Annotated in this window: 107 protein-coding genes and 1 riboswitch (1 of these 108 only partly in view); of the genes, 70 read left to right on the top strand and 37 right to left on the bottom strand. The window is 67.6% G+C overall.

Annotated features, from left to right (window positions below):
- Window positions 1-36 precede the first annotated feature (36 nt).
- From recN to ligA, 3 genes are all read left to right on the top strand, one after another.
- Complete coding sequence (gene recN / locus AC07M9_RS03405; RefSeq protein WP_494881319.1) at window positions 37-1,701, top strand: DNA repair protein RecN; 1,665 nt, start codon at window positions 37-39, stop codon at window positions 1,699-1,701.
- Window positions 1,701-2,030: a hypothetical protein gene (locus AC07M9_RS03410; protein ID WP_494881321.1), complete on the top strand. Its 330-nt coding sequence runs from the start codon at window positions 1,701-1,703 to the stop codon at window positions 2,028-2,030. Before recN ends, AC07M9_RS03410 begins: the two co-directional genes overlap by 1 nt.
- Before the next feature lie 154 nt (window positions 2,031-2,184).
- Complete coding sequence (gene ligA / locus AC07M9_RS03415) at window positions 2,185-4,323, top strand: NAD-dependent DNA ligase LigA (RefSeq protein WP_494881322.1); 2,139 nt, start codon at window positions 2,185-2,187, stop codon at window positions 4,321-4,323.
- Between the two features lie 37 nt (window positions 4,324-4,360).
- Here ligA and sciP read toward each other — a convergent pair whose 3' ends face one another.
- Window positions 4,361-4,663: a CtrA inhibitor SciP gene (sciP, locus tag AC07M9_RS03420; protein WP_494881323.1), complete on the bottom strand. Its 303-nt coding sequence runs from the start codon at window positions 4,661-4,663 to the stop codon at window positions 4,361-4,363.
- A gap of 200 nt (window positions 4,664-4,863) precedes the next feature.
- On the opposite strand from sciP, the gene AC07M9_RS03425 reads away from it, so the two are divergent.
- The gene (locus tag AC07M9_RS03425; RefSeq protein ID WP_494881324.1) at window positions 4,864-5,172 is read left to right on the top strand and encodes a PilZ domain-containing protein; all 309 of its coding nucleotides are present in this window, start codon (window positions 4,864-4,866) and stop codon (window positions 5,170-5,172) included.
- A 3-nt stretch (window positions 5,173-5,175) separates the two neighbouring features.
- On the opposite strand, the gene AC07M9_RS03430 is transcribed toward AC07M9_RS03425, so the two are convergent.
- Window positions 5,176-6,078, bottom strand: coding sequence for a 50S ribosomal protein L11 methyltransferase (locus AC07M9_RS03430; protein WP_494881325.1), 903 nt, complete (start codon window positions 6,076-6,078; stop codon window positions 5,176-5,178).
- The gene (bla, locus tag AC07M9_RS03435) at window positions 6,075-7,013 is read right to left on the bottom strand and encodes a subclass B3 metallo-beta-lactamase (RefSeq protein ID WP_494881327.1); all 939 of its coding nucleotides are present in this window, start codon (window positions 7,011-7,013) and stop codon (window positions 6,075-6,077) included. The genes AC07M9_RS03430 and bla overlap by 4 nt, the downstream gene beginning before the upstream one ends.
- A 150-nt stretch (window positions 7,014-7,163) precedes the next feature.
- On the opposite strand from bla, the gene sdhC reads away from it, so the two are divergent.
- The 7 genes from sdhC (at window position 7,164) to creD (ending at window position 14,416) form a co-directional block, all read left to right on the top strand.
- Window positions 7,164-7,559: a succinate dehydrogenase, cytochrome b556 subunit gene (sdhC, locus tag AC07M9_RS03440; protein ID WP_494881329.1), complete on the top strand. Its 396-nt coding sequence runs from the start codon at window positions 7,164-7,166 to the stop codon at window positions 7,557-7,559.
- A gap of 12 nt (window positions 7,560-7,571) precedes the next feature.
- On the top strand, window positions 7,572-7,961 hold the full coding sequence (gene sdhD, locus AC07M9_RS03445) for a succinate dehydrogenase, hydrophobic membrane anchor protein (RefSeq protein ID WP_007685821.1): 390 nt from the start codon (window positions 7,572-7,574) through the stop codon (window positions 7,959-7,961).
- On the top strand, window positions 7,961-9,769 hold the full coding sequence (sdhA, locus tag AC07M9_RS03450) for a succinate dehydrogenase flavoprotein subunit (RefSeq protein ID WP_494881331.1): 1,809 nt from the start codon (window positions 7,961-7,963) through the stop codon (window positions 9,767-9,769). The genes sdhD and sdhA overlap by 1 nt, the downstream gene beginning before the upstream one ends.
- Before the next feature lie 163 nt (window positions 9,770-9,932).
- On the top strand, window positions 9,933-10,532 hold the full coding sequence (locus tag AC07M9_RS03455) for an HdeD family acid-resistance protein (protein ID WP_494881333.1): 600 nt from the start codon (window positions 9,933-9,935) through the stop codon (window positions 10,530-10,532).
- Window positions 10,533-10,605: 73 nt separating this feature from the next.
- On the top strand, window positions 10,606-11,010 hold the full coding sequence (locus AC07M9_RS03460) for a BlaI/MecI/CopY family transcriptional regulator (protein ID WP_494881335.1): 405 nt from the start codon (window positions 10,606-10,608) through the stop codon (window positions 11,008-11,010).
- Window positions 11,007-12,788: a M56 family metallopeptidase gene (locus tag AC07M9_RS03465; RefSeq protein WP_494881337.1), complete on the top strand. Its 1,782-nt coding sequence runs from the start codon at window positions 11,007-11,009 to the stop codon at window positions 12,786-12,788. The genes AC07M9_RS03460 and AC07M9_RS03465 overlap by 4 nt, the downstream gene beginning before the upstream one ends.
- Window positions 12,789-12,967: 179 nt before the next feature.
- Complete coding sequence (gene creD, locus AC07M9_RS03470; RefSeq protein WP_494881338.1) at window positions 12,968-14,416, top strand: cell envelope integrity protein CreD; 1,449 nt, start codon at window positions 12,968-12,970, stop codon at window positions 14,414-14,416.
- A 10-nt stretch (window positions 14,417-14,426) separates the two neighbouring features.
- On the opposite strand, the gene AC07M9_RS03475 is transcribed toward creD, so the two are convergent.
- A complete protein-coding gene (locus AC07M9_RS03475; RefSeq protein ID WP_494881340.1) occupies window positions 14,427-15,185 on the bottom strand; it encodes a Cif family virulence factor in 759 nt (252 codons plus the stop codon).
- A gap of 237 nt (window positions 15,186-15,422) precedes the next feature.
- Between AC07M9_RS03475 and AC07M9_RS03480 the strand changes: the two genes are divergently transcribed.
- Window positions 15,423-17,549, top strand: a complete 2,127-nt coding sequence (locus AC07M9_RS03480; RefSeq protein WP_494881342.1) for a TonB-dependent siderophore receptor — start codon at window positions 15,423-15,425, stop codon at window positions 17,547-17,549.
- A gap of 173 nt (window positions 17,550-17,722) precedes the next feature.
- On the opposite strand, the gene AC07M9_RS03485 is transcribed toward AC07M9_RS03480, so the two are convergent.
- A complete protein-coding gene (locus AC07M9_RS03485) occupies window positions 17,723-19,051 on the bottom strand; it encodes an ATP-binding protein (RefSeq protein WP_494881343.1) in 1,329 nt (442 codons plus the stop codon).
- Between the two features lie 305 nt (window positions 19,052-19,356).
- Here AC07M9_RS03485 and AC07M9_RS03490 point away from each other — a divergent pair, with 305 nt between their 5' ends.
- From AC07M9_RS03490 to AC07M9_RS03505, 4 genes are read left to right on the top strand one after another with little or no spacing between them, the layout of a single operon-like run.
- A complete protein-coding gene (locus AC07M9_RS03490; RefSeq protein ID WP_494881344.1) occupies window positions 19,357-19,992 on the top strand; it encodes a Dabb family protein in 636 nt (211 codons plus the stop codon).
- A gap of 5 nt (window positions 19,993-19,997) precedes the next feature.
- Complete coding sequence (locus tag AC07M9_RS03495) at window positions 19,998-20,300, top strand: putative quinol monooxygenase (protein WP_494881345.1); 303 nt, start codon at window positions 19,998-20,000, stop codon at window positions 20,298-20,300.
- Between the two features lie 38 nt (window positions 20,301-20,338).
- On the top strand, window positions 20,339-21,394 hold the full coding sequence (locus tag AC07M9_RS03500; RefSeq protein ID WP_494881346.1) for an NADP-dependent oxidoreductase: 1,056 nt from the start codon (window positions 20,339-20,341) through the stop codon (window positions 21,392-21,394).
- On the top strand, window positions 21,387-21,887 hold the full coding sequence (locus tag AC07M9_RS03505) for a nuclear transport factor 2 family protein (RefSeq protein WP_494881348.1): 501 nt from the start codon (window positions 21,387-21,389) through the stop codon (window positions 21,885-21,887). The genes AC07M9_RS03500 and AC07M9_RS03505 overlap by 8 nt, the downstream gene beginning before the upstream one ends.
- Window positions 21,888-22,017: 130 nt before the next feature.
- Here AC07M9_RS03505 and AC07M9_RS03510 read toward each other — a convergent pair whose 3' ends face one another.
- Window positions 22,018-22,539, bottom strand: a complete 522-nt coding sequence (locus AC07M9_RS03510; protein ID WP_494881349.1) for a DUF6438 domain-containing protein — start codon at window positions 22,537-22,539, stop codon at window positions 22,018-22,020.
- Between the two features lie 5 nt (window positions 22,540-22,544).
- Window positions 22,545-25,769: an autotransporter outer membrane beta-barrel domain-containing protein gene (locus AC07M9_RS03515; RefSeq protein ID WP_494881350.1), complete on the bottom strand. Its 3,225-nt coding sequence runs from the start codon at window positions 25,767-25,769 to the stop codon at window positions 22,545-22,547.
- Between the two features lie 896 nt (window positions 25,770-26,665).
- Here AC07M9_RS03515 and rpsL point away from each other — a divergent pair.
- From rpsL to tuf, 4 genes are all read left to right on the top strand, one after another.
- Window positions 26,666-27,037 carry a 30S ribosomal protein S12 gene (gene rpsL, locus AC07M9_RS03520; RefSeq protein WP_007682177.1) on the top strand — a complete coding sequence of 124 codons (372 nt, stop codon included), beginning with the start codon at window positions 26,666-26,668 and terminating at the stop codon, window positions 27,035-27,037.
- 181 nt (window positions 27,038-27,218) lie between these two features.
- Window positions 27,219-27,689, top strand: a complete 471-nt coding sequence (gene rpsG / locus AC07M9_RS03525) for a 30S ribosomal protein S7 (RefSeq protein WP_007682175.1) — start codon at window positions 27,219-27,221, stop codon at window positions 27,687-27,689.
- A gap of 120 nt (window positions 27,690-27,809) precedes the next feature.
- Window positions 27,810-29,894, top strand: a complete 2,085-nt coding sequence (gene fusA / locus AC07M9_RS03530) for an elongation factor G (RefSeq protein ID WP_494881353.1) — start codon at window positions 27,810-27,812, stop codon at window positions 29,892-29,894.
- Between the two features lie 92 nt (window positions 29,895-29,986).
- Window positions 29,987-31,177, top strand: coding sequence for an elongation factor Tu (gene tuf, locus AC07M9_RS03535; RefSeq protein WP_007682173.1), 1,191 nt, complete (start codon window positions 29,987-29,989; stop codon window positions 31,175-31,177).
- A 112-nt stretch (window positions 31,178-31,289) separates the two neighbouring features.
- Here the strand turns inward: tuf and AC07M9_RS03540 are convergent, their stop codons facing one another.
- Window positions 31,290-31,793, bottom strand: coding sequence for a hypothetical protein (locus AC07M9_RS03540; RefSeq protein ID WP_494881355.1), 504 nt, complete (start codon window positions 31,791-31,793; stop codon window positions 31,290-31,292).
- Window positions 31,794-32,004: 211 nt separating this feature from the next.
- On the opposite strand from AC07M9_RS03540, the gene rpsJ reads away from it, so the two are divergent.
- The 32 genes from rpsJ to AC07M9_RS03700 all read left to right on the top strand — a co-directional run bounded on the left by rpsJ (window position 32,005) and on the right by AC07M9_RS03700 (window position 53,116).
- Window positions 32,005-32,316, top strand: coding sequence for a 30S ribosomal protein S10 (gene rpsJ / locus AC07M9_RS03545; protein WP_007682171.1), 312 nt, complete (start codon window positions 32,005-32,007; stop codon window positions 32,314-32,316).
- A gap of 353 nt (window positions 32,317-32,669) precedes the next feature.
- Window positions 32,670-33,425 carry a 50S ribosomal protein L3 gene (rplC, locus tag AC07M9_RS03550; RefSeq protein ID WP_494881357.1) on the top strand — a complete coding sequence of 252 codons (756 nt, stop codon included), beginning with the start codon at window positions 32,670-32,672 and terminating at the stop codon, window positions 33,423-33,425.
- Between the two features lie 2 nt (window positions 33,426-33,427).
- A complete protein-coding gene (rplD, locus tag AC07M9_RS03555; RefSeq protein ID WP_007682169.1) occupies window positions 33,428-34,054 on the top strand; it encodes a 50S ribosomal protein L4 in 627 nt (208 codons plus the stop codon).
- Entirely contained in the window at window positions 34,047-34,358 is a 312-nt protein-coding gene (locus AC07M9_RS03560) for a 50S ribosomal protein L23 (protein ID WP_007682168.1), read from the top strand. The genes rplD and AC07M9_RS03560 overlap by 8 nt, the downstream gene beginning before the upstream one ends.
- 4 nt (window positions 34,359-34,362) lie before the next feature.
- Window positions 34,363-35,199, top strand: coding sequence for a 50S ribosomal protein L2 (gene rplB / locus AC07M9_RS03565; RefSeq protein ID WP_007682167.1), 837 nt, complete (start codon window positions 34,363-34,365; stop codon window positions 35,197-35,199).
- Between the two features lie 6 nt (window positions 35,200-35,205).
- Window positions 35,206-35,487 carry a 30S ribosomal protein S19 gene (rpsS, locus tag AC07M9_RS03570; RefSeq protein ID WP_007682166.1) on the top strand — a complete coding sequence of 94 codons (282 nt, stop codon included), beginning with the start codon at window positions 35,206-35,208 and terminating at the stop codon, window positions 35,485-35,487.
- Window positions 35,484-35,861: a 50S ribosomal protein L22 gene (gene rplV / locus AC07M9_RS03575; RefSeq protein ID WP_007682165.1), complete on the top strand. Its 378-nt coding sequence runs from the start codon at window positions 35,484-35,486 to the stop codon at window positions 35,859-35,861. Before rpsS ends, rplV begins: the two co-directional genes overlap by 4 nt.
- 3 nt (window positions 35,862-35,864) lie before the next feature.
- Window positions 35,865-36,560 (top strand): 30S ribosomal protein S3, encoded by a 696-nt coding sequence (gene rpsC, locus AC07M9_RS03580; protein WP_494881361.1) that lies wholly within the window; start codon window positions 35,865-35,867, stop codon window positions 36,558-36,560.
- A 21-nt stretch (window positions 36,561-36,581) separates the two neighbouring features.
- Window positions 36,582-37,016 carry a 50S ribosomal protein L16 gene (gene rplP / locus AC07M9_RS03585; protein ID WP_159983218.1) on the top strand — a complete coding sequence of 145 codons (435 nt, stop codon included), beginning with the start codon at window positions 36,582-36,584 and terminating at the stop codon, window positions 37,014-37,016.
- Entirely contained in the window at window positions 37,016-37,222 is a 207-nt protein-coding gene (gene rpmC, locus AC07M9_RS03590) for a 50S ribosomal protein L29 (RefSeq protein WP_494881363.1), read from the top strand. Before rplP ends, rpmC begins: the two co-directional genes overlap by 1 nt.
- A 12-nt stretch (window positions 37,223-37,234) precedes the next feature.
- Entirely contained in the window at window positions 37,235-37,504 is a 270-nt protein-coding gene (gene rpsQ / locus AC07M9_RS03595; protein WP_007682161.1) for a 30S ribosomal protein S17, read from the top strand.
- A 196-nt stretch (window positions 37,505-37,700) separates the two neighbouring features.
- The gene (rplN, locus tag AC07M9_RS03600) at window positions 37,701-38,069 is read left to right on the top strand and encodes a 50S ribosomal protein L14 (RefSeq protein ID WP_494881366.1); all 369 of its coding nucleotides are present in this window, start codon (window positions 37,701-37,703) and stop codon (window positions 38,067-38,069) included.
- 1 nt (window position 38,070) lies between these two features.
- Window positions 38,071-38,388, top strand: a complete 318-nt coding sequence (rplX, locus tag AC07M9_RS03605; protein ID WP_494881368.1) for a 50S ribosomal protein L24 — start codon at window positions 38,071-38,073, stop codon at window positions 38,386-38,388.
- Window positions 38,381-38,962 carry a 50S ribosomal protein L5 gene (rplE, locus tag AC07M9_RS03610; protein ID WP_494881369.1) on the top strand — a complete coding sequence of 194 codons (582 nt, stop codon included), beginning with the start codon at window positions 38,381-38,383 and terminating at the stop codon, window positions 38,960-38,962. The genes rplX and rplE overlap by 8 nt, the downstream gene beginning before the upstream one ends.
- A 26-nt stretch (window positions 38,963-38,988) precedes the next feature.
- On the top strand, window positions 38,989-39,294 hold the full coding sequence (gene rpsN / locus AC07M9_RS03615; RefSeq protein WP_007682157.1) for a 30S ribosomal protein S14: 306 nt from the start codon (window positions 38,989-38,991) through the stop codon (window positions 39,292-39,294).
- Between the two features lie 10 nt (window positions 39,295-39,304).
- Entirely contained in the window at window positions 39,305-39,700 is a 396-nt protein-coding gene (gene rpsH / locus AC07M9_RS03620) for a 30S ribosomal protein S8 (protein ID WP_007682156.1), read from the top strand.
- Entirely contained in the window at window positions 39,700-40,233 is a 534-nt protein-coding gene (rplF, locus tag AC07M9_RS03625) for a 50S ribosomal protein L6 (protein WP_494881371.1), read from the top strand. The genes rpsH and rplF overlap by 1 nt, the downstream gene beginning before the upstream one ends.
- Window positions 40,233-40,571 (top strand): 50S ribosomal protein L18, encoded by a 339-nt coding sequence (gene rplR / locus AC07M9_RS03630; protein ID WP_007682154.1) that lies wholly within the window; start codon window positions 40,233-40,235, stop codon window positions 40,569-40,571. Before rplF ends, rplR begins: the two co-directional genes overlap by 1 nt.
- Before the next feature lie 2 nt (window positions 40,572-40,573).
- Complete coding sequence (rpsE, locus tag AC07M9_RS03635) at window positions 40,574-41,311, top strand: 30S ribosomal protein S5 (RefSeq protein WP_007682153.1); 738 nt, start codon at window positions 40,574-40,576, stop codon at window positions 41,309-41,311.
- 5 nt (window positions 41,312-41,316) lie between these two features.
- Window positions 41,317-41,493 carry a 50S ribosomal protein L30 gene (rpmD, locus tag AC07M9_RS03640; protein ID WP_494881373.1) on the top strand — a complete coding sequence of 59 codons (177 nt, stop codon included), beginning with the start codon at window positions 41,317-41,319 and terminating at the stop codon, window positions 41,491-41,493.
- Between the two features lie 198 nt (window positions 41,494-41,691).
- Window positions 41,692-42,891, top strand: coding sequence for an ankyrin repeat domain-containing protein (locus tag AC07M9_RS03645; RefSeq protein WP_494881374.1), 1,200 nt, complete (start codon window positions 41,692-41,694; stop codon window positions 42,889-42,891).
- A gap of 104 nt (window positions 42,892-42,995) precedes the next feature.
- Complete coding sequence (gene rplO / locus AC07M9_RS03650; RefSeq protein ID WP_494881375.1) at window positions 42,996-43,478, top strand: 50S ribosomal protein L15; 483 nt, start codon at window positions 42,996-42,998, stop codon at window positions 43,476-43,478.
- A gap of 248 nt (window positions 43,479-43,726) precedes the next feature.
- On the top strand, window positions 43,727-45,094 hold the full coding sequence (gene secY, locus AC07M9_RS03655; RefSeq protein WP_494881377.1) for a preprotein translocase subunit SecY: 1,368 nt from the start codon (window positions 43,727-43,729) through the stop codon (window positions 45,092-45,094).
- A gap of 51 nt (window positions 45,095-45,145) precedes the next feature.
- Window positions 45,146-45,799: an adenylate kinase gene (locus AC07M9_RS03660; protein ID WP_494881379.1), complete on the top strand. Its 654-nt coding sequence runs from the start codon at window positions 45,146-45,148 to the stop codon at window positions 45,797-45,799.
- Window positions 45,800-45,853: 54 nt separating this feature from the next.
- Entirely contained in the window at window positions 45,854-46,591 is a 738-nt protein-coding gene (locus AC07M9_RS03665; protein ID WP_494881381.1) for an SRPBCC family protein, read from the top strand.
- A 318-nt stretch (window positions 46,592-46,909) separates the two neighbouring features.
- The gene (gene rpsM / locus AC07M9_RS03670; protein ID WP_007682125.1) at window positions 46,910-47,278 is read left to right on the top strand and encodes a 30S ribosomal protein S13; all 369 of its coding nucleotides are present in this window, start codon (window positions 46,910-46,912) and stop codon (window positions 47,276-47,278) included.
- Window positions 47,279-47,341: 63 nt separating this feature from the next.
- Complete coding sequence (gene rpsK / locus AC07M9_RS03675) at window positions 47,342-47,731, top strand: 30S ribosomal protein S11 (protein WP_008831163.1); 390 nt, start codon at window positions 47,342-47,344, stop codon at window positions 47,729-47,731.
- Between the two features lie 105 nt (window positions 47,732-47,836).
- Window positions 47,837-48,904, top strand: coding sequence for a DNA-directed RNA polymerase subunit alpha (locus tag AC07M9_RS03680; RefSeq protein WP_494881383.1), 1,068 nt, complete (start codon window positions 47,837-47,839; stop codon window positions 48,902-48,904).
- A 107-nt stretch (window positions 48,905-49,011) separates the two neighbouring features.
- Window positions 49,012-49,416 (top strand): diacylglycerol kinase family protein, encoded by a 405-nt coding sequence (locus tag AC07M9_RS03685; protein ID WP_494881384.1) that lies wholly within the window; start codon window positions 49,012-49,014, stop codon window positions 49,414-49,416.
- A 146-nt stretch (window positions 49,417-49,562) separates the two neighbouring features.
- On the top strand, window positions 49,563-49,985 hold the full coding sequence (rplQ, locus tag AC07M9_RS03690) for a 50S ribosomal protein L17 (RefSeq protein ID WP_494881386.1): 423 nt from the start codon (window positions 49,563-49,565) through the stop codon (window positions 49,983-49,985).
- Between the two features lie 310 nt (window positions 49,986-50,295).
- Entirely contained in the window at window positions 50,296-52,485 is a 2,190-nt protein-coding gene (locus tag AC07M9_RS03695) for a prolyl oligopeptidase family serine peptidase (RefSeq protein ID WP_494881387.1), read from the top strand.
- 88 nt (window positions 52,486-52,573) lie between these two features.
- Window positions 52,574-53,116: a hypothetical protein gene (locus AC07M9_RS03700; RefSeq protein WP_494881389.1), complete on the top strand. Its 543-nt coding sequence runs from the start codon at window positions 52,574-52,576 to the stop codon at window positions 53,114-53,116.
- A gap of 115 nt (window positions 53,117-53,231) precedes the next feature.
- Here the strand turns inward: AC07M9_RS03700 and AC07M9_RS03705 are convergent, their stop codons facing one another.
- Window positions 53,232-53,852 carry a trimeric intracellular cation channel family protein gene (locus AC07M9_RS03705; RefSeq protein WP_494881390.1) on the bottom strand — a complete coding sequence of 207 codons (621 nt, stop codon included), beginning with the start codon at window positions 53,850-53,852 and terminating at the stop codon, window positions 53,232-53,234.
- Between the two features lie 86 nt (window positions 53,853-53,938).
- On the opposite strand from AC07M9_RS03705, the gene AC07M9_RS03710 reads away from it, so the two are divergent.
- The gene (locus AC07M9_RS03710) at window positions 53,939-55,231 is read left to right on the top strand and encodes a cytochrome P450 (protein ID WP_494881392.1); all 1,293 of its coding nucleotides are present in this window, start codon (window positions 53,939-53,941) and stop codon (window positions 55,229-55,231) included.
- Window positions 55,232-55,475: 244 nt separating this feature from the next.
- On the top strand, window positions 55,476-57,173 hold the full coding sequence (locus tag AC07M9_RS03715; protein WP_494881394.1) for a DUF8614 domain-containing protein: 1,698 nt from the start codon (window positions 55,476-55,478) through the stop codon (window positions 57,171-57,173).
- 79 nt (window positions 57,174-57,252) lie between these two features.
- Here AC07M9_RS03715 and AC07M9_RS03720 read toward each other — a convergent pair whose 3' ends face one another.
- Window positions 57,253-58,215, bottom strand: coding sequence for a quinone oxidoreductase family protein (locus AC07M9_RS03720; RefSeq protein ID WP_494881396.1), 963 nt, complete (start codon window positions 58,213-58,215; stop codon window positions 57,253-57,255).
- Window positions 58,216-58,443: 228 nt separating this feature from the next.
- Here AC07M9_RS03720 and AC07M9_RS03725 point away from each other — a divergent pair, with 228 nt between their 5' ends.
- Window positions 58,444-59,307: a hypothetical protein gene (locus tag AC07M9_RS03725; protein WP_494881398.1), complete on the top strand. Its 864-nt coding sequence runs from the start codon at window positions 58,444-58,446 to the stop codon at window positions 59,305-59,307.
- 168 nt (window positions 59,308-59,475) lie between these two features.
- On the opposite strand, the gene AC07M9_RS03730 is transcribed toward AC07M9_RS03725, so the two are convergent.
- From AC07M9_RS03730 to AC07M9_RS03770, 9 genes are all read right to left on the bottom strand, one after another.
- The gene (locus AC07M9_RS03730) at window positions 59,476-60,108 is read right to left on the bottom strand and encodes a hypothetical protein (RefSeq protein ID WP_494881399.1); all 633 of its coding nucleotides are present in this window, start codon (window positions 60,106-60,108) and stop codon (window positions 59,476-59,478) included.
- A gap of 124 nt (window positions 60,109-60,232) precedes the next feature.
- Window positions 60,233-61,708, bottom strand: coding sequence for a DUF4403 family protein (locus tag AC07M9_RS03735; protein WP_494881401.1), 1,476 nt, complete (start codon window positions 61,706-61,708; stop codon window positions 60,233-60,235).
- A gap of 200 nt (window positions 61,709-61,908) precedes the next feature.
- Window positions 61,909-63,306 carry a dihydrolipoyl dehydrogenase gene (gene lpdA / locus AC07M9_RS03740; RefSeq protein ID WP_494881403.1) on the bottom strand — a complete coding sequence of 466 codons (1,398 nt, stop codon included), beginning with the start codon at window positions 63,304-63,306 and terminating at the stop codon, window positions 61,909-61,911.
- A 114-nt stretch (window positions 63,307-63,420) separates the two neighbouring features.
- On the bottom strand, window positions 63,421-64,659 hold the full coding sequence (odhB, locus tag AC07M9_RS03745; RefSeq protein ID WP_494881405.1) for a 2-oxoglutarate dehydrogenase complex dihydrolipoyllysine-residue succinyltransferase: 1,239 nt from the start codon (window positions 64,657-64,659) through the stop codon (window positions 63,421-63,423).
- 8 nt (window positions 64,660-64,667) lie between these two features.
- Window positions 64,668-67,517, bottom strand: a complete 2,850-nt coding sequence (locus AC07M9_RS03750; RefSeq protein WP_494881407.1) for a 2-oxoglutarate dehydrogenase E1 component — start codon at window positions 67,515-67,517, stop codon at window positions 64,668-64,670.
- A gap of 200 nt (window positions 67,518-67,717) precedes the next feature.
- A complete protein-coding gene (sucD, locus tag AC07M9_RS03755; RefSeq protein WP_494881409.1) occupies window positions 67,718-68,608 on the bottom strand; it encodes a succinate--CoA ligase subunit alpha in 891 nt (296 codons plus the stop codon).
- A gap of 131 nt (window positions 68,609-68,739) precedes the next feature.
- Window positions 68,740-69,702, bottom strand: coding sequence for a malate dehydrogenase (gene mdh, locus AC07M9_RS03760; protein WP_494881411.1), 963 nt, complete (start codon window positions 69,700-69,702; stop codon window positions 68,740-68,742).
- A 462-nt stretch (window positions 69,703-70,164) separates the two neighbouring features.
- A complete protein-coding gene (locus AC07M9_RS03765) occupies window positions 70,165-70,509 on the bottom strand; it encodes a hypothetical protein (RefSeq protein WP_494881413.1) in 345 nt (114 codons plus the stop codon).
- A 149-nt stretch (window positions 70,510-70,658) separates the two neighbouring features.
- Window positions 70,659-71,909 carry a cell wall hydrolase gene (locus AC07M9_RS03770; protein WP_494883882.1) on the bottom strand — a complete coding sequence of 417 codons (1,251 nt, stop codon included), beginning with the start codon at window positions 71,907-71,909 and terminating at the stop codon, window positions 70,659-70,661.
- Window positions 71,910-72,087: 178 nt separating this feature from the next.
- Window positions 72,088-72,275, top strand: a riboswitch (cobalamin riboswitch).
- A 104-nt stretch (window positions 72,276-72,379) separates the two neighbouring features.
- On the opposite strand from AC07M9_RS03770, the gene AC07M9_RS03775 reads away from it, so the two are divergent.
- From AC07M9_RS03775 to AC07M9_RS03790, 4 genes are all read left to right on the top strand, one after another.
- Window positions 72,380-74,239, top strand: a complete 1,860-nt coding sequence (locus AC07M9_RS03775; protein WP_494881414.1) for a TonB-dependent receptor plug domain-containing protein — start codon at window positions 72,380-72,382, stop codon at window positions 74,237-74,239.
- A 188-nt stretch (window positions 74,240-74,427) separates the two neighbouring features.
- Window positions 74,428-75,366 (top strand): ABC transporter substrate-binding protein, encoded by a 939-nt coding sequence (locus AC07M9_RS03780; protein WP_494881416.1) that lies wholly within the window; start codon window positions 74,428-74,430, stop codon window positions 75,364-75,366.
- Window positions 75,363-76,328, top strand: a complete 966-nt coding sequence (locus AC07M9_RS03785; RefSeq protein ID WP_494881418.1) for a FecCD family ABC transporter permease — start codon at window positions 75,363-75,365, stop codon at window positions 76,326-76,328. The genes AC07M9_RS03780 and AC07M9_RS03785 overlap by 4 nt, the downstream gene beginning before the upstream one ends.
- Window positions 76,325-77,065: an ABC transporter ATP-binding protein gene (locus AC07M9_RS03790; RefSeq protein ID WP_494881420.1), complete on the top strand. Its 741-nt coding sequence runs from the start codon at window positions 76,325-76,327 to the stop codon at window positions 77,063-77,065. The genes AC07M9_RS03785 and AC07M9_RS03790 overlap by 4 nt, the downstream gene beginning before the upstream one ends.
- 44 nt (window positions 77,066-77,109) lie before the next feature.
- Here the strand turns inward: AC07M9_RS03790 and AC07M9_RS03795 are convergent, their stop codons facing one another.
- The gene (locus AC07M9_RS03795) at window positions 77,110-77,268 is read right to left on the bottom strand and encodes a hypothetical protein (RefSeq protein ID WP_494881422.1); all 159 of its coding nucleotides are present in this window, start codon (window positions 77,266-77,268) and stop codon (window positions 77,110-77,112) included.
- A 48-nt stretch (window positions 77,269-77,316) separates the two neighbouring features.
- Entirely contained in the window at window positions 77,317-77,886 is a 570-nt protein-coding gene (locus AC07M9_RS03800) for a septal ring lytic transglycosylase RlpA family protein (protein ID WP_494881424.1), read from the bottom strand.
- Between the two features lie 117 nt (window positions 77,887-78,003).
- Here AC07M9_RS03800 and AC07M9_RS03805 point away from each other — a divergent pair, with 117 nt between their 5' ends.
- Window positions 78,004-79,542, top strand: coding sequence for an ABC1 kinase family protein (locus AC07M9_RS03805; RefSeq protein WP_494881426.1), 1,539 nt, complete (start codon window positions 78,004-78,006; stop codon window positions 79,540-79,542).
- Here AC07M9_RS03805 and AC07M9_RS03810 read toward each other — a convergent pair.
- Window positions 79,532-82,147, bottom strand: coding sequence for a T6SS phospholipase effector Tle1-like catalytic domain-containing protein (locus AC07M9_RS03810; RefSeq protein WP_494881428.1), 2,616 nt, complete (start codon window positions 82,145-82,147; stop codon window positions 79,532-79,534). The two genes, AC07M9_RS03805 and AC07M9_RS03810, sit on opposite strands and share 11 nt — an antisense overlap.
- Before the next feature lie 305 nt (window positions 82,148-82,452).
- Here AC07M9_RS03810 and uvrA point away from each other — a divergent pair, with 305 nt between their 5' ends.
- Window positions 82,453-85,416, top strand: a complete 2,964-nt coding sequence (gene uvrA / locus AC07M9_RS03815; protein ID WP_494881430.1) for an excinuclease ABC subunit UvrA — start codon at window positions 82,453-82,455, stop codon at window positions 85,414-85,416.
- Between the two features lie 143 nt (window positions 85,417-85,559).
- Here the strand turns inward: uvrA and AC07M9_RS03820 are convergent, their stop codons facing one another.
- On the bottom strand, window positions 85,560-87,026 hold the full coding sequence (locus AC07M9_RS03820; RefSeq protein WP_494881432.1) for an ATP-dependent nuclease: 1,467 nt from the start codon (window positions 87,024-87,026) through the stop codon (window positions 85,560-85,562).
- Window positions 87,027-87,549: 523 nt separating this feature from the next.
- Here AC07M9_RS03820 and AC07M9_RS03825 point away from each other — a divergent pair.
- Window positions 87,550-88,407 (top strand): hypothetical protein, encoded by an 858-nt coding sequence (locus AC07M9_RS03825; RefSeq protein ID WP_494881434.1) that lies wholly within the window; start codon window positions 87,550-87,552, stop codon window positions 88,405-88,407.
- Between the two features lie 88 nt (window positions 88,408-88,495).
- Here AC07M9_RS03825 and AC07M9_RS03830 read toward each other — a convergent pair whose 3' ends face one another.
- The 5 genes from AC07M9_RS03830 to AC07M9_RS03850 all read right to left on the bottom strand — a co-directional run bounded on the left by AC07M9_RS03830 (window position 88,496) and on the right by AC07M9_RS03850 (window position 93,190).
- A complete protein-coding gene (locus AC07M9_RS03830) occupies window positions 88,496-88,834 on the bottom strand; it encodes a septal ring lytic transglycosylase RlpA family protein (RefSeq protein ID WP_494881436.1) in 339 nt (112 codons plus the stop codon).
- A gap of 262 nt (window positions 88,835-89,096) precedes the next feature.
- Window positions 89,097-90,314: an argininosuccinate synthase gene (locus tag AC07M9_RS03835; RefSeq protein ID WP_494881438.1), complete on the bottom strand. Its 1,218-nt coding sequence runs from the start codon at window positions 90,312-90,314 to the stop codon at window positions 89,097-89,099.
- Window positions 90,315-90,392: 78 nt separating this feature from the next.
- Complete coding sequence (locus tag AC07M9_RS03840; RefSeq protein WP_494881440.1) at window positions 90,393-91,634, bottom strand: class I SAM-dependent methyltransferase; 1,242 nt, start codon at window positions 91,632-91,634, stop codon at window positions 90,393-90,395.
- 87 nt (window positions 91,635-91,721) lie between these two features.
- Window positions 91,722-92,486 (bottom strand): SDR family oxidoreductase, encoded by a 765-nt coding sequence (locus AC07M9_RS03845; RefSeq protein ID WP_494881442.1) that lies wholly within the window; start codon window positions 92,484-92,486, stop codon window positions 91,722-91,724.
- Window positions 92,487-92,854: 368 nt separating this feature from the next.
- Window positions 92,855-93,190, bottom strand: a complete 336-nt coding sequence (locus AC07M9_RS03850; protein WP_494881444.1) for a glycine zipper 2TM domain-containing protein — start codon at window positions 93,188-93,190, stop codon at window positions 92,855-92,857.
- 292 nt (window positions 93,191-93,482) lie between these two features.
- Here AC07M9_RS03850 and AC07M9_RS03855 point away from each other — a divergent pair, with 292 nt between their 5' ends.
- Complete coding sequence (locus AC07M9_RS03855; protein ID WP_494881446.1) at window positions 93,483-94,598, top strand: nucleoside hydrolase; 1,116 nt, start codon at window positions 93,483-93,485, stop codon at window positions 94,596-94,598.
- A 52-nt stretch (window positions 94,599-94,650) separates the two neighbouring features.
- Here the strand turns inward: AC07M9_RS03855 and AC07M9_RS03860 are convergent, their stop codons facing one another.
- Window positions 94,651-95,115, bottom strand: coding sequence for a glycine zipper 2TM domain-containing protein (locus tag AC07M9_RS03860; protein WP_494881447.1), 465 nt, complete (start codon window positions 95,113-95,115; stop codon window positions 94,651-94,653).
- 96 nt (window positions 95,116-95,211) lie between these two features.
- Between AC07M9_RS03860 and AC07M9_RS03865 the strand changes: the two genes are divergently transcribed.
- Window positions 95,212-96,066, top strand: a complete 855-nt coding sequence (locus tag AC07M9_RS03865) for a PhzF family phenazine biosynthesis protein (RefSeq protein ID WP_494883883.1) — start codon at window positions 95,212-95,214, stop codon at window positions 96,064-96,066.
- A 123-nt stretch (window positions 96,067-96,189) separates the two neighbouring features.
- Here AC07M9_RS03865 and AC07M9_RS03870 read toward each other — a convergent pair whose 3' ends face one another.
- From AC07M9_RS03870 to AC07M9_RS03880, 3 genes are all read right to left on the bottom strand, one after another.
- Window positions 96,190-97,353, bottom strand: a complete 1,164-nt coding sequence (locus tag AC07M9_RS03870; protein WP_494881449.1) for an FAS1-like dehydratase domain-containing protein — start codon at window positions 97,351-97,353, stop codon at window positions 96,190-96,192.
- A 25-nt stretch (window positions 97,354-97,378) separates the two neighbouring features.
- Complete coding sequence (locus tag AC07M9_RS03875; RefSeq protein ID WP_494881451.1) at window positions 97,379-97,894, bottom strand: nitroreductase/quinone reductase family protein; 516 nt, start codon at window positions 97,892-97,894, stop codon at window positions 97,379-97,381.
- 123 nt (window positions 97,895-98,017) lie between these two features.
- Complete coding sequence (locus AC07M9_RS03880; protein ID WP_494881453.1) at window positions 98,018-98,623, bottom strand: TetR/AcrR family transcriptional regulator; 606 nt, start codon at window positions 98,621-98,623, stop codon at window positions 98,018-98,020.
- Window positions 98,624-98,700: 77 nt separating this feature from the next.
- Here AC07M9_RS03880 and AC07M9_RS03885 point away from each other — a divergent pair, with 77 nt between their 5' ends.
- From AC07M9_RS03885 to AC07M9_RS03900, 4 genes are all read left to right on the top strand, one after another.
- A complete protein-coding gene (locus tag AC07M9_RS03885) occupies window positions 98,701-100,161 on the top strand; it encodes an efflux transporter outer membrane subunit (RefSeq protein ID WP_494881455.1) in 1,461 nt (486 codons plus the stop codon).
- Window positions 100,154-101,314 (top strand): HlyD family secretion protein, encoded by a 1,161-nt coding sequence (locus tag AC07M9_RS03890; RefSeq protein ID WP_494881457.1) that lies wholly within the window; start codon window positions 100,154-100,156, stop codon window positions 101,312-101,314. The genes AC07M9_RS03885 and AC07M9_RS03890 overlap by 8 nt, the downstream gene beginning before the upstream one ends.
- Window positions 101,314-102,864, top strand: a complete 1,551-nt coding sequence (locus tag AC07M9_RS03895; RefSeq protein ID WP_494881459.1) for a DHA2 family efflux MFS transporter permease subunit — start codon at window positions 101,314-101,316, stop codon at window positions 102,862-102,864. The genes AC07M9_RS03890 and AC07M9_RS03895 overlap by 1 nt, the downstream gene beginning before the upstream one ends.
- 158 nt (window positions 102,865-103,022) lie before the next feature.
- Entirely contained in the window at window positions 103,023-103,628 is a 606-nt protein-coding gene (locus AC07M9_RS03900; protein WP_494881461.1) for a DUF938 domain-containing protein, read from the top strand.
- On the opposite strand, the gene AC07M9_RS03905 is transcribed toward AC07M9_RS03900, so the two are convergent.
- Window positions 103,615-104,937 carry an MATE family efflux transporter gene (locus tag AC07M9_RS03905; protein ID WP_494881463.1) on the bottom strand — a complete coding sequence of 441 codons (1,323 nt, stop codon included), beginning with the start codon at window positions 104,935-104,937 and terminating at the stop codon, window positions 103,615-103,617. The two genes, AC07M9_RS03900 and AC07M9_RS03905, sit on opposite strands and share 14 nt — an antisense overlap.
- A gap of 536 nt (window positions 104,938-105,473) precedes the next feature.
- Between AC07M9_RS03905 and AC07M9_RS03910 the strand changes: the two genes are divergently transcribed.
- Complete coding sequence (locus tag AC07M9_RS03910) at window positions 105,474-106,349, top strand: alpha/beta fold hydrolase (protein WP_494883884.1); 876 nt, start codon at window positions 105,474-105,476, stop codon at window positions 106,347-106,349.
- 55 nt (window positions 106,350-106,404) lie between these two features.
- On the opposite strand, the gene AC07M9_RS03915 is transcribed toward AC07M9_RS03910, so the two are convergent.
- Both AC07M9_RS03915 and AC07M9_RS03920 read right to left on the bottom strand, forming a co-directional pair.
- Window positions 106,405-107,664: a cytochrome P450 gene (locus tag AC07M9_RS03915; RefSeq protein WP_494881465.1), complete on the bottom strand. Its 1,260-nt coding sequence runs from the start codon at window positions 107,662-107,664 to the stop codon at window positions 106,405-106,407.
- A gap of 24 nt (window positions 107,665-107,688) precedes the next feature.
- Window positions 107,689-108,015 (bottom strand): 2Fe-2S iron-sulfur cluster-binding protein, encoded by a 327-nt coding sequence (locus AC07M9_RS03920; protein WP_494881467.1) that lies wholly within the window; start codon window positions 108,013-108,015, stop codon window positions 107,689-107,691.
- 136 nt (window positions 108,016-108,151) lie between these two features.
- On the opposite strand from AC07M9_RS03920, the gene AC07M9_RS03925 reads away from it, so the two are divergent.
- Entirely contained in the window at window positions 108,152-108,802 is a 651-nt protein-coding gene (locus AC07M9_RS03925) for a TetR/AcrR family transcriptional regulator (RefSeq protein WP_494881469.1), read from the top strand.
- A 149-nt stretch (window positions 108,803-108,951) separates the two neighbouring features.
- Here AC07M9_RS03925 and AC07M9_RS03930 read toward each other — a convergent pair whose 3' ends face one another.
- Window positions 108,952-111,081, bottom strand: a complete 2,130-nt coding sequence (locus AC07M9_RS03930) for a putative bifunctional diguanylate cyclase/phosphodiesterase (protein ID WP_494881471.1) — start codon at window positions 111,079-111,081, stop codon at window positions 108,952-108,954.
- Between the two features lie 86 nt (window positions 111,082-111,167).
- Window positions 111,168-111,217 carry the 3' portion of a bifunctional diguanylate cyclase/phosphodiesterase gene (locus AC07M9_RS03935; protein WP_494881473.1) on the bottom strand. The gene runs 2,788 nt beyond the window's last position, so the window shows 50 of its 2,838 coding nt (coding positions 2,789-2,838); its start codon lies off the right edge, out of view; its stop codon occupies window positions 111,168-111,170.

Genomic DNA, 111,217 nt, shown 5'->3' on the forward strand with positions numbered 1-111,217 from the left:
CGCGCGGTTCGCCTTCGGCTAGAACGCTTAGCGAACATGTTGAGCCGGCTCTCCATTCGCAACATCGTCCTGATCGAAGCCCTCGATCTGGATTTCGCACGCGGTCTCGGCGTCCTCACGGGCGAGACGGGCGCGGGCAAGTCGATCCTGCTCGATGCGCTGGGGCTAGTGCTGGGCAACCGGGCCGACAGCGGCCTGGTCCGCGCCGGTGAGGCGAGGGCGGGCGTCACCGCCAGCTTCGACTTCGCCGCGCTGCCGCCTCAGGTGCTGGCCGTGATCGACGATGCGGGGCTCGAACTCGAACCGGGTGAGCCGCTGATTCTCAAGCGCCAGCTCAAGGCAGACGGCGGCTCCAAGGCCTTCCTCAACGACCAGCCGGTCGGCGTCGCCCTGCTGCGCGAAATCGCGCCGGCGCTGGTCGAGATCCACGGTCAGCACGACGATCGCGGCCTCGTCAACGCACGCGGCCACCGCGCCCTGCTCGATCGTTTCGCGGGCGGCGAAGTGGCGGGGGTCGAGGCGGCATGGAAAGCCTGGCGCGCCGCGCAGGACACACTCGACCGCGCCCGCGCGCAGGTCGACCGCGCGGCCGAGGATCAGGACCTACTCCTGGCGCACCTTGCCGAACTCACCACGATCGCGCCCGAGGCGGGTGAGGAGGACGAACTCGCCTCCGCCCGCGCGCAGATGCAGAAGGGCGAGAAGCTGGCGGACGACCTTGCCGCGCTCCAGCACCTGTGGACAGGGTCCGATTCGGCTCTGGCCCGCCTGCGCGGCGGTTCGCGGCGGCTGGATCACATCGCGGGCGAACACGAACTCCTGGCCGAAGCCGCAGCCGCGCTCGACCGCGCGGTGATCGAGGCGAGCGAGGCCGAGGACGCGCTGAACCGTGCCGCCGACGCCCTCGCCTTCGACCCTGACGAACTCGACCGCATCGAGACCCGCCTGTTCGAACTGCGCGCCGCCGGCCGCAAGCACTCCTGCCAGCCAGACGACCTGCCCGCGAAAATGATCGAGATGCGCGCCGCGCTTGACGCGATCGAGGGCGGGAACGAGCACATCGCCGCGCTGGAGAAGGCCGCGCAGAAGGCGGGGCTGGTCTACCGCGAGAAGGCCGGCGCACTGCACGACCTGCGCCGTGCCGCCGCGAAACGCCTCGACGTGGTGGTGGCCGCCGAACTCGCCCCACTCAAGCTCGACGCCGCGCGCTTCCAGACCTCGGTGATCCGCCAAGTCGAGGAGCGTTGGGGCGCACACGGCATGGACGCGGTGGAATTCCTCATCAGCACCAACCCCGGCGCCGACTTCGCCCCGCTGGCCAAGATTGCCAGCGGCGGCGAACTCTCGCGCTTCATCCTCGCGCTGAAGGTCGCGCTGGCGGAAGAGGGCGGCGCGGCGACGGTGATCTTCGACGAGATTGACCGCGGCGTCGGCGGCGCGGTCGCCGACGCCATCGGTGAGCGCCTCGCGCGGCTGGCGTCGAACGGCCAGCTGCTCGCCGTCACCCACTCCCCGCAGGTCGCCGCGCGCGGGGACCGGCACTACATGATCGCCAAGTCGAGCCAGGGCACGGTGACGCGCACCTCGGTCACGCCGTTGACCGCTGCAGAGCGCAAGGAGGAAATCGCCCGCATGCTGTCCGGCGCCGAGGTTACGGATGAGGCCAGGGCGCAGGCGGACAGGTTGCTGGTGCGGGTTTGATGGCACATAAACGCGAAGTCATCGCCTTGTTTGCGATGCTGGGAGGGTGTTCACAGCCTGCTATGTTCGCGGTTGATGTCGACGAAAAGGTCGAGGGTGGAGCCCTTGTTTTGAACGGCAAATCGGCGGAGCTGTTCCACAATGTTGATGGAGCCTATTGGGCCAAATGGAACGGTCCCGATGCGAGTGGCCGTATCGATATTCGCTACCCTGACGGCACTTTGGTCCATTGCCGGGTGGGATATGTGACGCAGGGCTTGGAACCGCAGCATTTCACGGTTCGCCATCGCGAGTGCACGTACACCGGCGACGAGCTGGGGAAGGCCTGATCTCCTCGTCGCCCCGGACTTGATCCGGGACCGCTTGCAGATCTTTAGGCGCCGCCTCGCCGAGAGCCCGTGTGGCTAGGCCGGGGGGGTGGATCAAGTCCGGGACGACGTGGGAGGCCTACCCCGCCGCGGCGAGTTGTTGCATACGTCCGCGATGACCGCCGATTCCTTCCCCACCGAGCCCGAAGCCGCCAACGAGCTGATGCGCCTGGCGCGCCAGATCAACCGGGCCAACCGCAAGTATCATGCCGAAGACGCGCCGGAGATCAGCGACGCCGAGTACGACGCGCTGATGCGCCGCAACACCGTGCTGGAAGCGGCGTTCCCGCATCTCGTCCGCCCCGACAGCCCGACCAATAAGGTCGGGCACGAAGTCGCCGCCTCGCCGCTGGGCAAAGTGCCGCACGAGGTGCGCATGATGAGCCTCGACAATGCCTTCACCGACGAGGAAGTGGTCGAGTTCGTTACCCGCGTGCGCCGCTTCCTGTCGCTGACTGCCGACGAGCCGGTGCTGCTGACGGCCGAGGACAAGATCGATGGCCTCTCGTGCTCGCTGCGCTACGAAAAGGGCCGGCTGGTACGCGCCGCCACGCGGGGCGACGGGCAGGTGGGCGAGGACGTCACCCCCAACGTCGCCCACATCGCCGACATCGTGCAGGAGCTGAAAGGCGAGGACATCCCCGATGTCTTCGAAGTGCGCGGCGAGGTCTATATGGAGAAGGCCGCCTTCCTCGCGCTCAACGCGCAACTGATGGACGAGGCACGCGCCGCAGCCGAGGCGAAGGGCGAGGCGTTCGACGATACCGCCGTCCGCCAGTTCGCCAACCCGCGCAACGCCGCCGCCGGTTCGCTGCGGCAGAAGGACGCCTCGGTCACGGCCAGGCGCCCCCTGCGGTTCTGGGCTCACGGCTGGGGCGCGGCGAGCCATGTGCCAGGCGCGAGCCAGCACGAGGTCGTCCGCCGCATCGAATCGTGGGGCCTGCCGGTCTCGCCGCAGTTCCGGCAGTGCCACTCGGTCGAGGACATGCTTGCCGCTTACCGCGCCATCCGCGATGGGCGCGCAGGTCTGCCGTTCGAGATCGACGGGGTGGTCTACAAGGTCGACCGGCTCGACTGGCAGGCGCGGCTCGGCTTCGTCGCCAAGGCGCCGCGCTGGGCGCTGGCGCACAAGTTCCCGGCCGAGCGCGCCGAAACCGTGCTCGAATCGATCGACATCCAGGTCGGCCGTACCGGCAAGCTGACGCCGGTCGGGCGGCTCAGGCCCGTGCTGGTGGGCGGCGTCACCGTCACCAACGTCACGCTCCACAACCGCGACGAGATCGCGCGCCTCGGCGTGCGGCCGGGCGACCGCGTGGTGCTCCAGCGCGCGGGCGACGTGATCCCGCAGGTGGTCGACAACCTGACACGCGAGGAGGAGCGCGCGCCTTACGCCTTCCCCGACCACTGCCCGCAGTGCCACTCCGAAGCGTTGGCGGCCGAGGGCGAGGTGGACGTGCGCTGCACCGGCGGGCTGGTCTGCCCGGCGCAGCGCACCGAACGCCTCAAGCACTTCGTCAGCCGCGCCGCGCTCGATATCGAGGGGCTGGGTGAGAAGACCATCGACGAGTTCTTCGCCAAGGGCTGGCTGGAAAGCCCTGCCGATATCTTCCGCCTGAGGAAGCGCCGCGAGGAGATCCTCGAGCTGGAAGGCTGGAAGGACAAGTCTGTGGACAACCTGTTGGCAGCGGTGGAAAACAAGCGCTCGCCCGATGCGGCGCGGCTGCTGTTCGGGCTCGGCATCCGCCACGTCGGTGCGGTCACGGCGCGCGACCTGCTCAAGCGCTTCGCCACGCTGCCGGCGCTCCGCGCGCTCGCTGAGCAGGCGCATGTGAAGGAGGGCGAGGAGGAAGTGGTCACCGCGAGCGAGGCTTACGGCGAACTCATCTCGATTGACGGCGTCGGGCCGGTGGTGGTCGAGGCGCTGGGCGACTTCTTCCATGAGGAGCACAACCGCGCGGTCTGGGACGACCTCCTGAGCGAAGTGACGCCGCCGCCCTACGTGGTCGAGACCAAGGACAGCGCGGTGGCGGGCAAGACCGTGGTCTTCACCGGCAAGCTGGAGACGATGAGCCGCGACGAGGCCAAGGCCCAGGCCGAGCGGCTGGGGGCCAAGGCGGCGGGATCGGTCTCGCCCAAGACCGACCTGATCGTCGCCGGGCCGGGTGCTGGGTCGAAGCTCAAGAAGGCGGCCGAACTCGGGATCGAGGTGATCGACGAGGCTGCGTGGGCGCAAATCGTGCAGGACGCGGGATGAGACAGGCGTCGTCCCCGCGCGAGCGGGGACGACGAACCTAGCTGTGACGCGCTTTGCGCTCGTGCACTTGGCGATAATGCTGGACACGCGTCGCCCGCAGGCCCGCCATGCCTTCGCGCTCGATCGAGCGCTGCCACGACGCCAGTTCCTCCAGCGTGAGGTCGTAACGCTCGCAGGCTTCGGCGATGGTCAGCAGTCCGCCATTGACCGCTGCGACCACTTCGGCCTTGCGCCGCACGACCCAACGAGACGTGTTGGGAGGCGGAAGCGTGTCCTTGCTCAACGGCTCGCCGAGCGGGCCGGTTACCACCTTGGGACGGGCAGATTCAGTATCAATCATTGGTTGGGCCCTCGGATGATGGTTGCCAACCCCCTGTGGTTACGTATTCTCCCCTATAATCGTTAATTTGGAACCACTGTGAATAGTTAATTATAGATTAAGGAATTACACTTAAGCTATTGCGAAATCTGTGTAAAAATTCGCACTTAAAGTTGCCGCAGCGTTTACACATAATTGACTTGCGTTAATTATCATCCGCTATGAATGTATTATCGCAAGCGAAAGAGGTGACGGTGTCTGCCAGGCGCCAGCATTCTGCGTATGCTTCGGCCGTGGCGCGGCACATCTCGGCGGAGGGGTGCCAGTTCGTGGTCGACCAGGATGATATCATCCAAGGGCAGCGCTTCAGCTTCGCTCTCGACGACCATCCACCCGTGCGTGGAACGGTGCGCTGGGTGGTTAACGATCGTGTCGGTTTCGCGTTCGACCGGCCGATCTCGCGCGAGGCGCAGAAGGCCATGCTGCAACGATGCGGGGCCGTGCAGGGACTGGAGCTCTACCTGTCCTGAAAGTCAGCGGCGTCGCTTGCGCAGCCAGAGGATCGACCAGTCGCCGTTGACCAGTCGCGCGGCGAGGCGCAGGCCCGCCTTGCGGCAGGCGGCGCGCACCGAGGCCTCCTGTGTCTCGAGCAGGCCGGCGAGCAGCAGGTGGCCGCCTGGGACCAGCGCCTTCCCGAAATCAGGCGCGAGCGACACCAGCGGTCCGGCGAGGATGTTCGCGAGGATCAGGTCGTAGGGGCCGCGCGCGTCGAGCACCGGATGCGCCATGCCATCGGCAACCGTCATGACGAGCTGGCCGCGCCCTGCGCCCATTGCGACGCCGTTGGCGTCGGCGTTGTCCTGAACGACGTCGATGCAGACGGCATCGATATCACTCGCGGTCGCAAGAGTGCGGGGCCACAGCGCCAGCGCTGCGAAGGCGAGCAGGCCGGTGCCCGTGCCGATATCGGCGCAGTTGCGGATGACGAGGCCCTGCGCCTTCATGTGCGTGAGCATCGCGAGGCAGCCGGCGGTGGTGGCGTGCTGGCCAGTGCCGAAAGCCTGGCTGGCGGGGATGACGAAATCGACGACACCGGGCTCGTCCGCGGCGGCGTGCTCCGGGGTGTGGACATGGAAGCGGCCGGCGCGAATCGGCTCCAGGCCCTCCTGGCTGACGACCAGCCAGTCGGTCTCGGGCAGTTCCTCGACAGTGAGCTTGGGCTTCGCGCCTTCGAACAGGGCGGCGATTGCGATCCGGTCGCCGCGGGTCGGCTTGCGGTCGAGCCAGGCTTCCAGCTGCCAGTCGTCGGGCTTGTCCTCGGCGATCTCGCGGCCGGACAGGACGATGCCGTGGTCCCAGTCGAGCGCGTCCTCATGCGCGAGAAGCGCGCCCTCGATGATCGGCCGAGGGGCGAAGGCGGTGACTTTCCAGCTCACTTGCGGGTTCCCGTGGTCTTGCCGCCGGTTTCGTCGGCGAGTCGCTGGGCGAACTTGCCCTGCGCGCTTGCAGCATAGTCGCGGCAGGCATTGGCATCGGCAAGGGGCGCGGCCCCGGAAAACCGTTCCATCATGGCACTGGCCGAGGGGTGCGGCGTGAGCAGGATGTCGCAGGGAAGGGCGCTGATCGCCTTGATGCCGGCCCGCACGCCGGCGATGCGATTCGGATGGTCGCTGAACCGGTAGCCGTCCGAGGAGATCGTCGACGAACTGTCGGCATAGGCGATCGCCTGGCACTCCAGTCCGCTGGTGCAGGACTGCCAGGTCCAGCTGGTCGAGCCCGGCGCGTGGAGCGGTGTCGCATGCGCGGTGACTGCTATCTTGCCGACGACCACGCTGTCGCCGTCGGCAAGCGTGCGGTCGACATGGACGGGTACGATCGTCTTCATGCCCTTGAACTGCGGATCGTCGGCGTTGGGCTTGCCGGTTTCGAGCACGGCCTTCTGCACCGGCAGCGCCGCGACGCTGGCGCCGGTCGCGCGCTGCAGCGCGGCAAGCGCGCCGACGTGGTCGTGATGCTCGTGCGTGGCGACGATCCAGCGCACGTCCTTCGGGTCGAACCCGGCGCGGCGGATGTTGGCCAGCACCAGCGGCGCGGCGCCGATCGCCCCCGCGTCGATGAGGATATGGCCCTTGTCGCTGGTTATGAGGATCACCGATATACCGCAGGTGCCCACGTCCCAGGTGTTGGCGAAGATGCGCGCCGGCGGTGCCGGGTCGAGCCAGCCGTCATGGCCTGCGCAGGCAGCCGCGAGCTTCACCGGCGTCAATGGTGCGCCGGCGGCGGAGGCTTTGGCGCCGACTGAGAGGGGGGCGAAAACCGGGGCGGCGCCCACGGCGACGGCCAGCGCGATCAGGGTGCGGATGCGACTCATGGGGCCCGCTCTAGGCTTCACCCGAGCGATAGGCCAGCGCCGGAGCCTATTCATCCGCCTAGGGAACTTGCACCAAGGCACAATTTGTCTAAGGGGCATGGTCGAGGGCGGCGTTGTTGCGCTGCCGCAGGCAAGGGATTCGTGAGAGCCATGGCAAACGCCGGGACCAAAAACCGTCCGCTGTCGCCGCACCTCCAGATCTGGAAGTGGGGCCCGCACATGTTCGTGTCGATCCTGCATCGCGTCACCGGTGATGGCATGGCCTTCGCCGGCCTCGGCGTGCTGCTGTGGTGGCTCGGCGCGCTCGCCGGAGGGCCCGCGTCCTACGCGACCTTCCAGTGGGCGATGACCACGCCGATCGGCTACATCGTGCTCGTGGGCATTTCCTGGGCGTTCTTCAGCCACATGGCGAGCGGCCTGCGCCACTTCGTGATGGATGCCGGCGCCGGTTTCGAGCTGAACCAGAACAAGCTCTGGTCGATCGTCTGCCCGATCCTGGGCGTGGTGCTGACCGCCGCCTTCTGGGCGCTCCTGCTGCTTCGCTGAGGGAACGGAAACATGGGTAACGGAACTTCCATCGGCCGCGTGCGCGGCCTTGGCTCGGCCAAGGGCGGCGTCGTCCACCACTGGCTGCTGCAGCGCTTCACCGCCATCGGCAACCTGCTGACGGTGCTGTTCCTTCTGGTCTCGCTGGTGCTGCTGCCGGACTACAGCTACGTCACCGTGGTCGAGTGGATCTCGCGGCCGGTGCCTGCCACCATCATGGCGCTGCTGGTCGTCACCACCTTCTGGCACGCGCGCCTGGGCCTGCAGGTCCTCGTCGAGGACTACGTCCACGAGCACGCCAACAAGTTCGCCTGCATCGCCGCGCTGAACCTCGCCGCTTTCGCCGGCGCCGCCTTCGGCGTGTTCAGCATCGTCCGCCTCGCGCTCGGAGCCCACGCCTGATGTCCGCACCTGCCTACAAGATCATCGACCACCTCTACGACACCGTCGTCGTCGGCGCGGGCGGCTCGGGCCTGCGCGCCACGATGGGTTCGGCCGAGGCCGGCCTGAAGACCGCGTGCATCACCAAGGTCTTCCCCACCCGCTCGCACACCGTCGCGGCGCAGGGCGGCATCGCCGCCTCGCTGCAGAACAACTCGCCGGACCACTGGACCTGGCACATGTTCGACACCGTCAAGGGTTCGGACTGGCTGGGCGACCAGGACGCCATCGAGTACATGGTGCGCGAAGCCCCGCAGGCGGTCTACGAGCTGGAGCACGCCGGCGTGCCCTTCAGCCGCAACGCCGACGGCACGATCTACCAGCGCCCGTTCGGCGGCCACATGCAGAACATGGGAGAAGGCCCGCCGGTCCAGCGCACCTGCGCCGCGGCCGACCGTACCGGCCACGCCATGCTCCACGCGCTGTACCAGCAGTCGCTGAAGTACCAGTCGGACTTCTTCATCGAGTACTTCGCGATCGACCTGATCATGGAAGACGGCGTCTGCCGCGGCGTCATCGCGCTGTGCATGGACGACGGCTCGATCCACCGCTTCCGCGCGCAGGCCGTCGTGCTGGCGACGGGCGGCTACGGCCGTTCGTACTTCACCGCCACCTCGGCCCATACCTGCACCGGCGACGGCGGCGGCATGGTGCTGCGCGCCGGCCTGCCGCTGCAGGACATGGAATTCGTGCAGTTCCACCCGACCGGCATCTACGGCGCCGGCGTCCTCATCACCGAGGGCGCGCGCGGCGAGGGCGGTTACCTGACCAACTCCGAGGGCGAGCGCTTCATGGAGCGCTACGCTCCCTCGGCCAAGGACCTCGCCAGCCGCGACGTCGTGTCGCGCTCGATGGCGCTGGAAATCCGCGAAGGCCGCGGCGTCGGCCCGCACAAGGACCACATCTACCTGCACCTCGATCACATCGATCCCAAGGTGCTGGGCGAGCGTCTGCCGGGCATCACCGAGAGCGGCAAGATCTTCGCCGGTGTCGACCTGACCCGCCAGCCGCTGCCGGTCGTCCCGACCGTCCACTACAACATGGGCGGCATTCCGACGAACTACCACGGCGAAGTCATGACCATCGGTCCTGACGGCAACCCCGAGACGGTCGTCCCCGGCCTGTTCGCGGTGGGCGAAGCCGCCTGCGTCTCGGTCCACGGCGCCAACCGCCTGGGCTCGAACTCGCTGATCGACCTCGTGGTCTTCGGCCGCGCCACCGGCCACCGCCTGCGCGACCTGGTCAAGCCCGGCGCCGCCCAGGCCGAGCTGCCCAAGGATTCGGCCGACCTGTCGCTCACGCGCCTCGACCACTTCCGCTATGCCAAGGGCGGCACGCCCACGGCCGAGATCCGCACCGAGATGCAGCGCACCATGTCGCTCCACGCGGCGGTGTTCCGCACGGACGAACTCATGGTCGAGGGCAAGCAGAAGCTCGCCGCGACCTACGAGAAGTTCCAGGACGTGGGCGTCACCGATCGCGGCCTGATCTGGAACTCCGACCTCGTCGAGACGATGGAACTGGACAACCTGATCTCGCAGGCGACCGTCACCCTGCACGGCGCGCAGAACCGCCAGGAAAGCCGCGGCGCCCACGCGCACGAGGATTTCCCGAACCGCGACGACGCCAACTGGATGAAGCACACCGCAGCCTGGTTCAACGGCTGGGGCGGCAAGGGCGGCGAAGTCCGCATCGACTATCGTCCGGTCCACGAATACACGCTCACCGACGACATCCAGTACATCAAGCCCAAGGCTCGCGTGTACTGATAGGCCGGTCCGGCATTTGAAACGAGAGGAGGGCGGCGCACCGGCAAGGATGCGCCGCCCTTTCTCTTTTCCTCCCCGCAAGCGAGGAGGAGGAGAAGCGCAACCCTCTCCCATCCCGTGCATTCCTGTCGGCAGGACGCTCAACGCCACGAGGAACTCGCCCATGGAACGCACCACTCTCGACCCGCTGCTCGAGCCCCACGTCGAGCACGACCCGCTGGTCCGCTCGATGAACCGCGCGCCGGGCAATCCCTGGGGCTGGATCATGGGCTACGGCATCCTGCTGCTGCTGGTGGCGTTGGTGGTGCTCGTCAATCCGCTGGTCGCAGGTGTCGCGACGGGGCTGATCCTCGGAGTCGTGCTCATCGTCTACGGCGTTGCGGCGATCGCGGCGGGCTGGACGACGCTCTCCACCCGTGCGCGCTGGACCGAGATCCTGCTCGGCGTGCTGGCGCTGCTGGCGGGCATCTTCGCGATCGTCGATCCCGTCGCCGGCGCGCTGTCGCTGGTCTGGGCGATCGGCGTCTGGCTGGTGATCGCGGGGGCTCTGCAGATCTCCTTCGCGCTCAAGGCCCGGCATGACAAGGGCTGGCGGCTGTTCCTCGGCGCGCTCGACGTGGTGCTCGGCCTGATCCTGGTGTTCGCCGGACCGGTGGCGGGCCTCGCTTTCCTCGCGGTCATCGTTGCCGTCAGCCTGACGGTACGCGGGGTGTTCCTGATCATGCTGTCGCTCGCCCTCAAGAAGGCCGATCCCGCCACCTGACCGTATTTGACATTCACCCACCGTTCATGTTTACAGACGTAGTCGATTACGTGTGTAGACGGTGGAGGAATGGGTGCCTGTCAATCCTGAAGACGCCAGCGCCGAGCGCAATGCGCCGGAAATCTCCGGGGCTGAGCATGCGGTGATGGAGGCGCTGTGGCAGCGCAGCCCGCTCACCGCCCAAGAAGTCTGCGAGGAAGTCTGCGGCCCGCGCGGCTGGACCCTTGCTACCGTGAAGACTCTGCTGTCACGCCTCGTCGTCAAGCAGGCCATCGAGACCCAGCCCGACGGCAAGCGCTTCCTCTATACCCCCCGCATGGAACGTGCCGACTATGTCGGCACCGAAAGCCGCCGTCTGGTCGACCGCCTGTTCGGCGGCCGCGCCGCGCCGCTCTTCGCGCATCTTGCGCAGAGCGAAGCCTTGTCCGAAGATGACATCGTCGAGATCGAGGCCCTTCTCAAGGAGCTCAAGTCATGATCGAGTGGCTGACCGACACGCTGTTTGCGACCGGCGCGCTGATGGCGCTGGTGCTTGTCCTGCGCCGCCCCGTCGCCCGCTGGTTCGGGCCGGGGGCGGCCTACGCACTCTGGGCGCTCCCCATGATCCGGCTCGTGCTGCCGCCGCTGGCGCTGCCGCGCGGGTTGCTGCCCAAGATCGAGCTCGGCGTTGAGCCGCTCACCGCTGCGGCCGCGGGTTCCCAGATGGCCGCTCCGGTCGAGATGGCGGCCTCCGCGCCCGACTTCACCGCCGTTCCCGTAGCGGAACTGCCCGCCGCCCTGCCGCTGGAGCCGGGCCTGCTCGAGCAGGTGCCCTGGATCACCGTGGCGCTGGCCGTCTGGCTGGGCGGCGCGGTACTGTTCCTCGTGTGGCGCACCATCACCTACCGCTGGATGCGGCGCGACCTGCTGGAGGGCGCGCGCCTTGTCGCCCATTCGGGAGCAGTGCGCATCGTCGAAACCCCCGCGATCAACGCGCCGCTGGCGTTCGGTGTCCGCGACAAGGTCATTGCCCTGCCTATGGGTTTCCTCGCCACGGTGGACTCCGAAACCTCGGACTTCGCCATCGCGCACGAGATGGAGCACCACGCGGGCGGCGACCTGCTGGCGCTCATCGCCATGCAGCCACTGTTCGCGCTGCACTGGTTCAATCCGATCGGCTGGGCTGGCTGGCGCGCGGTGCGCGGCGACCAGGAAGCCGCCTGCGACGCGCGGGTCATGGCCGGCCGCAGCCGCGCCGAGCGGGCGAGCTACGGCAGGCTGATCGCCTCGCTGGCGGGCGGCACCCGGCTTGGCCTCGCGGCGCCGATGGCGGGGCCGCTGGCGGGCGACAAGCCGATCATCCACCGTCTCAAGGCGCTGGCCCGCAAGGACGTGAGCCCGGCGCGCCGCGTGCTCGCGCGGAGCCTCTTCGCGCTGGCCGTCGTCACCGTGCCGGCCACCGCGACGGTCAGCTACGCCGCCATGGACGGCGCCGACGAAACGCAGCCGCCGGTTCCCGAGGCTCCGGCGTCGCCCCTGCTCGCAGAGGAGCTGGCCCGGCCGCCGCAGGACCGTCAGGTCGAGACTGAAGCCGTGCAGACGGAGGATCGCGCGGACCAGCAGGGTTCCGACCAGATGGCGGCCCCGCTGGCTCCGCTGCCGCCACTGGCGCCCTTGCCGCCGCTTTCGGCTGTTCCGCCTTCGCCGCCGGCACCTCCGGCGCCGCCCCGGATCGGCGGCGCGCGGGCCATGCCCTCGCTCGGTTCCTCGGTGGGCGTTTCGCTCCAGAAGACCGTCACGCGCGATGTCGAAGCCCGCGAACGTGACGCGATCCGGCGCGGCGACGATGCCCAGCGCCGGGCAGCGGACGCGCAGCGCTATGCAGCCGATGCCCAGCGCCGCGCCGCGGAGGCGCTGGCCCGCGCTCCTCAGGTGGAGCAGACGGTTTCGGCCGACGGCAAGCGGCGGACCATCCGCGTGGTCAGCAGGAACGCCAAAGGCAGCGCCGTGGTCGAGCAGCAGATGGTTCTCGATGCCGATTGCCCCGCCGACAGCCAGCGCCGCGAGGCGCGGGCCGAGGGCAATGGCTCCAAGGCCGTGGTCGTCGTCTGCACCGGCGAGCCCAAGGCGGCCAAGCTGGCGGCGGTGAACGCGATGCGCACCGCGCGCGCCTCGATCGCCGCCGACCGTTCGCTCGACGCCGAAGTGCGCGCCGACATCCTCGCCGACCTCGACCGCGAGATGGCCGACATGCAGCGGGACATTCACGGCAGCTGATCCGACCTGCCAGGCCGACAGGCGCGGGCCGCTGCACCAGCAGCGGCCCGCGCATTCGTCGCAGTGCCAGATCCGGCGTTCTTCATGGCGAGCCATGACCGCGGGCGTTTCGATCCGGCGGGACTGGCGGACCGCCCGAGGCTCGTGCATGTTCGGGCCCCGAGGAGAAGGACGGCCCCATGGAACACGACGAGACGCCCCGCCGCGAGCGATCGCCCGGCATCAAGCTGCTGTTCGTGGGTCTGATCGCGCTGGTGCTGATGGTGCCGCTGCTGCTGGTCTACGCCCTCGTATACGACCGCCAGGACCAGTCGCAGACCGCGCAGGCGGCGATCAACGCGGGTTGGGGCGGGGCGCAGGTGCTGTCCGGCCCCGTTGTCGTCGTGCCGTTCCGCACCACCCAGACGCAAAGCGAGACGGTCGACGGCAAGCAGGTCAGCCGCGTGGTCGAGGTGGAGAAGCTGTTCTACATCTCGCCGGCCGAGAACCGCGTCACCACCCGCATCGACCCGCAGGAGCGGCGCAAGTCGATCTACCGCTCGGTGCTGTTCACCGCCTCGGTCAAGGGCGCCGCGACCTTCGCTCTGCCCGCCGATCTCGAGCGTTTCGGCGTCACCCGCGAGCGGCTGATGTGGGACCGCGCCGAGGTGCGGGTCGGTGCGTCGGACGCGCGCGGGCTGACGGCGGGTGGCTCGATCGTCGCTGGCGGCAAGGCGCTGGAAGTGCAGCCGGGCCGGGGACCGGCGGCATCCGGCGGACAGGGCTTCTTCGCCTTCCTGCCGTGGGACGGACAGGGTCGGCTGCGCGTCGATTACGCGCTCGACCTTCGCGGCAGCGGGGGGATCAGCCTCGTCCCGCGCGGCGGGCAGACGCGCTGGGAGGTTACCTCCACTTGGGCAAACCCGAGCTTTTCCGGGGCGTTCCTGCCCGACAAGCCGCAGGTTTCGGATAAGGGCTTCAGCGCGCGTTACACGGTCGATAAGCTGGCGCTCGGCCAGCCGCCCGTGGCGACGGAGGACGTGGGCGCGCCGAGCGTCGAGAACCAGATCCGCACAACCATGCTTGACGCGCGCGAGGCCAGCGCCGTGAACGTGGCGGCGGGCGGCGCGCAGGAGGTTGTCGGCCATCCCGGCCACGCCGTCACCGTCGACCTGATCGAGCCGGTGAACCTCTATTCCAAGGTCGACCGCTCGGTGAAGTACGGGTTCCTGTTCATCGGCTTCACGTTCCTCGCCTTCCTGCTGTTCGATGTGGTGGGCGGCGCGCGGGTGGCGCCGGTCGAGTACCTGCTGACGGGGGCCGGGCTCGTGCTGTTCTTCGCGCTGCTGCTGGCCTTTGCGGAGGTCATCGGTTTCACGCTGGCGTACCTGCTGGCGAGCGCGGCGGTGATCGGGTTGCTGACCGCCTACAGCGCCGCCGTGCTGAAAAGCTGGAAGCGGGCGCGGTTCATCGGGGCGTTGCTGGTGGGGCTTTATGCGCTGCTGTTCGTGCTGCTCAACCTCGAGGCATGGTCGCTGCTGATAGGGTCGGTGCTGCTGTTCGCGGCGCTGGCCGGAGTGATGTACGCGACGCGCACCGTGGACTGGGGGTCGGTCGGGCGCCCCCGCACGGTGCCGTTAGCGCCGTGATAGCGACGGGTTAGGAGGGCTTCAGCGCGGCCGACATGATGTGCCAGCCCTGCGAGAGGCCCATGCCGCGGTTGATCTGGCGCAGGTCGTAGCTGCCGGTGAAGCGCTGGCGGCGGCCGTCGGCGAGTTCGGCGTCGATCGTCACCGGCACCGTCACGTAAAGCGAGCCCGCGCCGCCCTCGACGCTGGAGACCTTGCCGATCTCCACATGGGTGCGGCGGGTGTTGGCATAGCCCCTGGTGAACGCGGCCAGCGTCTGGTTCGGATTGCCGTCCGGCCCCCACAGCGTCCACGCGGCGGCATAGTCATGTGCGTTGATCGCCGCGTAGAAGCGCGAGACGAGGTCGGCGGCAGCCTCGCGGCTGATCGCCTCGATCGCGCATTCGGGCGTCGTCGCCGCATCCTCGCCGAGCAGGGCGCAGCCGCGCGCGATCTCGTTGCGGATCATGGCGCAGGAATTGGCGGCGTTGCAGGGCGGGCGCGTCGCCGGGGAGACGGCGCGGCACTGCGCCACCAGCTTCTGCGCCGCGCTCGCGCCGATGTCCGAAGAACAGGCAAGGGGAGCGGCGGGCGTCTGGGCCGGCACGGCCCCATCTTCCGGCGCCGCGAGCGTGGCATTTGCCGCCGGCGCATTCGTCTCTGTGTCCTGGGCGGCAGTCGGCGCGCCGCTGGTGTCGTGCGAAGACGGCTGCGTTTCGCTCCCGCCGCATCCGGCGAGAAGGGCGAGCGCGCCTGCCAGCGGCAGGGCAATGCGAAAACGTGAGATCATCGGGCAATCCTCGCAGTTCAGTCCCATGCCCATGGCCGGCACCGATGGTCCGGGGGCGGCAGGAAAACGAAGGTCGGCCGGGCGATGTTCCTGGGCGATGCGTCCGGTACGCCGTGAACCGGGACAGCCCGAGCACTCGCCCCCGCGCAGGCGCCTCCACGGAAATAAATGAGATTGCCTCGCAATAGCGAATCATCTAGGGGCGGGAAAAAATCCAGCAACAAAGATGAGGGTCTCATGCGTCTGCCTTTCCGTCACGTCCTGCTCGCCAGTACGCTGCTGGTCTCTCCCACTTTCGCTTATGCGGCCGATGCTCCGGCGGAAGGCGCCGTCGAGGCGGACGGCAGCATCATCGTCACCGCCGCCGAGCAGCCTTCCAGCTCCGCGACGGCCCTCTCGCTCTCGCTGAAGGAGACGCCGCAGTCGGTGACGGTGATCGACCGCAAGCGGATCGAGGACTTCGCGATCACCAACGTCAACGACCTGCTCGACCAGGTGGTCGGCATCAATGTCGAGCGGGTCGAGACCGACCGCACCTACTTCAGCTCGCGCGGGTTCGACGTGTCGAACTTCCAGGTCGACGGCATCGGCCTGCCGCTGGCCTGGGGCATCCAGTTCGGCGACCTCGACACCGCGCTGTTCGAGAACGTCGAGGTGGTGCGCGGCGCCAACGCGATCATGACCGGGATCGGCAATCCGTCCGCAACGATCAACTACGTGCGAAAGCGTCCGACCGACGACTTCAAGGCCAGGGTCTCCGGCCAGGTCGGCACCCGCGATTACTGGCGCGGCGAGGGCGACGTGAACGTGCCGATCACCGATACGCTCGCCGCGCGCTTCATCGTCGCGCACGAGGAGCGGGACACGCACCTTGACTACAACCACATCAACCGCGACGTCTACGGCGCGATCCTGCGCTGGCAGGCGACGCCCAACCTGCGCGCGACGGTCGGCTACACCCGGCAGGAGAACGACGCGGACGGCGTGCTGTGGGGCGCGGTGCCGCTCGTCTACACCGACGGCACCCGCATCGACCTGCCGCGCTCGGCCTCGACCTCGGCCGACTGGACCTACTGGAACACGAAGGACCAGAGCGCCTTCGGAGAACTCGTCTACAGCTTCGACAACGACTGGTCGGTCACGGGCATGTTCACCTATCGCCGCTTCCAGGAGAACGCCAAGCTGCTCTATGCCTACGGCTATCCCGACAAGGAGACGGGCGAGGGCGTCTACGGGATGAGCGGGATCTACCCGTCCGACTACAAGCAGTACCTCGGCGACCTCTACCTTTCCGGCCCGTTCCACCTGTTCGGGCGCGAGCACAAGCTGGCGCTGGGCGTCTCGGTCTCCAAGTCCGACGCGAACGAAATCGAGGACTTCGCCGAGGATTCGGCGCTGGCCTACCCTTCGGTGTACGAGTGGGGCGACGCCCAGGTGGCCGAGCCGGTCTATCCCGGCGCCTACCTCGCCGCCAGGTACACGGACAAGCTGACGCGCGTCTACGGCGCCGCCCACCTCAACCTGACCGACCAGCTCAAGGGCGTCGTCGGCGCCAGCGCGATGTGGATCGATTCCTCGGGCTTCTCCTATGGCGCCGACCAGGCGCGCAAGGACAGCAAGGTCAGCCCCTATGTCGGCGCGGTCTACGACCTAACGCCGAACGTCGCGTTCTATGCCAGCTACACCGACATCTACAATCCGCAGGTCGAGGTGGACGTGACCAACCGGCGGCTCGATCCCGCCAAGGGCACCAGCCTCGAGGCGGGCATCAAGAGCACCTGGTTCGGCGGCAAGCTCTATGCGACGGCGGCGCTGTTCAAGGCGAAGCAGAAGGGCCTTGCCGACTATGCCGGCACGTTCGACGAGACCGGGCCGGGCAAGGCGGGGGGCAGCTACTACGATCCGGTCGACACGACATCGAAGGGCATCGAACTGGAACTGGCCGGCAAGGTCACCGACCAGTGGAGTGTGAGCGGCGGCTTCACCCTGCTCGACGTGGAGGATGCCGATGGCAACGACGCGCGGACGTGGATCCCGACCCGGTCGCTCAAGCTGGCGACCAGCTACGAGGTGCCGGAGTTCAACGACCTCAAGCTCGGCGCCCAGCTGCGCTGGCAGAACGGCACCGACGCGGTGGTCAGCGACCTTGTCTACTACGGCGGGCCCGAGGGCGACGTCCTGCTCAGGCAGAAGGGCTATGCGGTGGTCGACCTGATGGCGGGCATCCGGCTGGTCGACCGCCTCCACGCCAGCGTCAACGTGCGCAACGTGACCGACAAGAAGTACCTCAACAGCCTGAAGTGGGGCCAGGCCTTCTACGCCGCGCCGCGCAGCGCGGTGCTGACGCTCAGCTTTGACTACTGAGGCTGTGTGGGGGCGGCGACGTTTCTAGGGCTGCGCCGGTTGGGCAGCGAGGCGCGGGGCTTCAGAAAAGCGGGGCCTGCATTCGCGAGGGCGACGGTGGTTTGAAAAGCGATGGGTCCCGCTTCAGCCCGGAGTGCGCGTGATCGTCCCCCAGCCCGCCTGAAAATTGGCGGCTAGGCCGGATCTCCCGCCACCGGGACATGACCGTCCCGCGGCTCGGGAACCTGGAGCCGGGCGATGAGCCCGCCGTCGGGGGCGGCGGCGAAGGACAGCTTGCCGTCGAAGCGCATCATCAGCCGGTGCGCGGTCGGAATGCCGAGGCCGAAGCCCTTGGTGTCGCGCGCCCGCGCTGCGTCCAGCCGGAAGAACGGGTCGAGGATCGCGTCGAAATAGCAGGAAGGGATGCCCGGCCCGGAGTCGGCGATCTCGATGCACCAGCGCCCGTCCACCCGCCGGATCGCGACGCGCGCCTCGGTGCCGAACTGGATGGCGTTCTCCACGAGCGCCTGCAGCGCCAGCGCCAGCGGCTCGCGGAAAGTGCGCACGGGCGCCGGGCCGGGCGCCGTGAATCGCGCCCGGTCGCCGTAGGGGAACAGCACCGCGCGCACCATCTCGCCCAGCTCCACCGTCTCGGGCTCGGCGGCGAGGTGCTGCGCGCGCAGGAAGCGCTGGAGCGAGGCGAGCAGCGCCTCCATCTCGTCCACGCTGGCGAGGATCACGCCGCCCAGCTCGGCATCGTCGATCAGCTCGGCGGCGACCTTCTGGCGCGAGAGGGGCGTGCGCAGGTCGTGGCTGATCGCCTCGAACGACTTGGCCTGATCCTGCAGCAGCCGGGCGATGCGCTCCTGCATGACGTTCATTGAGTGCGCGAGCTTGCGCAGGTCCGGCGAGCCGCCTTCGCGCACGGTGACCTGCCGCCCTTGCCCAATCGCGTCGGCGGCATCGCTCATCCGCCGCAGCGGCCGGGTCAGGACGTGGAGCGCGGCCAGCCCGATCGCGAGGCACGCCAGCGTCGTCGCCAGCGTCAGCACCGTGGCGCGCAGGGCGACGGGCCACGCCGCGTTCATGTCGCGCGAGCGGAAGTTCAGCCAGTGCCCGTCGGTCAGCCGGATCGAGCCGATGAGGTCGCGCTTGTCGTGATGGACTCGCCGCACCGCGAGGCGCAGCGACCGGCCCTCGAGCGAGGGCTCCCACTCGACGATGCGCCGGGTGATCTCGTCGAGCGTCTCGGTGGCGTCCGGCCTGGCGACGCTGGGTGCGTCGGCCACGGCGGCGGCGAGGTGGCGGGTGGTCATGGTCGGCGCGGTCAGGCCGGGGTCGAGCGCGTGGATGCGGTCGCTGACGACCAGCAGCTCGGCGACGCGACGCGCGTGGTCCTCGCTCAGCGTCTGGCGGTCGATCGACTGATAGAACACCAGGCTTGCGGCCAGCTGCATCACGCCCAGCAGCAGGAATACGAGCGCAACGTAGACCGCGAAGCGCGGCGCGAAGGGTCGGGCCACCTCTTGATCCTCTCTCAATGCGCACCGGCCCGGCCCCGCGATGCCGATGCGCTTGGGGCTGCGGTCCCACCCGGACCCGGCGCCGTCAACCGAAGCGACGGTGCCAGCAACGATTTGATACGCATTTCGGCGCCAGCGCAACGCCGGGCAGTTCGCCGCACCGGTTTCGCGGGCGGCGTCCGGGAGCACCTGTTTAATCTGACAGGCACCGCGCGGGGGGCGCTGGACTAGTCTCCTGCGCAATCAGCGCCCGCCCGGCCCGAATCGCCGGCCGGGGACGAGGCGCGCGGAGCGGAGAGACCCTGATGATCCGGCACGTCGTGATGCTCAAGTTCAAGGCGGACGCCGATCCCGCCAAGATCGAACTGTTCATCGAGGAGGTGAAGAAGCTCTCGCACCTCAACCGCGAGGTGCGCGACTACAGCCACGGCAAGGTCGTCCACACCCGTTTCCACTCGGGCGACTTCGACTTCGCCAACTGCTGCGACATCGACAGCTACGAGGCGATGGAGCGCTACATGTCGCACTGGTCGCACCTGCGGATGACGCCGTTCCTGCCGGACATCCTGGAAAACATGATGTCGTTCGACTGGGAGATCGACTACCACGGGCCCGCCTTCGACGAGGCCCTGGCGGCCGAGGAAGCGGAGCGCGAGAAGGCCCGCGTGCTCCGGGTCCACGAGGACCCCGCCAGGGCTTACGTGCCCGAAGTGCGCGGCCAGACCCGCGAGCGCGCGCTCGAAATGTGCGCGGCGGCGGGCGTGACGCTGGCGGCGGATGAGGAGGAGATCATCGGCTCCGTCTGGGCGCCCAACCGCATCATGTTCGTGACGCCCGATGCCGGCACCGAAGTGGCGAAGGGCTCGGAGATCCGGATCGGCATCACCGGCGACTGGCTGGCCGGCCCCGCCGTGCCCGCCGGCGACGCACCGGCGTGGTGAGCGGTATGATCGTACTGGCCGGACACCTGAAGACCGCTCCCGACCTCGTCGAGGACCTCGCCGCGACGCTGCGCGCGTTGGTCGCGCCGACGCTGAAGGAGGATGGCTGCCTCGCCTACCACTTCGCCGTCGACAGCCGCGAGCAGGGCACCGTGCTTGCCTATGAACGCTGGCGCGACGAGGCGGCGCTGGCGGCGCATCTCGGCCAGCCCTCGGTGCTCGCCGTGCTGGGCGCCTGGGCGGACCGCATCGACACTTCGGGGGTGCGCAAGTTCGATGCCCTCAACGAACGGGCCTTCGCCGACTGAACGGCGCCGATGCGCACGAGAACACCGGGAGAGAGACAGTGATAAACCGCCGCATCGTACTGGCATCGCGTCCGACCGGAGTGCCGGATGCCGCGAACTTCCGCATCGAGGAGGTGGAACTGCCCGAGATCGGGGAAGGGCAGGTCCTGCTCGAAAACCGCGTCTTCGCCATCGACCCGGCCGTGCGCGGCATGCTCGACGACGTGAAGAGCTACATGCCGCCGGTGCAGATCGGCGGGCTGATCCCGACCATGGTGCTGGGCCGCGTCGTCCAGTCGCGCAATCCCGACTTCCGCGAGGGCGACTACGGCCGCGCCTTCATCGGCTGGGAGACGCATTCGGTGATCGCGCCCGGCAGCGTCGGCTTCGAGAACGTGCGCGTGGCGGACGACCTGCCGCTCACCGCCTACATGGGCGCCTGCGGCTGGTCGGGCATCACCGCCTACGTCGGCCTCAAGCGCTACGGCGAAATGCGGAGCGGCGACGAAGTGCTGATGAGCGCGGCGGCGGGCGCGGTCGGATCGGTCGGCGGCCAGATCGCGCGGCTTTCGGGTTGCCGCGTGGTCGGCACCGTCGGCTCGGCGGAAAAGGCGCGGCACGTCACCGAGGACCTCGGCATGCACGGCGCGATCAACTACCGCGACTGCGACGACCTCGACGCCGAGATCGCGCGGGCCTTCCCCGATGGCATCGACCTCTATTTCGACAACGTCGGCGGGGTCACGCTGGACACCGTGCTGCCGCGCATGAAGGCCTTCGGGCGCATCCCGGTCTGCGGCATGATCGCCAACTACAACCACCAGACCGAACCCTACCGGGTGCGCAACATGTGGCAGGTGCTCGTCAACCGCATCACCATGCGCGGCTTCCTCGCCTACGAGGCGGCGGACATGCTGCACGAGGCGGAGGACGCGCTGACCGGCTGGGTGCGCTCGGGCGAACTGATCGCCACCGAGAACGTCGCCACCGGCCTCGAGGCCACGCCGGATGCGTTCATCCGCCTGATGTCGGGCGAGACGACCGGCAAGACGCTGGTGCGGCTGGACGATGCGGTTTCGACGCTCGCCGACTGGAAGGCGGCGGCGCATGTCTGACGCGGCCATCGGGTCGCTCATCGCGAAGGCAAGGCTGGGCGAGCTGGTCGGCGAATACGCCAACCTCATCGACTGGCTCGACTGGGACCGGCTGGGCGCGGTGTTCTGGCCGGAATCGACCTTCGACTTCGGCATGTTCAAGGGCGATTTCGGCGCCTACCGCACCTTCGTCGCCGAGCTGGAGGAGGGCTATGCGCGCCGTCTCCACATGTTCGGCCTGCCGACGATCACGCTGTCGGGTGACCGGGCGCGGGTCGATGCGAGCTCGGTGATCGTATGCCGCACCGACGATCCGCTGCCCGGCATCGACGACGTGTTCTGGGGCCGCTACCTGTTCGCGGCCGAGCGGCGCGCGGGCGAGTGGCGGCTTTCGGGGCTGACCTACGTGCTCAACCTGTTCGACCGCCGCGAGCGGCAGGTGGACGACCGGGGCGGGCCGATGACCTTCGGCGACGGGCTCTCGCCGCGGCACCCGCTGGCTGCGGCGCGGTAGCTCACCGGGGCCGATACGACCACATCGCAACACTTACCCGTCGCCCCCGCGAAGGCGGGGGCCCCGCCTGCGCGGGGGCGACGGGGGGTTATCGGGGCGTCGGTTGTCATGTCGGGCTCCGGGGCGGCGATCAGCTCCGCGTATCGCCCGGCCAGGTCTTCTGCGCGGCCCATTGGTCCACTTCGAGCCGTCGCAGCTGTTCCGCGACGGTGCGTTCGATCGCAGCGCCCTCGGGTTCGCGGCAGCCCATGTGGTGGGTGAGCGCGGTGCGGGTGCCGTCGGCGCCGATCCATTCCACGGTCAGGCGCGACATGTCGGTCGCCGCCGAGGGACAGGGCACCGTGCGCTCGCTCCCCGTTGCCGGGCGAACCGGGGCGAGCGCGCGGCGCACCTCCTCGTAGACCGCGCGCCCGACCGAGTGCGAGCGCGCTCCGAGGACGGCGGTATGCCGCTCGCCCTCGAAATCGACGCGCCCGCCCGGTGTCACCGCGAGCGTGTAGACCGGGCAGAAGCCGAAGCAGGGCCCGCGCGAGATGCGTATCTCCTCGCGCGGGGCTGCGGAGGGGGTGAGGGCACCGGGCTGCATGCGGGGGGTGCAGCAAAGGAGCAGCCCGGTGCCCAGAACGATGGCGGAGAGGATGATTCCGCGCATCGCCCTTACCAGCCGATGGAGATCGATCCGCGCAGGGCCAGGTCGACCCGCCCGTGACGGTCCTCGGCGGAGACTTCCCCGCCCATCGTGAAGCCGGACGATCCGCCGATCGCGCGCAGGCGGGCGAACCAGCCGCTCGACGCATCGTCGCCCGTGACGGTGAAGTCGTTGCCGCCTTCGAAGTGCGCGGTCGTGGCGCCCAGGCCGCCCTGGAGGATTTCGCGCCAGCCGCCCTCGGTCTCGACGCGGAACCAGTTCTCGTCGCGCGCGCGCATGCCGAGGAAATCGACGCCCAGGGTCATGCTCGGGTTCACCGCCAGCTCGTCGCTGGTGCGCGCGGCGACGGTGAGGTTCAGCTTCTCGCCCCCGGTCTCGGTGTAGCCGTCCTCCTTCAGGCGCACGTAGTCGACGGTGACGCCGGGCCGGAAGAAGAAGAACTGCGAGCCGCCCTCGTAGGCGAAGCCACCGGCGGCGGTGACGAACGTGCCGTCCCACGCGGCGTCCATGGTGCGGTTCACGGTCTCGGTGCCGGCCATCCCGGTGAACTTGCGCTCCCCGTCGAAGTCCGCCTTACCGAACGATCCGCGCGCGAAGGCACTGAGCGGGCCGAACTTGGCGCGCCAGTGCGCGGCCGCCTCGAAGCCGCTCGAATCGACCTCGGAGACGTCGCCGTTCTTGTGGTTGTTCCAGAGGTACGCGACCGTCGCGCCGAAGCGGCCCAGCTTGGTCTCGTACTCGCCGGTCGCCGACCAGGCGTAGCCGTTGAGCTTGTAAGCCGCGCTTTCGCCGGTCTTGCGGTCGCTGCCCCAGACCGCCATGTTGAGCGTGGTGGTGAAGCGGCCGCTGCGGGCGATCGGGCCCTGCGGGTCCTGCATCTGGCGGGCGAGGGCGCGGGTGCCCAGGCTGATGCCCTCGAACGCGCCGCCCGCGTGGTCGGGCAGCAACTGGCCGACGGCGGCGCGGAAGGCATCGCCACTGGTGATGCCGAGGAACACGTCCGCGACCTTGTCATCCTTGCCCAGCACGTCGAAAACCGCGTCGTAGGCCGCTGCGCCCGAGCGGTTGAGCTCCAGTTCCTTGACCGTGCGGCGCGAGACGTCGACGACGATGGTGTTGGCGGCGGCCTCCTTGTCCAGTTCGGCCTTGAACATGAAGGGCACGAGGTCGGTCGAGGTCGCCAGCTTGTCGCGCCCGCTCAGGCTCCCGGCGGTGAGCACCTGGTAGCTGCCCTCGGCGGTCGAGACGTCGGCGAGGCGGATCGAGAGCTTCGCGCCTTCCGCGAAGCTGGCATTGCCCGAAACGGCGTAGGCCGAGCCCGCGCCCGCGGTCCTGTCCAGTGTGACGAGGACGACGCCGGTCGCGCCCACCTCGAGCGAGGCGATCGAGGCCGGCTTGTGGATGTCGAGCGTGCCGCCGGAGACCCTGACCGCCAGATTGCCGGCATTGGCGAGCGAGCCGCTGAAGCGCGCGGTGCCCGCAAGGTTGAGCGCGTCGCCGCCGCCGCCGAAGTCGACCGCGCCCGAATACACGCTCGAGCCGGCAAGCGACATCGTGTCATTCCCGGCGCCGAAGCTCACCGCGCCGGTCTGCGCCGCGTCGCCCGAAAGCGACAGCGTGTTCGAACCGCCGCCGAAGCTGACGTTGCCCGCCAGCGTACCGTCGGCGAGGTCCAGCACGTCGTTGCCGGCGCCCAGCCGCACGTCGCCCACGATCGCGGGCGCGGTCACGCCCGAGGCCACGGCGGTCTGCCGGATCACCGTGCCGCCGACCGCGTTCGACAGGTCGATGGCCACGTTGCGCCCCTCGCCGGCCTTGGTGCCGGTGGCCGAGATGGTGCCCGCGTTCTCGATCAGGTCGAGCGTGCCGCTGGCATCGACGATTGCGGTGGCCGATCCCTTCTCGCCCGCGACCGCCTTGATCGTGCCGCTGTTCCTGAGCGTGAACAGGGAGCCGCCCGCGTCGATGCGCACGGCGGTGGACACCGCGCCCGCCGGTGCGGCGGTGCCGGTGGCTGCGGCGATGGTGCCGGTGTTCTGGAGGAGCGGCGTCGCCGCGCCCGCGCCGATACGCAGGGCGGTCGCGCCGCCGTCGATCGAGGCGGCGCTGACGTTGCCCGAGATGCCGATGCCGTTGGTGATGCTCACCGCGCCGCCGCGTCCGCCGATGACGAGGCCGTTGGCGGCGACGCCCTTGTAGACGCCCACGCCTTCGACCGAGCCCTCGACGATGAGGCCGAACCTGCTCGCGGTGCCCGCAACCGGCCCGATGGTGACGGCATGGTCGGCCGCGCCGACCTGCATGGCGGCGGCGGAGCCGTAGGAGACGACCCGGGCATTGCCTTCCTTGGCGTCCTCGATGCCGTCGGCGTCGGAGTCCGGCTTGTCGGCGACGGCGGCGGGGGCCTTGGCGAGCACGATACCGCCGGTCACGTTACCCTCGACGATCAGCGCGGAGCCGCCCTGCAGCAGGTCGTCGGCGTCGAGCTTGGAGGGATCGGCGGGGGCGGCGGTGTAGCGGTAGCCGGTCGCCGCCACGGTGCCCTGGACGACCATGGCACCGTTCACGTCGCCCGCGAAGCGCGCGCCGACGGCGTCCTTGCCCTGCGCCGAAACGCTGCCCGCCAGCCGCACGTTGCCGTCGATCCGCTGCGCCGAGACGCCGACGGTGCGGTCGCCCACGACGGTGGTGGTGCCGTCATGGGTGAAGGCGCCGGTCAGCTTGCCGCCGAGCGCGATGCCCGCCGAATCGTTGCCCTCGACGGTGATCGTGCCGCCCTGGGTGAGCCTGCCGGTGTGGTCGCCCAGGGTGCGGATGCCATAGCGGCCCGAGCCCAGCGCGAAGGGGCCGTCGAGGTCACCGTCCTTGTCGGTGTCGGTGGGGGTGTAGGGCTCGTCGATGGTGATCGTGCCAGTGTTGACGATGTCGCCGCCGGTGCCCGCGAGCGAGGCGATGCCCACCGCGCCGTCCGCGTTGGTGACGGTCAGGACACCGGCGTTGGTCACCGCGTGGTTGCTGTCCTGCGTGATCGCGGTGCCGGTGGTCAGCGTGACGCCGCCGTCCTTGGTGACGTTGATGGCATCGGCCGCGCCGTTCCTGACGGTGGAGGTCTTCAGCGGGGCGGTCCGTTTGGTGGTCACGTCTTCCGCCTGCGCGGCGGCCGTGACGACGAACAGGGCAGTGGTGGTCAGCAGCGTCTTGGAAAGCGTCTTGGCAGGCAGGTAGCGAGGCATCGTCGTCCCTTCAGGTCGGTAATGACCTGAGAGACGGAGACCTGCGGAGAGCGCCTTGAAAAAAGTTTCGCCGCGACGGAACCGCCGGCGCGGCGGTCATTTCGGGGGCGGACACGCCGGGGGCAGGTGGCGATCCCAAGGCGACATAAGGCAGGTTACGCCGTGCTGGAAGGGACGGCTCCCATGGCGGACCTGCGTATCAAGGCTCGGGGTGTGTAGGAAAATGGTTTGTGGTGGGGATACTGGAGGGGCGACACCAGCCGTTAGCTATTGATACCGTCGTCGCCTCGCAGGTGGAGAATGCTGAACCGTCGGTGAGAGAGAAGGGCCGTTGGTTGGCATCCTATGCTGACGCCACTCTCAAAACTGCGCATAGTCTTCCTCGTTTGAGAGGCGGAAATATTCGCGACTGATAATGTATGCCGCCCCCAAGCAGGCCATGCATCGTCCAAGCTTGACCCATCCCCCCCAATCCCCTAAAGGCCCGCATCCCTCGCGGGTCTGCTCGCGGTGGACGACATAGAGCTGAACATTGCCATTCCGGCAGTTTCCCTCGGGTTTCCAGCGGTTTCGCCGTTGCCGGCCACTCGGGGAAACGGGTTTCTTCTTCCGATTCGGGGGAAGGGCGGACGGGTGGCAGAGTAATCCGGTAGCGCCTCGCGCCGGGTGGAGTGTTTTTCGGCTCACGGGCGACCGCAAGGTTGCGCCATTGCTCACTGGGTCCCGGCCTTCGCCGGGATGACGGGGCGGCGCGGTCCTTCCTGTTCGTTCGTGAACCCTCGCACTCTTCCTTTCGCAAGGCATGCCGGCCCGGTCCCAGGCCGGGGTGCGATGGGTCCGCGCCGATTTGGCTCGGCGCGCATCCATCGCACTCCCAATTTGAAAGAAGAGTATAGATGCCCACTATCAACCAGCTGATCCGCAAGGGTCGCGAACCGCAGAAGGCCAAGTCGAAGGTCCCTGCGATGGAGCAGAACCCCCAGAAGCGCGGCGTCTGCACCCGCGTCTACACGACCACCCCGAAGAAGCCGAACTCGGCTCTCCGCAAGGTCGCCAAGGTTCGCCTGACCAACAGCCGCGAAGTCATTTCGTACATCCCGGGTGAAGGCCACAACCTGCAGGAGCACTCGGTCGTGCTCATCCGCGGCGGCCGCGTCCGCGATCTTCCCGGCGTTCGCTACCACATCCTGCGCGGCGTGCTCGACACGCAGGGCGTCAAGGATCGCAAGCAGAGCCGCTCGAAGTACGGCGCCAAGCGTCCGAAGTGATCGGTCGCAAGCCTCGCGCCCGGCCACCCGTCATCCCAGCGAAGGCTGGGACCGCTGGCAGCCTACCGCGAGCTTGAAGGACTAAACCTACCGAGCGCCCAGTGAGGCCAGCGGTCCCAGCCTACGCTGGGATGACGGTTGAAGACCTCCGCTACGCTCCGGACCTTTTGGAGTTACAAAAATGTCACGTCGTCGTCGTCCCGAGAAGCGGGAAATCCTGCCCGATCCCAAGTTCGGGGATCTCATCCTGTCCAAGTTCATGAACAACCTCATGTACGACGGCAAGAAGTCGGTCGCCGAGCAGATCGTCTACGGTGCCATGGAAACCATGGAAACTCGCGCCAAGTCGGACCCGGTCCAGCTGTTCCACGATGCCCTGAACAACGTGAAGCCGCAGATCGAAGTGCGTTCGCGCCGCGTCGGCGGTGCGACCTACCAGGTCCCCGTGGAAGTGCGTCCCGAGCGTTCGCAGGCCCTCGCCATCCGCTGGCTGATCGGCGCGGCCCGCAACCGCCCCGAGACCACGATGGCCGCGCGCCTGTCGGGCGAGCTGCTCGATGCCGCGAACAACCGCGGCAACGCGGTCAAGAAGCGCGAAGACACGCACCGCATGGCGGACGCGAACCGCGCCTTCTCGCACTACCGCTGGTAATGTGATCGTGGTGCCCGGACGGCCTGCAAGGGTCATCCGGGCGTCACACTTTTATTTCAGGGCGCTTGGTCTTATCTGAAGGCCGCTATCGCTCCCGAAACCCTCGCTAAGGATTCTCCCATGGCCCGCAGCCATCCGCTCAACATGTACCGCAACATCGGTATCATGGCGCACATCGACGCCGGCAAGACCACGACGACCGAGCGTATCCTCTACTACACCGGCAAGTCCTACAAGATCGGCGAAGTCCACGACGGCGCCGCCACCATGGACTGGATGGAGCAGGAGCAGGAGCGCGGCATCACGATCACCTCCGCGGCGACCACCTGCTTCTGGACCTCCGAGGGCCAGGAATACCGCATCAACATCATCGACACCCCCGGACACGTCGACTTCACCATCGAAGTCGAGCGTTCGCTGCGCGTGCTCGACGGCGCGGTGGCCTGCTTCGACGGCGTCGCGGGCGTTGAGCCGCAGTCGGAAACCGTGTGGCGCCAGGCCGACAAGTACGGCGTTCCGCGCATGTGCTTCATCAACAAGCTCGACCGCACCGGCGCGAACTTCAAGTACTGCGTGCAGTCGATCATCGACCGCCTCGGTGCGACGCCTGCCGTGCTCTATCTTCCCATCGGCCTCGAAGCCGACCTGAAGGGCCTCGTCGACCTCGTGCACAACCGCGCGATCGTCTGGAAGGACGAAGCGCTGGGCGCCGAGTTCTTCTACGAAGAGATCCCGGCCGACCTCGCCGACGAAGCCGCCGAGTACCGCACCAAGCTCATCGAACTTGCCGTCGAGCAGGACGATGACGCGATGGAAGCGTACCTCGAAGGCAACGAGCCCGACGTCGCAACGCTCAAGGCGCTGATCCGCAAGGGCACGCTGGCACATGCGTTCGTTCCGGTCGTCTGCGGCTCGGCGTTCAAGAACAAGGGCGTGCAGCCCCTGCTCGACGCCGTCGTCGACTACCTGCCTTCTCCGCTCGACATCGAAGACGTCCAGGGCGTCAAGGTCGACAGCGACGAGCCCGACAGCCGTCCGCCCGAAGACAGTGCGCCGTTCTCTGCGCTCGCCTTCAAGGTCATGAACGATCCCTTCGTGGGCTCGCTCACCTTCATCCGCATCTACTCGGGTACGCTGTCCAAGGGCACCTACCTGAACTCGGTGAAGGGCAAGAAGGAGAAGGTCGGCCGCATCCTCGAGATGCACGCCAACGACCGCAAGGACATCGACGAATCGTTCGCAGGCGACATCGTCGCGCTGGCGGGCATGAAGGAAACCACCACGGGCGACACGCTCTGCGCCGAACGCGCACCGATCGTGCTCGAGCGCATGGAGTTCCCCGAGCCCGTGATCGAGCTGTCGGTGGAGCCCAAGACCAAGGCCGACCAGGAGAAGATGGGCATCGCGCTCAACCGTCTCTCGGCCGAGGATCCCTCGTTCCGCGTTTCGACCGACCACGAGTCGGGCCAGACCATCATCAAGGGCATGGGCGAGCTTCACCTCGACATCATCGTCGATCGCATGCGCCGCGAGTTCAAGGTCGAGGCCAACGTCGGTGCGCCGCAGGTGGCTTACCGCGAATACCTCGGCAAGCCGGTCGACGTCGACTACACCCACAAGAAGCAGTCGGGTGGTACCGGTCAGTTCGGCCGCGTGAAGGTCAAGGTCACGCCGGGCGAGCGCGGTTCGGGCATCACCTTCAAGGACGAGATCAAGGGCGGTAACATTCCGAAGGAATATATCCCCGCGATCGAAAAGGGCATGCGCGAAACCGCTGCCTCGGGCTCGCTGGTCGGCTTCCCGATCATCGACTTCGACATCGTCCTCTACGACGGTTCGTACCACGACGTCGACTCGAGCGCCCTGGCGTTCGAAATCGCCGGCCGTGCTGCGATGCGCGAAGTCGCGCAGAAGGCTGGCATCAAGCTGCTCGAGCCGATCATGAAGGTCGAAGTCGTCACCCCTGAAGAATTCATGGGCGACGTCATCGGCGATCTCAACTCGCGCCGTGGCCAGATCCAGGGCACCGACAGCCGCGGCAATGCCCAGGTCGTCGACGCCAACGTGCCGCTCGCGAACATGTTCGGCTACGTGAACTCGCTGCGCTCCTTCACCCAGGGCCGTGCGAACTACTCGATGCAGTTCTCTCACTATGACGAAGTCCCGGCGAACGTCGCGGCTGAGGTCAAGGAGAAGCTTGCCTGAGGGCAGCAATGGTTCTAGGGGCGGCGCCTGCATCCGCGGGCTCCGCTCCGATACCCGCAGATTCGAAATCAAGACGAAAGAAGGTTTGAAAAATGGCCAAGGCTAAATTTGAGCGGAACAAGCCGCACTGCAACATCGGCACCATCGGTCACGTCGACCACGGCAAGACCACGCTGACCGCCGCGATCACCAAGGTGATGGCTGAAGCGTTCGGTGGTACCGCCGTTGACTTCGCGAACATCGACAAGGCTCCCGAAGAGCGCGAGCGCGGCATCACCATCTCGACCGCACACGTCGAGTACGAGACCGCCGAGCGCCACTACGCGCACGTCGACTGCCCGGGTCACGCTGACTACGTCAAGAACATGATCACCGGTGCCGCCCAGATGGACGGCGCGATCCTCGTCGTGAACGCTGCTGACGGCCCGATGCCGCAGACCCGCGAGCACATCCTGCTTGCCCGCCAGGTCGGCGTGCCGCAGCTCGTCGTGTTCATGAACAAGGTCGACCAGGTCGACGACGCCGAGCTGCTCGAGCTCGTCGAACTCGAAGTTCGCGAACTGCTCTCGTCGTATGACTTCGACGGCGACAACATTCCGATCATCATGGGTTCGGCTCTCGCCGCTCTCGAAGGCCGCGACGACAACATCGGCAAGGAAAAGATCCTTGAGCTGATGGCCGCCGTCGACAGCTACATCCCGCAGCCGCCGCGTCCCACCGACAAGGCGTTCCTGATGCCCGTCGAGGACGTGTTCTCGATCTCGGGTCGTGGTACGGTCGTCACCGGCCGCGTCGAGACCGGCATCGTCAAGGTTGGCGAGGAAGTCGAAGTCGTCGGCATCCGCAACACCCAGAAGACCGTCGTCACCGGCGTCGAAATGTTCCGCAAGCTGCTCGACGAAGGTCGTGCAGGCGACAATATCGGCGCGCTGGTTCGCGGCCTGAAGCGTGAAGACGTGGAGCGCGGCCAGGTTCTCGCCAAGCCGGGCACCGTGACCCCGCACACCGAGTTCGACGCAGAAGTCTACGTTCTGTCGAAGGACGAAGGCGGCCGTCACACGCCGTTCTTCGCCAACTACCGTCCGCAGTTCTACTTCCGCACCACCGACGTGACCGGCGAAGTGATCCTCCCCGAGGGCACCGAGATGGTCATGCCGGGCGACAACGTGACCATCAGCGTCAAGCTGATCGCACCGATCGCCATGGACGATGGCCTGCGCTTCGCGATCCGCGAAGGCGGCCGCACCGTCGGTTCGGGCGTCGTGTCGAAGATCACGAAGTAATTCGCTGATCTGAAGCTACGGCTACAGTGATAGGCCCGGCCTTGCGAAAGCAAGGCCGGGCTTTTCGCGTTTATGGCTTCTGGCCTTAGTTGGCAGGGCGCCCTTGGGGCGTTTACGGCGCCCGCAGTTCTCCCTGTGCGATCTTCCACGCATCCGAGCCCTTGGGCGCCTCGGGGATGGCGCTGAGGTCGATGTAATAGACCGGCGGCGGCACGCGGCCGAACGGTATGGTGATGCAGGGGCCGAGGCAGCCGGGGAAGGTCGAGACATCCGGCGGATGCAGCGCGCCCGTTCTCGTGCTCTCGTCGACGGACCTGGAGGCGGGAACCCGCTCGCTGGTGCCGTCACCGCCGTGGGAGCAGACGACGATCGTGCCGGCATCCCCGCCGTTGCTGGCGCGGGCTGCGTCGAGGCAGGCATCGTCCACCCGCCCGCCGTGCGAATCCGGCAAGTTGGCATGGGCGGTGAGAACGTCGGTGCCATCGGCAAGGTCGATGGGAACTTCGGTTCCGCTCGGGCCGTAGGCTGATCCTGCGGCAGCAGCGGCGCCGGAGGCCAGGCATACGAAAGTCAGCGCGGCCAGCGCGCCGGAAATTTTTGTGGCAATTGAGTGCATTGGCAGCGGCTTCTGTTAGGCGTCGCCGGACGGACCTACGCCGAGGATCGGGCGCAGGGAAGGGCGGAAGCGACGAACTGCGCGGGCTTGCCTGGAAAACCTTCAGGACCGCGAGAAATCAGCGCTTGCCCGACTCGCCCTTGCCGTGTAGGGGCGCGTCTCGAATTTAACGGGACTTCGGTCCTTTGGCTCTTTCTCATCGGTGTAGGTAATGGAAGCTCAGAACATCCGCATTCGCCTCAAGGCGTTTGACCATCGCGTTCTCGACCAGGCAACTGGCGAAATCGCTGATACGGCCCGCCGCACCGGCGCGCTGATCCGGGGCCCCATTCCTCTGCCGACGCAGATCGAGAAGTTCACGGTCAACCGCGGCCCGCACGTCGACAAGAAGTCGCGCGAGCAGTTCGAGGTCCGCACCTACAAGCGTCTCCTCGACATCGTGCAGCCCAACGCTGCCACTGTCGACGCGCTGATGAAGCTGGACCTTGCGGCCGGCGTGAACGTCGAAATCAAGCTGGCCTGAGCCGGCTGACGGGGTAACCCTCAGGGGTTGCCCCGATAAGTCCTTTCCGATCGGACTTTAAACGATCGAGGCAAAATTCGAACCTCCGGGTTCAAATTACCTTGTCGGTCCACTGGGCCGGCTTCGCGGGGAGAAACCCGCTTAGACAGCGCCCCGGAGGGAAACCGATGGGGACACAAGGGATACCTCCGCTGCTTTCCTCGGAAAGTATCGGGAATGCGTCCCCCGTCTCGCTTCCGCTGCCCATACAGGGTTCGCAGGGAGCACCTGACCCGGACGGGGTTCGTATCACACATAGGGTTGGACACGCGCACGGGGGATGGTCCTGCGTGCGCCTCTGTAAGGAGAAGGTCATGCGTACCGGCGTGATCGCCAAGAAAGTCGGGATGACCCGCCTGTTCCAGGAGGATGGCCGCCATGTGCCCGTCACCGTCCTGGCCCTGGAAGGCTGCCAGGTGGTTTCGGTCCGCACCTCTGATCGTGACGGTTACGTCGCGGTTCAGCTCGGTGCTGGTGAAGCCAAGCAGAAGAACGTCGCCAAGCCGCAGCGCGAGCATTTCGCCAAGGCTGAAGTTTCCCTCAAGATGCGCGTCGCGGAATTCCGCGTCGCCGACGACGCCCTCCTCGAGGTCGGCTCGACGATCGCAGCCTCGCACTTCGTGCCCGGCCAGCTGGTCGACGTAGGCGGCCACACGCAGGGCAAGGGCTTCCAGGGCGCGATGAAGCGCTGGGGCTTCGGAGGCATGCGCGCCACCCACGGTGTCTCGATCTCGCACCGTGCACACGGTTCGACCGGTCAGCGCCAGGATCCGGGCAAGGTCTTCAAGAACAAGAAGATGGCCGGCCACATGGGCGACCGCCAGCGCACCCAGCAGAACCTCGAAGTCGTCCGCGTCGACGACGAGCGTGGCCTGATCTTCGTCAAGGGCTCGGTCCCGGGTTCGAAGAACGCCTGGCTCACCGTTTCGGACGCCGTCAAGGTCGACCGTCACGCCGAGGCTCCGTACCCCGCCGGCCTCAAGACGGCTGCCAACACCAACGACACGGCCGCTGCCGAGACCCCCGCTGACGTGGCGGCTCCCGAAGCGACCGAAGGCCAGGAGGGCTAATCATGAAGGTTCAAGTCCTCAACATCGACGGTTCGGCCGCCAACGCCGACATCGAGCTTTCGGACGACGTGTTCGGCATCGAGCCGCGCGCTGACATCCTGCACCGCGTCGTCACCTGGCAGCTCGAGAACCGTCGCGGCACCGCCCGCGCCACTCGCGAGCGTTCGGAAGTCGCGCGCACCGGCAAGAAGTTCGGCCGCCAGAAGGGTGGCGGCACCGCCCGTCACGGCGATCGCGCAGCTCCCGTGTTCATCGGTGGTGGTAAGGCTCACGGTGCTCGTCGCCGCGACTTCAACCCCTCGCTGAACAAGAAGATCCGCGCACTCGGTCTGAAGATGGCTCTCTCGGCCAAGGCCCTGAACGGCCTGGTCATCGTCGACTCGCTCGACGTTGCCGACGCCAAGACCAAGGTGCTTGCCGGCGAGCTCGCGAAGGCGAACTTCGGCAAGAAGGTTCTCGTCATGGACGGTGAGCAGGTCAACGAGGGCTTCGCCCTGGCTGCCCGCAACATCATCGGCGTGAACGTTCTCCCGGCTGTCGGCGCCAACGTCTACGACATCCTGAAGCATGATACGCTGGTGCTCACCCGCGCCGCTGTCGAAAAGCTGGAGGCCCGTTTCAATGGCTAAGAGCAACGTGGACATCCGTCACTTCGACGTGATCCTCTCGCCGCACATCACCGAGAAGTCGACCCTGCTCTCCGAGCACAACGCGGTCGTCTTCAAGGTGGCCGATGCGGCGACCAAGCCCCAGATCAAGGCTGCCGTCGAGGCGCTGTTCGATGTCAAGGTAACTGGCGTCAACACCCTGGTCACCAAGGGCAAGACCAAGCGCTGGCGCGGTAGGGAATACCGCCGCAGCGACGTGAAGAAGGCGATCGTCACGCTGGCCGAAGGCCAGTCGATTGACGTGACCGAAGGCGTGCGGGGCTGATCCGATGGCACTGAAGAAATATAACCCGACCAGCCCGGCGCGCCGTGGCCTGGTCCTCGTCGACAAGTCGTCGCTCTGGAAGGGCAAGCCCCTCAAGGCGCTGACCGAAGGCAAGAGCAAGACCGGCGGCCGCAACAACAAGGGTCACGTGACCTCGCGCGGTATCGCCGGCGGTCACAAGCAGAAGTACCGCTTCATCGACTTCAAGCGTCGCAAGTGGGACATGGAAGCGACCGTGGAGCGGATCGAGTACGATCCCAACCGCACCGCCTTCATCGCCCTGGTGAAGTACACGGACGGCGAGCAGACCTACATCATCGCGCCGCAGCGCCTCGCAGTCGGCGACGTCGTCGTCGCCGGTGAGAAGACCGACGTGAAGCCGGGCAACGCCATGCTTCTGTCGCAGATGCCGGTCGGCACGATCTGCCACAACGTCGAGATGAAGCCCGGCAAGGGCGGCCAGATCGCCCGTTCGGCAGGCACCTATGTGCAGGTCGTCGGTCGTGACCGCGGCATGGTCATCGTTCGCCTGAACTCGGGCGAGCAGCGTTACCTGCGCGGCGATTGCATGGGCACCGTGGGCGCCGTGTCGAACCCCGACAACGGCAACCAGACCCTCGCAAAGGCCGGCCGCAAGCGCTGGCTGGGCCGTCGTCCGCTGACCCGCGGCGTCGCCAAGAACCCGGTCGATCACCCGCACGGTGGTGGTGAAGGCCGTACCTCGGGCGGCCGTCACCCGGTCACCCCGTGGGGCAAGCCGACCAAGGGTGCCCGCACCCGCAACAACAAGCAGACGGACAAGCTCATCATCCGTTCGCGTCACGCCAAGAAGAAGAGGTAAGTCACGATGGCACGTTCCGTCTGGAAAGGCCCCTTCGTCGACCTCTACCTTCTCAAGAAGGCTGAAGTTGCGCAGGATGCCGGCAACCGTGGTGGCCCGATCAAGACCTGGTCGCGTCGTTCCACCATTCTCCCGCAGTTCGTTGGCCTGACCTTCACGGTCTACAACGGACACAAGTTCATCCCGGTCTCGGTCAACGAGGACATGGTCGGCCACAAGCTGGGTGAGTTCGCTCCCACCCGCACGTTCCCGGGCCACGCCGCCGACAAGAAGGGTAAGCGCAAGTGAGCAAGCAAGCAGCACCCCGCCGCGTTGGTGACAAGGAAGCTCTTGCGGTCAACACGAACATTCGTGGTTCGGCCCAGAAGCTCAACCTGGTCGCTGCCCTGATCCGCGGCCGTCCGGTCGAAGACGCGATGAACATCCTCGCGTTCTCGACCAAGGCGATGGCCGTGGACGCCCGCAAGGTGCTCGCCTCGGCGATCGCCAACGCGGAGAACAACCACAACCTCGACGTCGACGCTCTCGTCGTCGCCGAGGCGTCGGTCGGCAAGTCGATCACCATGAAGCGTTTCCACGCTCGTGGTCGCGGCAAGTCCACCCGCATCCTCAAGCCGTTTTCGCGCCTGCGGATCGTCGTTCGCGAAGTCGAGGAGGCCTGATCCATGGGTCATAAGAGCAATCCGATCGGTCTGCGCCTGCAGATCAACCGTACCTGGGACAGCCGCTGGTATGCGGAAGGCCGGGACTACGGCAAGCTGCTTGAGGAAGACCTCAAGATCCGCAAGTCGATCATGACGACGCTGCCGCAGGCCGCGATCTCCAAGGTCGTCATCGAGCGTCCGGCCAAGCTGTGCCGCATCTCGATCTACGCGGCCCGTCCCGGTGTGATCATCGGCAAGAAGGGTGCGGACATCGAGAAGCTGCGCAAGCAGCTCGCCGCGATGACCTCGAGCGAAGTGAAGCTGAACATCGTCGAAATCCGCAAGCCGGAAGTCGACGCCAGGCTGATCGCCCAGGGCATCGCCGACCAGCTGGTTCGCCGCGTGGCGTTCCGCCGGGCGATGAAGCGCGCGATGCAGTCCGCGATGCGTCTGGGTGCCGAAGGCATCAAGATCATGTGCGGCGGCCGTCTCGGCGGTGCGGAAATCGCCCGTGTCGAGCAGTACCGCGAAGGTCGCGTTCCGCTTCACACGCTGCGTGCCAACATCGATTACGCTGACGTCGAGGCGCTGACCGCCTACGGCATCATCGGCATCAAGGTGTGGGTCTTCAAGGGCGAGATCCTTGGTCACGACCCGATGGCGCAGGACCGGTTGATGATGGAAGCCCAGACTTCCGGCGTCCGCCCGGCCCGCTGATCCTAGGATAGAGTTAGCACCATGCTGCAACCGAAAAAGCACAAGTTCCGCAAGGCCTTCAAGGGCCGGATCAAGGGCGACGCCAAGGGTGGCACCGACCTGAACTTCGGTTCCTACGGCCTCAAGGCCATGGAGCCCGAGCGGATCACCGCCCGCCAGATCGAGGCGGCCCGCCGCGCGATCACGCGTCACATCAAGCGTCAGGGTCGCCTCTGGATCCGCATCTTCCCCGATGTGCCGGTTTCGAAGAAGCCTGCCGAAGTCCGCCAGGGCAAGGGCAAGGGCGCGGTCGAATACTGGGCCGCCCGCGTCAAGCCGGGTCGCATCCTGTTCGAGCTGGACGGCGTTGCCGGCCCGCTCGCCGCGGAGGCGTTCGAGCGCGCCGCGATGAAGCTGCCGATCAAGACCAAGGTCGTCGCCCGTCTTGGCGACACCTCGCATCTGGGAGGCGAATGATGGCCACCAAGACCGAAGACTTCCGCGCCAAGACCGACGACCAGCTGACGGCTGACCTCGTCGAGCTCAAGCGCGAGCAGTTCAACCTGCGTTTCCAGGCCGCCACGAGCCAGCTCGAGCGTCCGGCACGTATCAAGGAAGTCCGTCGCGACATCGCCCGCATCCGCACGCTCCAGGCTGAGCGTTCGGCGTCGGCGAAGGCGTAAGGAGAAGCAACGATGCCCAAGCGTATTCTTAGCGGGACCGTCGTCTCCGACAAGACGGACAAGACCGTGACCGTGCTCGTCGAGCGCAAGGTGAAGCACCCCCTCTACGGGAAGATCATCCGCCGCTCGAAGAAGTACCACGCCCACGACGAGGACAACGCCTTCAAGACCGGCGAGAAAGTCCGGATCGAGGAGACCGCGCCCTACTCGAAGACCAAGACCTGGAAGGTTCTTGACCGTCTTCAGGCGAGCAAGGGTACGGCCTTCGAAGCCGAGGTCTGAGACCTCGGTGACGGGATCGAAGCCGGGGGCCGTGGCTCCCGGCTTTGGCCGTAGCTGACGAGAGTTGACCTGGACGGGTGAATGCGGCAAAGGGCCGCCTTCGCCGGTCACCGGCGACTCGGGCCTCTTCGGGGGCCTGTATTTTTAGGAACTGCCGGACTGGTTCCGGCAAGCCAGTTGAGAAGGACCCGGATCGATGATCCAGATGCAATCCAATCTCGACGTCGCGGACAACAGCGGCGCAAAGCGCGTCCAGTGCATCAAGGTGCTGGGCGGGTCTAAGCGTCGTTTCGCAGGCGTCGGCGACATCATCGTGGTGTCGATCAAGGAAGCGCAGCCCCGTGCCCGCGTGAAGAAGGGCGACGTTCACCGCGCCGTGATCGTGCGCACCCGCAAGGACGTGCGCCGCACGGACGGCAGCGTGATCCGTTTCGACGGCAACGCCGCCGTGCTGATCAACAAGAACGAGGAGCCGATCGGCACTCGTATCTTCGGCCCCGTGGTGCGCGAACTGCGCGCCCGCGGTTTCATGAAGATCATCTCGCTCGCGCCGGAGGTCCTCTAAGATGGGTGCCGCTAAGATCAAGAAGGGCGACTCGGTCGTCGTTCTCTCGGGCAAGGACAAGGGCCGCACCGGCACGGTGCTCCAGGTCCAGCCCAAGGATGGCAAGGTCGTGGTCGAGGGCGTGAACGTCGCGACCAAGCACCGCAAGCCGACCCAGCAGAACCCGCAGGGCGGCATCGAGCGCGTTCCCGCGGCGATGGCGATCAGCAAGGTCGCTGTCGCGGACAAGGACGGCAAGCCGACCCGCGTTCGCTTTGAAACCAAGGACGGCAAGAAGGTCCGCGTGGCCGTGAAGTCCGGGGAGACGATCGATGGCTGAGCAGTACATTCCGCGCCTGCGGACCAAGTTCGACGCTGAAATCGCGAAGGCCATGACCGAGAAGTTCGGTTACAAGAACGTGATGGAAGTTCCCAAGATCGAGAAGATCACGCTCAACATGGGCGTGGGCGAGGCGAGCCAGGACAAGAAGAAGGTCCAGACCGCCGCAGCCGAGATGGAACTCATCGCCGGCCAGAAGCCCGTCATCACCAAGGCCCGCAAGTCGATCGCGCAGTTCAAGCTGCGTGAAGGCATGCCGATCGGCTGCAAGGTGACGCTCCGCCGCGAGCGCATGTACGAATTCCTCGACCGTCTGGTGACCGTGGCGATGCCGCGCATCCGAGATTTTCGTGGTCTGAACCCGAAGTCGTTCGACGGCCGTGGCAACTACGCCATGGGCCTGAAGGAGCAGATCATCTTCCCGGAGATCAGCTACGACAGGATCGACAAGGTGCGTGGCATGGACATCATCGTCACCACCACCGCGAAGACCGACGACGAGGCGCGCGAGCTGCTGCGCCTCTTCGGTTTCCCGTTCCCGGCTGAAGAGTCGGAACAGCAGGAGGCGGCGTGAGCCGCTGAAGAAGAGAGCTTAAGTCCATGGCGAAACTGAGTTCCGTGAACAAGAATGAGCGTCGCAAGAAGCTCGTCAAGAAGTATGCCGGTCAGTATGCCCGCCTCAAGGCGGTGGCTGACGATCAGTCGCTCGAAGAAACCGAGCGCCTCATCGCCCGCCTGAAGCTGGCCGAGATCCCGCGCAACGCCAACCCCACCCGGGTTCGCAACCGTTGCGCGACGACCGGTCGTCCGCGCGGCTACTACCGCAAGTTCGGCCTGTGCCGCATCGAGCTGCGCGATCTCGCCAACAAGGGGATGATCCCCGGCGTGACCAAGTCGAGCTGGTAAGGGTTAGAAAATGGCATTGACCGATCCCCTGGGTGACATGCTCACCCGCATCCGCAACGGCCAGCAGGCGAAGAAGGACACTGTCCTCTCGCCGGCCTCGAAGCTGCGCGCGCGCGTCCTGGAAGTGCTTCAGCGCGAGGGCTACATCCGTGGCTTCTCCGACGACGCGACTGGCGCTCACCCGCAGCTTCGCATCGAGCTGAAGTACTTCGAGGGCGAACCCGCCATCAAGCACATCGCTCGCGTCTCCAAGCCGGGCCGCCGCGTCTATTCGGGTTCCAAGGAACTTCCGATCGTGCGCAACGGCCTTGGCATCACCATCGTCTCGACGCCCCGCGGCGTGCTCTCGGATGCCGAAGCACGCACGGCCAACGTCGGCGGCGAAGTGCTTGCGGAGGTCTTCTGATGAGCCGCATCGGTAAAAAGCCGGTTGCGATCCCGGGCGGCGTGACCGCCCAGATCGACAACGGCGTTCTCTCGGTAAAGGGCCCCAAGGGCACCCTGACCCTGGGGCTGTCCAACCTCGTCACGACCTCGGTCGAGGGTGAGACCATCGCGGTCCAGCCCATCGGCAACTCGAAGTCGTCGCGCAGCCATTGGGGCCTTCAGCGCACCCTGGTTTCGAACCTGGTCGAAGGCGTCGTGAACGGCTTCACCAAGGTCCTCGAGATCAAGGGCGTGGGCTACCGTGCCGCTTCGCAGGGCAAGACCCTGAAGCTGCAGCTGGGCTACTCGCACGATGTCGACATCGACGTGCCGGAAGGCATCGAAGTGAAGACCCCGGACAACACCACGGTCGAGATCTCCGGCATCGACAAGCAGAAGGTCGGCCAGCTTGCGGCCGAGATTCGTCGCTGGCGCAAGCCCGAGCCCTACAAGGGCAAGGGTATCCGCTACCGCGGCGAGTTCGTCTTCCGCAAGGAAGGGAAGAAGAAGTAATGGCAAAGCTGTCTCTCTTCGCGCGCCGTGCGCGCCGCGTCCGCACCGCCCTCAAGGCGCGTTCGGGTGGTCGTCCCCGCCTTTCGGTGCACCGCACCGGTCGCCACATCTACGCGCAGATCATCGACGATGCGCAGGGCCACACTGTCGCCGCAGCTAACACGCTCGGCGCCAAGGGCACCGACATCGACGCCGCTGTCCGCGTGGGCAAGGAACTCGCCGAGGCAGCCGTCAAGGCTGGCGTTACCTCGGTCGTGTTCGACCGCGGTGGCTTCCTGTACCACGGTCGCGTCAAGGCGCTGGCCGATGCCGCCCGCGAAGGCGGGCTGGAGTTCTGATCATGGCAGACGAAAACAACAACGAACAGCCGATCGCGGCTGAAGCGCCCCAGGGCGCAGCGCCGGAAGCCCGCGAGGGTGGCCGTGGTCGTGGTGGTCGTGGCCGTGGCGGCAACGATCGCGGCGGCAACGACCGTGGTGGCAACCGTGGCGGTCGTCGTGACGACAACCGTCGTGGCGGCCCGCGCAGCGACGAAGATCAGGGCGAAGAACTGATCGAGAAGCTGGTCCACATCAACCGCGTCTCCAAGACCGTCAAGGGCGGCAAGCGCTTCGGTTTTGCAGCGCTGGTCGTCGTCGGTGACGGCAAGGGCCGCGTCGGCTTCGGTCACTCGAAGGCGCGCGAAGTTCCGGAAGCGATCACCAAGGCGACCGCTTCGGCCAAGAAGAAGATGATCCGCGTCGCGCTGAAGGAAGGTCGTACCCTCCATCACGACGGCAAGGGCCACTTCGGCGCCGGCAAGGTGAACGTGCGTACGGCTCCGGCCGGTACGGGCATCATCGCCGGTGGTCCGATGCGCGCCGTGTTCGAGAGCCTGGGCGTCCATGACGTCGTCACCAAGTCCGTGGGCACCTCGAACCCGTACAACATGATCCGCGCCACCTTCGACGCGCTGACCAACCAGACTTCGCCGAAGTCGGTTGCCCAGCGTCGTGGCAAGAAGATCGCGGACCTGCTCGGCCGTGGTGGAGCTTCCGAAGTGGAGGCCGAGGCCGCCGCTGAAGCCATCGTGGAGTAAGCTACATGGCCAAGATCAAGATCAAGCAGATCGGCTCGCCGATCCGTCGTCCCGAAAGCCAGAAGAAGATCCTCATCGGTCTGGGCCTGGGCAAGATGAACCGCATCGTGGAGCGTGAAGACACTCCCGAAGTGCTCGGTGCCATCGCCAAGCTCCCGCACATGGTGAAGATCGTCGACTGAACCTACGGGTCCGGTGACGAATACGAAGAAGGGCCTCGGCGGAAACGCCGGGGCCTTTCTGCGTCGGGGGAGTGTTCGAGAGAGGACGCGGGTGACCCAGGCCGCGCGCATGACAATCCTCTTCCCACCATCGCCCGCTATGCTATTCGCGGGCGCTCCACACGCCCGTCGGGCGCATTTTCCATTCGGGGACGGTTCTTGATCGGCAAGCGGCTTCTGACAGCCTCGTTTCTGTGCCTGGGCGCGCTCGGCGGCGCATCTTGCGCGCAGCGCGATTCCAGGACCGACGTGATGGTCGAGGGCACTTCGGTGACCCATTGCCGGGACGCGCGGGCGGATACGGCCTTCCTCGCGAACTTGCGCAAGAGCGACGAATCGATGCGCAAGGCGTTGAAGAACGGCACCGCCAATGCCGTCGCCGAAGCGAACAAGGCGCTCGACGCCGGAGACTATCGGCTTGCCGGGGCGACGACGGCGACGGGGATCTCCACCGAGCCCTACGGGGTGCAGTGCCGGGTGCTGGGCGGCCTTGCCCCCTGGACCGTGCGCGCGCTCGCTTTCGTCGCCGACGATACCGCCGCTGCCAGCAAGGCCCAGCCCGACGATACGGTCAGCGGATTCGGGCGCCGCTACAATGCGGCGATGCTCGCCGATCCGCGCTACCCCTACGCCGACGTGTGCCGCGCGCTCGACAAGGCGGGCCCGGTCCCGCCGGTGCCGGACAACCAGGACGCGGGCATCGTCCAGCCCTATGGCTTCTCCGAACTCGGCACGGCGCGCATGGCGCATGGCCTCGGCGCGGCGGCGCGGCGTGGCTCGGTCTCGGACATCGAGGTCCTGCTGGGGCGCGAGAAGCAGGACGTCAACGCGCCCGACATGTTCGGCCTCACCCCGCTCGCCTGGGCGGTCGCCTATCACCGCTGGCCCGCGGCCGAGGCGCTGCTCGAAGCCAAGGCCAGCCCGACCGGCGCGCTCTGCCAGTCCACGATCGACCGCGAATCGCCGTTGCAGGTCGCGCGCATCATGCGCTGGTACGCGATGATCCGAAGGATGCGCCCGCTGGTGTCGGAGGACGAGTTCGCCGCCCTGCGTCAGAAGCCGCGCTGGGACGATGCCAGCCTGTCGGAATTCAACCATGCGCTCACCGAACTCAAGGAGCGGTACCAGAAGATCCTGCGCCGCCAGGCCTTTGCCCGCCACGACCTGCTGTTCCAGGTCGACGAACAGGGCAACACCACCGAATGCAGCATGGAGCCGGCCTCGGTGTCGCCCGGCTTCGACAAGGAACTGTGCGGCCTCGCGGTCGAGATCGTGCGCTGGACACCGGCGCGCGATGCCTTCGGCACCCGCGTGCCCGAGAGCGCGAAGCTGCTGGTCGGCTTCGGCGGCGGGGATTGAACGCGCTGCGCTCGCTGCGATTCAATACGTGACATCCGGGCCCGTTTCCTCTAACGGGCCCGCTTCCCATCAAGCGCGAACAAAGCGAAAGCGAGTGCACGACTATGAAACTGAATGACATCCGCGACAACGAAGGCGCCCGTCACCGTCGCATGCGCGTCGGCCGTGGCATCGGCTCAGGCAAGGGCAAGACCTCGGGTCGCGGCCAGAAGGGCGCCAAGGCGCGTTCGGGCGTTTCGATCGCCGGTTTCGAAGGCGGCCAGATGCCGCTCCACATGCGTATCCCGAAGCGCGGCTTCTCGAACAAGAAGTTCGCCAAGGACTACGCAGAGGTCAACCTCGGCCTGATCCAGAAGGTCATCGACGCCGGCCAGCTCGACATTGCCGGCGTGATCGACCACTCGGCGCTGAAGGCCGCTGGCCTTGCCCGCGGCGGCAAGGACGGCGTGCGCCTGCTCGGCAAGGGTGAGCTGACCTCGAAGGTCACCTTCAACGTCGCCGGCGCTTCGGCCGGTGCAGTTGCCGCCGTCGAGAAGCTCGGTGGTTCGGTCATCCTTCCCGCCAAGGAAGAAGAAGCCGCGGCCTGAGCCCGGTTTCAGACCCAAGCTAAAGGAGAGGGCGGGCGCCAGGCGCTTCGCCCTCTCTTGCTGTCCGGGAGGTGCGGCACGCGCAGAGTGATGCGCAAGTGGCACAGACCCGTGCATTTCGCGCAGTCAAGGTCTTCCAGACATCGTGCGAATGTCTATATGGCCAGTTTCCTTACCAAGGTTCGACAAGGCAGGTCACAGCCGCTAAGGGCGAATCCGATTAGATCATTCGAGGCTTCCAGAACGTCATGGCTTCCCGCGCCGACAACATTGCCAGTACGCTGAGCCTGGCCAACTTCTCCAAGGCCACCGAGCTGAAGAACCGCATCTGGTTCACCATCGGCGCGCTGATCGTCTTCCGTTTCATGAGCTTCGTGCCGCTGCCGGGTGTGAACCCGCTGATCCTCGAATCGCTCTACAGCAAGACGCAGGGCGGCATCCTCGACCTGTTCAACACCTTCTCGGGCGGCTCGCTCTCGCGCATGAGCCTCATCGCGCTCGGCGTGATGCCCTACATCACCGCCTCGATCGTGGTGCAGCTGGCCGCCTCGCTCCATCCGGCGCTCGTCGCGCTGAAGAAGGAAGGCGAGGCCGGGCGCAAGAAGCTCAACCAGTACACCCGCTACGGCACCGTCGGCCTCTGCGCGCTGCAGGGCTACTTCCTTGCCGTCAGCCTCGAGGCCTACGGCGCGTCGAGCGGCCTGCAGGCGGTGGTCGACCCGGGCCTGATGTTCCGCATCGGCGCGGTCATCAGCCTCGTGGGCGGCACCATGTTCCTGCTGTGGCTGGGTGAGCAGATCACCTCGCGCGGGATCGGCAATGGCGTATCGCTCATCATCATGGCCGGCATCGTCGCCCAGATGCCGACGTTCGCCAGCAACGTCGGCCAGGCTTATGCCGCCGGCGACACCGGCACGATCCTGATCGTCGGCCTGATCGCGCTGCTGGTCGCCATGATCCTGATGATCTGCTTCTGCGAGCGCGCCACGCGCCGCCTGCTGATCCAGTATCCCAAGCGCGCGACCCAGCGCGGCATGATGCAGGCCGACCGCAGCCACCTGCCGCTCAAGCTCAACACCGCGGGCGTGATCCCGCCGATCTTCGCCAGCTCGCTGCTGCTGCTGCCGCTGACCATCACCCAGTTCGCCGGCAACACGCTGAGCCCGGACTCGACGATGGGCAAGGTCGTGGTCACGCTCAACCAGTACCTGGGCCACGGCAAGCCGCTCTACATGCTGCTCTACGCGGCCGGCATCATCTTCTTCTCGTTCTTCTACACCGCGGTCGTGTTCAATCCGGACGAGACCTCGGAGAACCTGAAGAAGAACGGCGGTTTCATCCCGGGCATCCGTCCGGGCAAGAACACCGCGACCTATCTGGACTACGTCCTCACGCGGATCACGGTGATCGGCGCGCTCTATCTCACCATCGTCTGCACGGTGCCTGAGTACTTCCTGTCGATGACGGGCTTGCCGCTGCTGTTCATGGGTGGCACCAGTCTTCTGATCGTCGTCAACGTCACCGTCGACACGATCACGCAGATTCAGTCGCACCTGCTGGCGCACCAGTACGGCGATCTCATCAAGAAGGCGAAGCTGAAGGGCCGCCAGCGCTGAAGGGGTTCCGCGCCGGGGAGGCGAGGAAATCGAAATTGAGGGGGTAAAGGCGTGAATATCATCCTTCTTGGGCCGCCGGGGGCCGGTAAGGGGACCCAGGCGCAGCGACTGGTGGACAAGCATGGCATGCGCCAGCTTTCCACCGGCGACATGCTTCGCGCCGCGGTGAAGGCGGGCACCCCGACCGGGCTCGAGGCCAAGGCGGTGATGGAGCGCGGCGAACTGGTTTCGGACGCGATCGTCTCGGCCCTGATCGGCGACGAGCTCGACGCTATGGGTCCGGACACCGGCGCCATCTTCGACGGCTATCCGCGCACCGAGGCGCAGGCCGAATCGCTCGACGCCATCCTCGACGCGCGCGGCCGCAAGCTCGACCACGTGATCGAACTCGAAGTGAACGAGGACGCGCTGGTCGAGCGCATCACCGGCCGCTTCACCTGCGCCACCTGCGGCAAGGGCTATCACGACACGTTCGAGAAGCCGAAGGCCGAGGGCACGTGTGACAAATGCGGCGGGCACGAATTCAAGCGCCGCCCCGACGACAACGCCGAGACCGTACGCACGCGCATGGCCGAGTACCGCGCCAAGACCGCGCCGATCCTGCCGGTCTACGAGGCGCGCGGGATCGTCGGCAAGGTCGACGGCATGGCCGACATGGACGAAGTGACGGCGGCGATCGAGGCGATCCTCGCCTCGCCAGCCTGACGCGGTCGTTCTGGCAATAGCGCCGGCCGTAGGGGCGGGCAGGGGTAGGTCTCGATGAAGGCTCTGGTACTCGCGTTTGCCCCGCTCGCCGCCTCGGCGCTGGCTTTGGCGCCTGCCGCGGCAAGCGCCAAGGTCGCGCAAGTGTCCGCGCAGGGCTTCGTCGTCCGCCACCTCGTCGATGTACCCGCGACGCCCGAGGAAGCCTGGGCGGTGCTGGTCAAACCGTCGGTATGGTGGGATTCCAGGCACACCTGGTCTACCGATGCCGCCAACCTGTCGCTCGATGCGCGGGCAGGGGGCTGCTTCTGCGAACTGCTGCCCAACCCGGCCTCGCCCAAGGCCGCGCCGCGCGGCAGCGTCGAGCACATGCGGGTGGTCTATGTCGAGCGGCCACGCGCGCTGCGCCTGGTCGGCGCGCTCGGGCCCCTGCAGGCCGATGCCGTGATGGCCACGCTGACGATCCAGCTCAAGCCGGACGCGAAGGGCGGTACGCAGGTCCTGCTCGAATACGTGGTCGGCGGCTACACCCGCACGCCGCTGGAGAAGCTGGCCCCGGCGGTTGACGGCATGCTGGGCGAGCAGCTGCGCAGACTGTCGGAAAAGCTGGGCGGGGCCTTCTCGGCGGCGTTCCCGCCTCCCGAGGCGTCCGCTGCTGCGCCGGGCGAGCCCGAAGACGAGAGCGCCGTGCCGCCGATCGTCACCGAGCCGGTGGAGGCGGAGCCTCCGGCCGACGGCATCGTCCCGCTGTCGGACCAGCCGCCGGCCAGCGAAGGCAAGATTCGAGGGCGTTAGAGGCGCGGCGGGGCTTGCCCATCACGTGCTTTGACTGGCCCTGCGATTTGCGTTAAACATGCGTCACAGGCGTGATCCACGCACCGTCCATTCGGCGGGCGTCGGGTGCTTGTCAGCGCTGCGGCCGTTGACAGCCGGCTCGAATCATTCTAAGCGCCCCCTTCACTCGACAGCAACGGCAAGTCCGGAAGGCCCAGACCGCAGTGTTAACAACACCCGCGTGTTCAGCCAGCCGGACCTTTTGCCATTGGACTGAAGAGTGTTCACAGCGTTGAGATAGGGGTCGCCATCGACCCCTGTGGAGCAGGAGTTTTTTAAGTGGCACGTATTGCCGGGGTCAATCTCCCCACCAACAAGCGCGTTATCATCGCGCTCACCTACATCCATGGTATCGGCCGCACCAAGGCCGTCGAGATCGCCGACAAGCTCGGCATCGACCATGCCCGCCGTATTCAGGACCTGTCGGACGCCGAAGTCCTCCAGATCCGCGAAACCCTCGACGCCGAGCACACCGTTGAGGGTGATCTCCGTCGCGAGACCGCGATGAACATCAAGCGTCTGATGGACCTCGCCTGCTATCGCGGCCTGCGTCATCGCAAGGGCCTTCCGGTCCGTGGCCAGCGCACGCACACCAATGCGCGCACCCGCAAGGGCAAGGCCAAGCCGATCGCCGGCAAGAAGAAGTAAGCTGCGCGGGCCGCTCGCCGGCCCCCGGCTTTCCCACGCGATTTTTCGACAGGAACCACGAACATGGCACGCGAACCCCAGCGCATTAAGCGCCGCGAGCGCAAGAACATCACGAGCGGCATCGCCCACGTGAACGCAAGCTTCAACAACACCATGGTGACCATCACCGACGCCCAGGGCAACGCTATCAGCTGGTCCTCGGCCGGCATGATGGGCTTCAAGGGTAGCCGCAAGTCGACCCCGTACGCCGCTCAGGTGGCCGCGGACGACGCCGGCAAGAAGGCCGCCGAGCACGGCGTCCGCACCCTCGAAGTCGAAGTCAAGGGCCCGGGTTCGGGTCGCGAGAGCGCACTGCGCGCCCTTGCAGCCGTGGGCTTCACGATTACCTCGATCCGCGACGTCACGCCGATTCCGCATAACGGCGTGCGTCCCTCGAAGCGCCGCCGCGTCTGATCGAGCTAATGCGGGCGACGACCGGTCGTCGCCCGTCTTCGGAACGTCCCGGGCCTTTCCACCAGGCCTTCGGGGCGTAACCGCCATCACTCCCAGGGGAAGTCCATGACTGTCAACATCAAGAACTGGCAGGAACTCAAGAAGCCCAACAGCCTTGAGATCAAGCCGGGACCCGACCCCAAGCTCAAGGCGACATTCGTTGCCGAACCGCTTGAGCGCGGCTTTGGCCTGACGCTCGGCAACGCGCTTCGTCGCGTGCTGCTCTCCTCGCTGCAGGGCGCCGCGATCACCTCGATCAAGATCGAGAACGTGCTCCACGAATTCTCGTCGCTGGCCGGCGTGCGTGAAGACGTCACGGACATCGTCCTGAACGTCAAGCAGATCGCGCTCAAGATGCAGGGCGAAGGCCCGAAGCGTCTGCAGCTTTCCGCCACCGGCCCGGCCGCGGTGAAGGCTGGCGACATCGCCGTCTCGGGTGACATCGAGGTCATGAACAAGGACCTCGTGATCTGCCACCTCGACGAAGGTGCGACGCTGAACATGGAACTGACCGCCGACACCGGCAAGGGCTACGTCCCCGCCGTGTCGAACCGTCCCGTGGACGCGCCGATCGGGCTTATTCCGGTCGACTCGCTCTACTCGCCGGTGCGTCAGGTCAGCTACAAGGTCGACAATGCCCGCATCGGGCAGGAACTCGACTTCGACAAGCTCAACCTTACCGTCGAGACCGACGGCACCATCACCCCGGAAGACGCCGTGGCCTACGCCGCGCGCATCCTCCAGGACCAGCTGGCGCTGTTCGTCCACTTCGAGGACATCGCTCCCGTGGGCCAGTCGCCGATGATCGGCATGGCTGCCAGCGGCGGGTCGACCTCGGAGGAGAGCGACACCAACCAGCTCAACCGCTACCTTCTCAAGAAGGTGGACGAGCTGGAACTGTCGGTCCGTTCGGCCAACTGCCTCAAGAACGACAACATCATCTACATCGGCGATCTGGTCCAGAAGACCGAAGCCGAGATGCTGCGCACGCCGAACTTCGGCCGCAAGTCGCTCAACGAGATCAAGGAAGTCCTTTCCTCGATGGGTCTGCGCCTCGGCATGGACATCCCAGGCTGGCCGCCCGAGAACATCGAAGAGATGGCCAAGAAGCTCGAGCAGGAACTGCTCGGCTGATCGGACTTCGTCGGTCTCTGGCCGATTTCGAAATGAAGAGGGCCTCGCGGGAAACCGTGGGGCCTTTTTCTTTGTCGTTTGCGCATCTTGGGCATACGCTTGGCTGCATGGCCGACACTCCCGATTTCCTGCCTTCCCAAACAGGCTTCAGCATCGCAGGGCGGCTCCGGAGCTTCATCTTCGCCTGGCGCGGCCTGCGTTGGCTGGTTCATAACGAACACAATGCGCGGGTGCATCTCGCGGCGTCGCTGGCCGCCGTATCCATGGGGTTGTTCCTAAGGATATCGCCCGGTGACTGGCGCTGGATTTTTTTGGCCATGGCGATGGTCTGGCTGGCCGAGGCGTTCAATACGGCTATCGAAAAGCTATGCGATCGGATCGAGCCGGGGTTCGATCCTGCGATCGGACACATCAAGGACGTGTCGGCCGGGGCGGTTCTCATCTCCTCCGTGGCTGCCGCCCTGATCGGATTTCTGACGCTAGGGCCACCATTGCTGGCACTATTGCCCTAGGTGAAACCATCCGTGCTTGACTCGAGGCCGTAAATAGTCTTGAGCGCGCGCTTCACACGACAGTGAGCTGGCTTTGGGCGGTGGCCGAACCACATCGCCCGGCAGGCAGTACCTTGAACGGCTGCCTGACGAACGGAGAATGAATCATGCGTCATAAAATGGGTGGCCGCAAGCTGCAGCGCAAGTCCGGCCACCGCGCCGCCCTCATGCGCAACATGGCTGCCGCGCTGATCAAGCACGAGCAGATCAAGACCACCACGCCCAAGGCGAAGGAACTGCGCCCCTACATCGAGAAGCTGATCACGCTCGCCAAGAAGGGCGGTCTTTCGAACCGCCGCCTGGCCCACGCGCGCATTCTCGACGAAGTGCAGGAAAAGAAGCTCTTCGAAGTCCTCGCCGAGCGGTTCGCTGGCCGCGAGGGTGGTTATACCCGCATCATCAAGGCCGGCATCCGCGCTTCGGACGCCGCCCCGATCGCGATCATCGAACTCGTCGACCGCGACGTCGATGCCAAGGGGCAGGATTCGGGTCCGGTGAACGCCGAGACCGAGGAATACGCCGAGGCCTGAGCCTTGGCATCCCCCACGGGATAGCAAAAAGCGGTCGCGAACTTCGGTTCGCGGCCGCTTTTCGTTGCGAGGGATGATGCGGACGCCGGGCGTGGAAACCAAACCACGCCCAAAAACTCCGTCGCCCTCGAAGGCGGGGCCCCGCTTCTTGCGCCGTGAGACCATGCCGGAAGAACAAGCGGGGTCCCCGCATTCGCGAGGACGACGGAGTTTATGGCGTCCCGTCAGCTTGTGTCGCACCCGCCCTTTTCCCGGCCCGTACATGTGCTAGAATCGTGGCCAACAACGAGAAGGTCGGGAGGGTGCGCACATGGATCGCCTGCGGGCGCTGATCGGGGGCTTGCTGCTTTGCATGGGCGCGCCCATCTTCGCAGGACCCATGCCCGACATCACCTATCCCCAGACCCGCCGCGATCCGCTCGTCGAAACCCTGTTCGGCGAGGACATCGCCGACCCCTATCGCTGGCTCGAGGCCGACGTGCGCCACGCGCCCGAGGTGGCCGACTGGGTGGGGCGCGAGAACGCCGTCACCGAGGCCTACCTCGCCGCGCTCCCCCAGCGCGAGCGCTTCGAGCAGCGCATCCGCAGCTTCATGGACTACGAGCGGTTCGGCCTGCCGGTAAAGGCGGGCGGGCGCTATTTCTACACGCGCAACACCGGATTGCAGAACCAGGCGCAGCTGTTCGTGCGCAAGGGCCTGGCGGGCGAGCCGCGCCTGCTGCTGGATCCCAATGCCTGGGCCGCCGACGGTGCCACCGCACTCGATTCATGGGAGCCGTCGCAGAAAGGCAGCTACCTTCTCTACAGCGTGCAGGACGGCGGCAGCGACTGGCGCATCCTGCGCGTGCTCGACGTCAGGACCGGCGAGCCGCTGGCGGACCAGATCCGCTGGGCCAAGTTCACCGGCCTCGCCTGGGTGGGCGACGAAGGCTTCCTCTATTCGCGCTTCCCCGCGCCGGAGGAGGGTACCGCCTTCCAGGGCCGCAACTACGACCAGGCCGTCTACTTCCACCGCATCGGCACGCCGCAGGACGCGGACGAACTGGTCTATGCGACGCCGGACCATCCCGACTACGGCCACGCCGCCGAAGTCACGCAGGACGGGCGGCTCGCACTGATAACCAGCCATGTCGGCACCGATGCCCGGTACGAGGTCAGGGTCATCGACCTGTCGCGGCTGAAACGCGATGGCTGGAAGGCCACGCCCCTCGTCACCGGCTTCACCGACGACTGGAAGCTGGTCGAAGGGGCGGGGCGGCGGCTGTGGTACGTGACCAACTGGAATGCCCCGCGCTACCGGCTCGTGGCGATCGACCTCGACGAGCCGACGCCCGAATGGCGGCAGGTCGTCGCCGAGCGCGAGGACATTCTCGAGCGCGCGGGCATCGTCGGCGACCAGCTCGTGCTCAACTACATGCGCGATGCCGCCAGCCATGCCGAGATCCTCGCGCTCGACGGCAGCGCCGGGCGCACGCTCAGCCTCAACGGGATCGGCACCGCCTCGGGCTTCCGCGGGCGGCCCGGCGATCCCGAGACGTTCTACGCCTTCACCAGCTTCAACTGCCCCGCCTCGATCCATCGCATGGACCTGACGACGGGCGTGACCGCGCCCTTCGCGACTCCCAAGATGTGCTACGATCCGAACGCCTACGTGGTCGACCAGCGCTTCTTCACCTCGAAGGACGGCACCCGGGTGCCGATGTTCATCGTCCGCAGCCGCGCGGTGGCGAAGGCGAAAGTGCCGGTGCCGACGCTGCTTTACGGTTACGGCGGCTTCGACGTCTCTTTGACGCCGGGCTTCTCCTCGATCCGCATGGCGTGGCTGGAGGCGGGCGGGGCCTTCGCGCTCGCCAACCTGCGCGGCGGCGGCGAGTACGGGCGCGAGTGGCACGACGCCGGGCGAGGCCCAAACAAGCAGAACGTGTTCGACGACTTCATCGCGGCGGGCGAGTTTCTCATCAAGGAGGGCGTCGCCAGCAAGGACGGCCTCGCTATCCAGGGCGGCTCCAACGGCGGGCTGCTGGTGGGCGCGGTGGTCAACCAGCGCCCGGACCTGTTCGCCGCCGCCGTCGCGCAGGTGGGCGTCATGGACATGCTGCGCTTCGACCGCTTCACCGCCGGGCGCTACTGGGTGGACGACTACGGCCATCCCGATCGCGAGCCGGACTTCAAGGTGCTGCGCGCCTATTCGCCCTACCACAACATCCGCGAGGGCGCCGACTACCCGGCCATCCTCGTCACCACCGCGGACACCGACGACCGCGTGGTGCCCGGCCATTCGTTCAAGTACACCGCCGCGCTCCAGCATGCGAACCTCGGTCCCAAGCCGCACCTCATCCGCATCGAGACGCGCGCGGGCCACGGCTCGGGCAAGCCCACCGACAAGGCGATCGAGGAGGGGGCGGACATCCTCGCGTTCCTCGCGCAGTGGACGGGGCTGAAGCTGCCCGCCGAAACCACGATCGCGCACGCGGACGACGAGGCGGCGGCGACGCCGTGACGGTTCAGCGGCGCGACAGCAATCGCGGGCTATCGCGGCAACATTAGGCGGCGCGGACCGTGCGCGCCGGGGCTTGGACTTTTCACAGATGCAGTTCTTCCGTTCGCGCACCGCCGCCGCTCTCGCCATCCTTGGCGCCGTTTCGGTGACCGCCACCCCCGTCCTCGCACGGGGCTATCGCGGCCATGACGACTGGGGGCGCCACCATCGCCATCATGGCGGAGACGGCATCGACGGTGGCAGCCTGCTCGCGGGGCTGCTGGTCGGCGGCGCGGCCGTGGCGATCGCGACTTCGGCGAACAAGAAATCCTCCGACGACCGGGACGGCGACCCCGCGCCTTATCGCTATCCCGGCGGCCCCGACGGCGGCGAACAGGGTTACGGCGATGCGCCGCCGCTGAACGACGCTCCGGTCGGCGCCGTGCAGGGCAACTTCGGCGGCGCGGTCGATGCCTGTTCGGCCGAGCTCGAACGCGGCAACAACCATGTCGGTTCGGTCGAAGGCGTGCGCCGCATGGGCGAGCGCTACTCGGTCGAGGGCCGGCTCCAGAGCGGCAGTCCCTACGCTTGCAGCGTGGATGAGACCGGTCATGTCCGCTCGGTCGCGGTCGATGGCCACGCGATGATCTGACGTCCGTCGTCCCAGCGCAGGCTGGGACCGCTATCGGTGCCGCGCCCACCTATCGGCGAGTCTCGTCCCAAAGATACCTGAGCGATCCCAGCCTGCGCTGTGATGACGAAAGTGTTCAGTTCTCGCCCTCGTGCGCGGGCAGGCCGAGCGACCAGTGGATCGCCGCGCCGCGAAGGGCGAAGCCTCCCGCTACGGCGAGCGCCCAGGTCAGCGCCGGCGACAGGCCCAGCGCGATGCCCGCGCCCGCCAGCCCGGCCGCGAGCGCGGCGGCGGTGACGTAAAGCTCGGGCCGCATCAGGATCGAGGGCTGGCCCGCCAGCACGTCGCGGATGATGCCGCCGATGCAGCCCGTCACTACCCCCATCAGCATCGCCGGAACCGGCGGCACGCCCCACGACAGCGCCTTGATCGTGCCGAACACCGAGTAGACCGCGAGGCCCAGCGCGTCGGCCCATTCCAGCAACCGGCCCTCCCACCAGCGCACCGGCGTGAACCACGCGACCAGCGCGACGGCCAGGCAGACCGGGGCGACGAAGCGGTCATGCACCCAGAACACCGGCGCGCCGATCAGCAGGTCGCGCAGCGAGCCGCCGCCCACGCCGGTGATGAGCGCGAAGAAAGCCACCGTCACGAATGTCTGCCGCAGACGCGCGGCGGCAAGGGCTCCGGAGAGGGCGAAAACGGCAATGCCGACGAGGTCGAGCGCAGGCGGGAGGGCGGGAGTGATCGGCGTCATCGCGTTCCCCTAGCACGGAGCAGGGACCTTGATCTTCCGGGAAAATACGATACACAAAGGATCATAAGCGTCACGGGAGAAAACGCGTGTCCTACGAGAAGGCCGACTGGTACACCGACGTTTCGCTGGTCGACGACCCCCACGCCTACTTCGACCACTTGCGCGCACAGGGGCCGGTGGTGCGACTGCCCTACCGCAACGCGGTGGCGGTGGTCGGGTACGAGGAGTCGGTGCAGCTCATGCTCGACACCGAGCACTTCTCCGAGATCAACGCGGTCACCGGCGGTCTGGTGGAACTGCCCTTCACCCCCGAGGGCGACGACATCTCGCAGGCGCTGGAGGAGCACCGCAGGCAGATCGCCTTCGCCGACCAGATCGTCGCCGAAAACGGCCAGCGCCATGCGGACCTGCGCTCGATCCTTTCGCGCCTGTTCACGCCGAGCCGGTTGAAGCAGTTGCAGCCGCAGCTTGCCGCCACCGCCGAGGGACTGATCGACGAGTTCCACGCCGATGGGCGCGTCGACATCGTGCGCCAGTATGGCGGCCCCTACGGCGCGCTTGTCATCTCCGACCTGCTGGGGCTTTCGGAAAGCACGCGCGCGAAGTTCCGGGGCCTGCTCGAAGGCGCGCTGCCGGTGCCGATGGACGCCAGTCCCGAGGACATGATGAAGAACCCGCTGGTGGGCGTGGGCAAGGACCTCTTCAGGATGATCGCCTGGCGCCGCATCGCCAATCACCGGGCGCTGCGGGCGTTGCTGGCGCAGGAGGACATCCTCAGCGACTTGGCGAAGGCGGTCTATCCGGACGGCAGCAAGCCCTCGCTGGTCGACCTCACCGGCCTAGCCGCGTTCCTGTTCGGGGCGGGACAGGACACCACCAACCGCCTTCTCGCCAACGGGTTCAAGGTCATCGCCACCCGGCCCGACATCCAGGCGGAACTGCGCGCCAACCCCGCACGGATCGCCGACTTCATCGAGGAACTGCTGCGTTTCGACGGCTCGGTGAAGAGCGGCGGGCGCATCTGCCGCAAGACCACCACGCTGGGCGGGGTCGAGATCAAGGCGGGCACGCCGATCCTGATGAGCCACATGGCCGCCAACCGCGACCCCGCGCGCTTCCCCGAACCGGGCACCTTCGACATGGACCGGCCGCGCATCAAGGAACACCTCGCCTTTGGACGCGGCGCCCACACCTGCATCGGCGCCCCGCTCGCCCGGCGCGAGGTGGTGGTCAGCATCGAGCGCCTGCTCGCGCGCATGGGCAACATTCGGCTGTCCGAGGCGCACCATGGACCGGCGGGGGCTTATGTGTTCGAGTACGAGCCGACGTATGTGCTGCGCGCGCTCAAGGCGCTGCACCTGGAGTTCGATCCGATCTGAGGCGGCGGGGCGAGGGTGATCCGACCGGACCCGATCCGATTCCACAACTCCCGTCGTCCCCGCGCAGGCGGGGACCCCGCTTGTTGTTTCTGCCTCGCGCCAGGCAGCGGGGCCCCCGCCTGCGCGGGGGCGACGGGGTTTGATGAGAAAGACCGGGTGCGATGCGACAGGGGCAGACCACCCCCTTGCACCCCGCGCCCATCGCTCTAGGCTGTGTGCAAACACCATGCGACGGATGCCCCCCATGATCACTTTCAAGCGCCTTTCCCCCGCTGCCCTGCTGCTGGCGAGCACCGCCTGCGCGGCCGCGCCGTCCGGTCAGGTCGCCTCGACCCCCGCGCCGACGGAAGCGCCCGCTGCCCAGCCCGATTATGACCTCGCCGCGCAGAAGGCCAAGCTGGCGACGATCCCGATGGAGGTCGACACCGCCTTCCTGACGCCCGAGGAGCGCGACGTGGTCAACCTGCTCATCAAGGCGTCGGACCTGATGAGCGAGGTCTACCTGCGCCAGCGCTACGCCGAGAACCCGCAGGTCCGCCGCGCGGTCTCGATGAACCGCCGCGCCGACCGCGACCCGCTGGTCGAGATGTTCGACCGCAACTTCGGCCCGTGGGACGAGATGGCCGATCTCCACCCGTTCTGGGGCACCGCGCCGATGCCCGAGGGCGCCGGCTTCTACCCCGAAGACCTCACCCGCGCCGATCTGGAGGCCTACGTGGCCGCGCACCCGGGCGAGAAGGCCGCGCTGCTCAGTCCCTATACCGTCGTGCGCCGCGACGGGGACAAGCTCGTCGCCGTGCCCTATTCGGTCGCATACCGGGAGTGGCTGGAGCCCGCCGCCAAGCTGCTCGAACAGGCCGCCGCGCGCACCAGCAATACCAGCCTCAAGACCTTCCTGAGCCTGCGCTCCAAGGCCTTCCGCACCGACGACTACTACGCCAGCGAACTGGCCTGGATGGACCTGACCGGCACGCCGATCGAAGTCGCGATCGGGCCGTATGAGGTCTACACCGACCGGCTGATGGGCGCGAAGACCGCGTTCGAGAGCTTCGTCACGCTCAAGGACCCGGAAGAGTCCGCTGCGCTCGCCAAGTACAAGAACTACCTCAAGGACATGGAGGCGAACCTCCCGATCGAGGATCGCTACAAGAACTTCGCGCGCGGCTTCGAAAGCCCTATCGCGGTGGCCGAGCAGGTGCGCGGCGGCGGCGACAACGTGCCCGGCTCGCAGACCATCGCCTTCAACCTGCCCAACGACGAGCGTGTGCGCGAGGCCAAGGGCGCCAAGAAGGTGATCCTCTCCAACGTGCTGGGCGCCAAGTTCGAGCGCATCCTGCAGCCGATGGGGCCGCTGGTGCTGAAGGCAGACCAGGCGTCGCTCGTCGCCAAGAGCTACATGCAGTACGAGACACTGTTCCACGAACTGTCGCACAGCCTCGGGCCGGGCTCGATCGTCGTGAACGGCGAGAAGACGACCGTGGACAAGGCGCTCAAGGAGCAGAACTCGGCGCTCGAGGAGGCCAAGGCCGACGTCGCGGGGGTGTGGAACATCCTGCTGATGATGCAGAAGGGCGAACTTCCCGCCGCCGAGCGCCCGCAGCTGTTTGCCACATACTTCACCGGCATCTTCCGCGCAGTGCGCTTCGGCGCGGTCGAGGCGCACGGACAGGGCGCGGCGCTGCAATATGCCTACCTGCGCGCGCACGGCGCTTTCACTTACGACGCTGCGGCGAAGCGTTACGTGGTGGACGACGCGAAGATGGAGGCGGGGCTGAAGGCACTGCTCCACGACATCCTGATGCTGCAGGCCAACGGCGATTACGCAGGCACCAGGGCGTTCATGGCCAAGTGGGCGAAGCTGGATGCCGAGGCGGAGGCTGCCATCGCCGCGATGGGCTCGCTGCCGGTGGATATCCGCCCGGTCTATCCGGACACGATCTGAGGGGTCTGCCCAAATCGAGACCGGACGCCCGACCATCTGAACCCGACGGGGTTTTTGATTGGAGGGTGCGTCGCAGCCGTTACGGCCGCATCAGCACCCGCCCGAACGGATGCCCCTCGGCCACGAAACGATGCGCCCCGGCGGCATCCGACAGCGCGAACTCGCGCGCGATCGGCATAACCAGCTCGCCTGCATGGACCCGCGCCAGCAGGTCGGCGAGGAGGGCGTGGACGCGGGGCGTGTGCATGTCGCGGCCGAACGAGATGCCGGTGACCTGCATGGCCTTGCGGATCATCTCGAAGAACCCGAAGCTGGGCAGGGTGCCCTCCGCCGCGCCGATCACCGCGTAGCGCCCGTGCCCGCGCAGGGCCTTGACCAGCGCGTCCTTGCCCTGGCCGCCGGCGAGGTCGATCACGAGGTCGACGCCCTTGCGGTTCGTGATCTCCTTGCAGCGCGCAGCGATGTCCTCGCGGCGGTAGTCGATGCCGTGGGTCAGGCCCATCGGTTCGATAAAGGCGAGGCGCTCGTCGCTCGACGCGGTGCCGATCACCGTCGCGCCCGCCTGCGCGGCGAGTTGCACCGCCGCCAGCCCGACGCCCCCCGCCGCGCCCTGCACCAGCACCGTCTCGCCCGCGATGAGCCCGCCGTAAGTGAACAGCGCATCGTAGGCGGTGCCGAAGGCGATCGGCACCACGGCGGCGAGGTCGAGGTCCATGCCGCCGGGCACCGGGTAGGCATGATGCTCGGCGACGGCGAACAGCTCGGCATGGCTGCCGTTCCAGTTGAAGCCGACGACGCGCTCACCCTCGCGGAAGCGGGTCACTTCGGCGCCGGTCGCGACGACTGTCCCGGCGGCCTGATAGCCCGGCACGAACGGCACGCGCGAGGGCGGGGTGTGGACGCGGTTGAGCAGATCGCCGCCTTCGACCGAGATCACCTCGACGCGGATCAGCACGGTCTTCGGGCCGACCTCGGGATCGGGAAGCTCGCCGAAACGCATGACCTCGGGGCCGCCGTTCTCGGTGTACCAGACTGCCTGCATCGTTATCTCCCGTATCGTGCCCGCGAGCTTGGCAGGCGGGGAGGGCGCGGGCAAACTCGCCAATGGGCCAGTCTTGTCGCCGCAGGAAAGGCGGCCTGCGCCTTTCGGCAAAGCCTGGGCAGCGCGGAACGAGGGTGGGGGCAGGGGTTCGAAATGCGGGGGTTATCCCCGATTTCGGCGCCGCGCTGCGAGGGTACGATCCCGGGTGAGCTGATCTCGGGAGGTGCAATGAGCAGCAGGAACCAGCGGTCCGCCGCGCTCGTCTCGGCCATGGCGCTTCTGTCGGTCGGCGGAGCCGCCGGTGCGCAGGACGCCGAGCCTGCGCCGCCGCCCGCGATCACCTCGGGTCCGCCGCCCGCCGGGGGAGACCAGGACCTCGCGCAGAAGCTGTCGAATCCCGTGGCCTCGCTCATCAGCGTGCCGTTTCAGGAGAACCTCGATTTCGGCGCGGGCCCGCGCGGAGAGGGGGTGAAGTCCACGCTCAACATCCAGCCGGTGATCCCGGTGAGCATCGGCGCGGACTGGAACATGATCGTGCGCACCATCGTGCCCGTCATCGCGCAGGACGATATCACGGCGCCGGGCGAGAGCGAGTTCGGGCTCGGCGACACGACGCAGAGCCTGTTCTTCTCGCCCAGGAAGCCCGGCAAGAGCGGGATCGTCTGGGGCGTCGGCCCGGCGATCCTCTACCCGACCGCGACGGACCGCATGCTCGGCGGACAGAAATGGGGCGCGGGGCCGACCGCGCTGGTGCTCAAGCAGTCGCACCAGGTGACGTTCGGCTTCCTCGCCAACCACATCTGGTCGTTCGCGGGCAAGGACACGCGCGGCGATGTCAGCTCCACCTTCATCCAGCCCTTCTTCAGCTACACCACCGCCAAGGCGACGACCTTCGGAATCAACACCGAGACCAGCTATGACTGGAAGGGCAGGAACTGGGTCGTTCCGATCAATGTGAACGTGGCGCAGCTCACCAAGATCGGGAAGCAGCCGGTGCAGGTCGGCATCGGCGGGCGCTATTACGTCGAGAAGCCGACCGGCGGACCCGACTGGGGCATCCGCGCCGTGCTGACCTTCCTGTTCCCCGGATAGCCCCTGGGCGGCGTGGGCAAATTCGACGCCCGCCGATGATCGAAAGGCGTGGTTGGCGGACGCCTCAGCCGGTAAAGTGGGAGCAACTTATAGCCTGATCGCGAGCTGCTAGTCAGCGAAGCCTGACGTCGCAACGGAAGGTGTCTCTGCCTCGCTTATAAACGGCCACTACTTTTGCTGCGGTAACCGACCAACGAGCAGCGGACCCGCTTGGTAGATAGGATAGATTCGAGACTCCTCTGCCAACATTTCCGCGCTTGCGTTGCCAAGCTCTGCGATGTCACGATCAAACTCGACGGCCACGTTTCTCGTGAAACCATCGCGAGCCCGGCCAAGCATATTAGCCGCTCCAGCGCGGGCGCGAACCAGAGCGCTCATACTCTTGGCGGACGGCATCTCTTTGATATCAATTGCCTCAAGCGCTTTCGAGGTTGCTTCGATCCTGGAGAACTTGAGTGCTACAAGGCTGGGAGGAAGCTGTTCGACTGGCGCATTGTCTCCGCCTGCGGTATCGCCCTGCGAAGCAAGGAACATCAGCTGCGTGGTTAGATCGCGAGCGAAAACTAGATGGCGCGCCTGCTGATCGCTCTTCTGCCTCATCGCGACCGTGCCTTGATAGACTGCAAACAGGCCGCCCATGACCGCGATCAATAGGGTTATTGAGCCATAATTCGCTTCTCCAGCCAACTTCTTAAGTAACCAAAGCCCCCCGGCTCCGGCAGCAAGAATGATCGCGCCAGACACTGCTATTCCGATCAGCCATGTGATCAGCGTAAACCAAGGCGCGGTGGAAATTTGCATGTTGTCCTTCGCTCTTTCACTCCATCTCACAAGCCTGAACGAGCGGCAGGTTAACGGCAACCCAGTACTGTTCGCGAGTGTCTGCAATGGGGCGTTACCGGCCCGTCCGAATTTGCCACGCGAACTAGCGCTTGACCGTGATCGAGGCGGTGCCGTCGGCCCAGACCGGCAGGTAGAGGCCCTGGCCCGCCGCCCTGATGCGGCCGGTGCGGGTGCGGGTGACTTCGGCGCGGATGAGCAGGTCGCCCTCGCGCTTGTCCTCGATCGCGCGGTCGATCTTGACCAGCAGCTTGTTGTAGTCGTTCTCGAAATTCTGCGCGAGCGCGGCGGCGATCGTGTGGGCCATGCCCGGTGTGTTGGCGAGGCGCAGGATGAGGTTGCCGCCGGTCATGTCGGTGGTACCGCTGACCTCGAAGTTCTCGAACCCGATGCGGCGCGAGTTGTCGGCGTTGACCGGCACCCCGGTCATCCACACCGTGCCCTTGGTGGGACCGACGCGGCCGGCCGGGTCGGTGGCGGTGAACTCGACGCCCACCGCGATGCGCCCGCCGGTGGTGCCGTAGATCGTCGCCTTGCGGAAGTCCGCCTTCACCGGGCCGACGCCGGGCACCTCGAACGGCCGCGCCGAGCGCTTGCGCAGCGCCTTCATCAGCACCGGCTCGAGCTGGACGTAGTCGGCCACCACCGGGATGAAGAACGCGAGCCTGCCGGCTTCGGCCTCCAGCGGGCGGACGGGCGGCAAGGGTGTGGGCGTGGGATCGGCGGGGCGCTGGCCGACGCGGGTTTCGGTCACCGCCTTGACGCCGAGCTTGAGGACGAGGCGCTTGCCGTCCAGCTCATAGCCTCCGTACTGCAGTTCGCGCGGACTGACCCGCATCCAGACCGGCGGGTTGTCGCGGTTGAGCGACAGCGTGGTGAAGGCGGAGTTCCATGCCCGCTCGACCTGACGGCGCACTTCGAGCTTGCCGAGCTGGCCCGGCAGTTCGCGCTCCAGCCGGGCGATGACGGGCCGCAGCTTCTGCTCGGCCTGCTCGGTGAAGTCGATGCGCTTGCCCATGAAGTCGAGGTGGGGGCGGTTGGTCCAGTCGTAGCGGATGTCGACGGTGCCGCGCGGGCTCCAGTCCTGCGCCAGCGTCAGGCGCACGACGGCATGGGCCATGGCGTCGGCGGTGGCGGTCTCGCGCTTGAGCACGCCGCCGATATCCTCGGCGCGCACGACCGCGTGGAGCGGCATGTCGAGCACGATCTCGCGGCCCTTGCCGGCGAAGCGCAGGGGTCCGCGCGTCACGTCGCCGACGATGCGGCACTTGATGGAGGGGGTCTTGATCCTGGCGATGCCGATATCGACGGCCTTGGACGCCACGCAGGTCTGGCCGGGCTTGTCGATGGTCCACAGCGTGCGCGGGATGTCGTCCTCCAGCGCGGCGGCCAGATTGCCGAGGTCGGCATGGACCGGGACGGTGATGAGCGAGGCCTGCGGATCGACCTTGATCGCGTCGTGCGCACGCGGCGGCGGCTCGTCGTCGCGGCGGTGGCAGGCGGAAAGGGTGAGCAGCGATGCGGTCAGGGCCGCGGCGGTGACGTATCGTCTGGTTCTCATTGCCGCGGTGCCCCCGGATTGCCTTGTGACATGCGAAAATTCGCCGCGCGGCGAAGTGTTCCAAGGCAACAGATGTTCCTGCCGGAAGGGGCACTGGCAATCGGTAGTTTCCGCGCTCCGGGAGAGGGTCTTTCCCCGCGCAAACGAAAAGGGCCGGCGCTTCCACGCCGGCCCTTTTCGTTGTCTTCAGCGACAGTCGATCAGATGTGGATCGGCTTGCCGGTGACCGCCATCGCCGCTTCCTTGATCGCCTCGGAGTGCGTCGGGTGGGCGTGGCAGGTGTAGGCGATGTCCTCGCTGGTGGCGCCGAATTCCATGGCCTGCGCGGCCTGGGCGATCATGGTGCCGGCGACCGAGGCGATGCACCATACGCCGAGTACGCGGTCGGTCTCGGCATCGGCGATGACCTTCACGAAGCCGTCGGGCTCGTGGTTGGTCTTGGCGCGCGAGTTGGCGAGCATCGGGAACTTGCCGACCTTGACGGCGCCGCGTTCCTTGGCGGCTTCTTCGGTCAGGCCGACGCCGGCGAACTCGGGCTGGGTGTAGACGACGCCGGGGATGACGTCGTGGTTCACGATGCCGGTCAGCCCTGCGATGTTCTCGGCGACGGCGATGCCTTCGTCCTCGGCCTTGTGCGCGAGCATCGGGCCGGGAATGACGTCGCCGATGGCCCAGACGCCATCGACCTTGGTGCCGAAGTCGTGGTCGGTCTCGATCTGGCCGCGCTGGTTGAGTTCCAGCCCGATCTTGTCGAGGCCGAGGCCTTCGGTGTTGGGACGGCGGCCGATCGAGACGAGCACGACGTCGGCCTCGATGACCTCGGCGTCACCGCCCTTGGCGGGCTCGACGGTGACCTTCGCGGTCTTGCCCTCGACCGTCACGCCGGTGACCTTGGTGCCGAGCTTGAGCGTCATGCCCTGCTTCTTGAAGATCTTGGCGGCTTCCTTGCGGACGTCGCCGTCCATGCCGGGGAGCAGCTGGTCGAGGAATTCGACCACGATGACTTCCGCGCCGAGGCGGCGCCACACCGAGCCAAGCTCGAGACCGATCACGCCGCCGCCGATGACGACCATCTTCTTCGGAACCGAAGTCAGTTCGAGCGCGCCGGTGGAATCCACCACCACGCCGCCGGCATTGTCGATCTCGACTCCGGGGAGCGGGGTGACAGAAGAGCCGGTGGCGATCACGATGTTCTTCGCGGTCACCGTCTTGCCCGCGACTTCGACGCTGTGGGCGTCCCTGAACGTGGCGTAGCCCTTGATCCAGTCGATCTTGTTCTTCTTGAACAGGAACTCGATGCCGCCGGTCAGGCCCTTCACCGCGTCGAGGCGCTGGGCCTGCATGGTGCCCAGGTCGAGCTCGGGGGTTACCTTGATGCCCATCGCCGCCATCGCGCCGTTCTTCGCCGCATCGAAGTATTCCGACGCGTGGAGCAGGGCCTTGGAGGGGATGCAGCCGACGTTGAGGCAAGTGCCGCCCAGTGTCTCGCGCCCTTCGGCGCAGGCGGTCTTGAGGCCCAACTGCGCGGCGCGGATCGCCGCGACGTAGCCGCCGGGCCCGGAACCGATGACAAGGACGTCGTAATCGTAATCAGCCATGTTCAGGCCTCCGTACGCTCGTGCATCGCAACTTGGTGGCACGAGCGGAAAATAGTCAATTCAGCGCAAGTGAAAACCCCGCCCGTCCGGTGTGGGCGGGCGGGGCTTTTCGTCTCAGAGGTCGATCAGGAGCCTGGTGGGATCCTCGATCGCCTCCTTGATGGTCTTGAGCGCGGTGACCGCCTCGCGGCCGTCGATGATGCGGTGGTCGTAGGACAGCGCGATGTACATCATCGGGCGGATCACGATCTCGCCGTTACGCACGACAGCGCGGTCCTCGATGCGGTGGAGGCCCAGCACCGCCGACTGCGGCGGGTTGATGATCGGGGTCGACATCAGGCCGCCGAACACGCCGCCGTTGGAGATCGTGAAGGTGCCGCCCTTCATGTCTTCCATGGTCAGCTTGCCTTCCTTGGCCTTCTTGCCGAACTCGGCGATGGCCTTCTCGATGCCGGCGAAGCCCAGCTTGTCGCAGTCCTTGACGACGGGGACGACGAGGCCGTTGGGGGCCGAGACCGCGATCGAGATGTCGACGTAGTCGTGGTAGACGATCTCGTCGCCGTCCATCTGCGCGTTGACCGCCGGGATGTCCTTGAGCGCCAGGACCGAAGCCTTGGCGAAGAACGACATGAAGCCAAGCTTGATGCCGTGCTTCTTCTGGAACACGTCCTTGTACTTCTCGCGCGCTTCGATGACGGCCGACATGTCGACGTCGTTGAAGGTGGTGAGGAGGGCTGCGGTTTCCTGCGCGGACTTCAGGCGCTTGGCGATCGTCTGGCGCAGGCGGGTCATCTTGACGCGCTCTTCGTTGCGCGCCGAGGCGGGCACCGAAGCGGGGGCGCCGGCAGCCGCAGGAGCGGCCGAAGCCGGCTTGTTCTTGGCCGCTTCCAGGACGTCGTCCTTGGTGATGCGGCCGTCCTTGCCGGTGCCCTTGATGGTGGCCGGATCGATGCCGTGCTCGAGGATGGCGCGGCGCACGGCCGGCGACAGCACCGAGGAACCGGCCGAAACCTCTTCCGTCGCAGCGGCAGCCGGGGCGGGGGCGGGCGCCGGAGCGGAAGCGGCCGGCGCAGCAGCCGGGGCGGCGGCGGGCTTGGCGGCGGCAGGCGCGCCCGAGCCGGCTTCGATCGTGGTGATCAGTGCGCCGACGGTGACGGTGTCACCTTCCTTGGCGATGTGCTGGCCCATGACGCCCGCGAGGGGCGCCATGACGTCGATCGCGACCTTGTCGGTCTCGAGGCTGGCAATGGCTTCATCGGCAGCGACGGCTTCGCCGGGCTGCTTCAGCCATTGGCCGATGGTGGCTTCGGAGACGGACTCGCCGAGCGTGGGGACATTGACTTCAGTGGACATGATTTATCTCAAGCCTTCTGCTTGCGACGAAGTTCGGAACGGACGGAAAGATGCAACGCGTCGGCGACCAGCGCCGCCTGTTCGGCGGTGTGGCGCTTGGCGAGGCCGGTGGCCGGCGAGGCCGAGGCGGAACGGCCGGCATAGCGCGGACGCGGGGCCGAAACGCCCGCCTCCTTGGCGGCCGCCTCGATCAGCGGATCGACGAAGAACCACGACCCGTTGTTGCGGGGTTCCTCCTGGCACCAGACGATTTCCTCGAGGTTGGGCATCGCGGCGAGGCGCTTGGCCAGCGGCTCGCCCGGGAAGGGGTAGAGCTGCTCGAGGCGGATGATCTGGGTATCGGTGATCTCGGCCGCGTCGCGCGCCTCGAGCAGGTCGTAGAAGACCTTGCCCGAGCACAGGATGACCTTCTTCGTGTCCGCGTCCGCAGAGGGACGAGGATCGGAGAGGATGCGCTTGAAGTCGCCGTCGATGAAGTCCGCCGCCGACGACTTCGCCAGCGGGTGGCGCAGCAGCGACTTGGGGGTCATGATGATCAGCGGCTTGCGGAACGGACGGTGCATCTGCCGGCGCAGGACGTGGAAGTAGTTCGCCGGGCTGGTGATGTTGCAGACCTGGATGTTGTCCTGCGCGCAGAGCTGCAGGTAGCGTTCCAGGCGCGCCGACGAGTGCTCAGGACCCTGGCCTTCGTAGCCGTGGGGCAGCAGCATGACGAGGCCGTTCGCGCGCAGCCACTTGGATTCGGCCGAGGCGACGTACTGGTCGATGATGATCTGCGCGCCGTTGGCGAAATCGCCGAACTGCGCTTCCCACAGCACCATTGTCTTGGGGTCGGCGCTGGCGTAGCCGTACTCGAAGCCGAGCACGCCGTATTCCGAGAGCGTGGAGTCCAGCACCTCGAAGCGGCCGTGTGGCAGCGTGGTGAGGGGGGTGTACTTGTGCTCGTCGGTCTGGTCGGTCCAGACGGCGTGGCGCTGCGAGAAGGTGCCGCGTCCGCAGTCCTGGCCCGACAGGCGAACGCCGTAGCCCTCGGTGACGAGGCTGCCGAAGGCGAGCGCCTCGGCCGTCGCCCAGTCGAAGCCTTCGCCCGACTTGAACATCTCTTCCTTGGCGGCGAGCACGCGGGCCAGCGTCTTGTGGACGGTCAGCCCTTCCGGAACCGTGGTCAGCGTGCGGCCCAGGCTCTCGAACAGCTTGGGTTCGATCTTGGTGTCGACGTTGCGGCGCGCGGTTTCGGGATCGGCGGGCTTGTGGAAGCCGCTCCACTGGCCGGAGAACCAGTCGGCCTGGTTGGCCTTGTAGGTCTTGGCCGCCTCGAACTGCTCCTCGAGGTGGGCGGTGAAGCTTTCCTCGGTGTGCGGCAGGAAGGCGTCGTCGATCACGCCTTCGCCCTTCAGGCGGTCGGCGTAGATCTTGCTGACCGGCGGGTGCTGGCGGATCTTGGCGTACATCAGCGGCTGGGTGAAGCCGGGCTCGTCGCCCTCGTTGTGGCCGAAGCGGCGGTAGCACCACATGTCGATGACGATGTCGCGGCCGAAGGTCTGGCGGTAGTCGATCGCCAGCTTGCACACGAAGGTCACGGCGGCGGGATCGTCGCCGTTGACGTGCAGGATCGGCGCCTGGACGCCCTTGGCGACGTCCGAGGGGTACGGCGAGTTGCGCGCGAACTGCGGGCTCGTCGTGAAGCCGATCTGGTTGTTGATGATGAAGTGGATGCAGCCGCCGGTGTTGTAGCCCTTGACGCCCGAGAGGCCGAAGCACTCCCAGATGACGCCCTGGCCGGCGAAGGCCGCGTCGCCGTGGATGAGCACGGGCAGCACCTGCTTGTGCTTCGCGTCGGGGCCGACGTCGTCGCCGATGTCGTCGGCGATGACCTGGTAGGCGCGCACCTTGCCGAGCACGACCGGATCGACCGTCTCGAGGTGCGAGGGGTTGGGCATCAGGCTCATGTGGACCTTGATGCCGTCGAAATCACGGTCCGCCGACGTGCCGAGGTGGTACTTCACGTCGCCCGAGCCGCCCACGTCCTCGGGATTGGCGGTGCCGCCCGAGAATTCGTGGAAGATGACCTTGTAGGGCTTGGCGAGGACGTTCGCGAGCACGTTCAGGCGGCCGCGATGGGCCATGCCGTAGACGATTTCCTTCACGCCGAGCTGGCCGCCGTACTTGATGACGGCCTCCAGCGCGGGGATCATCGATTCGCCGCCGTCGAGGCCGAAGCGCTTGGTGCCGACGTACTTCTTGCCGAGGAACTTCTCGTACTGCTCGCCGCGCACGACGGCCGAGAGGATCGCCTTCTTGCCCTCGGGCGTGAATTCGATTTCCTTGTTCGCGCCTTCCATGCGTTCCTGGAGGAAGCGGCGCTCCTCGGTGTCGGCGATGTGCATGTACTCGAGGCCGACCTTGCCGCAGTAGTTGGCGCGCAGGATCTGCACGATCTCGCGCACGGTCGCCCATTCGAGGCCGAGGGTGCCGCCGACATAGACCTTGCGGTCCTGCGCAGCGCCGACGAAGCCATGGTATTCCGGGGTCAGGTCGGCCGGCAGCTTGCGCTGGTTGAGGCCGAGCGGGTCGAGGTCCGCCGCAAGGTGACCGCGCACGCGATATGTGCGGATCAGCGTCATTGCGCGGAAGGCATCGGCCGCCGCTTCGTCTATACGCGACTGATCGACCTTGGCGCCGCCCTTTTCGGCGGTTTTCTTGATCTCGGCCTTGAGCGCCGTGGGATCGAGGCCCTGGGTCCAGTCATCCTCGGCGTCGCCGCCGACGAGGGGCCAGGTGCCGCGCTGCCAGCTCGGGCCGGCTTGGGGCTCGTCGAGTCCCATGTCGGGGGTGAATTCGAAACTCTCGTCGCCCATAGGAATCACCTATCGCCACGCCGGACGGACTTGTCCCGGCGTTGTCCTGTGTTCGCGGAGCCGACGGTTCCCGGGGAGGAAGGACCGAAAGTCCGCTTGGGTATCATCGCGCCCAGGCCGCATGCCCGGCGCGTATCGTCGTAAGTGCCCGGCGGCGGCAGGGTTCCGAGGAACCCGCGCCGCGCGCCGGGCGCCTGAACTCAGGCGAGTTCCTTGAGGCGTTCCACAAGGGTTTCGCCGAGCAGCGAGGGCGAGGACGACACCTTGATGCCGGCTTCTTCCATCGCCGCGATCTTGTCTTCCGCGCCGCCCTGGCCGCCCGAGACGATCGCGCCCGCGTGGCCCATGCGGCGGCCCGGAGGCGCCGTGCGGCCGGCGATGAAGCCCGCCATGGGCTTCTTGCGGCCGCGCTTGGCTTCGTCCTTGAGGAACTGCGCCGCTTCTTCTTCGGCCGAACCGCCGATCTCGCCGATCATGATGATCGACTGGGTGGCGTCGTCGGCCAGGAACAGCTCGAGGACGTCGATGAAGTTCGTGCCGTTGACCGGGTCGCCGCCGATGCCGACTGCGGTGGTCTGGCCGAGGCCGGCGTTGGTGGTCTGGAACACGGCTTCATAGGTAAGCGTGCCCGAGCGCGAAACGACGCCCACCGAACCCTTGGAGAAGATCGAACCGGGCATGATGCCGATCTTGCACTCGCCGGGGGTCAGCACGCCGGGGCAGTTCGGGCCGATGAGGCGCGACTTGGAACCCGAGAGCGCGCGCTTGACGCGGACCATGTCGAGGACGGGGATGCCCTCGGTGATGCAGACGATCAGTTCCATCTCGGCGTCGATCGCCTCGAGGATCGAGTCGGCGGCGAACGGCGGCGGAACGTAGATGCAGGTGGCCGAGGCGCCGGTGGCGTGCTTGGCTTCGGCGACCGTGTTGTAGTTGGGCAGGCCGATGTGGGTCGTGCCGCCCTTGCCGGGGGTGACGCCCGCGACCATCTGCGTGCCGTAGGCGAGCGCCTGCTCGGTGTGGAACGTGCCGGTCGCGCCGGTCATGCCCTGCGTGATGACCTTGGTGTTCTTGTCAATGAGGATCGACATCGATTCCTACCTCTTCCGTCATCCCGGCAAAGGCCGGGATCCAGTGAAAACAACGGCCGGGGGCCAGTTAAAAACTTTGCCTCCGCCGCCGTCCCGGAAAGCCGGGGCGACGGCGGAGGCGAATAGCAGTCTTAAGCGAGCGAGCCGTCGATGGCCTTGCAGGCCACCAGCAGTTCCTTGACCGCGTCGATCGAGACCTGGAGGCCGGCCTTGGCCTGCTCGGTCAGTTCGATCTCGATGACCTGCTCGACGCCGCCGGCGCCGATCACGACGGGCACGCCGACGTAGAGGTTGTCGACGCCGTACTGGCCGGTCAGGTTCGCGGCGCAGGGCAGGATGCGCTTCTGGTCGCCGAGGTACGATTCAGCCATGGCGATCGCCGAGGCGGCGGGCGCGTAGAAGGCCGAGCCGGTCTTCAACAGGCCGACGATCTCGCCGCCGCCGTTGGCGGTGCGCTTGACGATGGCGTCCATGCGCTCCTGCGTGGAGCGGCCCATCTTGATGAGGTCAGGAACCGGGATGCCCTTGATCGTCGAGTACTCGACGACGGGGACCATGGTGTCGCCGTGGCCGCCCAGGACGAAGCTGGTGACGTCACGGACCGAGACGCCGAATTCCCAGGCGAGGAAGGTCGAGAAGCGCGCCGAGTCGAGCACGCCGGCCATGCCGACGACCTTGTTGTGCGGGAGCCCCGAGAATTCGCGCAGCGCCCAGACCATCGCGTCGAGCGGGTTGGTGATGCAGATCACGAAAGCGTCGGGCGCGTTGGCGGCGATGCCTTCGCCGACCGACTTCATCACCTTGAGGTTGATGCCCAGCAGGTCGTCGCGGCTCATGCCAGGCTTGCGGGCCACACCGGCGGTGACGATGATGACGTCGGCGCCGGCGATGTCGGTGTAGTCGTTGGTGCCCGTGATGGCGGCGTCGAAGCCTTCGACCGGGCCGCACTGCGACAGGTCGAGCGCCTTGCCCTGCGGCAGGCCTTCCGCGACGTCGAACAGGACGATATCGCCCAGTTCCTTCTGCGCGGCGAGGTGAGCGAGAGTGCCACCGATGTTGCCTGCGCCGATGAGGGCAATCTTCTTACGAGCCATGATCCGTGCTTGTCCTTCCCAGTGGCGGGATTGTCCGGACTTCAAGGCGGCCTGCTTTCAATCCCGCAGAAGGCAGGCGCCGGGTTTGCGGAGCCGGCCCTACGCCCCCATCGGCGACATTGCAACCGACAAAGGGTTGCTGACATGCGGATGACGGCACTTTTAACTGATAATAGTTCGCAATTGCAATAGAGGCCGTAATCGGCGGAAAATCGGCCCTCTTTTCGAGCTGCAAAGGGGAGCGTGCGCGCCACGGACTCTGCGAAAGAGATTTCGGGCATCGCGGGGGAGGAGGCAAGCCCTCCCGGATGCGACTCGTCGAAAGCCGGATACGGGTGGGCTGGTCGTTCAGGTCGAGAGGTCCGCCATGCCTTTTCCGATCAAGCATCCGTCGCCCCCGCGAAGGCGGGGACGACGGGGGTTGGTGGGGCCGGAATGCAGGCGCCCAAAGACCGGGAGGATTTACGCCCCGAGCCGGCGCTCCGCCGCCTGCGCCATGCGGCGGTCGAGGCTGCGGCAGATCTCGAGCCAGCGGGCGCTGGCCTCGGCGTCGCCCGAGGCGTGGGCGGCGAGCGCCTCGTCGCGGGCCTGGGTGGCGGCGGAGAGGCCGTGGCGGGCGAAGTGCATGAGCGCGGCGGCGAGGCCGGCGTCCAGCTCGGCCTCGGGCGCGCTGGGCACCGCGTGCAGCGCGAGGCGGCGCGGGCAGGGCGGATTGTCGTTGCCGGCGCCGAGCGGGGCGCCGAGGCACAGCGAACGCGAAATGGCCGGAGTTGTCCCGCCCCAGGCGGCGGCAAAACGGATGGTCATGTGCGATGGGCCTCTTTGTTCGGGGTCTTGGCGTGGCCCCTTCCTAGCAGGGAAGGGGCTAAGCCATCATGAGAGGACTTGGTTGCTTAAGTCTTGACCAAGACCCCTAGGGGGTTTCCCCGGTCTATCTCTTTGCAATCGATTGATTATCAATTCTGCGGGTTGGCTATCCAGCGCCCGGAGTTAGCATACTCGGCCTTGATGCCCTCCGAGGCGGGCAGGTTCTGCGCGCGGTAGAGGGCGTCCCCGCCGCGCTGGGTGACTGCGGTGGAATAGACCGGCGCGGGGGCGGTGGCGGTGGCGGCCTGCGGGGCCGGGGCGGCGATCGCCCGGGTCTCGACGAGGCCGAAGGCGCGCTGCACCGCCAGCGGGTCGAGCGCGGCGGTGGTGTCGGCGCTGTCGTCGCGGCGGTGCGGGGCGGCCACCGGCTCGCCGCCGAGGTAGGCGTAGCGGAAGGTCGCCGGACTGCCCGCCGCGCCGCGCAAAGCGTAGAACCGGTGCGCGCCGATGGTGCCGAGGTAATTGAGGCTCGGCGCCCAGTAGGGGCTGACCTGGACCGTGTGGTAATGGGTGGCGAGGCCGACCGGCGCGTAGACGTAGCCCGCCAGCGCGGCGCGGGCGACGGCCTCGGCGCGGTCCCAGAACAGGCGCTGCGGGCGGCGGGCCAGCGCGCCGTCGCAGGTGAACGAGAACTGGCAGCCGGTCGAGCGCTCGGAGCCCTGGTAGACGACGCCGCACACGGTCTTGGGATAGCTGGGGTGGGCGACGCGGTTGAGCACCACCTGCGCCACCGCGCGCTGGCCGGCGTCGGCTTCGCTCGCGGCTTCGTAGTAGATCGCGGCGGTCAGGCACTGCAGCGCGCGGCTGCGGTCGACGCCTGAGTTGTCGATGCGGAAGGCGCGGGCGATCGGGCCGGGGCCGGAAACCGCGTCGTCGGCGTCGGAGTGGATGCCCTCGCCCACGCGCAGGGGGGCGACCTCGCTGTCGAGGTAATAGAACGCCGAGCCGGGGAAGCTGGCGCCCGCCTGCTCGAAGGGCATCGGCGCGACCGGGGTGTCCTGCGTCCCCGCGTCGGCGATGGCGAAGCGGTCGGGCGCGGCGAAGGCGGGCAGCGCCACGGCGGCGAGCGCGGCGACGCCGAGCGTCCAGCGGCGATGGAGCTTCAGCGGGTGGCGGCCGATGCCGTGCGCGCGGCGGGCAAAACGGCCCGAAAAGTCGCGCGGGCGTTCCCAGCCATCGAATCCGCGCGCGTCCGCCGGAGCGGCCGGGAGTTCGGAAAAGGCGGCGGCTGGGGGCACTCGGTTCCTGTCAAAGCATGGGCGCAGTTCGGCAGCACCGGGCCTAGCTGCGCAAGCCGCGCGGCGCATCCCGCCATTCGTCGCCGTCCCGTTGCGGTACAGGGCGGGGCTCTACGCTTAAGGCCTTAAGAAATTGCCGATAGCCGTCATCCCGGCGAACGCCGGGACCGCCGGGCAGCCTTGAGGCAATGCACCGCCTGCATCCCTGCTCGGCTCGGTCAGCGATCCCTGCTCTCGCAGGGATGACGGTTCGCTTGCAAACCGTGCAACTCCGCACTATCGGCGCTCTCACGTCATGGGTGCCCGGTTTGCCGGGCCTAAGAGGGAAGCCGGCCGCAACTGCCGGCGCTGCCCCCGCAACTGTGACCGGAGAGCCCGTCTCCATCGCGCCACTGGCCTCATGGCTGGGAAGGCGGGGGCGGGCGATGATCCGGGAGCCAGGAGACCTGCCCAGGATGGTCGTTCCGCAGCCGGACGGGGTGTTCCGGGTGCAGCGGGTCCGCGTGCCATGAGGGGCGCGCGAGGCCTCCGCCATGAACGGCGAGACACGTTCAAGGTTCGGAGGACATATAATGAAGTACCTGTTTCTGCTCGGCACCGCGCTGGCGGCAAGCACTCCCGCGATGGCGCAGGAGGCCGGCGTGTTCGACGAGGGCGATCCCGCCGCCATCCGCATGGAGCGCGGCCAGATCGTCGTCACCGCCACCCGCGAGCCCACCCCCGTCACCCAGGTCGGGCAGTCGGTCAGCGTCGTCACCCGCGACCAGATCGAGCGTTTCCAGGCGACCAGCGCCACCGACGTGCTGGCGCGCATTCCCGGCGTCAGCGTCGTGCAGTCGGGCGGCTTCGGCCAGCCTTCCAGCGTCTTCGTCCGCGGCGCCGAGAACGCGCAGAGCCTGGTGCTGATCGACGGCGTGCGCATCAACGATCCGGGTGACGTCGGCGGCGGCTTCGACTTCGGCAACCTGACGATCGGCCAGTTCGACCGCGTCGAGATTGTGCGCGGATCGTCGGGCGTGCTGTGGGGCAGCCGCGCGATCGGCGGCGTCATCAACTTCATCACCGCACGGCCCACCGAGCAGTGGACCGCCCGCGCGCAGGCCGAATACGGCTGGCGCGACCGCCGGAACGTGAGCGCTTCCGCCGCCGGCCTCGTCGGCCCGGTAGGCCTGACGCTCGGCGGCAACTGGCTGAAGGGCGACGGTTACTCCGCCTTCAATGAGCGCCGAGGCGCCACCGAGAAGGACGGCTTCGAGAGCAAGTCGGCCAATGCGCGCGCGCAGGTCGAACTGGCGCAGGGCCTGTCGGTCGATGCCGGCGGCTTCTACACCAAGGGCGACTACGACTACGACAACACCGGCGCCGATGCGCTGAACGTGGGCCGCAAGCGGGACACGCTGGGCTATGCCAACGTGCGGTATTCGGGGCTGGAGGACCGGCTTTCGGCGCGGATCGGCTACGGCATCAACGACACCAACCGCGTGTCGGACGACGCCGTGTTCGGCCCCTACGAGACCAACGGCCGCACCGAGCGCTTCGAAGGCCAGCTGTCCTTCGCCCCGATCGAGATGGCCAGCGTCCAGCTGGGCGCCGAGACCGAGAAGCAGAAGTTCGACGACAACTACGGCTCGAAGGACAGCACCTCGCTCGACAGCTACTACGGCAACCTCACGGTGCGTCCGCTGACGGGCCTCACGCTGAACGGCGGCCTGCGCTACGACGACCACGAGGACTTCGGCCACAGGACCACCTTCGCCGCCAACGGCGCCTGGGTGCTGGGCGAGGGCGACGAGGCCCCGATCCTGCGCGCCAGCTACGGCGAGGGCTTCAAGGCGCCTTCGCTCTACCAGCTCTACAGCAACGCCGGCTTCCGCGCGCTCGATCCCGAGACCTCCAAGAGCTGGGATGCCGGCGTGGAACTGCCCTTCGCGCAGGGAACCGGTGCCTTCACGGTGACTTACTTCGACAGGAAGACCAAAAACCTGATCGACTACGACCTGACGCAGTTCAACTACTACAACGTCGGGCGCGCACGGGCGCAGGGCGTGGAACTGGGCATGCAGGTCACCAACTGGGAAGGCTTCGACGTCAACATCGCCGCCACCTACCTAGACGCGACCAACGAGCTGACCGGTGACCGCCTTGCCCGCCGGCCGCGCACCAACCTTTACGCCAGCATCGACAAGGCGTGGGAGCTGGGCCTCAAGCTGGGCGCGGACCTGCGGGTCGGCGGCGGTCGCTATGACGACACCGCGAACACGCAGTACGTCGGCGGCCATGTCGTCGCCGGCCTGCGCGCGGCCTTCGCCGTCACCGGGAACGTCGAGGTCTACGGCCGGGTCGAGAACCTGTTCGACGAGCACTACGAAACGGTGCGGACCTACGGCACGCCCGGCCGTTCGGCCTACGCCGGCGTCCGCGTGAAGATGTGACGGCAGGGTCGGTCGCTACAGGGCCGACCCGGGCAGCCCTTCCCTCGGGGCAGGGGTCGTCGTTTCCGACCCGCACACCCACACCTCGTCATTCCCGCGAAGGCGGGAACCCATCTGATGGCCGGGCCACACGAAGCGACCTCAGATGGGTCCCCGCCTTCGCAGGGACGACGAAGATGGGGGCGGGGATGACCATGCGCCCCGTCGCCGCTCTGCTAGCTCTAACCCTCACCCTCACTCTCGCCGCCTGCGGGCCGGGCGCCCCCGTCGTCGATGCCGCGCGGCCGCGCATCGTCTCGCTCAACCCCTGCACCGACGCGGTGCTGGCCGAGGTGGCGTATCCCGGGCAGCTGCTGGCGATCTCGCACTACAGCCACGACCCGTCCGCGACTTCGATGGACATCGCCCGCGCGCGCCGGTTCGCGGCCGTGTCGGGCGCGGTCGAGGAGATCGCGGCGCTCAAGCCCGACGTTGTGGTGGCCAGCAGCTTCCTCTCGCCCACCACCGCGCAGGCGCTGCGCGATCTCGGCATGCGCGTGGTGCTGGAGCCGATCCCGTCCGACATGCCGCAGGCGCTGGAGCAGGTGCGCACGCTGGCGGCGCTGACCGGCAACCGCAAGGCGGGCGAGGCGCTGACCCGCCGCATGAACCTCGCGCTGGAAGCCGCCGCGCCCGCGCCCGGCGCCGCGCGCATTCCCGCGCTGGTCTGGCAGTCGGGCGGCATCGTCGCGGGGGAGCATACGCTCGTCGCCGACCTCATGGCGCGTTCCGGCTTCGTCAACGCCGCCGCCGCGCGCGGGCTGGCCCAGGCCGACTACCTGCCGCTCGAACGCGTGCTCGCCGATCCGCCGCGCGTGATCTTCACGGTCGGCTCCCCCGCCGCCGAGGAGGACCGGATGCTGCGCCATCCCGCGCTTGCGCACCTGACCGGCACGGCCCGCGCCCCGCTCGATGCCTCGCTGCTGTGGTGCGGCGGGCCGACCATCCCGCGCGCGGTGGCGCGGCTGGCGCAGGTTCGCGCGCAGATCGCCGGGCAGGCTTCGCCGCGCCCGGCGCCGCGAGCCGCGACAACCGCGCTGAGCCACGTCCATACCGTCAACCCGACCATCCCAGAGGCCCAGCCTTGAACCGACGCCTCATCCTGCTGCTGATCGCCGCGCTCGTGCTGGCGGTGCCGTTATCGCTGCTGGCCGGGCGCGTGTGGATCGACCCTTTCGCCCCTTCGACGCGCAATGCGATGCTGATCCTGTTCCAGCTGCGCCTGCCGCGCGCGGCGCTGGCGCTGGTGATCGGGGCGGGGCTGGGCGTCTCGGGTGCGGCGATGCAGGGGTACCTGCGCAATCCGCTCGCCGATCCGGGCCTGTTCGGCATCGCGCCGGGCGCGGCGCTCGGCGCGGTGCTGAGCTTCTGGACCGGCTATGCCGCCTCGGTCTGGCTGCTGCCGGTCTTCGCGCTGGTCGGGGCGGGCGGGGCGATGGCGCTGCTGGCGCTGATCGCCGGGCGCGAGGGCGGCGTGGCGCTGTTCACCATGGCCGGGCTGATGATCGCCAGCCTTGCCGGAGCACTCACCAGCCTGGCGATCAGCCTCTCGCCCACGCCCTTCGCGATGAGCGAGATCGTCACCTGGCTGATGGGCGCGCTGGCCGACCGTTCGTGGCGCGAGGTCGCCATCGCCGCGCCGCTCACGCTGGCGGGCGTGGCCGTGCTGCTGGCCTGCGGACGCGGGCTCGACGCGCTGACGCTGGGCGAGGTGGCCGCGCGCTCGCTCGGGCTCGACCCGCGCCGTCTGCAGGGGCTGATGATCGTCGGCGTCGGCCTCACCGTCGGCGCGGGCGTGGCGGTGGCGGGGGTGATCGGCTTCGTCGGGCTGATGGTGCCGCATCTGGTCCGTCCGCTGACCGACCGGCGGCCGTCCTCGCTCATGGTGCCAAGCGCGCTGGCGGGCGCGCTGCTGCTGCTTATCGCCGACTGCGCGTGCCGGGTGCTGCCGCTCACCGGCGGCGAGCTGCGGCTGGGCATTGCGCTCAGCCTGCTGGGAGCGCCGTTCTTCCTCGCGCTCCTGCTGCGCATGCGCCGGGGGCTGGCATGAGGCTCGAAGCCGTCGACCTGACGCTGGCCGGGCGCCTGTCCGGGATCAGGCTGTCCGTCCACGCGGGCGAGGTGACCGCCATCTGCGGCCCCAACGGCGCGGGCAAGTCGTCGCTGCTGTCGTGCCTCGCGGGGCTCGTCAGGCCGGACAGTGGGCTCGCCGCGATGGGCGGGCGGCTGCTGCGCGACGTGCCGGCGACAGAGCGGGCGCGCTGCATCGGCTACCTGCCGCAGGCGCCCGAAGTGGCGTGGGACGTGACGGTGGAGGTGCTGGTGTCGCTGGGCCGCCTGCCGTGGCACGACGAGCATGGCGACGAGGGCCGCGCCGCGATCGAGGAGGCCATCGCGGCGATGGACCTCGCCGCGCTGCGCGGCCGCCCCGTCACCCGGCTGTCGGGGGGCGAGAGGGCGCGGGCGCTGATGGCGCGGGTGATCGCCACCGGGCCGCAGTGGCTGCTGGCCGACGAGCCGCTCGCCAACCTCGACCTGGCCCACGCGATCGCCCTCATGCGCCGCTTCCGCGATCAGTCGCGCGCCGGGCGCGGGGTGGTGCTGGTGCTGCACGACCTGGCGACGGCGATGAACTTCGCCGACCGCGTGATCGTGCTGGAAGGCGGGCGGGTCGCGGCCGATGGCGAGCCGGAGCATGCGCTGTCGCAGGAGGTGATCGGACGGGTGTGGAAGTGCCCGGCGCGCTGGCTGGGGGAACCGGGCGCGCGGGCGCTGTCGCTGGGATAGGATCAATCCTCCCCATCGGCGCTGCCGAGGGGGAGGATTGCCGTTCAGTTCTGGACGAAGTGGCCCTTCGACCACACGCGCATGTCCTGCGCGTGCTCCTCGTTCTCGCGCACGTTTTCCTTGCGCTGGCGGTCTAAGATCAGCGACCCGGTGAGCCGCGCGAAGCGGCTGCGGCGGAAGGGGATCTCGGCTCCGATATTCATGACATCTCTCCTCTCGGGGAGATAACGCGCGGGGCGCCGGCCGGTTCCTCAGCGCGGGCCCACCCCGCGCGAGAACTGGGCCTGCAGGCTGGCGAGCGAGCTTGCGGAAAGCGGCGGGAGTTCGCGCGCCGCCTTGCCCTTGCGCAGCGCCGCGCGGTCCCTTTCCTCCGGCTCGACCACGCGCACGCGCACCGCCGCCTTGCCTTTTGCCCGCACGCCGAGCAGTTCGGCGGCGCCTTTCGAGAGGTCGAGGATGCGCGCCAGGTCGCCGTAGGGCCCGCGGTCGTTGACGCGCACGACGATGCGGCGGCCGGTGTCGAGCGCGGTGACCTCGACGTAGCTGGGCAGCGGCAGGGTCGTGTGCGCGGCGGTGACCCAGCCGGGGCGGAAGCGCTCGCCGTTGGCGACCTGGTCGCCGCTCTCGCCCCCGTACCACGTCGCATAGCCGAGCATGTCGTAGCCGGGGCTTGCAGCGGGCACGTAAGTCGCGCCGCGCACCTTGTAGGGCGGGCCGATGCGCACCGGCGCGTCGCTGACCGGGCGGTATTTCACCCCGCCCCCGCAGGCGGCGAGCGACGCCGCGAGCGTGAGGCCGAGGAGGGCGCGCAAGGTGAGCATCGCGCGAGCCTAGGCGCGGGGGAAGCGCGGACCAATGACGCGGCGCCGCCTTTCCACAAGCGCGGGCGGAACCGCGCATGGGTCCCGCCGCTTTCTCCCGCGACCGAAGGAGACCCGATGCCCACGATCCTGCAGACGATGACCGTCGCCGCCCGCGACCGCGCCCGCATGGCCGAGGTGAGCGCGGTGATCGCCCGCTTCGGGCTGGACTCGCTGCTCGCGCGGCTCGGGCTGGCCAAAAACGGGGGCGGAGAAGCGGCGCGCGAGGACGCCGACCTGCCCACCCGCACCCGCCGCGCGCTGGAGGCACTGGGGCCGACTTACGTGAAGCTCGGCCAGATCCTCGCCACCCGGCGCGACATGCTGAGCGACGAATGGATCGCCGCTTTCGAGCAGCTCCAGAGCGACGCCCCGCGCCTGCCGTTCGAGACCCTGCGCCCCGCCGTCGAGGCCGCGCTGGGCGAGCCGCCCGAGACGGCCTTCGCGCGCTTCGACACCGAGCCGCTCGCCGCCGCCTCGATCGCACAGGTCCACCGGGCCATGCTGCACGACGGCACCGAGGTGGTGGTCAAGATCCGCCGCCCCGGCATCCGCAAGGCGATGGAGGCGGACCTCAGGCTGCTGCGCCATCTTGCCGCGCTGGTCGAGGCGCGCAGCGACATGGTCCGCCGGATGATGCCCGGCGCGATGATCGAGCAGCTGGGCCGCGAGGTCCTCGACGAACTCGATTTCACCAACGAGGGCCGCAACGCCGACATGCTGCGCGCCGATCTCGCGCCGATGGCCCGCGTGGTGGTGCCGCGCATCCACTGGGCGCACAGCGCGAACGCGCTGCTGGTGATGGACTACGTGGAGGGCGTGCCTCCGCGCGATCCCACCGCCCTGCGCGCCGCCGGGATCGACCCCGCCGCGATCGCCGACCTCGGCGCGCAGCTGGTGCTGGAGATGGTGCTGGTCAACGGCCGCTTCCACGCCGACCCGCATCCCGGCAACCTGCTGTGCCTGCCGCCCGCCGCGCCGGGGGAGGGCGACCGGCTCGCGCTGCTCGACCTCGGCTCGGTCGGCTTCGTGTCCCCGCGCCGCCAGCACGAGTTCCTGACCTTCATCCTGTCCTTGCGCGGCAACGACCCCGGCGGCGTGGCGGACATGCTGGCGCTGTGGTCGCAGGCGGGCGAGGTCCCGCGCGAGCGGCTGCTGACCGCGTCCGAGCGCCTCGTCGCGCGTCACGGCAGCGGGGCGCTGGTGCTGAACGCGATGGTCGCCGACTTCTTCCCGCTGCTGCGCCAGGAAGGGCTGGTGCTGCCGCCCGACCTCGTGCTGATCTTCAAGGCGATGGTGACGATGGACGGGGTGCTCTCGGGCATCGCGCCGGGCTTCGACCTGTCGGAAGCGCTGGCTGCCCTGCGCGGTCGGCTGGTCGCCTCGCGCCTGACGCGCCTTGCCGCGCCGGGGCAGGTGGAGGCGGTGCTGCTCGAACTGTCACGCCTTTCCGCCGACGCCCCGCGCCTGATCCGTGCCGCCGCCGCGCGGCTGGAGCGGGACGACGCGCCGAAGCGCGCGCCGGACCCCGCGCCCGCGATCCGCCGGGCCGGGGCGCTGGTGGCGGGCGCGATCGTGCTCCATGCGCTCGCCACCTTCGCGGGGGTCATCCTTTAGCGCGGGCGGTGCAGTTGCCCTCGTACCGGGCGACGTCGTCCTCGGGATAGACGACCAGCTGCGCGCGCCCCTCGTTCCGGTTCCAGTCCCGGCCGCTGTAGAAGAAGTCGCGCGGCAGGCCGGGCAGGACGGCGTCGTTGACGAAGATGAACAGCGGCCCGCTCGCCTGCGCCTCGAACGTCCCGACCGCGAACACGCCGGGGCGGGCGGTGCAGGCGGTGTCGCGCTCGAACTCGAGCCGCTGGACGGTGGCGTGGCCGTAGTGGAAGGCGCCGTCCTCCCGCTCGCCGCGGATCTCGACCACGGGTTCGAGCCAGCGGGCGGTAGCGACGCGGCGGAAACCGGCACCCGGCGCCATGACCGCCATCTGCCGCCATCCCAGCTTGAAGGTCGACAGGCCGCGCGCCGGCATCGCGATGCCGCCGTCGCTCCACGGCGCCGGTGCAAGCGGCTCGCCCGGCGCGGTCTTCAGGAACACGAAATAGCGCAGGCCCTTCTGCACCTGCACCGGCACCTTGTCCTGCGGCGATGCGGAGGCCGGCGCGGCGTGGGTGATCCTCAGGCACGTTCCGGCGGCGTCGAGCACGTCGTCCGAGGTGGTCAGCGCGGCGTCGGGGCTGCCGGAGCAGAAGGCGCCGGTGGTCTCCTCGTAGTACAGCTTCGCCTGCACCGCCACGACCGCGAGCGTATAGGCGCCCCCGACGAGGATGCCGACGCCGGTGAGGAAGGGGATCACGTCCCATTTCCAGAACTGCAGGGTACGCTGGTAGCCGTAGCTGTTGCGAAAGCGGCGCAGCCCGGTCGGTTCCGGCACCGGCGAGGCGATTCCGTCGACCGAATCCCACCACAGCACGCGCATCCGGTCGCGCAGGGTGGCTTCGAGGCCGACCATCACCTGGCTCAGCGCGATCAGCACCAGCAGGATCGCGAGCGTCTCGGTCCACTCGCGCGTCAGGACCTCGTACCAGGGGGCGAGGAAGCCCGGCACGAAGCCGCCGAGCCAGCCGAACAGCCCTTCGAGCCAGCGCCCCCCGTCCCCGTAGAGCTGCAGGTTGGGGACCAGCAGATGCCTGTCGCGCAGCGGCGCGAGGGCGAGGAGCAGCGAGACGCCCACCACCAGGAAATAGCCGACGCGGCGCACCCACACGAGGTCCCAGTGGTTCTCCTGCACCTGGACGCGCGGGCCGGCGATTGCGGGGTCCTCGACATTGGCGATGGCGGCGCGGATCTTCGGGTCGTTGGCGGGCTGGAGCGCGTCGATCTCGAAGGTCTCGGGCAGGACGATGGGGGCGTAGTTGTCGTTGCCCACCGCGATGCGCTCGACCACGCTGCGGTGGATCAGGCAGCGCAGCAGCAGGCCCTGCGGACGGTGCGTCTTCTCGCCGATGGTGGGATCGCGCAGCACGCGTGTCTGGTCGAGCGTGATCGAATCCTCGGCGCGCGGGTGGAGCATCGCCGAGATCTTGCGCGGCTGGTAGCGATAATAGGCCGCCGCGCCGGAGCGCGAATCGTGCATCGGCCCCAGCGGATTGGCGAAGTCGGCGATCCGTTCGCGCTCGCTGGCGATGAACTCCAGGCGGCCGCCGATCTCGGCCATCATCCAGTCGAGCGAGACATAGGCCAGGCTGTCGTCGGGGTAGCCGCCGCCGACGTCCGAATGCATGCCGCAGAACCATACCTGCTTGAGCCGGGGACTGGCCGCCAGCGCGGCCTGCTCGGCCGCGGGCAGGGCCTCGATCCGGCGCTTTTCCGCCATCTCGTCCCAGAGCAGCGGCCAGAAGCTGTCGCGCTCCTCGTCGAGGGCGAGGGCGTGGCGGGCGGTCCTGACCTTGGGGTTGAGCATGTAGTCGGTCATCGTCAGCGGCCAGACGTACTGGTCGATCCCGCGCGTCACTTCGCTGATCGGCCCGCCATAGGCCGCGACCGTGTCCCACACGCCCACGAACTCGACGCCGGGCCGGTGCGCCGCCCGCCGGTTGAAATCCTGCCCGCGCAGCTTGCGCCAGCCGTGGATCAGCAGGTCGCGCAGCGCCCGCACGGCCATGAACAGCCAGGGAAACCGGTCCGGCCGGTTGAGCCCGAGAAAGCGGCGCAGCGCATCCGCGCAGTTGCGCTTGAGTTCGCGCTCGTCCTTGTAGGGCATGATGCCCTCCTCGCAGACGAGCGCGACGAGCAGGCGGATGGTGAAGGCGCCGCGGCTGAACCCGAAGGCGTGGATCTCGTCGCCGGGATTGTAGTTGCGGCAGACGTAGCAGTAGAGTTCGGCGAGATTGCGCTTCAGGCCCAGCCCGAAAATGCCGCCCAGGATCGCGAACAGCCGGATGCTCGAAGTGCCGACGCCGTTGTCGTAGTAGGCCACCTGCGGCTTGGCCATGGTGACGTCGCCGAGGCGCAGCGCGGTGTAAAGCCGGTAGACGTTGGTGCGAAACAGCTTGCCGCTGCTGTTGCCGGTACCGTCCGAAAAGGCGATGATGCGCTTGGCGCTGGAAATGGGCGGAGAAGAGTCGGCGCGTCGTTCCGGGTTTACGGTTTCGGTTTCGGACGCAGTTGCTTGTTCATGCGGATCATCGACTTCAGTTGATTTGAGTTCGTCCGAATCCGCCATGTCATTTCTCCCACCCTGCTCTGTCAAATACTATGAATTCCGCAGCCGGCGCAATACGCACAGGCGCAGGGCGACATTTGGCTCCGTGGAGCGTCCGGGCCTCTCCACCGTTGCAGGCGGGGCCGACCGCCTTCGCGGGGGCGACGGCAGGTTATGAGCGCGCACCATAGAAGCCCGGCGCCGTCATGGCCGCGGGATGACGACAGTCCCCATTGTCATGACGCCATCCGCGCCCATCTATGGAGCTGGCGAAATCGGCGCCCGCCTCTTGATGGCCGCGAACAAATCTGGAACACAGCCTTCCCATGAGTCTCACCCACATCACCGTGCGCGGCGCGCGCGAGCATAACCTCAAGGGCTTCGACATCGCGCTCCCGCGCGAGAAGCTGATCGTCATCACTGGGCTCTCGGGCTCGGGCAAGTCGAGCCTCGCGTTCGACACGATCTATGCCGAGGGCCAGCGCCGCTACGTCGAGAGCCTGAGCGCCTATGCGCGCCAGTTCCTCGAGATGATGCAGAAGCCCGATGTCGAGCATATCGACGGCCTCAGCCCGGCGATCTCGATCGAGCAGAAGACCACCAGCCGCAACCCGCGCTCGACGGTGGCCACCGTGACCGAGATCTGGGACTACATGCGCCTGCTCTGGGCGCGCGTGGGCATTCCCTATTCGCCCGCCACCGGCCTGCCGATCGAGGCGCAGACCGTCTCCAACATGGTCGACCGGGTGATGGAACTGCCCGAGGGCACGCGCCTCTACCTGCTCGCCCCCGCCGTGCGCGGCCGCAAGGGCGAATACCGCAAGGAACTCGCCGAGTGGCAGAAGGCGGGCTACACCCGCGTGCGGATCGACGGCGAATTCTACGCGATCGAGGACGCGCCCGCGCTCGACAAGAAGTACAAGCACGACATCGAAGTCGTGGTCGACCGTATCGCGGTGAAGGACGGTATCCAGACGCGCCTTGCCGACAGCTTCGAGCAGGCGCTCAAGCTGGCCGAGGGGCTGGTCTATGCCGATCTCGCGGATACCACGGTGGCGGAACTGGCCGGCGAGGCTGCGCCCGCTGCAAAGAAGAGCAGGGCCAAGGCCAAGGCCGCCGAGGCCGAGCCGGCCGAAACCGCTGCTCCCGCCAAGGGCATGAAGAACGCCGGGCTCCCCGCCAACCGCATCGTCTTCTCCGAGAAGTTTGCCTGCCCGGTCAGCGGCTTCACGATCGAGGAGATCGAGCCGCGCCTGTTCTCGTTCAACGCGCCGCAGGGGGCCTGCCCGGCCTGCGACGGCCTGGGTGAGAAGCTGCTGTTCGACCCCCAGCTGGTCGTGCCGAACGAGCACCTGACGCTCAAGCAGGGCGCGGTGGTGCCCTGGGCCAAGTCGAACCCGCCGAGCCCCTACTACATGCAGGTGCTCTCCAGCCTGGCGAAGCACTTCGGCTTCGACCTGACGACGCCGTGGGACGCGCTAAGCCCCGAGGTGAAGATCGTCATCCTCTATGGCACCGCCGGCAAGGCCGTGCCGCTGACGTTCAAGGACGGGCGCAAGGAATATACCGTCAACAAGGCGTTCGAGGGCGTCATCGGCAACCTCAACCGCCGCCTGATCCAAACCGACAGCGCCTGGATGCGCGAGGAGCTGACCAAGTTCCAGACCGCGCAGCCCTGCGAGACCTGCCACGGCAAGCGCCTCAAGCCCGAGGCCCTGTCGGTCAAGATCGCCGGCAGCGACATCGCCGACGCCGCGCGCTTCTCGGTGTCGGACGGCTATGCGTGGTTCGGCGAGCTGGAAGCCAAGCTCACCGACCAGCAGAAGCAGATCGCCAAGGCCATCCTCAAGGAGATCAACGAGCGGCTCGGCTTCCTCAACAACGTCGGGCTCGACTACCTCAACCTCGACCGTACCTCGGGCACGCTCTCGGGCGGCGAGAGCCAGCGCATCCGCCTCGCCAGCCAGATCGGCTCGGGCCTCTCGGGCGTGCTCTACGTGCTCGACGAGCCCAGCATCGGCCTGCACCAGCGCGACAACGACATGCTGCTCGTCACCCTCAAGCGCCTGCGCGACCTCGGCAACACCGTGATCGTGGTCGAGCATGACGAGGACGCCATCCGCACCGCCGACTACATCGTCGACCTCGGCCCCGGCGCCGGCGTCCACGGCGGCGAGGTGGTGGCCGAGGGCACGCTCAAGCAGGTGCTCAAGTCCAAGGACAGCCTCACCGCCGCCTATCTCAACGGCACGCGGGCGATCGAGGTGCCGAAGAAGCGCCGCAAGGGCAACGGCAGCTTCGTCACGGTGGAGAACGCGCGCGCCAACAACCTGCGCGGGGTGACGGCGAAGTTCCCGCTCGGCACCTTCTGCTGCGTGACGGGCGTGTCGGGCTCGGGCAAGTCCTCGCTCACCATCGACACGCTGCAGGCGGGCGCCAGCCGCCAGCTCAACGGCGCGCGGGTGATCGCGGGCGCGCACGACAGGATCAAGGGCCTGGAGAAGTGCGACAAGGTCATCGAGATCGACCAGTCGCCGATCGGCCGCACGCCGCGCTCGAACCCGGCTACCTACACCGGCGCCTTCACCCAGATCCGCGACTGGTTCGCCGGCCTCCCCGAGAGCCAGGCGCGCGGGTACAAGCCGGGGCGCTTCAGCTTCAACGTCAAGGGCGGCCGCTGCGAGGCGTGCCAGGGCGACGGCCTCATCAAGATCGAGATGCACTTCCTCCCCGACGTCTACGTGACGTGCGAGGAATGCCACGGCAAGCGCTACAACCGCGAGACGCTGGACGTGAAGTTCAAGGGCCTCTCGATCGCCGACGTGCTCGACATGACGATCGAGGACGCCGAGGAGTTCTTCAAGGCGGTCCCCCCGATCCGCGACAAGATGCACATGCTCAACGAGGTCGGGCTCGGCTACGTCAAGGTCGGCCAGCAGGCCACCACGCTCTCGGGCGGCGAGGCGCAGCGCGTCAAGCTCGCCAAGGAACTGGCGCGCCGCTCGACCGGGCAGACGCTCTACATCCTCGACGAGCCCACCACCGGCCTCCACTTCGAGGACGTGCGCAAGCTCCTCGAAGTGCTGCACCGCCTGGTCGACCAGGGCAACTCGGTGATCGTCATCGAACACAACCTCGACGTCATCAAGACCGCCGACTGGATCATCGACATGGGCCCCGAAGGCGGCATCCGCGGCGGCGAGATCGTCGCCGTCGGCACCCCCGAGCAGGTCGTCAAGGAACCCCGCTCGTTCACCGGGCACTACCTGAAGCCGCTGCTGGGGAAGTGACGCGCATTCCTCCCTGTCGCGTAGCGACGGGGAGGAGGACCGCCCGGTTTACGCGAGGGTGAAGGACAGGAAGAAAGATGCGAGGGCCATCGCCCTCGCGCTCCCGGGAATATGGGCGTAGCGTCGAAGTTTTAGCTCTCGGTCTATTCGGACAGTTTCTCTTTGAGATTTTGCACCAAAGCAGCCAATTCAGACTCTGAATTTTGGACATAAATTGAGCACAGTCCGCGCCGGACAATAATCTCAGATATAAACCCTAATTTTTCACCAAGCTTTACAAAATATAGATGGTGATCGGTAGTATCTATCGCCACTTCGTTTATGCACGAAACGATCTTGTCTTGAGACACCGAAGGGCATTGGCATCGTTGCTGCACTAGGCTGGCAATGGATTCTGCATTTTGTTTGATGTAGCCGAATACAATTGCCTCAGGGGCGCCATCTGGTAGTTCAAGAACGTGATCGTTGCTCTCGGCAAGAGGCGGATTGTCGCCATCAATGACAGCGACGGCATTGTTCTTGATTGTAGGATTGGCGTTGTGATGTTTCAAAACTTCTACAACGTAGGGATAGCCTCCGGCCTTGTGTACCTCTACACGGTCAAGCAAGTTAGGAGCATATTGCCTAAGTATTTCACTGCACAAATCTTTTGCGAAATCATCTTCCACAAAAACTGCTCGTTCTTTGTATACTGTGCCAGTTAGTGCTCGAAGACTTTCGATCGTGAGCTTTCCCTGATAAGCTACGCCATCAATGCAACCCCAAATTGCTTTTGGTGGAAGTACATCAAGTGCATACTCCGAATGAGTAGTGAAAATTATCTGCGCCTTTTTGCGCTTAGCAACGTCGAAGAGATACTCGACCATTTTTCGTGTCGCGAGGGGATGTAGGCCATTTTCAATTTCTTCGATTAATATTAAAGCATTGTCGTCCGCTTCTTCAATTCTTGTGACCATTTCAATTATAGAGGCTTCGCCTGCTCCAAAATGAAACTGGGAATAATCATTCTTATTCTTTAGTCCTACGAGAATGGACTTTCCAGGATCATCTTTTATGGAAATACGCTCGTATCCCGATGCGTCTTTTCCGAGTATCCTCCCAACGCACCCCAGAATATAATCCGATATTACGTCTCGTGTTATATTTTTCTTTTGAGCCAAGCCGATAAACTGCTTAAATTTCGCCTGTTCATTTGCCGGAACAGTGCGCTGAATAGGTATAACAATGACCTCACGATCTGGGATGTTGTCGCGTCGCCATTTTGCAGACACAAATCGTGCGTTGCGTGTAAAGATGCCATCTTTGTTGATTTTACGATCTATAACGTCGTAGTCTATGCGCCAATTAGACATGCTATTATCCCCGATATTAGACTTCGGGAAAAAATCGCCTGGCTTGACCGATTTGTACGCAAGAGCGGCTGCTCCTAGAACGGTCGATTTGCCGCCGCCGTTGGTGCCAATAATTGCCGTAACGGGGAAATCGAATGACACCGTCTGGTGTCCGAAACTTCTGACATTCGACATTTTCAAGGACGGGAGATATTTTCCGTAAGATAATTTCTTTACGCGTTCTTCTAGGTTATCGATGTCAGACTGTTGGACGTCCATAATCTCTCCAATGTGCAATAAGTAGGTAGTGACATACGACTTTCATTTTCGCAAGTTCGCATAAAGCGTTGGTATTAAACATATAAGTTGCCCACTTTCCTACACACCCCCACATGCGATAAATATCCGTCCCCCTCGGCATGCCCTCGCGGCGCGCCCTGGGCTTTCGTGGCTTTCCTCTTGGGCGAGGTGGACGATGACGGACGTTTTGGGCGGTTTCGGTGTGGACGATGGCGCGCGTGAGGGGCCTGTGCCCCTCCACCACCCTGCGGGTGGTCGCCCTCCCCGTTCCGGGGAGGAACGGGCGCGGTTCGGGCGGGGGTGGATTCCGGGGGACCGCGATATCGGGGTGCCGGAGGACGACCTGGGCTTTGGGCGCGGCGCGGGTCGGTGCGCGGCGGAGGGCGATCCCGGCCTGCGCCGGGATGACGACGGGGGGCCGCACGACGACCGGGGCCCGCACGAGGAAGGGGGGGCGCGCGACGAAGGGGCCTCGCACACGGCCTGGGATGCGGAACGAAAGGTGCGGTTCCTCGATCATCTGGCGGGCAAGGGCGACGTGTCCTCGGCCTGTGCGCGGGTGGGGATGAGCCGGACCTCGGCCTACCTGCTGCGGCGGCGCGACGCGGTCTTCGCACGGGGCTGGGCGGCGGCGCTGGTGCTGGCGCGCCACCATGCCGAGGAAGTGCTGGCGACGCGCGCGCTCGACGGGACCGAGGAGGCGGTGTGGTTCCGCGGCGAGCTGGTCGGCACCCGGCGGCGCTACGACGCGCGGCTGCTGCTGGCGCACCTCGGGCGGCTCGACCGGCAGGCGGAAGCGCTCGGCGGGGCGGGCGGGGGCGATGCCGGGCGCTTCGGCGAACTGCTCGCGCTGGTCGCGGGCGAGCGGCCCGAACCCGGCCTGTGCGGGGCCGGCGCCGGGCCGGACGACCTGCCGATGCCGCGGGCCGACTATGTCGAGGCGACCGCCCGGCCCGAGCATGTCGCCGCCAACGAGGCCTGGATCGACGCGGCCGAGGCGATCGACGCCGCCTTCGAGGCCGAGCACGGCTTCGCGCCGGGCGAAGACGACGGGCTCGGCGGGGTCGGCGGGGTCGGCGGCGGCGCGGCGCGCGGCCCCGTGCCGGACCCGGTCTATCCGCCCGCGCCCGACCTCGCGCGGTTCGAGGCGGCGAGCGCGGCGCGCTGGGACGCCTGGCGCTCGCGCGCCTTCGCCCGCGTCGATGCGCTGCTGGCGGGGGTCCTCGAGGTCAAGTCGATGGAGGGCGCCCTGGACCGTGTAAACCGTGTAAACCTCTCGGCTCGTCGGCCGCTCGGCACGGCTGGACAAAAGGTTCGCGGGGGCGGGAACGCGGGGGCGGGTTCGCGGTTATCTCTGTGAAGGCCGGCGCGGCGCTTCCCCCACCCCTCCCGAGCTGCGCCGGCCGACACTTTCCCTCCCAGATAGAGAGATGGCCGCGCGCAGGTGCTCAGTCGCCGAGGACGGCCAGTTCGACCTTGCCGCTGCCCCTGGCGAGAATGCCGATTTCCTCGGCGGCGGCGTCCGACAGGTCGATCACGCGGTTGCCGTGGAACGGCCCGCGGTCGTTGACGGTGACGACGACGCTCTCGCCGTTGGCCGGATTGGTCACCTCGACCTGGGTGCCGAAGGGCAGGGTGCGGTGCGCGCAGGTGAGCGCGTCGGGGTCGAAGCGCTGGCCGCTGGCGGTGCGCGCGCCCTTGAGGTGGCGGCCGTAGTAGCTGGCGACGCCGCCGGCGATAGGCTCGCGCGGGAGTTCGAGCGAAGGGGCGGCGGGAGCAGGCAGCATGGACACGGGAACTTCCGGGGCCACGGCGGCGTTGACGGCAAGAACTCCGGAATCGGCGTGGACAGGACCCGCGAGGGTCAGGACAGTCGCAGCGCAAAGCGCCGCCAGTCGGCCGGTTCGACGGAATTTCAAGAAAGCCCCACTTCGTCGTTGACGATGCGGGACTCCTAAAGGTGTGCGTTCACGGTGGCTACCCATGCAAAAGCGGCCCGTCGCGCTATGGCAACGGGCCGACTGATGCGGTTAAGCTTCCGGAAAGACTCTAGCGGCCCTGCTGGGCGAGCAGGCGCAGGCGCAGGGCGTTGAGCTTGATGAAGCCGGCCGCGTCCTTCTGGTCGTAGGCGCCGGCATCGTCCTCGAAGGTGACGTGGCGCTCGGAGTACAGCGAATCGGGACTCTTGCGGCCGACCACCGAGACCGAGCCCTTGTAGAGCTTGAGGCGGACGGTGCCGTTGACGCGGGCCTGGCTGTGGTCGATCGCGGCCTGCAGCATCTCGCGCTCGGGGGCGAACCAGAAGCCGTTGTAGATGAGCTCGGCGTACTTGGGCATGAGCTCGTCCTTGAGGTGCGCGGCGCCGCGGTCGAGCGTGATCTGCTCGATGCCGCGGTGGGCGCGCGCGTAGATCTCGCCGCCCGGCGTCTCGTACATGCCGCGCGACTTCATGCCGACGAAGCGGTTCTCGACGAGGTCGAGACGGCCGATGCCGTGCTTGCGGCCCAGCTCATTGAGCTGGGTCAGCAGGGTGGCGGGGCTCATTGCCTCGCCGTTGAGGGCGATGCCGTCACCGCGCGCGAAGTCGATGGTGATGTATTCGGGCGCGTCGGGCGCGTCCTCGGGGTTGACGGTGCGCGAGTAGACGTAGTCTGGCGTCTCCTCCCACGGGTCCTCGAGCACCTTGCCCTCGGACGAGGTGTGCAGGAGGTTGGCGTCGGTGGAGAACGGGCTCTCGCCGCGCTTGTCCTTGGGTACGGGGATCTGGTGCTGCTCTGCCCAGGCGATGAGGGCGGTGCGGCTGGTCAGATCCCACTCGCGCCAGGGGGCGATGACCTTGATGTTGGGGTCGAGCGCGTAGGCGGAGAGTTCGAAGCGGACCTGGTCGTTGCCCTTGCCGGTGGCGCCGTGGGCGACGGCGTCGGCGCCGGTCTCGTGGGCGATCTCGATCAGGCGCTTGGAGATCAGCGGGCGAGCGATGGAGGTGCCGAGGAGATAGTCACCCTCGTAGCGGGCATTGGCGCGCATCATCGGGAAGACGAAGTCGCGCACGAATTCCTCGCGCAGGTCGTCGATGTAGATGTTCTCGTCGGGCAGGCCCATCAGCTTGGCCTTGGCGCGGGCGGGCTCGAGTTCCTCGCCCTGGCCGAGGTCGGCGGTGAAGGTCACCACCTCGCAGTTGTAGTTGACCTGCAGCCACTTGAGGATGACGCTGGTGTCGAGGCCGCCGGAGTAGGCGAGGACGACCTTCTTGATGGTGTCGGACATGGGCAACGGCTCCGCGAGAATGGGCGGTGAATGGTTGGGCGCGCGGCTAGCAGGTGCGCCGCCGGATCGCAATGCGCATCACTCGCCGGGCAATTGCTTCTCCGCTTCCGCCAGGTAGTCGCGGGAGAGGGGCAGGGCGTGGCGGCTGCGGGTGTACTGGATCTGGTAGTTGCACATGCCGCCGCTTTCGAAGGCGGCGGTGGCCCCGGCGAGGTAGAATATCCACATCCGGTAGAAGCGCTCGTCCATGAGGGCGACGATGGCGTCCCTGTTGGCGACGCAGCGCTTGTACCATTCGCGCAGGGTGAGGGCGTAGTGCAGGCGCAGCGTCTCGATGTCGGTGGCGATAAGGCGGACCTTCTCGCTGGCGGCGAGGGTTTCGCTGAGCGCCGGGATGTAGCCGCCTGGGAAGATGTACTTGCGCGTGAAGGCGTCGGTGGAGCCGGGGCCTCCCATGCGGCCGATGGTGTGGAGCAGCATCACCCCTTCGTCGGTCAGCAGGTTCGCGCAGTCGCGGAAGAAACGCCCGAACTGGGCCTGTCCGACATGCTCGAACATGCCGACCGAGACGATGCGGTCGAACCTGTCGCCCCTTGCGGCGAGGTCGCGGTAGTCGATGAGCTCGAACTCGACGCGGTCCGCAACGCCGGCCTCGGCGGCGCGGGTGCGGGCCAGCGCGAGCTGCTCCTCGCTCAGCGTGATGCCCTTGACCGAGACGCCGCAGTTCTTCGCGAGGTAGATGGCCATGCCGCCCCAGCCGCAGCCGATGTCGAGCACCTTCTGGCCCGGCTCCAGCGCCAGCTTGGCGGCGATGTGGGCGAGCTTCGCGCTTTGCGCCTGCTCGAGCGTCATGCCCTCACGCGGCCAGTAGGCGCAGGAATACTGCATGTGCTCGGTGTCGAGGAACAGGCGGTAGAGGTCGTTGCCGACGTCGTAGTGGTGGGCGATGTTGGCCTTGGCGCTGGCCGCCCGGTTGATGCCGTCGATCAGGGTGAGCGCCTTGCTTCCCACTTTCTTGAGCATCGAGACGTCGTCGAACGAGCCGCCGCGGTCCCAGGGCTTGTTGCCGCGCAGCAGTTCGATGAGGGCCATGATGTCGCCCTCCTCGACCACCAGCTGGCCGTCCATGAAGGCCTCCGCCGCGCCCAGCCTCGGATCGCGCAGGATGCGGCGTTCGCCGGACTTGTCGGTGAAGCGGATGCGGACTTGCGGGAAGCCGTCCTGCGGCGTGCCGAAACGGCGCAGGCTGCCATCGGGACGGAGGACCTCAAGGACACCGCGGCGGACGCCGCGCTCGAGGAAGCGGTCAAGGATTGCCATTGGGGGTTTCTGCGGGGGTGCGCCCACGCGCGCAAGGGGGCGCGGGTTGCAAAGAGTACATAATTTCGAATGCAGGACGCACGCGTCTCACTGCCGGGCCAGGAACAGCACGTCGCGCGGCTGGGCGGTCAGGTGCTGGCCCGAATCGACGTAGAGCGTCTCGCCGCTGGCCAGCCAGCCGCCGGCGAGGAACAGCGCGGCTCCGGCGACGTCCTGCGCGGTGGCGCGGCGGCGCAGCAGGTTCATGCGGTGCGAGACTTCGGCCTCGGCTTCGGTCTGGTCGTGACTGGCGAGGATCGCGCCCGGCGCGATGCCGTAGACGCGGTCGCGCTCGTCGGTCCGCGCCATCGACAGCATCGGGATGGTGGCGGCGAGCGCGTGCTTGCTCATCGTGTACGAGAAGAAATCGGGGTTGGGATTGACCAGCTTCTGGTCGGTGACGTGGATCAGCCGCCGCCCCCCCGCCGCGCGTGCATGGCCGAGGAAGGCCTGCCCGAGCCGCGCCGGGGTCGCGGCGTTGACGCGCAGGGCCGACGTGAAGATCGCCGGGTCGAGCGCCTCCGCGCTGTCGATGTCGAACACGCCCGCGCAGTTGACCAGCACGCGCCAGTCTCCGAGCCGGGCCGCCAGCGCCTCCACCATCGCCGGGCCCTGGTCCCAGTCGTCGAGGTCGGCGGAGACGATCTCGGCGGAGGGAAGCTCGGCCGCCAGCGCCTCGGCCTGCGCCTGCGAGCGGCCGTAGTGGATCACGACATGCCAGCCCGCGTCTCCGAAAGCGCGGGCGATCGCCGCGCCGATCCGCTTGGCGCCGCCGGTCACCAGCATGGCGGGACGGCCCTGCGATTCGCTCATCGCCGGGCGTCCCGGGCGGTCGCAAGCCGGCCAAGTTTACACGGTTTACACGGTCCTGGGAGAAGAGCGCGGAGCCCCGGCGCGGCGGCCGGGCGGGCAACCGGGCGAGGCGTAAGTGCCTGAGAAGCGAGTGTCTGGACCATGGTTTCCCTTGGAGCATAGGCCGCCGGCGTAGGAAAGGGCCTGGGCCTTGAAGGCGGCCCGGATCGCCTTGGCGCAGCGCCTCGGGCTTGCATATGCGGGCGGGGGGTGCGGCTCGGTGCGCCCTGCTGCGGGCATCGTATGGTACCAGCCGGTGGGGTGCCGAAAACGAAAAAAGCGCGCCGTCCGGGGACGGCGCGCCTCTCTCAGGGGACCCTTAAAGCGGATCAGCGGCAGCGCGAACGCGAGCCCGAACCGCCGCGATCGATTTCGCGGCCGAGGACGGCGCCGCCGGCTGCGCCCAGCAGGGTGCCGACGGTGCGGTCACCGCGGGTATCGACTGCACGACCGGCCAGGGCGCCAGCGACGCCGCCGACCAGCAGGCCGGTGGTGCCGTTGTTCTTCTTGCAGCGATAACGGCCGTCGTTGCCCTTCCAGTAGCGGACGCCGTCGTTGGTGCGGTGGTACTTGCGGTTGTCGCGTGCCTCGGCGGGGACGGAAACAGCCATCATGGCCGGGGCGGCGAGTGCCATCATGGTGGCGGCGAGAATGATTTTACGCATGGGAGTGTGCCCTCATTTGTAGCGTGGAATGATCTGGTAACGCCGCTCTTCGTTCATTGATCCACAACGTCAGATGAACGCTTCGTTGTGATCGAAAAACTCTGACGAGGCGCGCGGCAGGCGCGACGAGCGGTGCGAGGATGTTGCTGCCAGACATAAACCGCGCCCTTTCCATAAGGTTGCGTCCGTGGGCGCGGGCGGTCCAATTTCGGCAACGGCGCGCGCGAACTATAGCGTTGGCGGCGCCGCAGCCGCGCCGATAGAGCGAGGCGGTTCATCCGGAGGATCTGCCGTGCCGCTCATTCGCGCCTTCCACCTTGCGCTGGCTTCGCTTCTGGCGGGCGCCCTGGCGCTGCCAGCGCCTGCCTGCGCCGCGCCGGAACGGCGCAAGGTCATCATCGACCAGGATGCGTTCGAGGGACCGGGGCTCCAGCCGATCCTCATGCTGCTCCAGGACCCGACCGTCGAGGTGCTGGGCATCACCACCGTCAGCGGCGATGGCTGGGCGCCCGAGGAGACGGCGGCGACGCTGCGGATGCTCGAACTGGTCGGGCGGACCGAGGTGCCGGTGGTCGAGGGCGCGGTGTTCCCGCTCGTCAACACGCGCGAGAGCACGCGGCGGCGCGAGGCGCTCCATGGCCCGATGCCCTACAAGGGCGCGTGGATGGACAGCTGGCCGGCCTACAACACCATGAAGCGCCGCGAGCCGCACGGTCCCTTCGAAGTGCCGCCGCTGCCCGAGGGCATGCCCAAGACCAAGGCTCGCGCCGGCTCGGCGGCGGAATTCCTGCTGGAGATGTCGCGCCGGTATCCCGGACAGGTCAGCGTTATCGCCATGGGCCCGCTGACCAACCTCGCGCTCGCCCAGCGGCTCGACCCGGGTTTCGCGGACCGGCTGAAGGAACTGGTCACCGAGGGCGGCAACTTCATCGCCAGCGATACCGGCGGGGATCATGACGAGTTCGCGATGCAGACCGCCTATGCCCCGCGCATGTCCTTCAACCACTTCTTCGACCCCGAGGCCGCGCACATCGTCTTCACCACGAAATGGCGGCGGCTGGTGCTGGTGACGGGCGATGCCAACGAGGGCATCTTCGGCACCCAGGCGCTGATCGACCAGGCGGCGGCGAGCGGCAAGCCTGTCGGGCGCTACGTGGCGCAGACGGCGCAGGCGGGCTTCCCGTTGTGGGACGAAGTGCAGGCGGCGGCATGGCTCGACCCGTCCATCGTCCGGCGCGGGGGGCGGATGGCCATGGACGTCGACCTCATGCCCGGCGCCAACTATGGCGCGCTGCTCACCTGGCCGGCGGGCAAGGGGCCGGGGCTGGGAGAGCAGGGCGTGGACGTCGTGTCCCGCGTCGACAAGGCGCGGGTGGAGGGGATCTTCGTGGATCTGCTGGGGCGGTGAGCGAAAACAATCCTCCCCGTAGTCTGCGCCGACGGGGAGGATTCGGCTTACCTCACCGGCACTTCATGTCGCCCTTGTCGATCTCGCGGCCGGCGACGCCGCCGAGAACGCCGCCCAGGATCGTCCCGATGGTCTTGTCGCGGCTGCCGGCTATCTGGTTGCCCGCCAGCGCGCCTACCCCGGCGCCGATGATGAGGCCGGTCGTGCCGTTGTCGCGCTTGCAGTAGTAGCGGCCGTCGTTGCCGCGCCAGACGTGGGAATTGCGGTCGATGCGGCGCGGCTGGGAATAGCGGCCGCGCGAATCGTAGGCGCTGGCGCGGCGGTCGTAGCCGCGATAGTCACGGCGATCATCGCGTCGGTCGTACCGCCGGTCGTCTCTGCGGTCGCGCCGGTCGTCGCGGTCGCGGCGATCGTCACGGTCGCGCTGGGACCATTGCTGGTCGGCGAAGGCGGGGGCCACCGGGAGGGCGGCGGCAGTGGCGGCGAAGGCGGCGAGCGCCAGCAGGGTTTTCTTCATCGTGCTTGCTCCTGCGCGGATTTGGTCCGAACCATGGGTACGGGGTTTGCGAAGACGGAACGCGCAAACGCTTGATAGGCTGCGGAGAACTACGTGATGTTGCTCGATTTGGTCGACGTGTTCGGCTCCGGCCCGCTCACCGGCAATCCGCTGGCGGTGGTGCGCGGGGGCGAGGGGCTCGACGGCGCGGCGATGCTGCGGCTGACGCGCTGGCTGGGTTTCTCGGAGACGACCTTCCTGCTCCCGCCGACCGATCCCGCCGCCGATTACCGCGTGCGCATCTTCTACCCGGCAGGCGAGCTGCCCTTTGCCGGACACCCGACGCTCGGCACCGCGCACGCGTGGCTGGCCGCCGGAGGCGTCCCGCGCGAGAAGGGCCGGGTGGTGCAGGAATGCGGCATCGGCCTCGTCGATGTGCGCGCCCAGGCAGATGGTGACGGCGAGCGCCTTGCCTTCCGCGCGCCGCCGCTGATCCGCTCCGGCCCGCTCGATGCCGACGACCTCGCGGAAACGCTGCGGCTGACGGGCGCGGACGTGGGCGATGTCGTCGCCGCTGTCCATGCCGCCAACGGGCCGGGGTGGAAGCTGCTGCACCTCGCCTCGGCCGAGGCGGTGCTGGCGGCCGATCCCGCACCCCGCGCGCCGATGGGCACCGATGTGGCGCTGCTGGGGCCCTGCGCCCCGGGCAGCGCGGCGCAGTTCGAGGTGCGCGCGTTCTTCGCCGCCGCCCCCTCGGGCAAGCTGGTCGAGGACCCGGTGACCGGCAGCCTCAACGCCGCGATCGCGCAGTACCTGTTCGCCAGCGGGCAGGCGCAGGGCAGCTACGTCGCCGCGCAGGGCCGCAAGGTGGGCGCCGATGGACTGGTCCACTGCTCGCAGGGCGAGGGCGGCGAAGTGTGGATCGCTGGGCGGGTGGAGACGGTTTCGCGCGGCGGGGCGCTCACAATGTAATCGTCGTCCCCGCGAAGGCGGGGACCGCTGTCGTTCCTTTAGGCGGTGACTGTCGGTGAGACCGCGCCTCAGGAGTACCCCGCGGTCCCAGCTTTCGCTGGGACGACGGCTGTTGGTGGAGCCTCAGCCTGCTTTCTTCGGCAGCGCGATCTCGGCGGTGCCGGTGCACATGGTGGTGCCCTTCTGGTTCTTCATCAGGTGCTTGACGTGGATGAGCGCGCGGCCCTCGTCATCGACCGACTTGTCGACCACTTCGGCGGTCTGGATCGTCGCATCGCCGGTCAGCGCCGGGCCGCGGTAGTTGGCGACCGAGTGGACGACCATGCCGTACTCGCCCGCCCAGCCCGAGAGGTAGTCGGTCACCCACGATCCCATCGAGGCGCCGTAGCCGTAGCCGCGCGGCATGCCGATCTTCCGGGCGAACTTGGGGAACAGGTGTCCGCGCGAGGGGCCGTAATAGGCGCCGTCGGTGAGGAAGGGATTGACCTTGAGCATGACGGGATCGTTCTCGTACCCGGCCATTTCCTTGGTGAAGCCCATCGCCTCCAGATCCTGGACGCGCAGGTCGATCGCGCCCCAGGTGTTGACGATGAAGGCGCGCCATTCGGTCGCGAAGCTGGCGATCGAGTGGGGGCCAAAGACGCGCTCGGGCAGCTGGTCGCCCACGGTCACGTCGTCCCACCAGCGCTCGGCGTGGCCGAGGTCGTGGAGCACCTGGACCCAGGCGAAGCGGCGCGCCTCGATGTCCTCGATCTCGGCGTCGGTCCATTCCGGCTCCTCGAAGTCGGCGGTCTTGACGTTGTCGCCGCCGGCAGCGGCGCGGTAGCGGATCGAGGTGGAGCGCTGGCGCGCGATCGCCTCGCCGTCCTGGTTGGAATAGTTGTTGTCGCCGCGCTGGAACACGGTGGGCCCGAAGCCGGTCTGCTTGAGCGTGTAGTCGAAGGGAATGCGGGTGTTGGTGACGATGTCGCCCGGGCGGATGCGGGGGCCGTAGAACCACCACTCATCGCCGCCGAACAGCAGGTGCGAATCGGCGAGGCGGCCGACGCAGGCGGGCGCGGCGCCGTGGCCGTCGTCGGTGGCGATCGCGAAGCTCTGCGGCGCGACGAGGCCGCCCCAGCGGCTGGCGTTCGCGGTCTCGGGGTCGAAGTGGACGAGGTTGGGATAGTGCATCGCATGGACCCAGCGGCGGATGTCGTTGGGGGCGATGGCCTCGCGCAGGGGCGAGAAGTCCATCGGCTTGCCGAGGTACTGGTCGATGTCGGACGTGTCGAAGTCGTCGCTCATTTCAGGTGTCACTCTCTCAGGAATGTCAGAACTGGCGCTCGCCGGTGGCGTCGCTCATCTTGAAGACGGGGATGGGCTCGAGCGCCTTGAGCATGACCAGCGGGAGCACGCGGTCGGTGGCCTTCTGGTAGCTATCGTAGAAGGGGTGGCAGTCGGCCATGAACGCCCAGACCTTCTCGCGCTCCGCCCCCTCGGGCTCGCGCCAGGTGCCGCGGAAGGCCTGGGTGGCGACCTGGAAGTCGACCGTGTCCTGCTCGATCAGGTTGAGATACCAGGCGGGGTGGTGGTCGGCGCCGCCCTTGGACGCGCAGATCACGACCTCGCCGCCGATGTCAGCGTAGCAGAGCGGGGTGATGAAGACCTTGCCGCTCTTTCGGCCGATGTACTTGATCATGCAGTGGGTCGCGAAGGCGCGGCCGCCCACCGGCGTGATGTCCATGATGTGGCCCTGCGCGCCGCCCGATTCGAGATACATCTCGCGGTGCTGGGTGGCCCAGTCCTTGCGGGTGTCGCGGATCGCGGCTGACGATTCGTCGCTCATGGCTCTTTGTATCCTCTCCTGCCGAAGCGCGCGGAGGATGGCCGATGGAGCGCGTGGGCGTCTAACCCCGAATGGGAACGGCGGGCAGGCATCGCCCCAGCGGTCCCGATGTTGCTGCGGGCCTCAGCCCGCCACCGCTTCCTTTTCGGGCGGGAAGGCGAGGTGGGCCAGCATGTTGTCGACGAAGCCTTCGTGCTGCGCCTTGGTCGCGGGCGTCGGGCGCAGCAGGATGTCGGAGCGGTAGCCGGACACTGCCGAGACGGTGAGCTGGGTCAGCCGCACGGCCTCGTCCTCGTCGAAGCGGCTGGTGAAGAAGCGGGTGATCGCGGCGCGCATCTTGGCGGGGCCGCGTGCGTAGAACATGTCCTTGATCTCCGGGAAGCGCTCGCCTTCGCTCACCACGAGGCGGTAGAGCAGCACCGAATTCTCGTTCAGCAGGCAGTCGAGGAACCGCAGGCAGGCGCGGCGCAGGGCCGGGGGCGAGAAGGTCTGGCCGGTGAGCACTTCGTCGATGTCGTTGGAGAACGTCTCGATATGCATGTCGATGACGGCGGCGAAGATGTCCTCCTTCGAGGCGAAATGCGCCCAGAGCGTGGCCTTCGAGCCGCCCAGCGCGTCCGATATCGCCGACATCGTCGTGGCCGCGTACCCCTGTTCGAGGAACAGGCGCGTGGCGACGGTCACGATCTCTGCGCGCTTGCGTGCCTTGTTGAGCTCTCGTTTACCCATTATTTCCGTCATAGTCGTACTATCCAGTACACTTTTCGTTTGACAGGATCAAGCAATACTTCGTAAAAAATGTACTGATGAGTACGCATATCACACCGCGATTCGCGGCAGTCTCGCTGCTGGCGATTTCCCTGTCCCTCGGAGCCTGCACGGCGCCCGACCTTGGCCCGCGCCCGCAGATGACGGCGCCCGCAGCGCTGGAGGCGGGCCGGTCGCTCGCTTCCGCCTCGGCGTCGCGCGACTGGCCGCACGAGCGCTGGTGGACCGTCTACGGCGACCCGCAGCTCGATGCGCTGGTGGACGAGGCGCTGGCCGGATCGCCGAGCGTGGCGGCCGCGCAGGCGCGCATCCGCCAGGCGCGCGGCGCCGCCGGGATCGCCGGCGCGGCGCTGCTGCCGACGCTGGGCGGGCAGGGCTCGGCCGGGGTGACCAAGCAGAGCTACAACAACGGCGTCCCCGCCGACTTCGTGCCCAAGGGCTGGAACAGCACCGGCACGCTCGCGCTCTCGGGCGACTTCGACCTCGACCTGTGGGGCGCCAACCGCAAGGCGCTCGCCGCCGCGACCTCGGAGGCCGAGGCGGCCGAGGCCGACGCCCGGCAGGCCGAGCTGATGATCTCGACCAACGTGGTGTCGTCCTACTTCGACCTCGCCCGGCTGGTGGAGCGCGGCAAGGCGCTGGACGATGCCAACACCGCGCGCAGCTCCTTCGTCGACCTGACCGGCCAGCGCGAGCAGGCCGGGCTCGACAACCAGGCCCCGCTGCGCCGCGCCCAGTCGGCCGCGGCCGCCGCGCGCGCCGAAAGTTCGGCCAATGCGGAACAGACCCTGCTGCGCCGTCATGCGCTCGCCGCGCTGCTCGGCAAGGGGCCGGACCGCGGCCTGTCGATCACCCCTCCGGCGATCGCCACCGTGCCCGTGTCGGGCGTGCCCGCCGACGCGGGGATCGAGCTTGCGGGCCGCCGTCCCGACATCGTCGCCGCGCGGCTCCGGGCCGAGGCGGCGGGCGCGCGGATCGACGTCGCCAAAGCGGCCTACATGCCCAACATCAGCCTGCGCGGCCTGTTCGGGCTGACCTCGCTGGGCCTGTCCAACCTGATCGACAGCGGCTCGACCTACGGCAATGCCGGCGGCGCGCTGAGCCTGCCGATCTTCCAGGGCGGGCGGCTCAAGGGCCAGTACACCCAGGCGCGCGGCGGCTACGACGCCGCTGTCGCCAACTACAACGAGACCGTCATCGGCGCGCTCCAGGAAGTCGCCGATGCGCTGGCCAGCCGCGAGGCCTCGATCGCGCAGGAGCGCGACACGGCCGAGGCGGCGCGCACCGCGCAGATCGCCTACGACCTGTCGATGCAGCGCTTCCGGGGCGGGCTCTCGACCTACCTCGACGCGCTGACCGCGCAGACCGCCGCGCTCGAGGCGCGCCGGGCCGCGGTCGATGCCCATTTCCGTACCCTCGCTCTGGAAGTCGCGCTGCAGCGCGCACTCGGCGGCGGGTTCGCAGACAATTCCAGTGAGAAGGCCACCGACGATGAGTGATGACGTGCAGCAGCAGCCGGCGGCACCTGCCAGCAATGACGGCAGCGGCAGCGTGGTCGAGAAGAAGAACCGCAAGCCGCTGCTGATCGGGCTGGCGGTGGTGGTCGTGGCGATCGCCGCGCTGTTCTTCCTCTACGACGTGTTCATCGGCAGCCGTTCGGTCTCGACCGACAACGCCTATGTCGGCGGCGAGAGCGCGGAAGTGACCCCGCTCACCGCCGGGCAGATCGCAGAAGTCCTCGTCACGGACACCCAGCCGGTGCGCAAGGGGCAGATCCTGTTCCGCCTCGACGACAAGGACCAGCGCATCTCGCTGGCCCAGGCCGAGGCCGGCTTCGAATATGCGCAGCGCCGCTACGGGCAGTCGCTGGCGAACAACAACGCGCTCGGCGCGGCGGCCGACGCCAGCGCCGCGCAGATCAACTCCGCCATCGCCAAGCAGGCGTCGGCGGCAGCCACGCTCGCCAAGGCCCGGGAAGACTTCCGCCGCCGTGCCGCGCTGGCCGAAGGCGGCGCCGTTTCGGGCGAGGAACTGACCTCGGCCCGACAGGCGCTGGCCTCGGCTGAGGCCGGCGCGCAGGAAGCCGCCGCCGCCGTCGTCCAGGCGCGCGCCAACACGAACAGCGCCCGCCGCCAGGAAGAGGCCTCGGTCGCCCTGACGCGCGGCACCTCGAACCAGACCGCGCCCGAAGTGCTGCTCGCCAAGGCGCAGCTCGCCACCGCCAAGCTGGCGATGGAGCGCACCGTGATCCGCGCGCCGATCGACGGCGTGGTCGCACGCCGCTCGATCCAGGTCGGCCAGAAGATCGACGTGGGCGTGGTCGCGATGATGATCGTGCCGGTGAACGCGCTCTACGTGGATGCCAACTTCAAGGAAGACCAGCTCGGCAAGGTCCGCTCGGGCCAGACCGCCATCGTCACCTCCGACTTCTACGGCGACGACGTGGAATATCACGGCAAGGTCGTCGGCTTCTCGGGCGGCACCGGCGCGGCGTTCTCGCTGATCCCGGCGCAGAACGCGACCGGCAACTGGATCAAGGTGGTGCAGCGCCTGCCGGTGCGCATCGAGCTCGATCCCAAGGAGCTCAGGGAGCACCCGCTGCGGATCGGCCTGTCGATGGAAGCCAAGATCGACCTGACGAGTAAGGACTGATGGCCAGCGCCGCAGCAGCGACGGGGTCGGGTAGCGCGGCCCAGCCCTTGACCGGCGCGAAGCTGGTGCTCGCCGGCCTCGTGCTGGCGATGGCCAACTTCATCGTCGTGCTCGACACGACGATCGCCAACGTTTCGGTCCCGCACATCGCCGGCGGCCTCGCCGTCTCGGTATCGAGCGGGACCTGGGTCATCACGTCCTACGCCGTCGCCGAGGCGATCTGCGTGCCGCTGACGGGCTGGCTTTCCAACCGCTTCGGCGCCTTGCGCGTGTTCATGCTGTCGCTGATCGGCTTCGGGCTGTTCTCGACCCTGTGCGGCCTGTCGAATTCGCTGTCGATGCTGGTGATCTTCCGGCTGGGGCAGGGCTTCTGCGGCGGTCCGCTGATGCCGCTGACGCAGACGCTGCTGCTGCGCATCTTCCCCAAGCACCTGCACCCCAAGGCCATGGCGATGTGGGCGATGACCATCGTCACCGCCCCGATCGCAGGGCCGATCCTGGGCGGCTACATCTCCGACAACTGGTCGTGGGAGTGGATCTTCTTCATCAACGTGCCGATCGTCATGCTGATCTTCTTCGGCGTATTCGTGCTGCTGCGCGGCGCGGAGACCCCCACCCAGAAGCTGCCGATCGACAAGGTCGGGCTGGTGCTGCTGGTGATCTGGGTCGGTGCGTTCCAGATGATGCTCGACCTCGGCCGCGACGAGGACTGGTTCTCCTCGCCCAAGATCCTCGCGCTGGGCTGCATCGCGGCGGTGTTCTTCGTGGTGTTCCTGATCTGGGAGCTCACCGAGGAACATCCGATCGTCAACATATCGGTGTTCCGACACCGAGGCTTCTCGGCCGCGACACTGTCGCTGACGATCGCCTTCGGCACCTACTTCGCCGCCATCGTGATCGTGCCGCAGTGGCTGCAGACCTCGATGGGATACACCGCGACCGACGCGGGCCTGGCGATGTCGTTCAGCGGGGTGCTGGCGGTGGTCGCCTCGCCGTTCGTGCCCAAGCTGATGCAGAAGTTCGACCCGCGCCTGATCGTGTTCATCGGCATCGCCTGGATCGGCGTGTGTTCGCTGATGCGCATGACCTGGTCGACCGACATCACGTTCTGGTCCATCGCCATGCCGCAGCTGCTGCAGGGGGTCGGAGTCTCGATGATGATCGTCCCGCTCACCACCATCAGCCTCAGCGCGGTCCTGCCGCACGAGACCGCCTCGGCCGCCGGCATCGCCAACTTCGGCCGGACGCTGGCGGGCGCGGTCGCCACCGCGATCGTCTCGACGCTGTGGAGCGACATGTCGCGCGACCGCGCGGACACGCTCGCGGGCACTCTCAACGGGGCCGTGGCGATTTCCGACAAGCTGCAGGCGCAGGGCTTCAGCGCCGAACAGGCCCGCGGCACCATCGCCCGGCTGGTCGAGAACCAGGGCACGGCGGTGGCGACGGCGGAACTCTTCGGCATCAGCGCCGTCGCGTTGTTCCTTGCCGCGTTCACCATCTGGCTCGCGCCGCGCCCGCCGAAGAACATAAAGCCCGCCGCCGGGCACTGAGGATCGGGTCCTTCGGGTCGCATCGAAGGTAACCTGAGCGTCCGGACCGGACGGAAGGACAGGCAGCCCCCCAGCCTCATGCCCTTCCGTCCGGCCGGCGCACCGTCTGGACGCAGGCCGGCCTTGTACTGCGGCGCCGGCGGCTCCATCCCCGGTCCATGACACAGGATGACCGCCGCCAGGCCCCCGCCACCGTCCGCAACCGCGCCCCGATCCTCGCGGTGCTGCGCGATGTCCTGCCGCTATCGGGCCGGGTGCTGGAAGTGGCCAGCGGCACCGGCGAACATGCCGTCCACTTCGCCGCCGCGCTGCCCGACCTGATCTGGCAGCCGAGCGACCCCGATCCCGGCGCGCTCGCCTCGATCGCCGCGTGGCGGGCCGAGGCGGGGCTCGCCAACCTGCGCGAACCCATCGTGCTCGATGCCGCGTCGTCCGATTGGCCCGATACGCCGGTCGAGGCCGTCGTGTGCATCAACATGATCCATATCAGCGCATGGGCGGCGACCGAGGGCCTGATGGCGGGCGCCGCGAAGGTGCTCGATTCGGGATGTCCTCTGGTGCTCTACGGGCCTTATCGCCGCGCCGACCGGTCGCTCGAACCGAGCAATGCCGCCTTCGACGAGGACCTCAAGCGGCGCAATCCCGACTGGGGCCTGCGCAGCGTCGAGAGCGTGCGCGCCTGCGCCCTCGACTGCGGCCTCGCCTTCGATCTGCTGGTGGAGATGCCGGCCAACAACCTGATGCTGGTCTTCAGGAAGCGCTGAAGCTGCGGCGCGCGAGGCGGGGCAGCACCAGCGCCTGCCCCACGGCGCGGGCGCCGAACAGGGCCGCGAAGGCCGCCCACAGCCCGTGGTTGCCGAAGGGCGCCAGCGACCAGAGCAGCACGAGGTAGAGCGCCAGCGCCGCCGCCATCGTCCCCAGCATCGCTCGGGTCCATCCGGCTCCCACGAACACCCCGTCGAACACGAAAGAGGCGACGCCCAGCAGCGGCAGCACGATCAGCCACGCGGCGTAGTCGCCCGTCGCCGCGATCACCTGCGGGTCGGTGCTGAACGCTCCTGCGAGCCACGCGCCGCCCAGCGCATAGGCGGCCGAGACGGCGAGCCCGGTCACGCCGCCCCAGACCAGCGCGGCGCGCACCGCCGCGTCGAACCGCTGTCGCTCCCCGGCGCCGATGGCCTCGCCGCAGAGCACCTGCGCGGCGCTTTCGAAGCCGTCGAGCAGCAGGGTGGCGAGCATGAACAGCTGGAACAGGATGCCGTTGGCGGCCAGCGTCACCGGCCCCGCCTGCGCGCCGCCGCGCGCGAAGATGAGGATCGCGCCGGTCAGCAGCAGCGTGCGCACGAAGAGGTCGCGGTTGAGCGCGAAGAGGCGCATCAGGTCGGCGCGTGCCCAGGTCGCCCGGAGGCGCAGCGCGGCGAAGGCCTCGCGCGCGGCGCCCTCGCGCACGACCACGGCGGCGAGCAGGGTGAACTTCAGCACCTCGGACAGGACCGTCGCGCTCGCCACTCCCGCGACGCCCCAGCGCACCACCAGCACCAGCAGCAGATCGAGCGCGATATGCGCGAGGTTGGCGGCGATCTCGACGCACAGGACATAGCGCAGGCGGCGCCGACCGATTAGCCAGCCCACCAGCACGCAGTTGACGAGCCAGACCGGCCCGGCCCAGTAGCGGATCGCGACGTAGCTCTGCGCATCGGCGCGCACCGGCCCGCTCGCTTCCAGCAGGTCGAGGCCCGCTGCGATCGTCCAGGGCATGGCCAGCAGCAGCAACGTGCCGATCCCCAGCGCCGCGGCCATCGCCCGCGCGAGCGTCGCGCCCTGCGCGCCGCCGTCCCCGCGTCCGCTCTCCTGCGCGGTGAGGGCGACGGTGCTCATGCGCAGGAAGTTGAAGACGTTGAGCAGGCCGAGCATGAACTTCGCGCCCAGCTCCACCGCGCCCTGCGCGGGCGCGTCGCCGAGGCGGCCGATCGCCCACATGTCGGCGAGCCCGAACAGCGCCGTGGCAACGTTGGTCAGCATCGCGGGCAGGGCGATCGACCACAGTTGGCGGGCGGTATCACGGCGGGTCAAAGGGGGTTCCGGGCTGGCTGCGCTTCGTGTGCGGCTCTATCCGACGGTGGAGGGGACCACAATCCGCGCGACCGGGACGAATCGCCGGTCCAGCGCCGCCGTCCACCCGCCCGAGCCGGCGGACTTGCTGCAGTGCGCAAAAGTGACCACGTAAAAGTTTGCTGACACGCCAAACAACCCTTGCGCGATGCCGCGAATTCAGGGAGATTGACGTTTAAGGAAAGCAGCGCCGGTAAATGCTGCAACTGCGAGAAAATCGGCGCGCCGGGGTGTTTTAGTTCCCCGGCGCGCTCTCTCCCAACACCGGTAAGGTTGCAAGAACCTTTCACGGGCCACATTGCCTCAGAAATTAGCCTCGGCCAAGCCGGAATCGCGTTTCGTGCTGCGCAGCATGGAAAAAAATTCGCCCTGCGTGGTTTCCGGGACACCGGCGGCGACAGCCAGCCCGCGTCACCGGGGCGATGAGTTGCGGGGGTCAGTTGCGCGAGCGTCTTCGCGATGGTCCCTTGCTCCCGACAAGGAGAGGGGCGTTGGCGGTGCATATACAGGATCGGATCGGCACGCGGGACGGCGATCCCGCCGCATACCTTGAGGGCATTGAGGCGCTCTCGCAGCGGGTCGAAACTCCCTGCGGCGACGGCACCATGACCTGGCACATCTGGGGCGAGGGTGAGCCGCTGGTGCTGGCGCACGGCGCGCAGGGGTCCTGGACGCACTGGGTCCGCAACATCGAACGCCTCTCCCGCCGCCGCCGGCTGATCGTCGCCGACCTGCCGGGGCACGGCGCCTCCGCCATGCCGGCGAGCGAGGATCACGAGGGGATCTCGGCGGCCCTGGCCTGCGGGCTCGAAGTGATCCTGGGATCGAAGCGGCTGCCTGTCGATCTGTGCGGGTTCTCGTTCGGCGGGGTGGCGCTGGCGCATCTCGCGGCGCTCCATCCCCACATCGCGCGGCGGCTGGTGATCGTCGGCTGCGGCGGGCTCGACACGCCGATGGGCCACCCGCGCCTCGGCCGGATCAGGGGGCTGGTGGGAGAGGAACGGCGCGCGGCGCTCAGGGGCAACCTGCTCGGCCTCATGCTGCATCACCCGGACAGCGCCGACGACCTCGCCGTCCACATGCTGCTTCCCACCGCCAAGGCCGCGCGCCTGCACGTCCCGCCGCTGGTGGTGCCCGACCGGCTGCTGCGGATATTGCCCGAGGTCCGGGTCCCGGTCGACGCGATCTGGGGAGAGTGCGACCTGCCGCATCCCGATCCGGCGGCGCAGGAAGCGGCGCTCCGCTCGGTCCAGGGCGAGGCGCTGTTCCGCGTCGTCGAAGGCGCCGGGCACTGGGCGATGTACGAGCGGCCAGAGGCGTTCGAAGCGGCGCTGCTGGAGATATTGGCCACACCGCTGCGCGGCGTCATCTGAATTGATCCGCCGTCCCGGCTCGACCGGGGACGGCGGGATCAGTTGGCTGTTGCGCTCACCACACCAGCGGCAGGTGCTCCGGCCCGATGACGCCGCCGGGGCGGTACTCGATCTCGGTGCCCGGCTTGACCGCAAACTTCGGGATGCGCTTGAGCCATTCCTGCAGGCCGATCTTGACCTCGAGCCGCGCGAGGTGCGCGCCCATGCAGCTGTGGACGCCGACGGTGAACGCGAGGATCGTCTTGCGCGGGCGGTCGAAGTCGACCTCCTTGGGGTTGGGGAAGACGTCGGGGTCGAAGTTGCAGGCGGGCAGAACGAACGTGACGCGGTCGCCCTTCTTCATCTGCACGCCGCGCATCTCGTAGTCCTTCTCCAGCACGCGGCCCGAGAACGTCACCGACCAGCGGCGCAGCAGTTCCTCGACGATCTTGTCGATGTCGTCGGGGCGGGCGTGGATTTCCTCCAGCTTTTCCGGGTTCTGCGCGAGGTAGAGCCAGATGTTGTTCATCGTCGCGAACACGGTGTCGAGGCCGCCGATGAACAGGAAGCAGACGAAGCCGAAGATCTCCTTGTCGGACAAGGGCACCCCGTCCGGCGCGGCATGGGCGATGCGGCTGACGACGCCGTCGTCGGGATTGGCCTTCTTCTCGGCGATCGCGCTCTTCAGGTAGACCGTGATCTTCTGCATGGCCTCGCCCATGGCCTCGCGGCTGTTCGAGTGGAGCAGCTGCACCGCCCATTCGACGAACTCGTCGCGCATCGACTGCGGCAGGCCCATGATGTCGAGGAAGACCGAGACCGGCAGCGGGCGGCCGTAGTCCTCGGTGTACTCGCAGCCTTCACCGGCCTCGACCTTGGCCTCGATCGCGTCGAGCAGGTCGTTGGCGCGCTGGCGGATCTGGCCTTCCAGCCTGAGCACGCCCTGGGGGCTGAACACCGGGTCGACGATGTTGCGGTACTTGCGGTGCTCGGGCGGGTCGATCTCGATCGGGATGAAGTAGAAGTAGTCGCTCGGATCGCGCGGGAAGGGAGTGGCGCCCTCGTTCGAGAAGACATCGGGATGGCGCAGGCCGAACAGCGCGTCCTCGTGCTTGATGAGGTGCCACATGTTGCCCATCGGGCTGACGTCGTAATAGATCGGCGGCTGCTTCTCGTGCATCGCGGCCATGAAGTCGTGCGGGCTGGCGAGGAAGTCCGGGCCGACGGTGAGGCCCGACTGGCGGATCAGCTCGGGCGGCACGTGCGCGGGGACCTGGTCCATCCCGACATGGCGCGGGAAGACGGGCGGGACGGGGTTGGCGGCGTCGATGGGCATGGTTTTTCTCTCGCTTGTCGGCGCTTAGAACTGGTGCTCGGGCATGTGGACGACGAGGCCGTCGAGCGCCTCGGTCACCACCAGCTGGCACGACAGGCGGCTGGTCGGCTTCACTTCGGCCGCCGCCGATTCGAGCAGTTCGGCCTCGGCCTCGGACGAGGGGCCGCCCGCAGCATCGGTCCACGCCGCGTCGACGTAGCAGTGGCAGGTGGCGCAGGACAGGCCGCCGCCGCACTCGCCGGTGATGCCCTCGATGCCGTTGTAGAGCGCGCCGCGCATGACGTTCTCGCCGACCTCGATGTCGACCTCGACCGCCGCGCCGGTGTGATCGACGTATGTGACTTTCGCCATGGATCCTCTTTCCCTTGTCCGTGCGTTCGCGCCTTGCCGCGAGAACAGCGTTCTCATTCTTTTACGTCAATCGCGGTGAAAAAGTCAATCAAGGCGAGGCTGGACCGCCGCGCGATCACGCCCTAGCGGGGGAGCGATGGCCATTTCCTATCCCTCGCTCTTCACGTTGCCCATGCCCGCCGATGGTGAGCAGGACCGTACCCGGCTGCTGATCCGCGCCGCCTACGACCTGCTCGACGAATCCGGGCTGGAAGGCCTGACGATCCGCGCCGTACTGGCCCGCGCCGGTCTTGCGCGGCGGGCGTTCTACGAGCGCTTCCAGGGGAAGGACGACCTCGTGCTCGCGGTGTTCGACAGCTCGCTGCGCGCCGCCGGGGTGCAGTTCCGCGAGATCACCGCGCGCTGCGCCGGGCCGGTGGAAGCGCTGGAGGCGGTGGTCACCGGGATCGTCGTCGGCCAGCTCGGGCAGGACCGCGCGGGCGCCAACCGGCGCGGCGCCGCGCTCAGCCGGGAGCACCTTCGCCTTGCGCAGTCCCGGCCGGCGGAACTGAATTCGGCGCTGGAGCCGCTGCTCGACGTGATCGCCGGGCAGGTGGCGGAAGGCGTCGGGCAGGGGCTGTTCCGCAGCGCCGATCCGCAGCTTCAGGCGCGGCTGATCTACAACCTCGTCTCCACGACCGTGCATACCGTGCTGCTGGCCGAGGAAGGCGGCGCCGCCGATCCCGCCGAGCGAGAGGGGCTGGCCGAGGACCTCTGGGACTTCTGCCGCCGCGCGATCATCGCCTGAGCGGGCCAGGGCCGAAGGAACAGGCGGGATCCCCGCCTGCGCCGGGCTGACGCAGCAGGGGGATAGGGTGCGGGCGCGCGCTCAGGAGGTGCAGGCCGGCATCGGCTGGACGCCGACGCCCCCCCGCGAGGCTAATCGTGCACCTCCGCTCAGGCCGCCTGCGAGGGCGCCCCATGGGGCGCCGCGGCGATCATCTCGGCGGGTAGGGCCTTGCCGAACAGGTAGCCCTGACCCTGCGTGCAGCCTTCGCCGCGCAGGTAGTCGCGCTCGATCTCGCGCTCGATGCCCTCGGCGGCGACCGTCAGCCCGAGGCTGCGGCCAAGGCCGATCACGGCGCGGATCACGGCGCGCGAACTGGCCTCTTCCTGCAGGTTCAGGATGAACGACTTGTCGATCTTGATCTTGGTGAAGGGGTAGTTGAGCAGGTAGCTCAGCGAGGAATAGCCGGTGCCGAAATCGTCGAGCGAGATGCCGATGCCGAAGGCGCGCAGGTTGCGGATGATGGCGGCGGGGCGCGGGCCCTTTTCCATCAGCACCGCCTCGGTGATCTCCAGCTCCAGCCGCTCGGCGGGCAGGCCCGAGGTGGAGAGCGCATTGATGACCGTGCTCAGCAGGTTGCCGTTGCGGAACTGCAGCGGCGAGACGTTGACCGCGACCCGGACGTGCGCGGGCCAGTGCATCGCCGCGCCGCAGGCGGCGTGCAGGACGAAGCGGCCGATCTGGTCGATCAGGCCCATCTCCTCGGCCAGCGGCACGAAGACGTCGGGGGGCACGTTGCCGCGCTCGGGGTGGTTCCAGCGCAGCAGCGCTTCGTAGCATTCGACCGCGCCGGTCTGGAGATCGACGAGCGGCTGGTAGTGAACGGCCAGCTCTCCGTCGCGGACGGCGGCGCGCAGGTCCTTCTCGAGCCGGTTCTTCTCCTGCGCGGCGGCGTCCATGCCGGCCTCGAAGCCCCGGCAGGTGCCGCGCCGCTCGCCCTTGGCGGCGTAGAGGGCGAGGTCGGCGTAGCGCAGCAGCGTCTCGCTGTCCTGGCTGTCGTAGGGGGACGAGGCGAAGCCGATGGTGGCGCCGATGTGGATCATGTGGCCCTGGACGAAGAACGGCTCGGACAGGGTGGTGATGATCGACTTGGACACCAGTTCGGCCTGGGTCAGGCTGGAGCGGCGGAAGATCACGGCGAATTCGTCGCCGCCGATGCGGCAGAGCAGCGCCTCGGCCGGGATCAGCTCGCGCATCCGCTGCGCCGCCTCGGTGAGCACGATGTCGCCGAAGTGGTGGCCGTAGGTGTCGTTCACGGGCTTGAAATGGTCGAGGTCGACGAGCGCGAGAGTGATGGTCTCGGCCATGGAGCCGCCGGGCGTGACCTCGTCGATCAGCTTGCGCAGCTGTTCGCGGCAGTGGGCGCGGTTGGCGAGGCCGGTCAGCTCGTCATGGCGGGCCATGTGCGCCATTCTCTGCTCGATGCGGCGGCGCTCGGTGACGTCGAAGATCGAGACGATGGTGCCGGCGTAGCTCTGCAGCTCCGACTGGCGGGTGGATATCACCGCGTCGACGCTGGTCCCGTCCCGGCGCAGCATCTCCCAGCAGTCGCGTGTGTCGGAGGTGTCCCCGGCGAGGCGGGCGCCGGCCTGCGGCCAGAGCGAATCGGGGAACAGGTCGCGCGCGAACAGGCCGTCCATGGCGCCCGGCGCATAGCCGAACAGGTCGCAGGCGGTTTCGTTGGCGGCGCGGATGCGGCCGGTCTCGATGTCGTGGACGAGCATCGCCAGAGGGTTGCGCTCGAACAGCAGGCGGAAGGTCTCCTCCTTCTGCTTGAGATCGGTGATGTCGACGCGGATGCCGATGGTGCCGCCGCCTTCGATGCGGCGCTCCTCGATCAGGATGCAGCGACCGTTGGCCAGCCGCTGCTCGTGCCGCAGGCCCGGCTGGCGCAGCCGGCCGATGCGCTCCTCGAGCCATTCTTCCTCGCGCCCCAGGGCATCGGGATAGTCGCCGCGCGCGATGCCGACGCGCAGGGCGTCCTGGAGCCGGACGCCGGGCCGGAGCAGGTCGGCCGAGCGCTCGTAGATCTGCGCGTACTTCTCGTTCCACAGGATGTAGCGGTCGTCCTCGTCGAGGAAGACGATCCCCTGCGGCATGGCCTCGATCGCCGCGCGCAGCCGCTGCTCGGCGAGAGAAGCGGCCTGCAGCGCCGTGTCGAGCGAGGGCACGCCCCCCTCGTCCGCAGTGCCGCCCGAGCCGTCAACGCCTGGCTGTTCGTGATCCCGCACCAAATACACGCCCGTTCCCACCTGGTTTCCGGCAGCGTATCGGGGAGGGGGTTAATTTTCCATGGTAAACGGAAAAGGATCGAAAGTTTACCGGCTCAGCGCTCCGCCGCCGATCCCGCGTCCGATCCTTCGAGGCTGGGCGCGC

The sequence above is a fragment of the Novosphingobium sp. GW821-FHT09E05 genome (assembly GCF_059416165.1).

What these genes read in the sequence shown, in the direction of transcription:
- ligA (WP_494881322.1), top strand. Translation starts at nt 2,185, where the DNA reads ATGACCGCCGATTCCTTCCCCACCGAGCCCGAAGCCGCCAACGAGCTG.
- rpsK (WP_008831163.1), top strand. Translation starts at nt 47,342, where the DNA reads ATGGCACGCGAACCCCAGCGCATTAAGCGCCGCGAGCGCAAGAACATC.
- rplF (WP_494881371.1), top strand. Translation starts at nt 39,700, where the DNA reads ATGAGCCGCATCGGTAAAAAGCCGGTTGCGATCCCGGGCGGCGTGACC.
- rpsL (WP_007682177.1), top strand. Translation starts at nt 26,666, where the DNA reads ATGCCCACTATCAACCAGCTGATCCGCAAGGGTCGCGAACCGCAGAAG.
- AC07M9_RS03695 (WP_494881387.1), top strand. Translation starts at nt 50,296, where the DNA reads ATGGATCGCCTGCGGGCGCTGATCGGGGGCTTGCTGCTTTGCATGGGC.
- rplR (WP_007682154.1), top strand. Translation starts at nt 40,233, where the DNA reads ATGGCAAAGCTGTCTCTCTTCGCGCGCCGTGCGCGCCGCGTCCGCACC.
- rplE (WP_494881369.1), top strand. Translation starts at nt 38,381, where the DNA reads ATGGCTGAGCAGTACATTCCGCGCCTGCGGACCAAGTTCGACGCTGAA.
- AC07M9_RS03735 (WP_494881401.1), bottom strand. Translation starts at nt 61,708, where the DNA reads ATGAGAACCAGACGATACGTCACCGCCGCGGCCCTGACCGCATCGCTG.
- AC07M9_RS03775 (WP_494881414.1), top strand. Translation starts at nt 72,380, where the DNA reads ATGAAGTACCTGTTTCTGCTCGGCACCGCGCTGGCGGCAAGCACTCCC.
- rplD (WP_007682169.1), top strand. Translation starts at nt 33,428, where the DNA reads ATGAAGGTTCAAGTCCTCAACATCGACGGTTCGGCCGCCAACGCCGAC.
- AC07M9_RS03490 (WP_494881344.1), top strand. Translation starts at nt 19,357, where the DNA reads ATGATCCGGCACGTCGTGATGCTCAAGTTCAAGGCGGACGCCGATCCC.
- AC07M9_RS03845 (WP_494881442.1), bottom strand. Translation starts at nt 92,486, where the DNA reads ATGAGCGAATCGCAGGGCCGTCCCGCCATGCTGGTGACCGGCGGCGCC.
- rplC (WP_494881357.1), top strand. Translation starts at nt 32,670, where the DNA reads ATGCGTACCGGCGTGATCGCCAAGAAAGTCGGGATGACCCGCCTGTTC.
- AC07M9_RS03715 (WP_494881394.1), top strand. Translation starts at nt 55,476, where the DNA reads ATGATCACTTTCAAGCGCCTTTCCCCCGCTGCCCTGCTGCTGGCGAGC.
- rpsC (WP_494881361.1), top strand. Translation starts at nt 35,865, where the DNA reads ATGGGTCATAAGAGCAATCCGATCGGTCTGCGCCTGCAGATCAACCGT.
- tuf (WP_007682173.1), top strand. Translation starts at nt 29,987, where the DNA reads ATGGCCAAGGCTAAATTTGAGCGGAACAAGCCGCACTGCAACATCGGC.
- AC07M9_RS03510 (WP_494881349.1), bottom strand. Translation starts at nt 22,539, where the DNA reads ATGCGCGGAATCATCCTCTCCGCCATCGTTCTGGGCACCGGGCTGCTC.
- recN (WP_494881319.1), top strand. Translation starts at nt 37, where the DNA reads ATGTTGAGCCGGCTCTCCATTCGCAACATCGTCCTGATCGAAGCCCTC.
- AC07M9_RS03425 (WP_494881324.1), top strand. Translation starts at nt 4,864, where the DNA reads ATGAATGTATTATCGCAAGCGAAAGAGGTGACGGTGTCTGCCAGGCGC.
- rpsE (WP_007682153.1), top strand. Translation starts at nt 40,574, where the DNA reads ATGGCAGACGAAAACAACAACGAACAGCCGATCGCGGCTGAAGCGCCC.
- AC07M9_RS03515 (WP_494881350.1), bottom strand. Translation starts at nt 25,769, where the DNA reads ATGCCTCGCTACCTGCCTGCCAAGACGCTTTCCAAGACGCTGCTGACC.
- lpdA (WP_494881403.1), bottom strand. Translation starts at nt 63,306, where the DNA reads ATGGCTGATTACGATTACGACGTCCTTGTCATCGGTTCCGGGCCCGGC.
- AC07M9_RS03790 (WP_494881420.1), top strand. Translation starts at nt 76,325, where the DNA reads ATGAGGCTCGAAGCCGTCGACCTGACGCTGGCCGGGCGCCTGTCCGGG.
- rplB (WP_007682167.1), top strand. Translation starts at nt 34,363, where the DNA reads ATGGCACTGAAGAAATATAACCCGACCAGCCCGGCGCGCCGTGGCCTG.
- AC07M9_RS03925 (WP_494881469.1), top strand. Translation starts at nt 108,152, where the DNA reads ATGGCCATTTCCTATCCCTCGCTCTTCACGTTGCCCATGCCCGCCGAT.
- rpmC (WP_494881363.1), top strand. Translation starts at nt 37,016, where the DNA reads ATGGCCACCAAGACCGAAGACTTCCGCGCCAAGACCGACGACCAGCTG.
- AC07M9_RS03680 (WP_494881383.1), top strand. Translation starts at nt 47,837, where the DNA reads ATGACTGTCAACATCAAGAACTGGCAGGAACTCAAGAAGCCCAACAGC.
- rplP (WP_159983218.1), top strand. Translation starts at nt 36,582, where the DNA reads ATGCTGCAACCGAAAAAGCACAAGTTCCGCAAGGCCTTCAAGGGCCGG.
- AC07M9_RS03810 (WP_494881428.1), bottom strand. Translation starts at nt 82,147, where the DNA reads ATGGCGGATTCGGACGAACTCAAATCAACTGAAGTCGATGATCCGCAT.
- rpsJ (WP_007682171.1), top strand. Translation starts at nt 32,005, where the DNA reads ATGGAAGCTCAGAACATCCGCATTCGCCTCAAGGCGTTTGACCATCGC.
- AC07M9_RS03805 (WP_494881426.1), top strand. Translation starts at nt 78,004, where the DNA reads ATGCCCACGATCCTGCAGACGATGACCGTCGCCGCCCGCGACCGCGCC.
- AC07M9_RS03890 (WP_494881457.1), top strand. Translation starts at nt 100,154, where the DNA reads ATGAGTGATGACGTGCAGCAGCAGCCGGCGGCACCTGCCAGCAATGAC.
- AC07M9_RS03720 (WP_494881396.1), bottom strand. Translation starts at nt 58,215, where the DNA reads ATGCAGGCAGTCTGGTACACCGAGAACGGCGGCCCCGAGGTCATGCGT.
- rpmD (WP_494881373.1), top strand. Translation starts at nt 41,317, where the DNA reads ATGGCCAAGATCAAGATCAAGCAGATCGGCTCGCCGATCCGTCGTCCC.
- AC07M9_RS03915 (WP_494881465.1), bottom strand. Translation starts at nt 107,664, where the DNA reads ATGCCCATCGACGCCGCCAACCCCGTCCCGCCCGTCTTCCCGCGCCAT.
- AC07M9_RS03880 (WP_494881453.1), bottom strand. Translation starts at nt 98,623, where the DNA reads ATGGGTAAACGAGAGCTCAACAAGGCACGCAAGCGCGCAGAGATCGTG.
- rplN (WP_494881366.1), top strand. Translation starts at nt 37,701, where the DNA reads ATGATCCAGATGCAATCCAATCTCGACGTCGCGGACAACAGCGGCGCA.
- AC07M9_RS03505 (WP_494881348.1), top strand. Translation starts at nt 21,387, where the DNA reads ATGTCTGACGCGGCCATCGGGTCGCTCATCGCGAAGGCAAGGCTGGGC.
- AC07M9_RS03820 (WP_494881432.1), bottom strand. Translation starts at nt 87,026, where the DNA reads ATGGACGTCCAACAGTCTGACATCGATAACCTAGAAGAACGCGTAAAG.
- AC07M9_RS03860 (WP_494881447.1), bottom strand. Translation starts at nt 95,115, where the DNA reads ATGAAGAAAACCCTGCTGGCGCTCGCCGCCTTCGCCGCCACTGCCGCC.
- odhB (WP_494881405.1), bottom strand. Translation starts at nt 64,659, where the DNA reads ATGTCCACTGAAGTCAATGTCCCCACGCTCGGCGAGTCCGTCTCCGAA.
- AC07M9_RS03540 (WP_494881355.1), bottom strand. Translation starts at nt 31,793, where the DNA reads ATGCACTCAATTGCCACAAAAATTTCCGGCGCGCTGGCCGCGCTGACT.
- rpsS (WP_007682166.1), top strand. Translation starts at nt 35,206, where the DNA reads ATGGCACGTTCCGTCTGGAAAGGCCCCTTCGTCGACCTCTACCTTCTC.
- AC07M9_RS03835 (WP_494881438.1), bottom strand. Translation starts at nt 90,314, where the DNA reads ATGTCCGACACCATCAAGAAGGTCGTCCTCGCCTACTCCGGCGGCCTC.
- sciP (WP_494881323.1), bottom strand. Translation starts at nt 4,663, where the DNA reads ATGATTGATACTGAATCTGCCCGTCCCAAGGTGGTAACCGGCCCGCTC.
- AC07M9_RS03725 (WP_494881398.1), top strand. Translation starts at nt 58,444, where the DNA reads ATGAGCAGCAGGAACCAGCGGTCCGCCGCGCTCGTCTCGGCCATGGCG.
- AC07M9_RS03475 (WP_494881340.1), bottom strand. Translation starts at nt 15,185, where the DNA reads ATGATCTCACGTTTTCGCATTGCCCTGCCGCTGGCAGGCGCGCTCGCC.
- AC07M9_RS03850 (WP_494881444.1), bottom strand. Translation starts at nt 93,190, where the DNA reads ATGCGTAAAATCATTCTCGCCGCCACCATGATGGCACTCGCCGCCCCG.
- AC07M9_RS03730 (WP_494881399.1), bottom strand. Translation starts at nt 60,108, where the DNA reads ATGCAAATTTCCACCGCGCCTTGGTTTACGCTGATCACATGGCTGATC.
- AC07M9_RS03665 (WP_494881381.1), top strand. Translation starts at nt 45,854, where the DNA reads ATGAAGGCTCTGGTACTCGCGTTTGCCCCGCTCGCCGCCTCGGCGCTG.
- AC07M9_RS03495 (WP_494881345.1), top strand. Translation starts at nt 19,998, where the DNA reads ATGATCGTACTGGCCGGACACCTGAAGACCGCTCCCGACCTCGTCGAG.
- AC07M9_RS03885 (WP_494881455.1), top strand. Translation starts at nt 98,701, where the DNA reads ATGAGTACGCATATCACACCGCGATTCGCGGCAGTCTCGCTGCTGGCG.
- AC07M9_RS03455 (WP_494881333.1), top strand. Translation starts at nt 9,933, where the DNA reads ATGGAACGCACCACTCTCGACCCGCTGCTCGAGCCCCACGTCGAGCAC.
- AC07M9_RS03870 (WP_494881449.1), bottom strand. Translation starts at nt 97,353, where the DNA reads ATGAGCGACGACTTCGACACGTCCGACATCGACCAGTACCTCGGCAAG.
- sdhA (WP_494881331.1), top strand. Translation starts at nt 7,961, where the DNA reads ATGTCCGCACCTGCCTACAAGATCATCGACCACCTCTACGACACCGTC.
- sucD (WP_494881409.1), bottom strand. Translation starts at nt 68,608, where the DNA reads ATGTCGATCCTCATTGACAAGAACACCAAGGTCATCACGCAGGGCATG.
- AC07M9_RS03685 (WP_494881384.1), top strand. Translation starts at nt 49,012, where the DNA reads ATGGCCGACACTCCCGATTTCCTGCCTTCCCAAACAGGCTTCAGCATC.
- AC07M9_RS03875 (WP_494881451.1), bottom strand. Translation starts at nt 97,894, where the DNA reads ATGAGCGACGAATCGTCAGCCGCGATCCGCGACACCCGCAAGGACTGG.
- bla (WP_494881327.1), bottom strand. Translation starts at nt 7,013, where the DNA reads ATGAGTCGCATCCGCACCCTGATCGCGCTGGCCGTCGCCGTGGGCGCC.
- AC07M9_RS03480 (WP_494881342.1), top strand. Translation starts at nt 15,423, where the DNA reads ATGCGTCTGCCTTTCCGTCACGTCCTGCTCGCCAGTACGCTGCTGGTC.
- rplO (WP_494881375.1), top strand. Translation starts at nt 42,996, where the DNA reads ATGAAACTGAATGACATCCGCGACAACGAAGGCGCCCGTCACCGTCGC.
- AC07M9_RS03895 (WP_494881459.1), top strand. Translation starts at nt 101,314, where the DNA reads ATGGCCAGCGCCGCAGCAGCGACGGGGTCGGGTAGCGCGGCCCAGCCC.
- fusA (WP_494881353.1), top strand. Translation starts at nt 27,810, where the DNA reads ATGGCCCGCAGCCATCCGCTCAACATGTACCGCAACATCGGTATCATG.
- uvrA (WP_494881430.1), top strand. Translation starts at nt 82,453, where the DNA reads ATGAGTCTCACCCACATCACCGTGCGCGGCGCGCGCGAGCATAACCTC.
- rpsQ (WP_007682161.1), top strand. Translation starts at nt 37,235, where the DNA reads ATGCCCAAGCGTATTCTTAGCGGGACCGTCGTCTCCGACAAGACGGAC.
- rplX (WP_494881368.1), top strand. Translation starts at nt 38,071, where the DNA reads ATGGGTGCCGCTAAGATCAAGAAGGGCGACTCGGTCGTCGTTCTCTCG.
- AC07M9_RS03780 (WP_494881416.1), top strand. Translation starts at nt 74,428, where the DNA reads ATGACCATGCGCCCCGTCGCCGCTCTGCTAGCTCTAACCCTCACCCTC.
- AC07M9_RS03705 (WP_494881390.1), bottom strand. Translation starts at nt 53,852, where the DNA reads ATGACGCCGATCACTCCCGCCCTCCCGCCTGCGCTCGACCTCGTCGGC.
- AC07M9_RS03560 (WP_007682168.1), top strand. Translation starts at nt 34,047, where the DNA reads ATGGCTAAGAGCAACGTGGACATCCGTCACTTCGACGTGATCCTCTCG.
- mdh (WP_494881411.1), bottom strand. Translation starts at nt 69,702, where the DNA reads ATGGCTCGTAAGAAGATTGCCCTCATCGGCGCAGGCAACATCGGTGGC.
- rpsG (WP_007682175.1), top strand. Translation starts at nt 27,219, where the DNA reads ATGTCACGTCGTCGTCGTCCCGAGAAGCGGGAAATCCTGCCCGATCCC.
- sdhD (WP_007685821.1), top strand. Translation starts at nt 7,572, where the DNA reads ATGGGTAACGGAACTTCCATCGGCCGCGTGCGCGGCCTTGGCTCGGCC.
- AC07M9_RS03795 (WP_494881422.1), bottom strand. Translation starts at nt 77,268, where the DNA reads ATGAATATCGGAGCCGAGATCCCCTTCCGCCGCAGCCGCTTCGCGCGG.
- AC07M9_RS03750 (WP_494881407.1), bottom strand. Translation starts at nt 67,517, where the DNA reads ATGGGCGACGAGAGTTTCGAATTCACCCCCGACATGGGACTCGACGAG.
- AC07M9_RS03830 (WP_494881436.1), bottom strand. Translation starts at nt 88,834, where the DNA reads ATGCTGCCTGCTCCCGCCGCCCCTTCGCTCGAACTCCCGCGCGAGCCT.
- AC07M9_RS03920 (WP_494881467.1), bottom strand. Translation starts at nt 108,015, where the DNA reads ATGGCGAAAGTCACATACGTCGATCACACCGGCGCGGCGGTCGAGGTC.
- sdhC (WP_494881329.1), top strand. Translation starts at nt 7,164, where the DNA reads ATGGCAAACGCCGGGACCAAAAACCGTCCGCTGTCGCCGCACCTCCAG.
- AC07M9_RS03765 (WP_494881413.1), bottom strand. Translation starts at nt 70,509, where the DNA reads ATGACCATCCGTTTTGCCGCCGCCTGGGGCGGGACAACTCCGGCCATT.
- rpsN (WP_007682157.1), top strand. Translation starts at nt 38,989, where the DNA reads ATGGCGAAACTGAGTTCCGTGAACAAGAATGAGCGTCGCAAGAAGCTC.
- secY (WP_494881377.1), top strand. Translation starts at nt 43,727, where the DNA reads ATGGCTTCCCGCGCCGACAACATTGCCAGTACGCTGAGCCTGGCCAAC.
- AC07M9_RS03700 (WP_494881389.1), top strand. Translation starts at nt 52,574, where the DNA reads ATGCAGTTCTTCCGTTCGCGCACCGCCGCCGCTCTCGCCATCCTTGGC.
- AC07M9_RS03865 (WP_494883883.1), top strand. Translation starts at nt 95,212, where the DNA reads ATGTTGCTCGATTTGGTCGACGTGTTCGGCTCCGGCCCGCTCACCGGC.
- AC07M9_RS03410 (WP_494881321.1), top strand. Translation starts at nt 1,701, where the DNA reads ATGGCACATAAACGCGAAGTCATCGCCTTGTTTGCGATGCTGGGAGGG.
- AC07M9_RS03840 (WP_494881440.1), bottom strand. Translation starts at nt 91,634, where the DNA reads ATGGCAATCCTTGACCGCTTCCTCGAGCGCGGCGTCCGCCGCGGTGTC.
- creD (WP_494881338.1), top strand. Translation starts at nt 12,968, where the DNA reads ATGGAACACGACGAGACGCCCCGCCGCGAGCGATCGCCCGGCATCAAG.
- rpsH (WP_007682156.1), top strand. Translation starts at nt 39,305, where the DNA reads ATGGCATTGACCGATCCCCTGGGTGACATGCTCACCCGCATCCGCAAC.
- rplQ (WP_494881386.1), top strand. Translation starts at nt 49,563, where the DNA reads ATGCGTCATAAAATGGGTGGCCGCAAGCTGCAGCGCAAGTCCGGCCAC.
- AC07M9_RS03800 (WP_494881424.1), bottom strand. Translation starts at nt 77,886, where the DNA reads ATGCTCACCTTGCGCGCCCTCCTCGGCCTCACGCTCGCGGCGTCGCTC.
- AC07M9_RS03465 (WP_494881337.1), top strand. Translation starts at nt 11,007, where the DNA reads ATGATCGAGTGGCTGACCGACACGCTGTTTGCGACCGGCGCGCTGATG.
- AC07M9_RS03900 (WP_494881461.1), top strand. Translation starts at nt 103,023, where the DNA reads ATGACACAGGATGACCGCCGCCAGGCCCCCGCCACCGTCCGCAACCGC.